This window comes from Methylobacterium sp. Leaf469, assembly GCF_001424745.1.
Classification (GTDB): Bacteria; Pseudomonadota; Alphaproteobacteria; order Rhizobiales; family Beijerinckiaceae; genus Methylobacterium.
Window position 1 is genome coordinate 57672 of the sequence record NZ_LMRE01000044.1, and the last position, 115343, is coordinate 173014.

The window sequence follows — 115343 nt, forward strand, 5'->3', positions numbered from 1 at the left end:
CGCCGAGCGACACTTCCATGGCGCGGATGCGGGCCGAGGCGGCCGCCAGCGCGAGGTTGGCCCGTGCCGCCCCGTGGGTGATGGAGCCGGCCTCGACCACGTGGCGGAACAGGCCGAGATCGACGAGATCGAAGCGCATCATTCCGTGCCGTCTCCGAGGGCGACGGGCGAGAAGACTTTCTTAACCGTGCGGCGCGATGCTTCCGCCATGGTGATCCGTCGTCGCGTCCGTTCCGTGCTGATGCCCTTGGCGTTGTACGCCGTCTCGGGGCTCGTCGTCGGCTATTTCGTGCATCAGGCCGAGGGCGGCAACCGCGGCCTCGAAGCGAAGCGCGCCCTGAAGATCCAGGCCTACGGCCTCAATCAGGAACTCGCCGCCGTGAAGGCCGACCGGGCCGAGTGGGAGCACCGCGTCACCCTGCTGCGCAGCGAGCAGATCGACCGCGACCTCCTCGAGGAGCGGGCACGCGTCGTCCTCGGCCGGGTCCACGCCAACGATGTGGTGGTCATCAATCCGTAGCCCGGTGCCGCCGCTTCGCCAGGCGGCGATGGAGCGCACCTGACAACCGTTCCGATCTGTCGGGCGGCCGATCTCGCTTTCCGAAAACACGTGTCCTAGAACCTCCGGGAGAACAGACGGTCCCCGGGGAGAGAGCCGATGGATTCCGCAACCGAGGCGGGCCAGCCCAAATCCGATCCGACGCCGTCGGAGGCCGGCAGCCACGCGCCGGCGCCGAACACGCCGCAATTCACCCGCGACGAAGACCTCCACGCCTATCACGAGATGCTGCTCATCCGTCGCTTCGAGGAGAAGGCGGGACAGCTCTACGGCATGGGCCTCATCGGCGGGTTCTGTCACCTCTATATTGGCCAGGAGGCCGTCGTCATCGGCATGCAGATGGCCTCCATCGACGGCGATCAGGTCATCACAGGCTACCGCGACCACGGTCACATGCTCGCCTGCGGCATGGACCCGAAGGGCGTGATGGCGGAGCTCACCGGCCGTCGCGGAGGCTATTCCCGCGGAAAAGGCGGGTCGATGCACATGTTCAGTCGCGAAAAACAGTTCTTCGGCGGGCATGGTATCGTCGGCGCGCAGGTGTCCCTCGGCACGGGCCTCGCCTTCGCGGACGCCTACAGGAAGAACGGCCAGGTCAGCCTGACTTACATGGGTGATGGCGCGGCCAACCAGGGGCAGGTCTACGAGAGCTTCAACATGGCGCAGCTGTGGAAGCTGCCCGTGGTCTACGTCATCGAGAACAATCGCTACGCCATGGGCACCTCCGTCGCCCGCGCCTCGGCGCAGACGGACTTCTCGAAGCGCGGCATCTCGTTCGGCATTCCGGGCGAACAGGTCGACGGGATGGATGTGCGCACCGTCCGCGAGGCGGCCGCGCGGGCCATCGAGCACGCCCGCTCGGGCGAGGGCCCCTACATCCTGGAGATGCAGACCTACCGCTATCGCGGCCATTCCATGTCCGATCCGGCGAAATACCGGACCAAGGACGAGGTTTCGAAGATGCGCGACGAGCACGACCCCATCGAGATGGTGCGCAAGCGCCTGATCGAGGCGCACGGCGTGCCCGAAGCGGATCTGAAGGCCACCGACGCGAAGGTGCGCGAGACGGTCAACGACGCGGCCGAGTTCGCCACCCACGATCCCGAGCCCGATCCCGCCGAGCTGTGGACGGATATTTTGCTGGAAGCGCGCGCCTGACCCGCGAGTCCCCGGACCGCGCCCCTCCTTCTCGATCGACGAGTCTTTCATGGCGACCGACATCCTGATGCCCGCCCTGTCTCCGACCATGGAGGAGGGCAAGCTGGCGAAGTGGCTGAAGAAGGAGGGCGATCCGGTGAAATCCGGCGACGTGCTCGCCGAGATCGAGACCGATAAGGCGACCATGGAGGTCGAGGCCATCGACGAGGGCGTGCTCGCCAAGATACTCGTCGCGGAGGGCAGCGAGGGCGTGAAGGTCAACACGCCCATCGCGATCATCACCGCCGAGGGCGAAGACGTCTCGGCCGCTTCCGCGCCGAAGCCCGCCGCCAACACCCCGGCCCAGGCGGCACCGACGCCGACGATGCAGGCGGAAGGGCAGGCGGATGCCCCCGCCGCGACGGCGAAGAGCGGCGACGACGCTCAGAGGGCGCCGGCGGCCCCCGCCACCATCACCAACAAGGCGCCCGCCCCGGTGATGGCCGAGTTCCCCGAGGGCACCGAGATGGTCACCATGACCGTCCGCGAGGCCCTGCGCGACGCCATGGCGGAAGAGATGCGCGGCGACGATTCGGTCTTCGTCATGGGCGAGGAGGTCGCCGAGTACCAGGGCGCCTACAAGATCACGCAAGGGCTGCTGCAGGAATTCGGCGCGCGTCGGGTCGTCGATACCCCGATCACCGAGCACGGCTTCGCCGGCATCGGCGTCGGCGCTGCGTTCACGGGTCTGCGTCCCATCGTCGAGTTCATGACCTTCAACTTCGCCATGCAGGCCATCGACCACATCATCAACTCGGCAGCCAAGACCCTCTATATGTCCGGCGGACAGCTCGGCTGTCCCATCGTGTTCCGCGGCCCCAACGGTGCTGCCGCCCGCGTCGGTGCCCAGCACAGCCACGATTACTCTGCGTGGTACTCCAACGTGCCCGGCCTCAAAGTCATCGCACCCTACACGGCGTCCGACGCCAAGGGCCTGCTCAAGGCGGCGATCCGCGACCCGAACCCGATCATCTTCCTCGAGAACGAAATCCTCTACGGCCAGAGCTTCCCGGTGCCGAAGCTCGACGATTTCGTCCTGCCCATCGGCAAGGCGCGCATCCACCGCCCCGGCACGGACGTCACCATCGTGTCGTTCTCCATTGGCATGACCTACGCCCTCAAGGCGGCGCAGGCGCTCGCCGAACAGGGCATCGAGGCGGAGGTCATCGACCTGCGCACCCTGCGGCCCATGGACACCGAGACGGTGGTGGAATCGGTGAAGAAGACCGGCCGCTGCGTCACCGTGGAGGAAGGTTTTCCGCAATCGGGAATCGGCGCCGAGATCGTCGCGCGGCTCATGGTCGATGCCTTCGACTACCTCGACGCCCCGGTCCTGCGCGTCACCGGCAAGGACGTGCCGATGCCGTACGCGGCCAACCTCGAAAAACTCGCCCTGCCCAACGTCGGCGAGGTGATCGAGGCGGTGAAAGCGGTCTGCTACCGCTAAGCAGGTTCGCGTTGGCAAGCCAACGCTTCACCCAGCTTAGCTCCTTGATCTGTCGCAGGTTTTCGACGCAAAACCGGTGACCACTTTTGCGAAACCTGCTTAGGGTAGCTGGATGCGTCCCCCGGGGTGAGGTGGGCCAACGCTTTCGTTCGGATAGGACATGACGAAGACCTTCGTGGAACTCTCCGCCCCTCCGGATGCCATCGAGAATGGCGGCATCGAGGTCCTGCGTGCCGCCGTCGTGGACGGCGCGGTCAGCGTGGCCCTGCGCCGCTCGTTCGACGATCCAGCGACCTGGGGCCGCCTGCTCATCGATCTCGCCCGGCAGGCGGCGCGGACCTACGCCCTGGAGACCGAGATGTCGGACGAGGAAGCCTTCGAGCGTATCCGCGCCGGGTGGGAGGCCGAGGGTCTCGATCCCGGCGATCTGAACTAGCGGGGGGATTCAGCATGGCCGAGGCCGCGTTCCGCCGGGCCACCTACGCCGATCTCGAAGCCGTGCCGGATCATCTCGTGGCCGAGATCGTCGACGGCACCCTTGAGACGCATCCAAGGCCGCGCCCGCGGCATGCCATGGCGGCGGCGGGCTTGGCGGCCGAACTCGGCCACCCCTTCGGTCGCGGACGTGGGGGGCCGGGCGGCTGGATCTTCATGGTCGAGCCGGAGCTTCACCTGGGGTCCCACGTCGTGGTGCCGGATCTGGCAGGATGGCGCCGCGAACGCCTCTCCGCCGAGCCGGAGACCGCCTATATCGAGACCCCGCCGGACTGGGTCTGCGAGATCCTTTCGCCCGCCACCGCGCGCCTCGATCGCGGCCCCAAGCGCCGCATCTACGCGGAGGCCGGTGTCGGCTATCTCTGGCTCCTCGATCCCGGCGACGGGGTGCTCGAAGCCTTCGCGCTCACCGGTCGGCAATGGCTTCTTCTCGGAACGGTCGAGCGCGGCGAGACCGTGGGCCTCCCGCCGTTCGACGCCGTCCCGTTCCCCCTCGACAGCCTGTTTCCCTTCGACGATCCGGCCGCCCCGCCGCCCCCCTCGCTCGAGACCTGATGCCATGCCGATCAACGTCCTGATGCCCGCCCTGTCGCCGACGATGGAGAAGGGCAACCTCGCGAAATGGCTGAAGAAGGAGGGCGACGCAGTGAAATCCGGGGATGTCCTCGCCGAGATCGAGACCGACAAGGCGACCATGGAGGTCGAGGCCATCGACGAGGGGATTCTGGCCAAGATTCTGGTGCCCGAGGGCACGGCCGACGTGCCGGTCAACGACCTCATCGCCATCATCGCGAGCGAGGGAGAGGACCCGTCGAGCGTCCAGGCCGGCGGGGCACCGAAGGCCGAGGCGCCGAAAGCCGAGGCATCGAAGGACCCCGTCGGCGAGAACGCGACGCCCGGCGGCGGCCAGATGTCCTATGCGCGGGTGAACGAGGCACCGGACAGCGCTCAGCCCGCCGCCACCCAGGGGGAGGGGGCCCGCGTCTTCGCCTCGCCGCTCGCCCGCCGCATCGCCAAGCAGGAGGGCATCGACCTCGCCGCCGTGACGGGCTCCGGCCCGCGCGGCCGCGTGATCGAGCGCGATGTCCGCGCCGCCAAGGCCGCCGGCCCCGCGCAGACCAAGGGCACGGCATCCAAGGAAGCGCCGGCCCCCGCCGAAGCTCCGAAGGCTGCCTCTGCGCCCGCCAAGGCCGCGAGCCCGGCCGGCCTGTCCGTCGATCAGGTGCGCGGCTTCTACGCCAAGGGCACCTACGAAGAAGTGCCGCTGGACGGCATGCGCAAGACCATCGCCAAGCGCCTCACCGAGGCGACGCAGGTGGCTCCGCACTTCTACCTCACGGTGGATTGCGAGCTCGACGCCCTGATGACCCTGCGCGAGCAGCTCAACAGGAGCGCCGGCCAGGGCAAGGACGCCAAGCCGCTGTTCAAGCTCTCCGTCAACGACTTCGTCATCAAGGCCATGGGCCTCGCGCTCATGCGCGTGCCGGCCGCCAACGCCGTCTGGGCCGAGGACCGCATCCTGCGGTTCGACAACGCCGAGGTCGGCGTGGCGGTCGCCATCGACGGCGGTTTGTTCACGCCGGTGATTCGTAAGGCCGACCAGAAGACGCTCTCCACCATCTCCAACGAGATGAAGGATTTCGCGGGCCGCGCGCGGGCCAAGAAGCTCAAGCCCGAGGAGTACCAGGGCGGCGTCACCTCGGTGTCCAATCTCGGCATGTTCGGCATCAAGCACTTCACGGCGGTGATCAACCCGCCGCAATCCTCGATCCTCGCTGTCGGTGCGGGCGAGAAGCGCATCGTGGTGAAGGACGGCCAGCCGGCCGTGGCGCAGGTGATGACCGCGACACTGTCCTGCGACCACCGGGTGCTCGACGGTGCCTTGGGGGCGGAGCTGATCTCGGCGTTCAAGAGCCTGATCGAGAGCCCGATGGGCATGCTGGTCTGAGCTAAGTCCGCCTCACCTGAATCAACCCCGGCCCATTCCCGCAGAGGGGAGGGGCGTAGGAGCGCACAATGGCCGACACCTACGACATCCTCGTCATCGGCGCGGGCCCCGGCGGCTACGTCGCGGCGATCCGGGCGGCGCAACTCGGGTTTAAGACGGCGGTGATCGACCGCGAGCACCTCGGCGGCATCTGCCTGAACTGGGGCTGCATCCCGACCAAGGCCCTGCTGCGTTCGGCCGAGATCTACCATTACATGCAGCACGCCTCCGATTACGGCCTGTCGGCGGAGAAGGTCGGGTTCGATACGGCCGCCATCGTCAAGCGCTCGCGCGCGGTCTCGACGCGCCTCAACGGCGGCGTCGGCATGCTGCTCAAGAAGAACAAGGTCGACGTGATCTGGGGCGAGGCCACCATCGCGGCGGCGGCCAAGGGCAACGCGCCCGGCAAGGTGACGGTGAAGGAGACCGCCCGCGCGCCAGCCCCGAAGGGGGCGCTCGCCGCCGGTTCGTATTCGGCCAAGCACATCATCGTCGCGACCGGAGCGCGGCCCCGTGCGATCCCGGGCATCGAGCCGGACAGACACCAGATCTGGACCTACTACGAGGCCATGGTGCCGGAGGCGATGCCGAAGTCGCTTCTCGTCATGGGCTCGGGCGCCATCGGCATCGAGTTCGCCTCGTTCTACCGCACCATGGGCGCCGAGGTCACGGTGATCGAACTGCTGCCGCAGATCCTCCCCGTCGAGGATGCCGAGATCGCTGGCCTCGCCCGTAAGCGCTTCGAGAAACAGGGCATCAAGATCCTCACGGGTGCCAAGGTGACGAAGGTGGAGAAATCCGCTGACGCGGTCACCGCCACCATCGAGACCGGTGACGGCAAGAGCCAGCAGCTCACGGCCGAGAAGCTCATCTCGGCGGTGGGTGTCGTCGGCAACATCGAGGGGCTCGGCCTGGAAGCACTCGGCGTCGGTATCGATCGTGGGATCGTGGTCACGGATGGCTTGGGCCAGACCAACGTGCCCGGCCTCTACGCCATCGGCGACGTCGCCGGGCCGCCGATGCTCGCCCACAAGGCAGAGCACGAGGGCGTGCTCTGCGTCGAGACCATCAAAGGCCTGCCGACCCATGCCATGGACAAGGCGAAGATCCCCGGCTGTACCTATTGCCAGCCACAGATCGCCTCCGTTGGCCTCACGGAGGCCAAGGCGAAGGAGCTGGGATTCGCCGTCAAGGTCGGCCGCTTCCCGTTCGCGGGCAACGGCAAGGCCATTGCGCTGGGCGAGCCGGACGGTCTGGTGAAGACGGTGTTCGACGCGAAGACCGGCCAGTTGCTCGGCGCCCACATGGTCGGTGCCGAAGTCACCGAGCTCATCCAGGGCTACGTCGTCGCGATGAATCTCGAGACCACGGAAGAAGATCTGATGCACACGGTCTTCCCGCACCCGACCTTATCGGAAATGATGCACGAGAGCGTGCTCGACGCTTACGGCAAAGTGATCCACTCCTGATTCGGCAAAACGAAAGGCCGTCCATGCGCTAGCATGAACGGCCTTGAACGGTTGAACGACGGCGCTTGAGGCGCCGAAAGACTTACTTCTTCTTCGAATACTCGAAGGCCGGGGCGGACTTGAGCGTGTCCTTGTCGGTGTCGATGAGGGCGCGAAGGGTGTTTTCCTTCTTCGCCAGGGTGATGCTCGACGGGCTGACCGAGACGTAGCGCTCGCCCATGCCGAGGAAGCCGCCGACGCCGAGAATCACGGCGCTCACGGTCTTGCCGTCGACGATCACCAGATCCTCGATCTCACCCACGGTCTCGTTGGCGTTGTTGTAGACGTTGAGGCCGATGAGCTTCGACGACATCACGTCGGCGGGCTGCGCGGTCACGTAGGTGACCTTCACGCTGGCCTTGTCGGCCATGGTCATGCCGCCGGTGGTCGCGACGGGCACGGCCGGCTTCACCGTCTCCTGGGCGGAGGCGAGCGTCGGCAGCGCCGCCACGAGGGCAGCGGCGAAAATGGTCTTCAGGGCCATGGGGTTAACCTTCTGGGGTAGCTCGCAGCGCTCATCGCCGCGGAAACGCGGTCTGTAACGGGTTCGCCCGTGGTCGGTTCCCCCGATCGCCGGCGATATGCGCACGGATTGTGCAGACAAGCGCGACTGACAGATCGGCCCGGGCGTTTGCGAACCCCCCGGGCTCGGTTTGCGATCGACCCGGCGACCCCTTAAGTCTGGTCTGTGGCACCCGCCGTCGCGGGCGCACCCTGTTGGTGTGAGATGGCCGTCGTTCTCGATCTCCTGCGCAACGATCAGCGCCCCCGGCACCCGGAAAAGGCGCACCGGCCCGACAAGCCGATCCAGCGCAAGCCGGACTGGATTCGCGTCCGGGCCCCCGGTTCCCCCGGCTGGGCCGAGACGAGCCGCATCGTCCACGAGCACGGCCTCGTCACCGTGTGCGAGGAAGCCGGCTGCCCCAACATCGGCGAGTGCTGGGAGAAGCGCCACGCCACCTTCATGATCATGGGCGACACCTGCACGCGGGCTTGTTCGTTCTGCAACGTTCGCACCGGCCTGCCGAAGGGTCTCGACGCCGACGAGCCCGAGAAGCTCGCGGATTCCGTGGCCAAGCTCGGGCTTCACCACGTCGTCGTCACCTCGGTCGACCGGGATGACCTGACCGATGGCGGCGCCGAGCATTTCGCCCGCACGATCCGGGCGATCCGGCGGATGAGCCCCTCCACCACCATCGAGATCCTGACACCCGATTTTCTGCGCAAGGACGGCGCCCTGGAGGTCGTGGTCGCGGCGCGGCCCGACGTGTTCAACCACAACATGGAGACGGTGCCGGGCAATTACCTCACCGTCCGCCCCGGAGCCCGCTACTTCCATTCCGTGCGCCTGCTGCAGCGGGTGAAGGAGCTTGACCCGACGATCTTCACCAAGTCCGGCATCATGGTCGGTCTTGGCGAAGAGCGGAACGAGGTGGTTCAACTCATGGACGATCTGCGCTCGGCCGACGTCGACTTCCTCACCATCGGTCAGTACCTCCAGCCGACGAAGAAGCATCATGAGGTGGTCCGTTTCGTGCCGCCCGACGAGTTCAAGGGCTTGGAGACCACGGCCTATGCCAAGGGCTTCCTCCTCGTCTCGGCGACACCCCTGACCCGCTCCTCCCATCATGCCGGCGAAGACTTCGCTCGTTTGAAGGCTGCGCGGCTTGCCCGCTTCGCGCCGGAGACGGTGCACGCTTGACGCATCGGCCGGAAAACCGGTTCCCACCCTCCGGACCGATGCTGTAGAAGCCCCGCATGCCGTCTTTTCGTATCGACCGCCTCGTGCGGCACAGCCCGCGCGCGATGTACGACCTCGTCGCCGATGTGGAGCGCTACCCCGAGTTCCTGCCGCTGTGCGAATCCTTACGCGTCCTGCGTCGGCAGTCGGGTGAGAACGGCACCGAGATTCTCGTGGCCGAGATGGGGGTCGGCTACAAGGCGATCCGCGAGCGCTTCACAACCCGGGTGACCCTCGATCCGGCGAACCTGAAGATCATTGCCGAATACATCGACGGCCCGTTCCGCCACCTCGAGAACCGCTGGTTGTTCAAGGAGGCGGACGGGCGTGGGTGCAACGTCGACTTCTTCATCACCTATGAATTCAAGAGCCGGACCCTCGGCCTCCTCATGGGCACGATGTTCGATCGGGCTTTTCGCAAGTTCACGGATGCTTTCGAAGCCCGCGCCGACAAGGTCTACGGCGCCACCGCCTGACCGTCGCGGATTGCGTTGCGCATCACGGCGATCGCCCGGGTGCCGGGCGCGAACGGAGCTACGGGGCCCGTCGCCAGTTCCGGTGAGCCATCTGTCGACGACGTCGCGGTCGGCGTGCGTCGGGGCGTTCGACGGAGATCCTTCAGGGCAGGGGGCCTTCGACCGCCTCCAGGGGCGCCCGCATGCCGCGCAGGGCCCGCACGGCCCGATGCCAGCCATCGAGGCGCACGGAACGGTCGGCGTGCGGCATGGCGGGAGTGAAGCGGCGGTCCAGGTGCCAGAGGCCGGCGAAGTCGTCGGGTTCCGGATACAGGCCGGCGTGCCATCCGGCGAGGTAGGCGGCCCCCAGCGCAGTGGTCTCGCGCACCACCGGCCGGTCGACGGGTAGGCCGAGGAGGTCCGCGAGGCGCTGCATGGTCCAGTCGGAGGCGGCCATTCCGCCATCGGCGCGCAGGACTGTTCCGGTTTCCGCGTGCGGCCAGTCGGCCCGCATGGCCGCGAGGAGATCGTGGGTCTGGTAGCAGACGCTCTCGAGGGCGGCGCGTGCGAGGTCCTTCGGGCCCGTGTCGCGGACGAGGCCGAACAGGGCGCCGCGCACGTCTGGCTCCCAATGCGGTGCGCCGAGGCCGACGAAGGCCGGCACGAGATAGATCTCGGAGGCCGGGTCGGCCCTTGCGGCGAGGGGGCCGCTCTCGGCCGCGTCACGAATCACTCCCAGCCCGTCGCGCAGCCACTGGATCGCGGCGCCGGCCACGAAGATCGAGCCTTCGAGGGCGTAGGTGCGCCGACCGGCGAACTGATAGGCGATGGTGGTGAGGAGGCGGTTGGTGGAGGCGCGGGGCTCCGCGCCGGTGTTGAGAAGGGCGAAGCACCCGGTTCCGTAGGTGGCCTTGACCATGCCGGGGGTGAAGCAGGCTTGCCCGATGGTTGCCGCCTGCTGATCCCCCGCGACCCCCCGGATGGGGATCGCGGCGCCGAACAGGTCGGCCCGCGTGCTGCCGAAATCCCCGGCGCAGTCGCGCACCTCCGGCAGCAGGGCGCGGGGAATGCCGAACAGGCCCAAGAGATCGTCGTCCCAGGTCCCGCGATGGATGTCGAACAGGGCGGTTCGGGCGGCGTTCGTGGCGTCGGTGGCGTGAAGGCCGCCGGTGAGGCGCCACAGCAACCAGGAATCCACCGTACCGAAGGCCAGTTCGCCGCGCTCGGCGCCGGCGCGGGCGCCCGGCACCGTGTCGAGGAGCCAGGCGATCTTGGTGGCCGAAAAGTAGGGGTCGAGGATGAGGCCGCTGCGGGCGGTGACCAGGGGCTCGTGCCCCTCGGCCTTCAGGCGCGCGCAAGCGTCGGCCGTGCGCCGGTCCTGCCACACGAGGGCCGGATGGATCGGCGCACCGGTGGCGCGGTCCCAGATCAGCGTCGTCTCGCGCTGGTTGGTGATTCCGAGGGCGGCGACGGACGCCGCCGTCACCCCGGCGCGGGCCAGCACCGCCCGGACGGTGGTGAGCACGCTCGCCCAGATGCCCTCTGGATCGTGTTCGACCCAGCCCGGGGCCGGATAGGATTGGGCGATCTCGGCCTGTGCGATCCCGGCCACCGAAAGATCGGGCCGGAACAGCATCGCCCGCGTCGAGGTGGTGCCCTGGTCGATGGAGAGGACGAAAGTGGGCATGGGCGAGCCTCCGATCGGCGTCAGGCCGCGCTGGCGACACGGTGGAGATAGGCGTCGAGGGTGGCAACCTCGGACGGCCGGACGCGCAATCCGAGCTTCGAGCGTCGCCAGAGGATGTCCTCGGCGGTGCGCGCCCATTCGACCCGCACGAGGTAGTCGACTTCGACCCGCGTCAGGTCGGCGCCGAAGACTTCGCCGAGGCCGGCTGGAGCGGTGGCGGTCCCGAGAATTTCCCTCGCGCGGGTCCCATAGGCCCCTCCCAGCCGCGCTGCATGCCCCGGGGCGAGCCAGGGCGCCGCGCCCCGAAGCCTTGCGACCAGGGTCGGCATCCCGTCGCGTGAGAAATCACCGCCCGGAAGCGTGCTTCCAGCTGTCCAGGGCGGCGCCAGGGCAGCGGGGAGGTGAGTCTTCAACCGGTCGAGGGCGTGCTCGGCGAGGCGCCGATAGGTGGTGATCTTTCCGCCGAACACCGACAGCAGCGGCGCTTCGCCATCCGGTGCATCGAGGTCGAGTCTGTAATCGCGCGTGGCCGCCTGGGCCGCGCCGGCCCCATCGTCGTGGAGCGGGCGCACCCCCGAGAAGCTCCGGACCACGTGCTCCGGTCGTACGGGTGCGCGAAACCACCGGCTCGCCGCATCGCAGAGATAGGCGATCTCCTCGGGGCCCGCCGCGACCTGGGCCGGGTCGCCGGCATAGTCGCGGTCGGTGGTGCCGATGAGGGTGAAATCCCCCTCGTAGGGTATCGCGAAGACGATGCGCCCATCGCCGTTCTGGAACAGGTAGGCGCGGTCATGGGTGAACAGGGCCGGTACCACGATATGGCTGCCCTGGACGAGGCGGATGGCGGCCCGCGTGGTGCGGCCGACGATCCCCGACAGCACGTCCGCGACCCAGGGGCCGGCGGCGTTGACGAGCACCCGGGCACGCACGACGGCGTTTCCTCCGGCCGCCCCCGTCTCGATCTCCCAGAGACCGTTCGTCCGGCGCGCCCGCATCACTTTCGTGCGGGTGTGGATCGCGGCACCGCGCTCGGCGGCATCCAGGGCATTCAGAACGACGAGCCGGGCATCGTCGACCCAGCAATCGGAATACTCGAATGCCCGCGACGGTCCGGCCCGCAGGGGCGATCCGGCGGGATCGCGGGCGAGGTCGAAGGCGCGGGTCGGGGGCAGGTCACGGCGGCCGCCGAGATGGTCGTACAGGAAGAGCCCGAGGCGCAGGAGCCAGGCCGGGCGCTGCTCTGCCGTCTGCGGCAGGACGAACCGCAAGGGGCGAATGATGTGCGGGGCCATGCCCCACAGAATCTCGCGCTCGATCAGCGCCTCGCGGACGAGCCGGAAAGCACCCTGTTCGAGGTAGCGCAAGCCGCCGTGGACGAGTTTCGTCGAGGCCGACGAGGTGGCGCCCGCGAGATCGCCCTGCTCGAAGAGTACGACGCGCGCGCCGCGCCCCGCTGCGTCCCGCGCGATACCGCAGCCATTCACCCCACCGCCGATGATGGCGAGATCGTAGGGATGGACGTCCTCCGTCACGAGACCTCCGGGCCGAAATCGCTTCCCCGGGCCGGTGTCGCGCGCGACGGAGACCGGACCGCCCGCATCCTTCCACGAGGTCGGCCCCGTCGTCGACCGTGACGGAAACGCCCGGTTTCAGGCGGCCAGGGGCAGGACCAACGGTTCGGCCTCGACGGTCGCAACGGCGGCGGCGGAGCGGGGGCCGAACAGCGCAGCGTAGAGAGCCGTCGGGTTGTGGCTCCGCCCACTCGCATCGACGATGCGGACATCCGACATGCCGGCGGTGAGGAGGGACAGCCCCTGCTCGAGGGCACTGACGATCGAACCGTGCTGGTACGAGAGCGCGCGCAGCGAAATCCGCGCGTGGACGGTGAAGCTCACGGTTCAGATCCTATGATGGCCGCCGAGCCGGCACGGGGCCGGCCCCGATGCAGGGTGTGGAAAACGACGGGGAAGGGCGCGTTCGATATCGGCCCGTTCGATCCGGTGGATCGTTGCGGCGGCCGGCCGTGCATGTGACCGGCAATAATGTCCAAGTCTTGACGAAGTCCTTACGAAATCATGGTGCCCGCCCGTTGAACTTCACGAACCGCTGGATCTGTCAGGCGTGCCGCCTGGCCACACAGGGGGTCGCCGGTTCTGCAGGGGGGATAGGTCGATGCGCGGGGGGGAAGGATTTTCCGCGCGCCTCAAACGTGCGCGGATAAGCACAACCGATCGGCCTTTGGCGTTGATCCGAAAGGAACTTTTGCCCCCATGCGGGCGTCATCGACCGCCGATCACAGCGGGAGATGCGGGTGACGACCGAACCGACGATCCGTGTTCTCGACGCCCCCCGGTGCCATCTCGGCGAGGGGCCGAGCTACGACCCGGCAACGGATACGGCCTGGTGGGTCGATATCCTGGACCGACGCCTGTTCGAAATGCCCCTCGGGGAGGGGGCCGGGCCCGTACGCGTCCACGACCTGCCGTTCATGGCCAGCCACATCGCCGCCATCGACGGAGCGCGCCACCTCCTGGCGGGTGAGGACGGTCTCTATGTCCGCACGCTCTTAGATGGCCGTCTGACGCGTCACTGCGCCCTTGAGGACGACGATCCGTCCACCCGTGCCAATGACGGCCGCGTGCACCCGAGCGGTGCCCTCTGGATCGGCACCATGGGACGCGACGCCGAGCGAGGGCGCGGCGCGATCTATCACGTCGCCGGCACCCGGGTGACGCGGTTGTATTCCGGGATCACGATCCCGAACGGCATCGCGTTCTCGCCCGATGGCCGGGTCGGATACTTCGTCGATACAATGGAGGGCGTGCTTCGGCGCGTCGCCGTCGATCCCGCCACCGGTATTCCGGTGGGGGAGCCGGACACCCATTACCACCACGGCGACGGCCCGGGTGGCATCGACGGGGCGGCGGTGGACGCGGACGGGGTGATCTGGACGGCGCGCTTCGGTGCTGCCTGCCTCGACGCCTATAGCCCGGCGGGAGACCGCATCCGCACCGTTCCGGTGCCGCCGCGCCAGCCGACCTGCCCGACCTTCGCCGGGCGCGACCTCGACCAGCTTTTGGTGACCTCGGCCTACGAGGGCCTGGACGAGGCGGAGCGTGCCGCAGACCCGGAGCACGGCCGGACGCTCCTCGTCGGCATCGGTGCACGCGGGCTGCTCGAACCGGCGTTCCGTCTCACCGCCTGACTGAACCGGTGTTCCGCATCCCACATTTCCACAGAGCGGGCGGCCGCCGAGCAGTGCCCCGCACAGGATCCCCATGACAGCGTTCGGCGACCGGCCCTACCAGCCCATCGAGGCCTATGCCCTCATCGGAAACTGCGAGGGCTGTGCCCTCGTCGCCCGCGATGGCGGTATCGACTGGGCCTGCCTCGAACGCTTCGACGCGGACCCGACCTTTTCGCGGCTCCTCGACCGGACGCGCGGCGGATACTTCACCCTTCAGCCAGCGGAGCGATTCGAGACGGCGCGGCAGTACGTGAGCCGCACCAACATCCTGGAAACGACGTTCACCACCCCGAGCGGCCTCGTCACCGTGCACGACTTCATGGTTCCGAGGCAGGCCGGCGTGGACCGCCCCCGCCTCGTGCGCCTCGTCACCGGTGTGTCCGGCGCCGTCCCGATGGTGGCGCTCTACCGCCCCCTCGACGGATTCGCGGAGAGTTTCGCGGATCTGATGATTACGGACGGCCAGGTGACTGCCCCGGATCACCCCCATCTCGTGTCCGATGCGGCGTTCACCGTCGAGGACGGCATCGCGGTGGCCCGCTTCACCGTGGAGGGCGGCCAAGATGTCGGCTTCGCGCTCTATCTCCATGCAACCCCGGCTGCCCTGCCGAAGCTGCGCGACCTGCTGCAGGAGACACGTCGGGCCTGGTCGTTGTGGACGGAGGACGCGGCCTATCGTGGGCCGCTCGCCGATGAACTCATCCGCTCCGCCCTGGTCCTCAAGGCCCTGACCTACGAGCCCACCGGCGCCATCGTGGCGGCGGCCACGACCTCGCTGCCGGAAGAGATCGGCGGCATTCGCAACTGGGATTACCGCTTCTGCTGGATCCGCGACGCGTGCCTGTCGTTCTACGTCCTGAAGAAGTTCGGCATGATCGGAGAGGCGGAGGCGTTCTTCGGCTTCGTGGCCGATCTGGCCGACCGCAACACCGGCGCCCTCGCGCCGCTCTATAGCATCGCCGGCGAGGCGGATCTCACCGAGCGCACCATCACGCATTTCGAGGGCTGGCGCGGCAGTGCGCCCGTGCGCCATGGCAACGAGGCGGCCGAGCAGCACCAGAGCGACGCCTACGGTCAGGTGCTCGATCTCATCTATCTCTACGAGCGCCTCGGCGGCACCCTGAGCGGGTCGATGCGGGCGCACGGCGCGAAACTCGCCGACTTCTCGGCCGCGCATTGGAACGAGCCCGATGCCGGCCTGTGGGAGCCGCGCAAGCCGGAGCAACGCTACCTCCATGCCGCGATCATGAACTGGGTCGCCCTCGACCGGGCGATCCGTCTTTTCGGCGAGCGGCCGGACTGGTGTCGTGAGCGCGACCGGATCGTCGCCTGCGTCAACGGAAAGGCGGTTCACGCGGCGGGTTACTATCCGCAGTTCATCGGCAGCGACGATGTCGATGCCGCGCTCCTCATCGCCCCCATGGTGGGTTTTCCCGTGGACGAGGCGGTGTTCGCCCGCACCGTCGACGAAATCATCGCCCGCCTCGGGCACGATCATCTGGTGTACCGTTACAAGACCGACGACGGGCTGCCGGGGCATGAGGGCACGTTCGTGATCTGCGCGTTCTGGCTCGTCGACGCCCTGCTTTGGCTCGGGCGCGACGGCGAGGCCCGGACCCGCTTCGAGGCCCTGCGCGCCCTTCAGAACGATGTCGGGCTCTACGCCGAGGAGGTGGCGGAGGACGGGACGTTCCTCGGGAACTTCCCGCAGGCGTTCAGCCAACTCGCCTTCATTCACAGCGCGCTGATGCTCGACCTGTTCGACCATGGCGGCCGTGCGGCCCTGAAGGGCACCTACGCCGACCGCTCCTTGCGCGAGACCACGGCGCGGCGGGCACCGAGCTTGACCACGGCCTAACGCGGATCAGGTCCTGACGCGGATCAGGTCATGGCAGCGTGACGCTCGGCGGCTTGGTGTCCGGCGGGTGCGATCGTCGAGCGGGGCGCCTGCACGGTGGCGGTGCGCCGGTTCGCACGTGGCCCCTGGTAACGTCCGACCTTGCGGGCGCAGTGGGCGAACAGGGCGGCGAGCGCCAGCAGAACGCCGTCGAACCACAGGAAGAGCGCGGCATCGCCCGTCCCCGCGCGGAGAGGGTGCGCGGGCATGGTGGCGACGTCGATCACCGGCACCGCGAGGGTGAGCATCGCCAGCACCGCCATCGCCTCGACCCAAGCCCTTCGCTGCGGCCGGGCGAGGGGAAGCAGGATGGCGAGCGCCCAGGTGCCGAAGAAGGCGTAGACCTCCCAATCGGCCCGGCCGACCAACCCGACGGGCAGGAGACGGTTGGCGAGGAAGTAGGCGGCGATGCCCCCCGGCAGGCCCGCGACGGTGCCGATGTTGAGGGCCTGGACGAGACGCAAGCCGAGGAACGGCTGCGTGCCGGGCTTCGGCAGGCGCGCCACCGACCACAGGATCAGACCCGTCGCCACCATGGCGCTGCCCATGAGGCCGCAGACGAAGAATAGAATGCGCAGGGCCGTGCCGGCGAAATGCGCCTCGTGCAGGCCGACCATGGTGGTGAAGGTCTCGGCTGCTGGCTTGAGACCACCCTGCAGGACCTCCACGACGGCCCCCGTCGTGCCGTCGAAGGCGACCTGCGGATGCGCGTGCGACAGGCCGTGCGGCTCCTCGAACACCGCCACCACGGTGGCGTTGGCGTCCTTCGGGTTGATGACGGAGAGGCGTTCGAGGGGCTCGGAGACGAGTGCCGTCGCCCGGGTCACCATCGGTCCGACGGGTGCGAGCTGTCCGGGGCGCCCGGCGGCTGGGCGTTGCGCCGTGATCTGTCCGCTCTCGGCGTAGAAGGCCTGATTGTCGCCGCGATACGCGGTGGTCACGCCCCACGGCATGTACATCAGCGCGAGGGTGACGATGCCCGTGTAGGTGATCATGAGGTGAAACGGCAGGGCGAGCACGCCGGTGACGTTGTGGGCGTCGAGCCAGCCGCGCTGGGCCGACTTGTCCCGCCGCAGGGTGAAGAAATCCGCGAAGATCCGCCGATGGGTGACGATGCCGGACACGATGGCCACCAGCATGATCATCGCGCAGATGCCGACGATCCAGCGGCCCCAGAGGGGCGGCATGTGCAGTTCGAAGTGGAATCGGTAGAGGAAATCGCCGCCCTTGGTGTCCCGCATGAGGGCCGGGGCACCGGTCACCGGGTCGAGGACGGCATGGCCCGGTGGCGTGCCGGGCTTCGTGCGCCAGAACAGATCAAGGACGGGGCTCTCGGCCCGGGGCAGGCCGATGAACCAGGTCCGGGCGTTCGGCGCGTGCTCGGTCATGTAGGCGACGCCGATCTCGGCGGCCTTCGCCAAAGCGGCCGGATCGGTGGCCGCCGAAACATGCTGCAGTTCGGGCCGCATCCAGCGCGAGATGTCGGCCCGGTAGTAGCTCGCCGTGCCGGTCACGAAGACCGCCAGCAGCACCCAGCCGACGATGAGGCCGGCCCAGGTGTGCAGCCAGGCCATGGATTGGCGAAAGCCGTTCTTCATGTCCGGCTCCCTGAACCTTACCAGCGGTAGCGCAGGGTCGCGTAGACCGTGCGCGGCAGGCCGTAATAGCAGCTCGTGTAGCCGTTACACCCACTGACGTAGCGCTCGTCGAGGAGGTTGGTGGCGTTGACCTGCATGGAGAAGCCCTGGAGCGAGGGATCGAGATACTTCAGGTCGTAGGAGGCCGTCGCATCCACCAGCACGCTCTCGGGCACCTTGAAGGTGTTGGCGGCGTCGCCCCAGGACGGTCCGAGGTAGCGCACGCCGCCGCCGATCTCGAGGCCGAGCAGCGGCCCGTCGAGGAAGCGGTAGGTGGCCAGCAGCGAGGCGGTCTTGTCCGGCACCAGCACGGGACGGCGGCCTTCGAGGGCCACGTTCTGCTGGGTTAGGTCGTTCAGAGTCCTTCCGTCGTCACGTACGTTGACGGCGTCGAGAACCGAGAAGCCGCCGATGAGGCTGAGACCTTCGGCGAGGTTCGCCCGTGCCTCGAACTCGAAGCCCTGCACGCCGACCTGCCCGGTCTGCAGGACGAAGCCGGAGGGACGGCCGAGGGTCGTGTCGGCTGTGGTCCGGTTCGACTGGCGGATGTCGAAGGCCGCCGCGGTGAGCAGGATGTCGGTCCCGGGGGGCTGATACTTGATGCCGGCCTCGTACTGGTCGCTCAGTTGCGGGTCGGGGATACGACCGACGCTGCCGAAGGCGGTGTCGAAGACGCGACCTGCGACGATGGGCTCGAAGGCCTGACTGTAGGAGACGTACGGGGCCACGCCGGAATCGAACAGGTAGAGCAGGCTCGCCCGGCCGGTGAAGGCGTCGGCCGGCGCATCCTGGAGCGTCAGCGTGCTGGTGTTCGCCGCGAGGTTGAAGGATCGGGTCGGACCGGTCTGGCTCGCGACATCGTAGCGTCCGCCCAACGTGAGGACGAGACGGTCGAACTTCGCTTGGTCCTGGAAGTAGACGCCGGTCTGCTGCGCATCGACACGCGATGCGGTGTTGAAGGCCGGAAACGCGATGTTCATCGCGTAGTCCGGCGCGAGGGCGTTGAGGCTCGGCGCCGTCGGGAACGGCGTCCCGAGGGTCCGGGTGCTGAAGGTACGGTGGTCGACGCCCACCAAGGCCGTATGGGCGAGGAAGCCCGTGTCGAAGGTCATCACCGCGTTGGTGTCCATGGTGTAGGCTTCGGCATCGACCTGTGTGCCGATGACCGCGCGCGGCAACAGCGGGCCGGACGCGAAGGGCCCGTTGAGGGGGCTGAAGGCGCTGTAGACGCTGCGGTAGTCGCCCTGCGTGCGCAGGTACCGGCCGGCGGAGTGGAACCGGAGGTTCTCGTTCACGCGGTGGTCGAACAGGTACTCGATGGAGGCCTGGGTGCGGTCGGAGCGCTCGATGTTGCGGTCGCCGTCGTAGAAGTTGACGGGCAGGCGACCGATGACGCCGCTGCCGAAGTTGCGCGGGAACACCGTGCCGACCGCCGGGAAGCCGCCGTAGAATCCCGAGAACGGATCGCGTTGGTAGTTGCCGATGATGGTCAGAGAGGTATCGGAGGACGGGCGCCACGTCACGCTCGGGTTGATGAGCACACGCTCGACGCGTGTCGTGTCCACGGGGCCGTCGCCGTTCCAGCCGAAACCGACGATGCGATAGGCGAACTGGTCGGCGAGACCGGGCACGTCGGAATGGATTGGGCCGCCGACATCGACGCCGCCGCGGACTTCGTTGAATCCCCCGCCCTGCACGAAGATCTCGCCGTGCTCCACGAAGCGCGGCACCTTCGAGACGAGGTTGACGATGCCGCCCGGACCCGACTGGCCGTAGAGCACCGAAGCCGGGCCCTTGATGACGTCGATGCGCTCCAAGCGGTAGGGATCGACACTGGCGTTGGCATCGCGCCCACCGAGCAGCGCCATGCCGTCGAGGAAGACCGGAGCGTTGAAGCCGCGAATGAGGAACTGCTCGAGGCGGGTCGAGCCGGCCCCGCCGCGTTGCTCCGTGGTGACGCCGGGCGTGTAGCGCAGCGCTTGGTTGATGGTCAGCGCGTTGGCGTCCTCGATCTGCTTGCGCCCGATCACCGAGACCGATTGCGCCGTCTCCAGGATCGGCGTGTCGGTCTTCGTGGCGACCACGCTGCGAGAGGCGACGTAACCCGGCACGGCTCCGAGGGCGCCCCCCGGATCGGTTCCGGCGACGGCCGGCCCGCGGCCAACCCCCTCGACGGACAGGGTATCGAGCGTCACGGTCTGGGCAGCGGGCTGAGCAGAAGCCCCGCCGGCGGACAGGCCGCTCATGGCGACGCTCGAAAGCAACACCAAGACAATCAAGCGTTGACCGCTCGGTTGCATCCGCATCTCGCAAGACTTCGCAGGAACGTTATCCACGGGATTTCTGACTCGCACTGGAACTCGATGAACGCCTGCGCCGGATTGGAATAGTTCTACTTTAGGCATCGGCGCACTCTTTTCATTGGCCATGGCTGCCGAGCGCTGCAAGCGCTATGTTCTGGATCTATTCCAAATCCAAAATACAAAATCATGCCTCGTCCGGGCCTATGCCCTCCTCCATGCGCGGCCTCTGAATGGCGGCTGCGACGGGGGCGCCGGTTCTGCCGGCGCAACGTGCGTCCGCGCGATACCAGAGCGGATCCCGGTGCGGCGGCCTGCACCGAGTCGGCTCGATATGCCCGGGACCGGTACAGCGGTTTCGTGACTGGAACGAGCGTATTCGCCCAGGAAAAAAGCTCTCGCCCGCCTCAAGGCGGAGGTTTCCCTACATCGTCATCGGCTCGGTTTTCGGTGTCGCCGATGCATTTATGCATCGCCCAGGTGACGCCAGCGGTGGATAACTCTTGATTGGCCGAACGCGACGTTCACCGGCCGGTGGTTTCGATCAGATAACCATCCAACGATGCGCGCCCCCACCGTGCCCCTGAATTTCACCGGTCGGTCTACCTGGCACGTCGATGCCGAGGGATCTCCTGACGACCGCGTTCAGAACGCCAGCTTCATCCCACTGCCGATGTTGCGTGGGGCACCGGCGAGGAGCGAGCCGGGCGTGGCGGCGAGCACCGCGGCCGCGTTCTGCAGGCAGGTTCGGGGATCGACGCTGTTGGCGAGGTTCTGGGCCGAGGCCGCGTAGGTGCGGTCGAGGAGGTTGCGGGCTTCGAGATAGAGGATGACTCGCTTGGCATACGGGCCGGGCAGATCGACGGCGTAAGGCACGCTGGCGTTGAGGATCATGTCGCCTGGGGGTCGTCAGCAGATCGGCGCTGTCGCGGAAGGCCCCGTCCTGGGCCACGGCCTCGACGAACGTTCCGAACCCATTGAATGGGCCACCGGCCTGCTCGTAGCCGAGCCGCGCCAGCCCGTAGTGGTTGTCCGGGGTCGGTGCCGACTTCGTAGCCGTCGATCTCGCGGCCCGTCCGGGTGCGCAGGGCGATGGCGCCGCCGGTGGAATAGTTGCCGAACAGCGCCGATTGCGACCCCCGGAACACGTCGATGCGTTCGGAGGTGCGAGGATCGACAGGGTCGAGGCGCGACACGCCATCGGGCTGGATCAGGGGAAAGCCGTCTTCCAGAGCGACGGTGTTGCGCATGACGCGTGCGGCGCGGGGGAGCTGCCAAGGATGTGCGCGGAATGGTGTCGCCGTTCATCAATCTCCACGGCTTGGTGCTGCCAGCGAGCGGGAACGCCCTGTTTCGGGATCTTCTACAATCTCTGGCGCGCACTGGTGCGACCACGGGAGACCGGACGGAGGCGACCGCCACCGCGACCTTAGGCGCCCTGCTTGGCACGACACTGGGAGTCAGTGCTGGAAACGTGAGCGGCATGCCGCTTTTTGATGCAGCAAAGCGCAGCCAAATGCCCGGCTCCATCGAAGCGAACCCCGCTCGCCTCGATCTCACCGCCGAGTTGATCGCGTTGCGGACGGGTGTGTCGCGCAGCGTGCTCTACCGCATGTTCGAGCCCCTCGGCGGCGTCGCGACTCGGGTGCGGCATCGCCGGCTCCACCCGATGCGCCGGGCCCTGTCCCGTGGGGACGACGTGCGTTCCATCCGGGAGGTCGCCTGGACCACCGGCTTCACCAGTGCGAGCCACGCCAATCGCAGTTTCCGGGAGGCGTTCGGGATGACGCCGGGCAAGTTCCGCCTGTGCATCGTGGTCGCTGGTGCAGGTCCTGCCCGGGATGCTTCGCCGAAAGCGAGCTTCAAGCGCTGGTTCGTCGAGGTCCGCTCATCCGTCTCCGCGAAGGCGGACCGCATGTTTGGGATGTATCGCGATCAGAATGGACCGTTGAGGCAACGCCACACGATTGCTGCGTTCCCGACCGATCCCTAGAAGAAGCTTCTCCACCGCTGAGCAGGCCTGTGCTTCTCGGCGTTCCGAGGAGTGTGTCCCGTGTATCGTCTCCAAATCAGATCCGCCGACGCGATGGTTTGGCGTGCCCCCCAGACCCTCGAAACCTCGCTCCTCGCCGACGCGATGCAACTGGCCGATCGGCTGGCCCGGGCCTGCCGCTGGACGGCGCCGCCGAGCCGCAATGCGACGCGGAACTGGGTCGTCGAACTCACCGGTGAGACCGGCGGCACCTTCTATCGCGCCCCGGTACTTCAGGCCTGAAGCCGCCAGTCCCGTTTCACTCATCGATCGTTGCCGGCCGGCGGATTGGTGCCATCGGCTCGCATAGGATGTTTCCGCCCATGGCTCGCCTCACGAAGACACTTCTCGTTCTCGGTCCCCTTCTGGTTCCGACCGTCGCGCAAGCGGATCCCTCGGCGATCCGCGAAGTTCTCAAGCGGTCCTGTACGGGGGATTACCTCGAGCATTGCGGCGACCACGCGCCGGGTGGTCCTGAGGTGGAGGCCTGCTTCCGGGAGAACATCAAGAAGCTCACGCCCGCCTGCGCTTCGGCGATCACGGCCTACAAGCGCGAGCAGAAGGTCAAGCGCGCGACGGAAGTGCATTGAGACGGGCACCCGTCGCAGGCGCCGTCGCCTGACCGGAGAGTCCAGGGGTCGGTCCGGTGACCCGTTCCACCCCGTTCGGGCCGTGGGCGCGGTGGCATGACCCTTGATGACAGGTTGGTCCGCGCATGGATGCCGCCCCTCGCGGCGCTGCGACCGCGACAATCTGGAGACGAGTATGAAGCGTGAAGACCTCACCGAGAAGCTCCTCGACATCAAGCGCGAGAAGGGCTGGACCTGGAAGCATATTCAGGCCGAAATCGGTGGCATTTCGCCGATCCTGATCACTGCCGCGTGCATGGGGCAGATGAAGCTGCCGAAGGCACAGGCGGCGAAGGCGGCGGCCCTGTTCGGCCTCACCCAGGCCGAGGAGCGGATGCTCAACGAGGCACCGTATCGCGGCTCGATTCCGCAGATGCCCCCCACTGACCCCCTGATCTACCGCTTCTACGAACTGGTGATGGTTTACGGTACCACCTGGAAGGAGCTGATCCAGGAGGATTTCGGCGACGGCATCATGTCGGCCATCGACTTCAACATGACCATGGAGCGTGAGCCGAACAACAAGGGCGACCGGGTGAAGATGAATCTCTCGGGTAAGTTCCTGCCCTACAAATATTACGACAACGAGGACGGTGTGCCCGAGTACGGCTTCAAGGAAAGCTGAAATCGCGCACTCGATAGCGAGAGGCGGGGTCCGGGCGTTCGACCGGATGCACGCCTCCCGCAACCGCAGTCAGGCGGCGAGCCGGACCGGACCGCCTTCGATCAACCGTGCGATATCCTTGGCCGGTTGCGGCGGATGGAACAGGAAACCCTGTACATCGGTGCAGCCCGCCGCCCGCACGAAGGCCAACTGCTCCTCCGTCTCGACGCCCTCGGCGGTCACCCGGGCTCCGAGATCCACCGCCAGCGCCACGATCGCGCGCGTGATGGCGACGGTCCGTGGATTCGACATGCCGACGACGAAAGACCGGTCGATCTTGATGGTGTCGAAACTGAAGTTGTGCAGGTAGCTCAGGCTCGAATACCCGGTTCCAAAATCGTCGAGGGCGATGCGGACCCCGAGTTTGCGCAGGCGCCGCATGGTCCGGCTCACCGTTTCGGTCTTCTGCATCAGGATTGTCTCGGTGATCTCGAGTTCGAGGCGGTGCGGTGGCAGGCCCGAGGCCGCGAGGGCGTGCAGGACCGTCTCTTCCATGCTGATCTGCTGGAATTGCAGCGCCGAGACGTTGACCGCGACCCGCACGTGGTCGGGCCACGCGGCCGCCTCCCGGCAGGCTTCCTTCAGGACCCAGGCGCCGAGGGAGATGATGAGGCCGCTCTCCTCGGCCAGCGGAATGAACTCGCTCGGCGCCAGTTCGCCCCTGCGGGGATGGCGCCACCGCATCAGGGCCTCGAACCCCGCGATGGTACCCGTCGCCAGGTCTATGATGGGCTGGTAGTTCAGCAGGAAGCCACCCCGCTTCATCGCGCCCTGCATCTCCGCCTTGAGGGGACCCGGATGCGTCGACGCCGGATCGGCCGCCGGATCGTGGAAGCGGTGGGTGTTCCGCCCGGCGGCTTTCGCCTGATACAGGGCCATATCCGAGCGCTTGAACAGCGCCACGGCATCGAGGGCGCCCCCGCTTTCGAGGGCGATGCCGATGCTGGCCCCGACGCTCATGCTGTGGCCGTTGAAGCCGATGGGGCGGTTGATCGCCTCGATGATGCGCCTTGCGAGGATGCTTGCATCGTTCCGCGTCTCGATCCGGCCCAGGATGATGGCGAATTCATCGCCGCCGAGGCGGGCCACCGTGTCGGTTTCGCGCACGACGGCGAGGAGGCGCGCGGCGATGATCTGCAGCAGGTGGTCTCCGGCGGGATGACCGAGGGTGTCGTTCACGAGCTTGAACCGATCGAGGTCGCAGGTGAGGACGGCGACCCGGGTGCCGTGCTGCGCCGCGTAACGGGTCTCCTCCGCCAGACGTTCCCAGAACAGGGTTCGGTTGGGCAGGTCCGTCAGGGGATCGTGCAGGGCGAGATGGGCGATGCGCCGTTCATCGGCCTTGCGCTCGGTGATGTCGCGCAGGGAGGTCACGTATCCGGCCGGTGCGCCCGTCATGGGATCGCGCGCGAGGCTCTGCGACACGTCCATGAACACCCACGTCCCGTCCTTGCGCCGGTAGCGCTGGCAGGTGGAGGCATGCTCCACCCGGCCGCTGGTGAGGTCGTCGAGGACGCGGCTGAAGTTCCCCGCATCGTCGGGATGAACGAAGTCGAGGGGTTTCGTGCCCAGCATTTCCTCGGGCGTGTAACCGAGTACCGTCCGGATGGAGGGCGAGACGTACAGACGCGTGGTATCGAGCCCCGACCACAGGATCACATCCGTAGTGGTCTCGGCCAGGAGCCGGAAGCGTTGCTCGCTATCCCGCAAGGCGCTCTCCGCTTTGAGGCGCCTGGCCGCGTCCGCCTCACCGTCGACCCGAGCCTCGTGAAGGCGCAGGTGTGCTTCGACGATGAGGGCCAGGTCCCTGAGTTGGCGCGCGTGTCGCTCGGTGAAATCCGGCCTCGGCGTACAGTCCATGATGCAGAAGGTGCCGAGGTTGAACCCGGAACCCAGGGCGAGCGGCACGCCGGCATAGAAGCGGGCATTGGGTGGCCCGGCCACGAGCGGACTTTCGGCGGATCGGGGATCTCCCGTGAGATCGTGAATGATCAGCGGTGAACCGGCTTGATTCTGGATCGTCAGATCGCAGAACGCACCCTCTCGGTCGATGCCCTCCCCGTCGACACCCCACTTGGCCTTGAACCAGACGCGCGTCTCATCGACGAGGAGCACCAGGACCATGGGCACGTCGAACATGTCGGAGGCGATGCGGCACACGGCGTCGAGATGCGGCTCGGGCGTGGACCCGAGGATGCGCAGGCGATGCAGGGCGTCCAACCGTTCCTGCTCGTGGGTGGGATGCACCATGGACATCGCGCTCCTGCCTTGCGTGTCTTGCAACCAGGACGCAGCCTGAGTGCGAACTTCTAGCTTCGATCGAACCTGATCGATGTTAGTGCGAAGTTATGGAAGAGAAACTCGCCTTTCAGTTGATCTGCGACTATGGTTTGAAAGTGCTTAAGATCGTGAGGCTACAAGCATCGGGGCGGTCGTCGCGTACCCCCGATGGCAGGCCGAGCGGTCGTGGTTAAGTGCCTGATCGATCTCGATCATCGCGTGGTCCGGAGGGCACCAGAAACACGGCTGGTTGGCTCTGGCAACATCCAAGCCTTCCGTTGAAGAATGTTCGGGGATGTGGATAGCGATTCATCTGGTGATACATGTCGCCTCAGTAGCATTCGCCAGATGTACTATTTCGAGCTTTCTCGTACGCCACGAAAGGGCGCGAATCCGATCCGGATGTTGCTGCGGAGCACGGGACGTTCGACGGCTCTTGCATCGGGCAGGCGGCGCATTTGCAACGGAGGGGTGAGAACGACGCGCCTTGTGCGCCCGTCCAGGGCATTGGCCGCTCCGTCCAATCCATTATAATTTTACACTTTTTCGAAATACCGCAAAAAAATAAACTCAACCGCTGGCGCCGTTTGCCATACCCTCCAAATCATGGCTGTTTCCCGAGCCAAATTTCAAGTTATTTGTCTTGATCTTAGTATCAGGTCATCCTGAACCAAGTTTATCTTGAGGATTGCTTGCTACCTAAGTATTTTGAAGTTTACTCCAGACCGAGTGGCATGCTGGCCTTCGGGCTTATTTGCCTGTAGGAGTGCAGGTCATACCTGGGCGGGCGAAGTCCGTGCACATCGAATGGCCGGGGGGCTTGGTATTCAGCGTCGACCAAGTCTCCATACACGCAAAGCTTGCATTATCCGGAGCGAGGATGTAGCAAAGACAATAATGGTGAGTTTGCGGCAAAAAGTTCGATCGGTGAATTTAACCTATGATCGGGTATCTGCTGGCGAACACCTTAATGTGAAACCCGGGTTGGATTGGCGCTTCGCTGTTTCTCCCTTACAGCTCGCCGCGGATCAGAGTTCCAGGCATGTGCGAGGCTTGGAGAACGTGATGAATGGGTTTCTGGTAACTGGACGGCGTTCGTGAAGCCAGTGACAAAGACCAAGATCGAGCAAGACGTTATGGCTGAGCCGAACAAAGAGTTTGCCGCAGGTGAGATTGGTCACCGCATCAAATCCTTGCGGCGTTCGGCTGGCCTGAGCCAAGCCAATCTCGGTAACGCGCTCGGCGTGACGTTCCAGCAGGTCCAGAAGTACGAAAGCGGTCGTAGCCGGATCGCGGCCGATAAGCTTCACCAGATCGCTCAGACGATGGGTGTCGATATCAGCTACTTTTACGATGGAAAGCCCGAGAACAGCGCGGCCGAGCGGGGCGCCTTGGCTTCTCCCGTGAGCTCGAGCGCCAATGCAGAGGATAAGATCTTCAGGGATTCGTTCGAGAAGATCCGGGATCCGCGCGCACGCTATCTCCTGTCCGAGCTTGCCCGCGTGATTTGCGAGATCGAAGCCGGACGGTAGCGTACTGAGGCCGGTCCGGCCCGCCGCGAAGTCACGGACGCGTGCGCTGGGGCGAGCGTGGTCCGCTTCACCCTCCCGTCTTGCGAGTCCCCCTCCGTTTCTCCGAACCGACAGCGAGCCCCTCGGTTGCCCGAGGGGCGAAGCGGCGCGGTACTGAGCCGAACCCCCGGGCTCGCCTCAGTACCATGACCGGACGAAAGCCACGGTTCAGCGTTCCCGCCAAGCCTTGGCGACCTGATCCCCCAACGGCTTGAGGAGATACGAGAGGACCGAGCGCTCGCCGGTTTGGATGTAGGCTTCCACCGGCATGCCTGGAACGAGGCGCACCTTGCCCAGGCGCTCACGCTGTGCCTCGGGCACGCGGATCCGGGTGGTGTAGTAGCTGACCCCGGTTTTCACGTCCTGGCTCACATCCGCCGAGATGCGGGTCACGAGACCGTCGATCTCGGGTGTGACCCGCTGGTTGAAGGCGGGAAACCGTAGCACGGCCTCCTGATCGAGATGGACGTTGTCGATCTCCTGCGGCTGGATCCGCACCTCGACGGCGAGGCTGTCGTCATCGGGCACGATCAGCATCGCGGGTTCGCTCGGGACCACCAGGCCGCCGACGGTGTGCACTGTCATCTGATGCACCACGCCGTCCTGCGGCGCGCGCAGGTCGGTGCGTTTGAGCTGGTCCAGGGCCGCGACGCGCTTCTCCGCCAGCTCGGACCAGCGCCCGCGAATGTCGGCGAGTTCCTTGCCGACTTCGCCGCGCATGTCCTGATCGATCTGCAGGATCTGCAGCTCCGTCTCGGAGATCTTGCCCCGTGCCTGAGCCTGCGCGGCGATGAGCTGACCGCGCTCGCCCTTGAGACGGGCAGCATCCCGCTCCAGGGCCGTCACCCGCGAGAGGGCGACGAGGTTCTTCGCCCGTAACTCATGGACGCCTACGAGTTCGTCACCGATGAGGGTGATCTCCTGCGCCTTGGCGGCGGCCTGTTCGGTCAAGCCGCCGATCTCCTGCCGGATCTGGAGGACCCGCTGCTCCAGCTGAGCCTTCTGGCCCTCGCGCCCCGACCGCCGCGTCTCGAACAGGCGAACCTCGCCGTCGATGAGCTGGGCGACGGCGGCGTCCGCGGATCGGCGGGCGACGAGTTCGTCGGGAAACCGGATGTGCGGGGTCCCGTCCCGTTCGGCCTCGTTCCGGGCCCGGCGGGCGCTCAGCTCGTCCATGGCCTTGAGGACGATGTCGAGGTTGGCCCGAATCTGGGTCTCGTCGAGGGTGATGAGTATGTCGCCGGCGGTGACCCGGGATCCGTCGCGGACTCGGATCGTACCGACCACGCCGCCGGTCGGATGCTGGACCTTCTTCACGTCGCTCTCGACCACGAGTTGGCCCGACGCCATGACGGCTCCGTGGATGGGGGTGAAGGTGGCCCATCCGCCGACGCCGAAGACCAGCACGGAGATCACAGCGGAAACGCTGAGAAGGTGGACGCCGATGGATCGATCCGCGTCGAACGGCCGGGCACCGGCCCCGCTGGGAGACGGAACCACCGGAGTGGGGATTGTGGGATTGGGGATCGCGGAGGTCATGCGCGTGCCTTGAGGTTCGCTTGCGGGGCGGGGTCGGCCTGGACCGCGGGGGGGCGTTTCGATGCGCGGACGCTCGGCACGGCCGTCGGGCGCATCAGCTGCTTCATGATCTCGTCCTTGGGGCCGAAGGCTCGCGCCCGGCCCTCTTCCATGACGAGGAGGAGATCGACGGCCGCGAGGGCGCTCGGCCGGTGGGCGACGACGACGACGATGCCGCCGCGCTGCCGCACGCTGAGCATGGCGCGGGTGAGAGCGAGCTCACCCGGCTCGTCGAGGTTGGCATTGGGTTCGTCGAGGACGACGAGGAACGGATTGCCGTAGAGCGCGCGCGCCAGCCCGATCCGCTGGCGCTGGCCGGCAGAGAGGTTCGCGCCGCTCGGTCCGATCTGGGTCTCGTAGCCCTCCGGCATCCGCAGGATGAGATCGTGCACGTCGGCCGTGCGGGCGGCGGCGATCACCGCCTCCGCATCGGGGGAGGGGGACAGCCGGGCGATGTTCGACGCGATGGTTCCGGCAAAGAGCTCGGCGTCCTGCGGGAGGTAGCCGATATGACGGCCGAGGCTGTCCGCGTGCCACTGGTCTAGGGTGGCGCTGTCGAGGCGGATCGAACCGCGGGCCGGGGTCCAGACACCCACCAGCGCACGCGCGAGGGTGGATTTGCCCGATGCGCTCGGGCCGATGATCCCGACGCCCTGACCGGCCTTCAGTCCGAAGCTCATGTCGGAAACCACCACCCGTTGGGTGCCGGGCGGTACGAGACAGGCCTGCTCCACGGTCAAGGCCTCGCGCGGGGCGGGAAGTTCGAGGGTGTCGGCCTCCGGGGCGAACCGGGTCAAGATCTCGTTGAGCCGGGCCCATCCCTGTTGGGCGGCGACGAATCCCTTCCAATGGGCGATGGCGATCTCCGCCGGGGCCAGGGCCCGGGAGACGAGGATCGACGATGCGATGATGATGCCGCCCGTGGCCTGGCCCTGGATCACCAGATAAGCGCCGAGCGCCAGGACCCCGGACTGCAGGATCATGCGAAACACCTTCGAGGCGGTGCCCAGCGCCCCGGCGATGTCCGAGACGCGGCGCTGTCGGCTGAGGTAGGATCTGCTCTCCTCGCTCCAGATCCGTGCGAGGTTCCGTTGCATGCCCATGGCGTGCAGCACCTCCGCATTGTGGCGCCCCGCATCCGAGAGTTCGTTGCGGCGTGCGCCGTGCCGGGTGGCCTCGCGCTGCGGCTGCCGGGTCAGCCGGTCCGTCAGCAGGGTTAGCACCGCCAGGATCACCGCACCGGCGAAAGCCGCGAGCCCGATGAGCGGATGGAACAGGAAGCAGATCGCGAGGTAGACCGGCAGCCAGGGCAGATCGAAGAACGCCGTCGGTCCGAGGCCCGAGAGGAAATTGCGGATCTGGTCGAGATCCCGCAGCGGCAGCAACCCGTCGCCACCGGTCGGCGACTTGAGCGGGTAGCGCACGACCGCATCGAACACACGGGGCGCGACCGCCTCGTCGAGGGAGCATCCGATCCGGGCGAGCACCCGTCCGCGGATGAGCTCGATAATCCCCTGGAACAGGAACAGGGCGAGGGCGAGGGCGCCGAGGCCGATGAGCGTCGGAATGGAACGGGCCGGGATCACACGGTCGTAGACCTCCAGCATGAAGAACGACCCCGTCAGGTACAGGACATTGACGACACCGCTCATGACCGCGACGCCGAGGAAGGCACGTCGGCAGCGCAGGAGCGCTCGCCTCAACTCGGATGTTTGATCCGCTCGCATGCCAGATCGCCTCTCGATGGTGATGATGCGGGAGTATGGCGAATGCATTCGCCTCTATATCGTTAATTTGAGCGAATTCGGTTGTGCTAATTCGCCTAGAGCAGGGATGGGCACAGCCATGACGAACGGGTGACTGTTAAGACATTCCTAAAATGCCGACCCGTGAACCGGAAAATCCGAATACGATCGGCAGTTAAAATCCGATCTTTAACGTTCGTTCACAATAATTGGGACGAGTAGCGTACGGAACGGCGAAATCAGGAAAAATAATGGCTTAGGCCGGGATCGGGCTTGAGGCCGGACTGTTCTTCTGTAGGTTGATATATGCAACCGGGCCGGAGATGCTTCGACGCCCACCGAGACGCGCACCAAGTTCATTCAGGCATCGTCATCCCCGCCCGGAGGTCCCTCCGTGGCGCATGCGGGAACGTGCCTCAGAAACGGGAAATGCAGATGGCCGGCACCCTCGCACTTGTCCTCGCCCCGACGAGCGATACGGGCCTTCCCCTCGATGGGCTCACCCGGCGCAACGGCGTCGATGTCGGCATCGTCGGCCTCAATCTCCTCGGTGGTCCGATCACGATCTTCGACGATCGCGACAACAGCGGCACCCCCGGGACCGGCGAGATCCTCGCGACCGTTCCGGCGGGACTCCTCGGCACCTCACTCTCGTCCGTGCGCCTCAACCTGTCGGAGGGCACGCACAACCTGCGTGCAACCCAGAGCGCGACCCTGCTCGGCATAACCACGACGACGACGTCGTTGGCGCTTCCCGTCCGCGTCGACACCACCGGACCGACCATCGTCTCGGTCAACCAACTCGATACCCTCGATCCCCTGGGTCTTCTCGATCTCGTCGGTGTGCTGCGCTACGAGGTCACCTTCTCGGAGCCTGTGCTCGGCCTCACGGCCAACCTTTTCCAGGCGACGGGAACGCTGCCGGGCATCCACCTCGTCACCCTGCTGCCGACCCTGAGCCCCAACACCTACATCGTCAGCGTCGGCCTCGGCCTCGACGGCGTCAGCCTCGATCGGCGCGCCGGCACCCTGGGTCTCGCGCTCAATCCGTCGAATCTCTCGGGCGTGACGGACCTTGCCGGCAACGGCCTGCGCGGCGCCGATTTCGCTCTTCTCGCCCCGGTCAACATCGGTCCGGCGCGTGAGACTGCGACGGCCGACTTCAACGGCGACGGGCTCGGGGATGCGGCCTTCCTCGTCAACAACACCGTGGTGGTGACGCGGGGCACCGGCACCGGTTCGCTCGGTGCGACCCAGACCGTGACCATCGCGGCGGGGCAGAACACCATCGCGACGGGCGACATCACGGGCGATGGCCTCGCCGATATCGTCACCGCCGGCAATGGCACGGTCCAGATCCTGAAGCAGGGCACCAACGGCACCTTCACGGTCACCAGCCGCGCGACCGCGAACGCGGACGGCGCCTTGATCGCCGACGTCAACGGCGACGGCTACGCCGACCTCGTCGTGAAGGGTCTCGCGGGCGGCACCGCCACGGTGCTGACGAACAACGGCACCGGAACCTTCAGCGCCGGGACGGCACAATCCTTCGGGGTCCGCCCCGATGCCTTCGTGGCCGCCGACTTCAACGGCGACGGTCGCATCGATCTCGCGGCCCTGGCGGACAACGGCACCCAGATCGCGGTTCTCACCCAGGCGGCCAACGGCACGTTCGCACGCTCGACCCTGACCGTCGGCGCCAGCGCCGGCGGCCTTGCGGCCGGCGACCTCAATGGCGACGGCCGGGCCGAGATCGTCTCGTCCGGCACGGGCGGCACCCTCGAGATTCGCGGCAGCTCCGCCGCCGGGGCGATCCAGACGACCCTTCAGGCCGGGGCGGCCGCCACGGATATCCGCATCGGCGACACCAACGGCGACGGTCGCCAGGACATCCTCTACGCCGGAGCGGACGGCAATGTGCGGGTCGTCTACGGCGACGGCGCCGGCAACTTCTCCGCCCCGGTCATCCTCGAGACCCAGGCTGGCCTCGGCGCCCTAGCCCTCCTCGACATCAACGGCGACGGCCGCCAGGATCTCGCCCTGGCGAGCGGCACCACCGGCACCCTGCAGGTCGGCACCGGCATTCCGGTCGCGGGTGTGCTCGGCTCCGTCTACAACCTTGTCGCGCCGGGGCCCGTGCAGACGGTCACCGCCGTGCGGGTGGCAGGCGACAACGTGGTCAACATCGCGGAGGCCGCCGCCGGAACCGTCCCCGTCACCGGGACCCTCGCGGGGCCGCTCGGCGCGGGCGAGACCCTGGCCGTCCGTCTCGGCGGCACCGTGACGCCGCTCACGGGTGCCACGGTCGTGACGGCGAACGGCGTCACGACCTTCTCGGGCATCATTCCGGTCCTGCAGGCGTCCGGCGACGTCAGTGTCCTCGTCCAGCGGACCGACGGCGCCACCTCCGCCGCCCTGAGCCAGGCGGTCACCGTCGATCTCGTGAGGCCCACCCTCTTGAGCGTCACCTCACCGGACACCGCGGTGACCAAGGACACGGTGATCGATTTCACCCTGACCTTCTCCGAGGCCGTCACCGGCCTGACCGCGGCCAATCTCGGTCTCACCGGTACGGCCGTCACCACGACCCCCGGGGGCCTCGTTCCCACCGTCGTGACGGCGGATGGCGGGCGCACCTACACGGTCACGGTTCCGGCCGCCACCGCCGAAGGCACCCTCGGCCTCACCTTCAACCCCGCCGGGATCGTCGATGCCGCCGGCAACGCCCTGCCGGGCGTGTCCGCGCCCGTCGGCCCCATCCTCACCCTCGATCGCACCGCGCCGGTCCTGTCCGTCCAGCCCATCGCCGGGAACGGCGTCCTCTCCCAGGCCGAACTCGCGGCCGGCGTGGTTCTCGAAGGGACTGCGGCCGGTCTCGCCGCCGGCGCCACCGTGACGGTGACCATCACCAACGGCGCCGGCACCGCGGTTCTCACCACGACCGCAGCCGTGATCGACGGCGCTTTCGCCCTGCCGCTGGCGGCGGGGGCGGGCACGGCCCTGACGGACGGATCCTATGCCGTTTCCGTCAGCGCCACCGATGCCGCGGGCAACGTCGCCATCCCGGCGCTCGCCAATCTCACCATCGATCTCACCGCCGATGCCGGCACACCCTTCACCCTCGGCGTCAACGGGGGCCTGCCCGTCGGAGCCGGCGTGATCGCCGCCGTGCCGGTGGCGGTGAGCGGTCTCGATGCGGGCGCCATCGCCGCCGTCACCTTCACGGATGCGAACGCAAATACGGTCACCGCCACCCTGGGGTCGAACGGCAGCGCCCTGGTTAACCTCTCCGGCCTCGTTGGTCCGGTCACCTCGTCGATCGTGCTCACCGATCCGGTGGGCAACACCGCGCCCCTCACGGGCCCGACCCTGACAATCGATCTCATCGCCCCCGTCGGCACGGCTGTCCTCGGCGCTCGGGCGGCCGCAACGGTCTCGTTCGACGTGACCTTCCCCGAGACCGTCACGGGGCTCGACACCACCGACTTCCAGGTCGTCGGGACCGGATCCATCGTCGGCACCGTCACCCAGGCGACAGCGAACGGAGCCGGCGGCTACACCGTCGTGGTCGGCAACCTCTCGGGTGCCGGAACCCTCGGCCTCGCCCTGTCCGCCAACGCGAACATCGTGGACACCGCCGGCAACCTCGCGACACTTTTCCCAGTCGCCCCGGTGTCCCTCGATCTCGTGCCACCGCCGAGGCCCGTCATCACGGGTCTGGTGAGCGACGGTGGTGGGGTTCCGAACGGTTTCCTCACGGCGGACACCACGCCGACCCTGTCCGGCACCACGGAGGCGGGAAGCACCGTCACGGTGACCTACCAGGGGCCCGGCGGAGCGACCGGGATCCTCGCGGCCACCGTCGATGGGGCCGGTAACTGGACGGCCACGGTGCCGACCGCCCTCGCCAATGGCGGCTACGCCTTCACGGCGACGGCCCAGGATCTCGCGGGCAATGTCAGCCTTCCCACTGCGCCGAAGGTCGTCACCATCGACACGCCGACGGCTCTCCCCTTCACCCTCGCCATCGATTTCGACGGCAACATCATCAACCGAGCGGATGCGGCGGGCCTGTCCTATACCCTCGGCGGTCTGCCCCCCGGCGCCGTCCTGTCGGTGACCTTCACGGACGCGGACGGAACGCAAGCCGTGGTCCCGCTCGTCAACGGGGGCGGTACCCTCGATCTGTCGGCCCTCGACGGCCTCGTGACCTCGAGCCTCACCTATACGGTCCAGAACGGCATACCCGAAATTCTCGTCGGGCCGGGCGCGATCTTCGACACGGTGCTGCCGACCGTCCCGACGATCCAGGGCTTCGCCTCCGCCGGGCCCGTCGCGGTGACGGCGACGAACGATCAGACCCCGATCCTCGTCGGCACCGGCGAAGCCGGGTCCATCGTCACCGTGGTGGTCGGTGGACAAACCCTGACGGCGGAGGTGGACGCCAGCGGCAACTGGCGCATCCCGGTGACCACGGCCCTCGGCGCCGGGACCGTGAGCCTGACCGCGACCGCACAGGACGCCGCCGGCAACGTCAGCGCCCCGTCCGTCGGCCTGCCCGTGACCATCGACCTCCTGGCCGACGGGGATGCGACACCCCTCAGCGTCACCCTGAATCTGCCGGCCGACCGCCTTCTCAATGCTTCGGAGGCCGCAGCCCTCGTCGGAACCGTCTCGGGCATCGATAGCGATGCCACCGCGACGCTCACCTTCACGGGGCAGGGCGGAACCGTGTCCGTCGTCCTCACCAATGGACCGCTCCCGCCCGTCGACCTGTCCGGCCTCGGCGGGACCGTGACGGCGAGCGTCTCCGTGGTCGACCTTGTCGGCAACCGCGCGACCCTGCCGCTCGACCCCATCACCATCGATGCCGGGGCTCCGGCGGCCATCATCGTGGCCGACCCGGCCGCCCCCGCCGGCGCCACGAGCCTCACCTACACGGTCACCTTCCCGGAGGCGGTGGCGAACCTCGACCGTACCGATTTCGTCCTCACGGGCTCCGGGACGGCGGACGGTACGATCGTTTCCACGACGGAGATCAACGGCACATATGTGGTCACGGTTGGCAATGTCACCGGGACAGGGTCCCTCGCCCTCGGGCTCGCGGGCTCGTCCAACATCGCGGATCTCGCCGGCAACGCCGCCATCGTGGCCCAGGCCGGTCTGCATCTCGTCAACGTCCCCGTGGTGGTCCAGCCGGGCGATCTGCCCGTCATCGCCGCCATCACGGCCGATTCCGGCGCCTCTGGAGATTTCATCACCAACGATGCGGACCCCGTCGTCAGCGGCACCGCTCTGGCCAACGGTACGATCACGCTGACCTATACGGATCAGGCCGGCGTGCCGGCCAGCGTGACCGTGCGGGCCAATGGCAGCGGCGACTGGTCCGTCCCGCTGCCGTCCCTCGGCGACGGCACCTATGCGCTGACGGCGACCCTCACGGACGCCTTCGGCAACGTGCTCGGCACCTCCGCCAGCCGTCCCCTGGTGATCGATACCGTCGCCGATGCGGGCGTGCCGGTCAGCCTCGCCGTGTCCGCCACCGCCGATGGCGTGATCGACGCGACCGAGGCGACCATGGTCTCCTACACGGTGGCCGGCCTCGATGTCGGCAGCACGGCCATCGTCCGCTTCGCCCTCGGCGCATTGGTCAAGGACGTTCCGATCTCGGCCGACGGTACCTTCATGGTCGATCTGTCCGGCTTCGACGGAACGGTCGCCACCAGCCTGATCGTCACCGATCAGGCGGCGAACATCGCGACCGTGACGGGCAACGCCATCCGGGTCGAGACCACGCCGACGGCTCTGCCCATCATCACGGCCGTGGTCACCGACACCGGTACGCCCGGGGACGGGATCACCTACGACAACACGCCGGTCCTCACCGGCACGGCCGAGGCGAATGCCGCGGTCCTGGTCACCGTGAGCGGGCCGGGCGGTGTCCAGACGATTCCGACCGTCGCCACTGGCGGCGTCTGGAGCGTCACGGTGCCGACCCTCGTCGACGGCGCCTACACGGTGACCGCGTCGGCCACGGGTCCCAGCGGCCTGCCGAGCGCCAGCACGGCGCCGTTCGCCATCACCATCGACACGACCGCGGACGTGGTCCCCCTGGTGGCCGTGCAGTTCGCCTCCGGCGATACCCGCCTCGGCGCAAACGAGGCCGGTGCCGTGACCTTCGAACTCACGGGCCTCGACACCGGATCGTCTGGAAGCATCCTGTTCACAGACGGCCGGACCACCGTCACGGTTCCGATCGCCGCCAACGGGACTTACACGGCCAATCTCTCGACCCTGTCCGGTTCCATCACGGCGGAGGTGGTTCTGGCCGATGTCGCCGACAATTCCATTAGAGCAAATCTCGCCCTGCCGGCGGGTCTGACCGTGGACGTGGTGGCTCCGCAGGGCACGGCCGTGGGCGATCCCTCCGGCGGCGTCACGGTGGCGAGCTTCACCTACGCGGTGACCTTCTCGGAGGCCGTCGCGAACGTCACGGCAGGTGATTTCTCCCTGTCCGGCCCCCCCGGTCTCACCGGCGAGATCACGTCGGTAACGGGCTCCGGTGCAAGCTACGTGGTCACGGTGGCGGGCATCCAGGGAACCGGGCTGCTGACCCTCGGCCTGGCATCCGACTCCGACATCGCCGATCTCGCCGGCAACCTCGCCACCCTGGTACCGGCCACCCGCCTCGTCACCGGCGTCGCTCCGGTCCAGCCGGTCATCACCGGCTACACCGTCGACACCGGCGTGCAGGGCGATGGCGTCACGTCCGACCAGGCTCCCACCCTGTCGGGTATTGGCTTGGCGAACGGGACCGTCACCATCACCGATACGGCGTCGCCCGGATCACCGTCCGTGCAGGCTACGGTCGCGGCGAATGGCACCTGGAGCGTCACGCTCCCGACCCAGTCGGACGGCGCCCACGCGTTCGTGGCGAGCCTCGCCGATGCGAACGGCGCCCCCATCGGGACGTCGGCGCCGCTTCCCCTGACCATCGACACCACCGCCGATGGTGGTGCCGTCGCGACCCTGTCCGTGGATCCCGGCGGAGATCAGAGGATCGATGCCGCCGAGGCCGGAACCGTGGCCTTCACCGTGGCGGGCCTCGACCCGGACGCCATGGGAACGGTGACATTCCGCGACGTCACCCATGGTCTGACGGTCATGGATGTCCGCAACGGGACCTACACCGTGGACCTGTCGAGCTTCGCCGGTCCGGTTTCCTCCGTCCTGGCCATTCAGGACGCCGCCGGGAACTCGATCACCCGTGACGGCACCGGGGTGGTCGTCGACGCGGTAGCTCCGATCGGGACCGCCATTCCGTCCACGCCGACGGACACCGGCGCCACCGGGTTCACCTACACGGTGACCTTCCCGGAAACGGTCCTCAACGTGACCCTGGACGACTTCGTCCTCGCGAGCACCGGGACCGCGGCGGGGCGGATCTTCTCCGTCAGCGGCACCGGCGGCACCTATGTGGTGTCGGTGCTGGACGTGACCGGCACCGGTACCCTGTCGCTCGGCCTCGCCGGCACTTCGGACATCGCGGACGGGTTCGGCAACGGCGCCACCCTGTCGGCGACGTCGCGATCGGTGGCGATCGGCGCCACCCCGCCACCGGCGCCGACCTTCATCACCGGCTATGACGCGGATAGCGGCATCCCCGGCGATGGCATCACGCGCGACACCACCCCGATCCTCTCGGGGACCGCCGCGCCGGGTGGCACCGTCACGGTCGTCTACGTCGAGGCCGGCGTGCCGAAATCCGTGACCGGTCCGGTGGACGGCACCGGTCAATGGACCCTCGCGATCCCAACCCTGACCGATGGCAGCTACAGCTTCACGGCGTCGGCGGTCACGGCCGCGAACGTTCCCTCCGGAACGTCCGTGCCCCTGGCTCTGACCATCGACACCATCGCGGATGCGGTGCCGGCCGTGTCGCTCAGCGTGAACGGCCCAGCGGGCGGTAGCCTGACCCCGGCCCAGGCGGCGGCCGTAGGATTCACGGTCGCGGGCCTCGACGCCGGCTCCTCCGCCCTGGTCACCTTCACCGACGGGTCGAATACGGTGCGGGTCAACGCCGGGGCGGACGGCACCTATCAAGCCGACCTGTCGGGACTGACCGGAACCGTCACCTCCACCTTCGCGGTCTCCGATACCGCCGGCAACACCGCATCGGGCAGCGGCAACGGCCTCGTCATCGGTCAGACCGGCACAAACCCCCAGAACCCCAACCCGCAGAATCCGAATCCTCAAGACCCCAATCCCCAAGATCCGACGACTCCCCCGATCGTGCCTCCCGGCACGGGCACGGAGCCCGGTCAGAACGCTCCGCCCTCCGTCGTCGCGCCGGTGGTCGTCGGCCTCCAGCCCGACACGGGTGTTCCCGGCGACGGCATCACCAGCGATCCGACGCCGACCGTGACGGGAACCGGTACGCCCGGTGCCCTGGTCACGGTGACCTACACCGACGGGACCGGCCCCCGCACCGTCACGGTGCCGGTCGGTGCCGACGGCAGCTTCACGGCGCCGCTGCCGAATCTGGCCGATGGGAGCTACAGCGTGGTCGCCGCAGGGCGTGACGCGGCGGGCAATGTACTGCAGGCCGGCCAGCCCTTCACCGTCGTCGTCGACACGGTGGCGGATACCGGCCCGGCCGTCGCCCTCAGCATCGAGCCGACTGCGGACGGGGTGATCAACGCCCGGGAGGCCATCGACACGGCCTACACCGTGTCCGGCCTCGATGCCGGAGCGGTCGCCCTGGTGACGTTCACGGACGGGACGCACGCGCTCACCACCCGGGTCACCGCCGATGGACGCTACGCCGTCGACCTGACGGGCCTGAATGGGCCGGTGACGAGCGCCGTGCTCGCCACCGACGCCGCTGGGAACGAAGCCCGGGCCACCGGCAACGCCGTGACCCTCGACACCGTCGGCCCCGCCGCTCCGGTGGTCACGGGCTTCACCGAGGATACGGGACTCGTCGGCAACGGCGTCACCGCCGATACGACGCCGACGCTTCTCGGCGCCGCCGAGCCCGGCAGCACCGTGTTCATCGCCTATGAGACGCAGGGCGGACCCCGGACGGCCACGGTGGTGGCGGGAACCGACGGTCTCTGGAGCGTCGAGCTGCCGCCGTTGCCGGAGGGAGCCTACGCCTTCACGGCCAGCGCGACGGATGCGGCGGGCAACCGCGGTCCGGCCTCGATCCCCTACGGCCTCACCATCGATCCGCGCGACGCCGGACCGGTGGGAAGCGGTGGCGGGAATGCGACGGACGGCGGCAACCTCGCGCCCACACCGGTTTCGGATGGGATCGCGACCGCGACCCACGCGGCTGCGGTGATCGGCAACGTGCTCGCCAACGATACCGACCCCAACGCGGGTGACAGCCTGCACGTCACCGCCGTGCGGTTTGCCAGCGGCATCACCGTGGCGGTCCCGGCGGACGGCACGACCACGATCCTCGGCGAGCACGGGACGCTGCACATGGCGGCCGATGGCAGCTACAGCTACCAAGCCATCGGTTCGAGCAACCTCAGTGCCGGCGGGCAGTACACCGAAGTCTTCACCTACACTGTCTCGGATGCGAAAGGCTTGTCCACTTCGGCGGGGCTTTCCGTCTCCCTTGGCAGCGCGGTTCCGCCACAGAATCTCGCGTTCGGCTTCGCCTTCAGCGAGGCGCGGGTCGACCTGAAGGGGGAAACCCTGGTTCTCACGGCCCCCGACGGGACCCAGCACGACCTGAATGGAATCGGGACCTTGACCTTCACCGACGGGTCGATCCGGCAGAACGATGGGCACGGAGTGGTGGACGACGTCTGGTACCTGTCGCACAACCTCGATGTCTGGGCGGCGAAGATGGACGCCGACACCCATTACGCAACGTATGGCTGGCAGGAGGGGCGAGACCCCAACGCCTACTTCTCGACCCTCGAATACCTCGGCACCAACACGGATGTCGCGGCTGCCGGCCTGAACCCCCTCGAACACTACGTTACGTACGGCGAGCGGGAAGGGCGCAGCCCCAGCGCGCATTTCTCGGCGGATGCCTACCTCTCCCTCAACCCGGATGTGGCGGCGCACGGTAACAACGCCCTGGAGCATTACTTCCAGTACGGGCGCGGCGAGGGCCGGAACGTTCAGGAGGGGGAGAACGACCGCGGCCATACCGGGGCCTTCGATCCAGGATTCTACCTCACGCAGAACCCCGACGTTGCCGCAGCGGCGGCCGCGGCTGCGCCCCTGACCGTCACCCCGTCGGACTACGCCTTCCGGCATTACCTGAACTACGGCGCCGACGAGGGGCGCGCTCCGAACGCCCTGTTCGACCCGGGCGGCTATCTCACCGCCTACACGGACGTGGCGGAGGCGGGCCTCAATCCCCTCCTTCACTACGAGGAGTTCGGCTGGCGCGAGGGGCGCAACCCCGGCCCGGCTTTCGACACCAACGCCTATCTCGAAAACAACCCTGACGTGGTGGCTGCCAATATCGATCCGCTCCAACATTTCCTCGATTACGGGATGAAGGAGGGACGCCTGCCGGGTTGATCGGAGAATCATCCCCAACGGCTCGGTGATAGGTCCATCGCCGAGCCGCTGCCGGGTGCCATTCGAACCATCGCTGTCGATCAGTCTTCAGGGCAGCGAATTCAAAGCAGATAAATGGATAAAATGCTCAATGCGAGCATGATGAGCAGAAATATCGCTTAAACTGCAATAATTAACGGTGGTATTAACTATCCTATGGCTTTGACGGGCACATGTTGTTCCACCAGACGTTGAGATGGGGACGCGTATTCAAGGGTTCTAACTTCATAAATCGAAACACGCGATCTGGAGTTTGCTGATGTCGTATTCGATTTTTGTCAGACGAATCGATCCTGCCCAATGTTGCATGCCGGAGGTTCTGGCCTGCGAAATCGAGAGTGAGGGAGAAGCCTCTCGGATCGTGCGGCACCTCGCGACCTCGTTCGGAGAATTCGGCCTCGACACGTGCCGGAGCGTCTACTGGTTTCGCAACACCGGTGGCCTGCACGAGATCTGGTCTGCCGCTTCGGCTTGAGGCCAAACGGCGACCAGAGCGAAGAAATACGCGAGCTTTCGAACGGGTTCGATAGTCTCGCAACGAACCTCCGGAAGTCATCGCATCTTGACGGGTCAGGGCCTCGATCTTCGCGCCAGGACGCATCCGATCTCCAGCAGGAGCATGTCGACCATGAGGGCCAAGTGGGTGTCACCGCTCCGCCGGATCGCCGCATGGGCGCGCATGCAATGGTCGGCGGCCTGATGAAGCGGGTCGGTGTCGGCCTCGACATCGGGCGGCGCCAGGGCCCGGTGGGCGTCCGTTGTGTCGATGTAGGTTCCATGTCCACGCATCACACCGGTCGCGTCGCGGTGGAGATGCCCGCGGTTCAGGATCCACCGGATTTCACCGGATGCGGTCAGGACACGAAACTCGGCTGCAACGGGGCCGCCGATCTCACGCACATGGCGGACCCATGCGAACACCCACTCGCGGTCGTCCGGGTGGATGCGCGCGAACGCGACATCGAGGGGGATCGGCTTGCCCGCGATATCGGGATTCCCCGCAAGCAGGGCGGCGGCCCCCTCGTCCAGCAGGGAGAGGCCCGCGGCGACATCGGTGTTCCAAGTTCCGACGATGCCCGCAGCCTCGGGGGCGAAAACGTTCGTCATCGCTGATAACATCCGTCCCTCGCTGTTCTAGATCAAACCGTCTTTCCAAATCTGTTTCGACGGACCCTCGAATACCGGGCACCGCAATACTCTGGGCACGATTGTTGCGGTGTTCGGTCTCGCCCATGCGTCGATCGGACGCCGTTCTGTAGCCGTCGGATCGGTGCACCACGTTGAAATACCAACCGTGGATGTCGGCCAATCATCGAAGTCTCGCCCATGACCCTGACCTCAGAAATGCGTGTTCTTAGGCATCGGCACCGGTTGGGATATCCACCGATGAGATCTGCAATGAACCCATGATGTGCGGAAAATTTTCCAATCCGATTTATACTCAGCAATTGCAACGCGCCAGAGCGTCGCTTGGTACCAAAAAGTCTACCAACTCTCTAATGTACAAAATCGTACATGAATACGATTTGGATAAACTTGATTGTTTCTCTGAAGCTTGGCGATTATTTTATCGAATCGACCTGCCTCATAGCACTCGGCGATGCCGAGCCACTTGCAACGTTCGAGATAGTCGACCTCTCGAAAGCATTGAATCATAGCATCGCGAAATCTACACAAGGGCTTGCCAGCACGATGCACCAATCGGAGGTTCCGTCGTTAATAAGCCGGAGAAAAATCAAATGATCGTACCGTCAGAATAACGGTAAACGATTGTAGACGCAGGTCGCCCACGCCGAATTTATTAGCGAAAATTTATAAACGGGCCTGCCGCGTCGTGAACACAGGGCCTCGGCCCGGGTGGCCCCCGCGTTACCCGGCCTCGCCGGGCTGGTGGACAGGCATCTGCGACCCTTCGTGGCCCTTGCGCCATGCCCGCTCGGGGATAGCCCCCGTGCCTGGTGCGGCGGGGCCGGCTGCGCTAGGAGCCCCCCGGGACAAACCGTGTCCCCCCGTGCTGGCGGCCGCCGACGGCGGCGCACCAGTTGCCTGCGCAACCGGCTTCCGTGCCAGACCATCTGCGGGAGGGCCTGTTCCGCCCTTCACTCTCTTAACGCCTGACCGGGTTTCCGATGCTGAAGGCCTTTTTCGCCTATTACCGGCCGCACCGGACCCTTTTCCTCGTGGATTTCGGCTGCGCCGTCCTGTCCGGCCTGTTCGAGCTCGGCTTCCCCATGGCGGTGAAAGCTTTCGTCGACGTGCTGCTGCCGCGCCAGGACTGGCAACTCATCCTGCTCGCTGCCCTCGGCCTGGGGCTGGTCTACCTGGCCAATGCCGGCCTGATGGTGGTGGTGACCTACTGGGGCCACGTGCTCGGCATCAACATCGAGACCGAGATGCGGGCCCGCGCCTTCGACCACCTGCAGAAGCTCTCGTTCCGGTTCTACGACAACCAGAAGACCGGCCACCTCGTCGCCCGCGTGACCAAGGACCTGGAAGAGATCGGCGAGGTCGCCCATCACGGCCCCGAGGACCTGTTCATCGCGGTGATGACGCTCTTTGGCGCCTTCGCCCTGATGCTGTTCGTGCATCCGCCGCTCGCCCTGATGACGGCCGCAATCCTGCCGGTGATCACCTTCGTCACCCTCCGCTATGGCGGGCGCATGACACGGAACTGGCAGGCGCAGTACGGCCGCGTCGGCGCCTTCAATGCCCGCATCGAGGAGAATGTCGGCGGCATGCGCGTGGTCCAGGCCTTCGCCAACGAGCCGCACGAGCGGCGTCTCTTCGCCTCCGACAACGCGCGCTACCGGTCGACCAAGCTCGAAGCCTACCGGATCATGGCCGCCAGCCTGTCGATCAACTACCTCGGCATGCGCCTCGTCCAGATCGTGGTGCTGCTCGGCGGTGCCGCCTACGTGGTACGGGGCGAACTCACCCCCGGCGGCTTCGTCGGCTTTGTCCTGCTGGTCGGGGTGTTCTACCGGCCCCTCGAGAAGATCGGCGCCGTGGTCGAGACCTACCCCAAGGGGATCGCGGGGTTCCGGCGCTACGCCGCGCTCCTCGCCACCGCGCCCGACATCGTCGACCGCCCGGGCGCCGTCGCGGCGCCGCCCTTGCGCGGCGACATCCGCTTCGAGGGCGTCCGGTTCGGTTACGCGGAGGACCGTCCGGTCCTGTCCGGCCTCGACCTCGCCATCCGGGCGGGCGAGACCGTGGCGTTCGTCGGCCCCTCGGGCGCGGGCAAGACCACCCTGTGTTCCCTGATCCCGCGCTTCTACGAGGTCGACGCCGGGCGGATCACCATCGACGGCTTCGACATCCGCGACGTGACCCTCGCCTCCCTGCGCCGCCAGATCGGCATCGTGCAGCAGGACGTATTCCTGTTCGCCGGTTCGATCCGCGAGAACATCGCCTACGGCCGCCTCGATGCCGACGATGCGGCTATCCGCGCGGCCGCGAGCCGGGCTCGCCTCGACGGGCTACTCGCCGGCCTGCCCGAGGGGCTCGATACCCTCATCGGCGAACGTGGGGTCAAGCTTTCCGGCGGCCAGAAGCAGCGCCTCGCCATCGCCCGCGTCTTCTTGAAGAACCCGCCGATCCTCATCCTGGACGAGGCGACTTCGGCCCTCGACACCGAGACCGAGCAGGAGATCCAGCGCTCGCTCACGGACCTCGCCCGGGGCCGAACCACCCTGGTCATCGCGCACCGCCTCGCCACCATCCGGCAGGCCGATCGCATCGTCGTCGTGGGAGAGGTCGGCATCGTCGAGCAGGGGCCGCACGAGACCCTTCTGGAGGCCGGTGGCGCCTACGGGAAGCTCTACGCGGCGCAGTTCGCGCAGGGTCGGCGGTAGACCGTCCGTCAATCCTCCGGCGTCCCCGAGATCCAGAGCGCATGTGCCGGTCCCGTCGCCGTGTCGGGCTTCGCCGCCCCGATGAACACGATCAGCGGCCCGTACGCGGTCTTGGGCGGATGGTAGAAGTCGAGCAAGCCGGGATGCAAGGCCTGCAGGAATCGCGGTGGCCGCTCGGCCGCGTGCAGGAAATGGTCGATGACGACCTGATCCCCGTGCACGGCGTTCGGCACCGGGCCGCACGAGCCCGGCGCCATCCAGTGCTGCGGATCGGTGGCGAACCGCTCGTACAGGAAGGCGAGATCGTCCGCGTGCCACCGCACGAAGGCGCTGGAGACCCTGCCTTTGTGGAAGTAGTCCTCCATGGTGGCAAAGCCCGGTTCGGCCAGCGCCGACGCATCGCCCGCGAACACCGTGTCGAGGTCGCACAGCACCGTGGTACCCGTCGCAAGGCCCGGCCGGAACGCCTCCATCTTCGACCACCAGGTGGGCCAGTCGTGCCGCAGCGGCACGATCTCGACCCCCGGACAGGCGATGGTGCGATCGGTCAGGCAGACGATCCGGTCGAAGGCCGGTGCGAACCGGCGGGCGCCGGCAGCGAGACGCTCGACCCAGACCGCATCGTAGCGGCCCCCATGCTTCAGGACGGTGAGGAGGGTGGCCATGGGCGATCCGGGTGAAAGGGAGGGGACGTCAGGACGCGATAGGCGGATGGAGTCGCAGGCGCCCGTCCGCCTGGGCTTCTTCGAACCAGTGCCGTTCGGCGTCCCACGGGTGCCCCGGCCACCCGGCGAACCCGAATCCGTAGACATCGATGGGCGGCAGCGACGGGGCGCGCGCGTCCAGGATCGCAAGGGCGACGAGCAGACCCGTGCTGGGGTTCGGCGGCCCGGAGGTTCGAGGCGCCAGCACGTCGTGGGCGCGCGCATGCAGCGCGCGGGTCAGGGTATGTACGGGGCGGCCGGTAAGGCGGTCCCGAAGGGGCGCCGTCCAGCACACGCGTTCGGACGCGCCTTCCTCGTCGGGCGCGAGTTCGGGAAACGGCAGCAGGAACCGCGCGGCTCGCCGGATAGCGGGGCGTGCGGTAAAGCCGTCCTCCTCGACCCAAGCCCGCGCCTGCCCGCCGCGATTGACGAGGGCGAGGAGGGTCACGCGCGTGCCCGCCGGGCCGCCGAAACCGGGTGCGTTGTTGAAGCGCACGATCGATGCCGACGCGTCGATGGCCTGCCCCCGGTTGCCGAGCTCGGGGGCATTGCCCACGAGGGCGAGGCTCGGGGCGTTGAAATCCGGGATGGACGGCATGAAACGGGACGCCTTCGGACCTGAAAGTCGAGCCGGGTCATAGGAGATGCGGGGTTCGCCCCGACAGTGTACGCAGCGTCGCGCCGAACAGTCGGGCAGGGGCAGGAGCGACCGGAACCATGCGACGCTGTTTCGTCTGCCTGGCCGATACCCTGGAGCCGACGGACCGATCGATCGCCTACGAAGACGGTGTCCGGCGGAGGTTTCCGTTCGCCTGCGCCTCCTGCGGCGTGCTGTTCGAGCGCGGTGCCGACGAAGCGGCATGCTGGGACCACCTCGCGGCGCATCTCGCCGGTGAGACGTTCCGACTCGCGCCGGACGCGCCCTACGGCCTCGACCTCTACACCTTGCGCACCGCCGCGACCCGGCTCGCGCGGGGCATCCGCGCCCTGAGCGAGGACGACCGCGCGGCGCTTCTCCGACCGCATTCCGAGCGTGCGGCCCGCGGCGGCCTCGTCGACCTCGCGGCGATGCCGAAAGCCCAGGTTTCCCTCGGGGTTCTCTGCCGACCCGACGACCTGCAATCCGTCCTGGGTGGCCTGCCGCCGCACGCGGCCTGGACCCGGGACGTGGCTGTGCTCGTCGATGCGCCGGAGGCTCCGCCGGAAACCAGCGCGCTGGCCGGATTTCCGCCCGGCGCGGTACGGGTTGCGGCGCGTCCCCTCGCGGGTGATTTCGCGGCCCAGCGCAACGCGCTCCAGGCCCTCGCGCGGCAGACCTGGATGCTCCAGCTCGACGCCGACGAAGCGCTGTCGCCCGCCACCGCCGGGCTGCTTCCGGCGCTCGCCGCGCTGGCGAAGGAGGGCGCCGCCGTGTCCATCGGACTGCCCCGGCGCAATGTCGTCGATGGCGTGCTGTCGGACGTGTACCCGGACGTGCAGTACCGCCTCAACCACGCGACGGTGCGCTTCCAGGGGCGCGTGCACGAGCGGCCGGATCTTGGCGGCGACTGGCGCCGAAGCATCATCGCCCTTCACGGCTCCATCGATCATCGTCTGTCGCGCGCCCACGTGGCGGCGCGCTCGATCCGGTACGAGGCCCTGTACCCCGGCCGCGGACGCGTCGAGGAGGCGGCGGCCCTGTTGCGGGTCTATCGACCCTGACGCGCCGCCGCGATGGCGCGCTCGTAGAGCGCCAAAGTCTCGCTCCCGAGGCGCGCCCGGTCGAAGGCCCCGCTCGCCGCCAGGGCCCGCGCGCGCAGTTTTGTGCGCAGGTCCGGGTCCCGAAGCAGCGGCCGGATGGCGTCGGCCAGCGCCGCACCGGTCGCTTCCTGTGCGAGCAGGCCGGCTCCCGGCCGCCCGACGAAGGCGCGGGCGCTGGCATCGGCTGCGCAGGCGACCACCGGGCGGCCGTAAGCGAGGGACTCCTGATAGACGAGGCCGAAGCTCTCGTAGCGGGAGGGCGCCAACACGAGGTGCGCTCGCCCGTAGGATTCGGCGAGGGATGCCCCGTCGATGCGACCGAGGGCGCGCAAGTGCCGTCGTGCCAAAGCCGAAACGCCCTGCGGAAGGTCGGCTTCGGAGACGCCCACGAGATCGACGACGAAGGGCGGTACGATGCCGGCCTCGCACTCGGCCCCGAGCAGCGCGGCGGCATCGAGGAGAAGGTCGAAGCCCTTCCGGGCCTCGGCCCGGCCGACGAACAGCAGCCGCACCGGAGCCTCCACGGCATCGGGGTAGGGTGCGGTCCGGCCGCGTTGGAGCATGTCCGGCGGCAGGCTCAGGCCGATCACGGCGTGAGCCTGCCGGGGCGGGATGCCGTAAAGGCTCGCGATCCGGACCGCGTGGTCGTCCGTGTTCGAGATGAGGCCGGCGCTGCCGCGCGCCTGCCAGCGCTCCAGCCGGTCGGCAGTACGGCCGTCGAGGCGGTCGCGGAGGGACGTCGCGGGACCCCGCGTGAACGCGGCCGGGGTCGAGTTGCGTGTGACCAGCGGCGGTCCCGACCGCGTCAGGAAGGCGGCCGGCGCATACCAATTCGTGGCCTCGATGCAGTCGAAGGGCTGCCGTGCGTGGGCATCCAGAACCGCCCGGTAAAACGCCAGCGGCGCGGCGAGGTGTCCGGCCGAGCCCCACAGGCGCAAGCGCGCCAGGGCCGAGCCCGGCGCGAGGCCGATGCCCCGCACGGCGACACCGCCGGCCTCGCCCATGCCGATGCGGTCGAGGGTGAACACCGTGACGGCCACATCCCGAGCCGCCAGGCTTTCGGCGATCTCCCGCGCGGCGGTGGAGAGGCCGCTCGGGGCCGGCGGGTAGTCCCAGGCGAGCAGCGCCGTGCGCACGATTCCGCTCATGCGGAGAGCAGCCGGCGGTAGATCGAAAGGTAATCGGCCGCCATGCGCTCGGATGTGAAGCGTGCCTCGAAGCGCTTCCGGACGCGCGCCCGGTCGAGGTCTCCCACGCGGGCGAGCGCCACCACTGCCTCGGCCTCGGACGAGACGATGAAACCCGTGATGCCGTCCTCGATGATTTCCGGCACGGAGCCACGATTCCAGGCGATCACCGGCGTCCCGCAGGCCATGGCCTCGATCATCACCAGGCCGAAGGGCTCGGGCCAGTCGATGGGAAACAGGAGTGCCCGCGCATCGCCGAGCAGCCGACCCTTGGCGGCGTCGTCCACCGGACCGACATAGACCGCGTCGTCGGCGAGGAGCGGACGCACGGCCCGGTCGAAGTAGTCGGGGTTGCCGACATCGACCGTGCCGGCGAGACGGATGGGCAGGCCCGCCGCACGTGCGACGCGGATCGCCGTATCGGGGCGCTTCTGATCGGTCATCCGGCCGACGAAGGCGAGGTGGCCCTTCGGATTCGAATTCAGGGCGTAGCGGTCGCGGGCGATGCCGTGGTGGACGATGCCTGCCCTGTTCGCCGCCGGGACGCCGGCTTCCTGTGCCGCCGAGATCGCCGCCACCGGCAGATCGGGGAAGCCGGCGAAGAACAGTGCCCGGTCGCGCTCGTCCACCCGCCAATGCACCGTCGTCAGGCTGCGGCATCGGCGCGCGCCGAGGATCGCCGCATGGGCGAATTCGCCGTGGCAATGCACGATGTCGAAGCTGTCGAGCCGGCGGGCAAGCGCTTCCATCTGCAGAGCTTCCAAGGCGGAGGGCACCCCCGGTGCGACCTGGCCCTCGCGGGCTTCGAGGGCGGCGAGACTGGGGTAATCCCCGACCCTTGGTATATCTGTCGCACTGTCGGACGGCGCGAACAGCGTTACCTCCACGCCGATGTTCTGCAGGGCGACGCTCAGATCGTGAACGACGCGCTCCGTCCCCCCATGGTGCAGGGGCGGCGTCGGAAAGATGTTGGGGGCAACCTGTGCGACACGGATCGCGGATGATATTTCGGCTTTAGACATGAATTTCGTCGAGTTTCCCACGCGTCATCTTGTGACACCTTGCCTTTGATGTTCGTTCTTCATATCGCGCTTCAGGGTTGTCTTCGTGGCGAAGATGTCGCTTACGGGCTCACGGCGGATACGGGCGGTCATATCCGCTACCTGCTGGATCTGGTCGAGGCCTGCGCGCAGGACACCGAGATCGCCCGGATCGTGATCGCGACCCGCCTGTTCGGAAGCGCGTTCGGCGACGCCTACGCCGTGCCCGAGGAGCCAGTGTCGAGCAAGGTGACCATCGTGCGACTCGCGAGCGCGTCGCCGGGCTACCTGCCGAAGGAGGCGCTCCACGCCGAGGTGGAGAGCCTGTCGGACGCTCTGGTCGCCTGGATCCTGGCGCAGCCGACCCGTCCCGACGTGATCCACGCCCATTATGCCGATGCCGCCGTCGTCGCGGCGAACGTCGAGGACCGACTCGGCATTCCGTTCGTGTTCACGGCTCATTCCCTCGGGCGTGTGAAGGCGAGGGCGCTCGGATGCCCGGCGACGGACACGCCGTCGCTCGACCACCGCATCGCGGCCGAAGAGACGGGTCTCGCGCGCGCGGCCCTCGTCATCGCGTCGTCCCGCGACGAAGCGGAGGTCCAGTACGCGACCTACGCAGCCTACGATGCCGGCCGCATTCGCGTCCTGCCGCCGGGAAGCGACCTCGCACGCTTCCAGTCGGCTCGGACCTGCGCGCGGGTGGACGCCACCCTCGACCGGTTCCTGCGCGAACCCGGGAAGCCGGCACTGCTGGCGCTCGCCCGTCCGGTGGCGCGCAAGAACCTCGCCGCCCTGGTCACGGCCTACGGTGAGAGCCCCGAACTTCAGGCCCGGGCCAACCTGGTTCTCGTCGCGGGAACCCGCGACAACCTCGATGACCTCGACGGCGGCATGGCCGAGACCATGCGCGAGTTGCTCGTACTCATCGATCGATACGATCTCTACGGGCGGGTGGCTTATCCGAAGACCCACCGCCCGGAGGACGTGCCGGCGATCTACGCCTATGCCCGCACCCGGGGCGGGGTCTTCGTCAATCCGGCCCTGAACGAGCCTTTCGGCCTCACCCTGCTGGAGGCTTCGGCCGCAGGGCTCCCCCTGGTGGCGACGGACAGCGGCGGTCCCAACGATATCGTCGAGACCTGCGGCAACGGGCTCTTGATCGATCCGCGCGCGCCCTCCGAGATCGCGCGGGCCTGCCTGCGGATCCTCGACGAGCCGGGCCTGCGCGAGCGTTTCGTCGCCGGTGGCGCGCGGGCGGCCGCCGCCTACGATTGGGACCGGCACGCCGCGCGCTATCACGCCCTGTTGCGCGCCCTTTCCGTCGCCGAGCCGCCCCTCGGCGATCCGCGCCAACTGCTCATCTGCGATATCGACAACACCCTGGTCGGTTGCGAGGCGGGCCTGAAGGCCTTCAGTCAGTGGCGCAGCGAGCAGGAAGGCCTGGCCTTCGGTGTCGCCACCGGGCGCTCGTTCCACAGCGCCATGGCGATCCTGGAGCAGCAGGCGAGCCCGCGACCCCAGGTGATGATCACCTCCGTGGGGTCGGAAATCTATCACCTCGACCCCAACGGGGTGAGCTACACGGCCGACCGGACCTGGCGGGATGTGGTGTCCCGCGGCTGGGACCGGGCGCGCGTCCACGCGGCGCTCGCCGAAGTCGCGGGCCTCGTGCCGCAGGGGCCCCTGGAGCAGCGGACGCACAAGCTCAGCTATTTCGGGGACGTCGCCACCGCCCGGCAGGTGCAGGCGCGGCTCGACACGGACGGCCTCGCGGCCACGATCATCCACAGCCATGGCCGCTACCTGGACGTCCTGCCGCCGGCGGCCTCGAAAGGGACCGCCGTCGATCGCGTCCGTGCCCTCTACGGTCTCGCTGAAGCCGATGTGTTCGTGGCGGGCGATTCCGGCAACGATGTCGAGATGCTGCGTGCCCGACGGCAGGCGATCATCGTGGCGAATTTCTCCGACGACCTCGCGAGCCACGCGGCGCTCGCCCATTCCTACGTCGCCCGCGCCACCCATGCGCGCGGCGTCATCGAGGGCGTCGCCCATTTCCGGAAAAGTCCGGCGCATGCCATCTGATCGAGCGGCCGGCGTCAGCGTCCTCACCCTGGTGCGAGGCCGCGACGCGCACCTGCGTAACCTCATGCTCGGGCTCGCCGGGCAGACGATGCCCCCCCTGGAACTCGTCATCGCCTGGATGCAGCCGGAGCCCGCGCTGGATCTGCCGGATGCCGGCTGTCCCGTCCGCCACCTCCACGTGCCCGGGGAGCCGATGCCGCTCGCCGCCGCCCGCAACAGGGCCGCCGCTGCGGCGCGGGGCGAGCGCCTGATCTTCCTCGACGTGGACTGCATCCCGGGCCCGGGGCTGGTCGCGGCCTATGCGGGTGCCGAGGCGGAGGGGCTTTTGCTCGGCGAGGTGCTCTACCTTCCCGAAGGCGCCATCGGTCCGCACCTCGATTGCGCAGCCCTCGACCGGGTCGGGCGGGTGCATCCGGCCAAACCCTCCATTCCCGCCAGCGGCCTGCGCCGGGAACCCGAGGCGAAGGAACTCTGGGGCCTGTCCTTCGCCCTTCCGGCCCGCGCCTACGCGAAGATCGGCGGCATGGATGAGGGCTATGTCGGCTACGGTGGCGAGGAGACGGATTTCGCCGTGCGTCTGGCCGCGTCCGGCGTGCCGACCGACTGGATCGCCGGCGCGCGCGCCTATCACCAGCATCACCCCGTCCACGTGCCGCCCCTGCCGCACTTCGAGTCCATCCTGCGCAACGCCGCCCGCTTCCACGCCCGGCACGGGACATGGTGCATGGAGTACTGGCTCGGCCAGTTCCGCGACGCCGGGCTCATCGGTTGGGATGCGGACGCGCCCGCGATCCGCCGTCTGCGCGCGCCGTCGCCTGCCGAGATCGCCGACGCCCGCCGGCCCGGCACCTGCCTGTTCTCCTGACCCGCCCGAGGCCCATGCCGAAACCCATCGCCTTCTTCGTCCACCATCAGGGGCGCGGCCACGCCAACCGCACCCGCGCCCTGGTGGCCGAATTCTCCACCGCGCGGCCGGTTTCGGTGCTGACCGCCGATCCCGGCCTGTTCGACGGGTTCTCGCGCGACATCGAGATCATCGCCCTGCCCAACATGATCGGCGCCGCCGTGCCGACGGCGCGCCTATTCGCCGAACCGACGCCGCAGGTGATGCATTGCGTGCCGCTCGGCGTCGCCGAGACCCGCCGGACCATGCGGACGATCCTCGACCACCTCGACGACCGGCAGGTCGGTCTGTTCGTGGTCGACGTCTCGGCCGAGATCGCCCTGCTGGCCCGCGCCGCGAGCGTGCCGGCCGTGCAGATCCGCATGCACGGCGACCGCTCCGATATCGGCCATATTGGGTCCTACGAGGCCTGTGTCGGCATGCTCGCGCCGTTCGACCCGCGCCTGGAACAGGACGACTACCCCGCCTACCTGCGCGCCAAGACCTTCTACAGCGGCGGTCTGTGCACCAGCGTCGATCCGGTGCCGTCGCGCGCTGACGCCCGCGCCCGCTTGCGGCTCGACCCCGACCGCGAGATCGTCGTCGCCGTCACGGGAGGCGGAGGCAGTGGTACGCCCTACGCGCCGCTGACGGTTGCCGCGCGGGCCGTGCCGGACGCCCTGTGGCTGACCCTCGGACCGACCCATCGCGAAGGTCACGAAACCGATTTCGCCAACCTGCGCGAGCTCGGCTGGGTCCCATCCGTCACCGATTACCTCGCGGCCGCCGACATCGTCATCGCTTCGGCCGGCGACAACACGGTCCACGAGGTCGCACGGGTGGGGGGACGGCTCGTGGTGATGCCGGAATGGCGCTACTTCGGCGAGCAGACGCGCAAGGCCGACGCCCTCGTACGTCTCGGCGCAGCCGTGCAGGCGCCGAACTGGCCCGGTGACCTCCAGGGCTGGCGCGACCTCCTCGACCGCGCCCGCCGCCTCGACGGCGAAACCCTGCGCCCGCTCCATGCGCCGGACGCCGCAACCCGTGCCGCGGGCTGGCTCGAGAGCCTCTCCGACGACCTCTGGGCCGGCGCGCCCGGCGTCTGATCGTATGCTCAACTCCAGTTCGGACCCGCAAAATATGTCGACCGTTTCCGTCGTGACGCTGGCCAAGGGGCGGCCGGAGCATCTCGCCAACGTGGTGCGGGGCCTGATGCGCCAGACCCGAATGCCGGACGAACTCATCGTCGCATGCATGCAGGAGCAGCCCTACGATTTGCCGGAGACGCCGTTCCCGATCCGCCAGATCGTGATGGCCGGCGATCCGCTGCCCCTGGCGGCCGCGCGCAACCGCGCCGTGGCGACGGCGTCGGGCGGGGTGATCGTGTTCCTCGACGTCGATTGCATCCCGGCGCCGTCCCTTGTCGCGGATTACACCCGTCATCTCGAAGAATTCGACGGCCTGCTCATGGGCGAGGTGCTCTATCTCCCGGCCGGTGCCACCCTGGGCGACTGGACCTACGAGGCCTTCGCGGCCGTCGCCGAGAAGCACTCGGACCGGCGCGGACCACCGGCCGAGGGCATCGAGGTCTGCGGCGACTACCGCTGCTTCTGGTCGCTGAATTTCGCAATGCTGCGCGCGACTTTCTTGCGGCTCGGCGGCTTCGACGAGCGCTACTCCGGCTACGGCGGCGAGGACACGGATTTCGGAAAGACCCTGGATGAACGCGGCATCGCCATTGCGTGGTTGAAGGGTGCGCTGGTCTATCACCAGTACCATCCGCACCATATGCCGCCGATTCACCACATCGCCAGCGTGGTGCGCAACGCCGAGCTGTTCGAGGCCAAGTGGGGCTACCGCACCATGGGCCACTGGCTCTACGCCTTCCGCCTCATGGGCCTGATCGACGATACGCCCGGCCAGCCGATCCGCATCCTGCGCGAACCGGATGCCGACGATCGCGCACTCACGGGCCAGCATGGCCACCAGCCCTATACCAACACCGCCTCGGTCATCCGCATCCTCGATGCGCGAATCGCGGCCGGGCAACCCGCAGGTACGGAGCCCGCGGCCGCATGAGGATCGCCCTCCTGGCGCATGTGCGCCAGCCCATCGCGCCGCCGTTCCGGGGGGGCATGGAGGCCCATAGCTGGCACCTCGCCGAGGGGCTCCGGGCGCGCGGCCACGACGTCGTGCTGTTCGCCTCGGGGGACAGCGACGGGCGTTTCGCGATCGATCCGGTGCTGCCCGAGCATCAGGAGAAGTCGTTCCCGGGCGAGGAGCACACCGGCAATCCGGCGCTCATCGCCCATCTCGACGCCGGCTATGCGGCAGCCTGCGACCGCATCGCCGCCGGTGGCTTCGATGTCCTGCACAACAACAGCCTGAGCCGCCTGCCCCTGGAACAGCGGCGGACGCGGGCCGTGCCGACGGTCACGTCGCTGCACGTTCCGCCCTACGACGCCCTGCGCTGGTTCGTGCAGAACAGCATCTCGCCCGCGCACCGCATCACCGCCACGTCGCACGGCCAGATGCATGCGTGGTTTCCGCAAGGAAGCCCACCGGAGGTCTCGGTGCTGCACAACGGCGTCGATCCGTCGGCCTGGCCGTATCGCGACCACGGCGATGGAAGCGCGGTCTGGTGCGGCCGGATCACCCCCTTCAAGGGCACGCATCTGGCGATCCGAGCCGCACGGCGCGCCGGCATCGCCCTGACCCTGTTCGGCTCGACGGAGGACACCGCGTACTGGGAAGGCGTGGTCTTGCCCCTACTCGGCGGCGCGATCCGCTATGGCGGGCACCTCGACGGTCCATCCCTGGCGCGGGAAATCGGAAAGGCCTCCGTGTTCCTGTTCACGCCGTGCTGGGACGAGCCGTTCGGCCTCGTCGCCATCGAGGCCATGGCGTGCGGGCTTCCCGTCGCCAGCATCGATCGGGGTGCGGCCCGCGAAGTCATCGGCGAGGCGGGGGCCTTCGCCCCGTCCGGCGACGAGGACGCCCTGGAGGTCGCCCTGGCCGGTGCCATCGCGGAGGCTCTCGCGATCCCTCGCCGAATCGCGCATGCGCGCGTGCGACAAAACTTTACCCAGAATCTGTGGCTCGACCGATGCGAGCGTCTCTACGCGGAAGCCCGCAACGCATAAATCCGTGCTGGCGTACAGCGATGTGATCTCGACCGTAGAACAATCCGAGCGTATTGCCCCTATATCCATCTTCGCGTGTGCCCTGCGGGCGAAGATTCCGTGAATCTTCGTAGGCCACTTCCGGTCGCCGTTGACGGTCAGGCGGCCTCGAACCTGTCGCGGCGGCTTTTTGCGGCCGACCCATGGCGTCGCCGTCTGGAGCGCAAGTCTGTTTTGCGGCAAGAGACGCCTATGGAACGACGCCCACTCTCCGATATTCGCTTGCCACCGTATTCCCGTCCCACGGCCGGCCGCATCGACGCGGGGTGCAAGATTTGGCCGTGCCCGTCCGAACCGCTCGCTGCTCAAGTCATCCGCCGCGCCCCTTCGAGCTCGTCCGTATGACGGGTCCGGAGGCTGCCGAACTCCTGCAGCGTGCCGACGCCCTCGCGGAGGAAGCCGCGCGGTTGCGTGCTCAGGTGCACGGGCAGGTGCCCTGGGCCAAAGACCCAACGACCGTGCCGGAGTCCGGGATCTCCCCGCCTGGGCCGGGAGAGGCCGAGGGGCACGCGCGAGCGATCCTCGACAGTACCACCCGCATCGCCATCATCGGCATGGACCCGGACGGACGCGTCACCGACTGGAATACGGGCGCCGAGCGCATCTTCGGCTGGACCCGCGAGACGATCCGGGGCCAAGCGATCGAACGGCTGTTCACGCCGGAGGATGTCCTGTCCGGCCACCCCGCAGCCGAGCGGCGCCGTGCCCATGACCAGAGCCGTGCCGACAGCGAGCGCTGGTATCTGCGGGCGGACGGGTCCCGGTTCTGGGCGTCCGGGGAGACGACGCCACTGCGCGATCCCGGTGGCGACCTCATCGGCCTCGTGAAGGTCCTGAGCGACCGCACCGAGGAGCACCGGATCGGCACCGCCCTCGAAGAGACCGAGACGCGTCTGCGCCGGGCGCAGGAAGCCGGCGGCATCGGGGTGTTCTCCGTCGGGATCGACGACGCCATCCTCTACACCACGCCGGAATTCTGCCGCCTCTACGGCTTGCCCGAGCGGGCGACCTATCCGGCGGCGGCGTTCGAGGTTCTGATCATCCCGCAGGATTCACACCTCGTCTCGACGGCGGAGAGCCGCCGGCGCGGGGACCTGATCCGTGACGTCGAGTACCGGATCCGGCGACCCGATACGGGGGAACTCCGCTGGATCGCCCGCCGGGGCGAGATCGAGCGCGACGGCACCGGCCGTCCGGTCCGCTTCTCCGGCGTGGCGCGCGACATCACCGAACAGCGCTATGCCCGCGATGCGCTGGCTACGAGCGAGGCACGGTACCGCGCGCTGTTCGAGGCCATCGACGACGGCTTCTGCATCATCGAGTTCTTCGACGGGCCGCACGGACCTGCGAGCGACTACGTCCACGTCGAGGCGAACCCTGGCTACGAGCGCCATACGGGCATCCCGAACATCGTCGGCCGTACCCTGCGCGATCTTGCGGCCGCCGAGGCGGATGGCTGGCTCGACCTCTACGGAGGCGTCCTGCGGACGGGCGAATCGATCCGGTTCGAGCGCGCCTTTCCGGCCGCCGGGCGCCACATCGAGGTTTCCGCCGCCCGGATCGAACCGCCGAGCCGGCGCCAGGTCTCCGTGCTGTTCCGGGACATCTCGGCACGGCGCGCGGCCGAGGACGCCCTGCGCGCCAGCGAGGCCGTGGCCCGCGAGAACGTCGAGCGCGTGCAACTGGCGTTGGCCGCCGGTGCGATCATCGGGACCTGGGTTTGGGATCTCGCCGCCGACCGCTTCAGCGTGGACGAGGCCTTCGCCCGCAGTTTCGGCCTCGATCCCACCGTGGGACGCGAAGGCCTGAGCCTCGCCCAGGTCATCGAGACCGTGCACCCGGACGACCGAGACGCCCTGATGGCGGCGATTGGCACGGCGTTGGCGCAAGGCGGGCCCTACGCGCACCAATACCGCACCAAGCGTGCGGACGGGCTCTACTACTGGCTGGAGGCGAACGGGCGTGTCGAGCATGCTCCGGACGGCACGCCGTTGCGGTTTCCGGGCGTCCTGATCGACGTCGAGGAGCGACGCGCCGTCGAGGCCGAGCGCGAGCGCGTCACCGAGCAGCTCCGCAGCCTCAACGAGACCCTGGAGCAGCGCGTCGTCGAGCGGACGGCCGAGCTGATGCGGACCGAGGAGGCCCTGCGCCAGTCCCAGAAGATGGAGGCCGTCGGGCAATTGACCGGGGGCCTCGCCCACGACTTCAACAACATGCTCGCGGGCATCGTCGGTTCGTTGGAGCTGATGCAGACCCGACTGCTCCAGGGCCGGGTCGGCGATATCGAGCGCTACATCGCCGCCGCACAGGGCGCGGCCCGCCGCGCCGCCGCCCTGACCCATCGTCTTCTGGCGTTCTCGCGTCGTCAGACCCTGGCCCCGAAGCCCATCGATGCGAACCGTCTGGTGGAGGGCATGGAGGAGCTGGTGCGCCGCACCGTCGGGCCGGCGGTCTCCGTCGAGGTCGTGGGGGCGGCAGGACTGTGGTCGACCCATGTCGATCCGAGCCAACTGGAGAACGCGCTCCTCAACCTGTGCATCAACGCGCGCGATGCGATGCCGGACGGCGGGCGCATCGTCATCGAGACCGGCAACCGCTGGCTCGACTCGCGCAGCGCCCGCGAGCGGGACCTGGAGCCGGGCCAGTACATCTCCCTCTGCGTCTCGGACAACGGCACCGGCATGACGCCGGACGTGGTCGCGAAGGCCTTCGACCCGTTCTTTACCACCAAGCCCATGGGGGAGGGCACCGGCTTGGGGCTCAGCATGATCTACGGATTCGCCAAGCAATCGGGCGGGCAGGTGAGGATCTATTCCGAGCCCGGCGAGGGCACCATGGTGTGCCTGTACCTGCCCCGTCATCTCGGGGAGGCGGAAGGGGTGGAGGTGGTCCCGGATCTGTCCGAGGCGGCACGGGCGCGGGCGGGCGAGACGGTGCTGGTGGTCGACGACGAACCGACCGTCCGGATGCTCGTCACAGAAGTGTTGGAGGATCTCGGCTACGCGGCCATCGAGGCGGCCGACGGCGCTTCCGGGCTGCAGGTGCTGCAATCGGATGTGCGCATCGACCTTCTGGTCAGCGATGTCGGCTTACCCGGTGGCATGAACGGCCGGCAGATGGCGGAGGCGGCGCAACTCTCGCGGCCTGGCCTGAAAGTTCTCTTCATCACAGGCTACGCCGAGAATGCGGCCCTCAACCACGGCCACTTGGCGCCCGGCATGCAAGTCATGGTCAAGCCGTTCGCCCTCGAAGCACTGGCCGCCCGAATCCGCAACCTCATCGAAGGCACGGGTTGAGCGACAGGTCCGTCGCGTCGGCGTGACCGTCCCGCGTGAAGGGCCGGCACGCTTCTGCGCCGGCCCTTCACGCGCCCTGCGGGACGTCAGGCCGGCTGGCGGCCGTCTTGGGCGTAGCGGTCGATGGCCGAGGGCAGGTCGCGCGACAGGCGCGAGAGAATGTCGGCCCGGCTCAGCCCGGTCTGCTTCTGAAGCCCGTCGAGGGTCTCGGCGCCGATGGCCTTCTCGAGGTCCGCTTCCGGGACGTCGCGGTTCTGGCCCTGGTTGATCCAGGACTTCGCCGTCTCGCCATGGCCGCCCTTGGTGAAATGGTCGACGAGTTCGCTCAAGCCGCTGGCGATGAGGCCACCGACGCCGGCCGTACCGACTCCGCCGAGCAGGCTGCCGAGATTCCCGAGGTTGCTCGACCCGCTGCCCTGTGGAACGTGCGGAACGGTGCCGTGCGCGGCACCGGCGCTGCCGCTCTTCAGCAGCTCGGCGATCTTGTCACGGTTCTGGTAGCCGGCGACAGCCAGCAGACCCAGAAGGGCGGTCATCGAGGGGTAGCCCTTGCTCATGGTGGTGTCCTTTTCGTCTGAACGGGATCGTCTCGGTGGCACGTCGGGCCCGAAAGGGGCGGGCGACGACGAGACCTTGGACTAGGATGGAGGACTGGATCAGCGAGACGGGCGCAGCAGCCAACCGGCGGCGAAGGCCAACGCGGCCAGGGCCAGCACCGTTGCGCCGCGATTGGCGTCGGCGTAACCGACCGCCTGTCGCCCGTAAGCCTCACCCCGGCGACGGGTCTCGCGGGCGTAGCGGCTGCCGTCGTCGAGAAGGCGCTCGCCGCGGCGGCGTGCCTCGTGAGCGAGGTGGCTGCCGTCCTCGATCCAATCCTCCGCACGGTCGCGGGCCTGTCCGTAGGCGTATTGCGCACCTCCGGCGACCTGATCGACGGCGCCGCGCACCTGACGCGCGGGATCACCCGTGATGCCGCCGAGGGTCGATTGCGCCCGACCCTTGAGATGGCGCGTGGCGCCTCGGAACTGGTCGCTGTTCATGGTCGGCTCCTATCGGGACAGGCAACTTCAATGGGCAAATCGTAAGGGCGGGACGGCGCGATGCCGTCCCACGAGGCGCACGATCAGATCTTACTCTTGACCTTGTCGGCGAAGTTCTGGGCGCCGTCCTTGACGTCGCCGACGGTCTTCTGAGCTTCGCCCTTCAGTTCCTGGGCCTTGCCTTCCGCGACGAGCTTGTCGTTGCCGGTGACGTTGCCAGCGGCCTGCTTGACGTTGCCGACGGCCTCGTTGGCCAGGCCCTTGATCTTGTCGGTGGTGCTGCTCATCGAAAAAACTCCTGTGCTGCGAGGGGGTGAACGGACCGGTCGATCCCAACCGGCGGAGGGTCCGGCCCCGGGGAACCGAGGCCGAAGGGATCAGGCGCGACGCGCGTCGTAGCGGTCGGCCACGGCGCCGTCGTCCTGCTTCTGGTCGTCGTCGGTCTGCGTCTTCGCCTGATCGCCCGGGATGCCCCGCGTCTTGCCGAGGGCGTCCCACGCGGCGGCGCCGGATATCAGCGACGGGAATGGATCAGGAGGGCGAGGCCGTAGCCGACGGCGCCGGCGATCAGGAGCGCGACGAGTGGGCTTTCCTCGACTCGGTGGGCCACGGCACGCCGGCCTTCGCGAAGGTAGTGGCCGGAATTCTCGTAGGCGTGCTCGGCGTAAGCCTGCGTCTGGTCGGCTGCATGCCCGACGCTATCCTTCGCCTGGTCGTAGAGATTCTCGGCGCTACCCTGCGCTTCGCGGAAGCGGCCTTCGACGGAGTCGCTCTGAGACCCGATGAGATCACCGATGGTGCCCTGAGCCTTTCCGGCGAGTTCCCGGGCAGCACCCGTCGCGCGGTCCGTATCGACCATGATGTTCATCCTGTTGGTTGTTGTTGCGTTGGAAGCATTCGCTTCTGGCGATTCGGGCTACGACGAGCGCGCCGAGCCGGACTTGCCCTCGGGCGTCCCTTCGGACTCGGAGGAAGTCTTTTCGGCCTTGCCCTCGGCTTCGACCTTCACATCACCGGTCAGCTTGCCGATGGCCTCCTTGATGGACGCCTTGGCGACGGAATTCTTCTCCTTCTCAAAGGTCGGCTTGCGCGTATCGGTCATGTCCGTCCCCAAGGGCGATGCACTGGTCACGATGGTCAGATGGACCTTCGTGGACTTGGCGCAATAATACGGATGTACTGGTATCTTGGCTTTTTGTTACGGGGCGGTGGGGTTCGGAAATCCGTTGTCGCGCCCCCACACGATTACCTCCGAGCGCTTGTGAAGACCGAGCTTGCGGTAGAGCGCGGCGGTGTGGTTGCGGACCGTGTTGCGCGAGAGGTTCAGGCGCTTGGCGATGGCGTCGTCGCTCAGTCCGGAGCAGACGAGGCCGAGCATCTGTCGCTCTCGGACCGTGAGGGTGAGGGTCGGATCGTCCCCAGTCCGCTCACCCGGCTGGCGCAGGTTCGCGAGCTTTTCGATGAGTCCGCGGCTGAACCACGACGTGTCGGCCATCACCGCCTCGATGGCGGTGAACAGATCGCGCTCGGAGCGTTTGCGCTCCGTGATGTCCTGCAGGACGATGAGCACGAAAGCCTCGTCGGCGATGGTCACCCGCTCCGCCGAGATCATGCAGTCGAGTTCGCTGGGCTCCTGGGAGCTCAGGCAGGTCTCCAGCCCGAGCACGTAACCGGTTCGGGTCAGTGCTGCCTCGAATCGGACGCGGGCGGCTTCGTTGACCCAGAGGCCGATCTCCTCGGGGGTGCGGCCGGTGACCTTGTCCTGTCCGTAGCCGAACACCCGGCTGAAGGCTTCGTTGACGCCCGTGATGGAGAAGCCATCGGCCCGGCACAGCATGGTCGGAACGGGCGTGAGCTGGAATGCCTTGGCGAAACGCTCCTCGCTCTGCCGCAGGGCGGTCTCGGCTTTCTTGCGCAACTCGAGGTCCGCGAAGGTGAACAGCATGCAGGGCTCGTCACCCATCTCGATGGGCTGCCCGGCGACGATGACGAAGCGGGTCCCGCCATCGGGCAGGGTCAGGCACGCTTCCATCTGCGGAATGGTGCCGCCCGCGTTGAGCCGGGCAATGGCGAGGTCGCGGCTGCGGGCACCGGCCAGCACGTCAACCTCGTAGACGTTGCGGCCGATCACGGCGTCGCGGGTGTGCCCGGTCATTTCGAGGAACCCGGCGTTCACCTTGACGTGGCGCAGATCCGACAGCCGGGTGATCACCGCGGGCGCCGGATTGGCATTGAAAGTTTTCTCGAATCGTTCCTCCGCCTCGAACTGATCGGACACGTCCTTGAGGATCAGGGCGAGGCAGCTCGGACGTCCCTCCCGGTCCGTGGCCACGAGGCTTCGCAGGGAGTGCACGAAGGCGACGTCCGGACGGTCGGTCCGCTTCACGTCGACCACGACATCGTGGAACGTCTCGCCCGAAACGACGCGCTCCATCGGGTAGTGCTCGGGTGCACGGTTGTTGCGATAGCGGAGGGAGAAGCGCTCGCGGTAGGCGTCCACGGTGGCGCCGAGTTCTTCCAGGGCGTCGGCGCCGTGCATCGCCAACGCGGCCTCGTTGGCGTAGGTGATCGACTGATCTGGCTCGACCAGGATCACGCCCTCGCTGAGGCCGGCGATGATCTGCCGGAGTTCATGTCTGTCGACGCCAGACGTCACGGGTCCGCTTCGCTCCCCGCCGCCAGGGTGGCAGCGGGCGTCCAACGGACCGCACCCGGGCAAGTTCCGAATCGCCTCAAGGAAATATGGTACCTGCGTATCAAACGCTTAGGACACCTTGACGAAAGCGCCTCCGGCATCGGCCCTGTGCACCGTGGAGTTCCGGGGCTGGCGGACCGGCTCGGACAGACGGTTTGCCGGTCGCGCCTGGGTTGCGCTCGCCGGCCTGTCACCCGTTTCCGACACAGCCGGTGCGGGAGCACACCGCCCGGCACCGGCGGCTGTAGACCGCGTCGCCTTCGGCGTTCACCTTGGCCGTGAAGTTGACCGAATCCCTTCCGCGGATCCGGCCCCACCATTCCGCCGCCGCGAGGGTTTCGGAAGAGGCCAAGCTCGTTACAGGCCCGAGGCTAACGTGACCCACGCCGACGATGTCGCCCCCGTATCGCCGGCCGGTCCCGTGGGCCCACGCACGGGCAACGGGGGCCTGACGCGCCGTCGCGTCGGCGCCATGCTGCTCGGTGCCGGTGCGGGAGGGCTGCTCTCGGGGCTTCCAGCCGTGTCGGCGCCGGCATCGGACGTGACCCGGTTCGTCGATTTCGAATGGGTCGATCCCGCACGCGGCCGCGTGGTACCGGCGCGGCTGTACTGGCCGGGCGCCTCGGCCCGAAAGGGGCCGGTGCCGCTCATCGTGTTCTCCCATGGCCTCGGTGGCTCGCGGATGGGCTACAGTTACCTCGGCGAAGCATGGTCGGCGCAGGGCACGGCGAGCCTTCACATCCAGCACGTCGGAAGCGACCAGACCTTGTGGCAGGGCAACCCGATCCTGCTCCTCGACCGCCTCGACAGCGCGGCCGACGAACGCGAGGCCATCGAGCGGACGCACGACGTGAGCTTTGGCCTCGACCAGTTGCTCCAGCGCGGCAATCCCTTCCACGCCGCCATCGACCGGAAGCGCATCGTCGCGGCGGGGCATTCCTACGGGGCCAACACCACGCTGATCCTCACCGGCGCCCAGGTGGTGCGCGATGGAAAGCTCCTCGGCTTCCGCGACCCGCGCTTCTCGGCCAGCATCGTCATCTCGGCCCCGCCCTTCTACGGCGAGACCGACCTCGCGGCAGTCCTTGCCTCCGTCGACGTTCCCACGCTCCACGTGACCACGACGGAAGACACGATCCGCATTCCCGGTCGCTACTCCCCCGTCCAGGACCGCCTCGATGTCTATGCGGCGATCCCGACGCAACAGAAGGCCCTCGTGGTGTTCCAGGGCGGCTCGCACAGCGTGTTCACCGACCGATCGTTGAGGAACGGTGGACCGCTGAATCCGCTGGTGAAGCGTGCGACGGCGGAGGTCGGCCTGGCCTTCCTCGATCTGGTCCACCGCTCCGCTCCCGTTCCGCTCGAAGAATGGGGTGCCACGTGGAAGCCGATCCTGGCGGCGGCACCGACGCCGTTTCCGGTTGCCGCACAATTGGCGAACCATAAGCGCCGGGCCTGAAGCGAGGTCGGATGCCGTCCTCGCGTTGCGGACGGAAACGGGAAACCCACTCACCGACGCGAAATCCGCGCGCGCTCGATCACCCGGCCGCCCATTCAGGCATCGAACCGCGCGCCGACCCGGTCAAGATGCAGGTAGTTCGGGTTGAAGGACGCGACGCGTTCCAGGGCCGGCAGGTCCGGGATGGTCAGGCGGCGCCCCCTCAGTTCGAGCAGTCCTTGCCGACGCAGGGACTGCAGGGTCCGGTTAACGTGGACGGGTGTGAGGCCGGCGACCTCGGCGAGATCCGTCTGCGTCAATGGTAGATCGCAGCCTCCGTCCTGCATGTGGCCGATCCCGCGCAGGCGATAGAACAGCTCGCAGAACAGGTGGGCGAGGCGCTCCACCGCGTCCCGCCCGCCGAGGTTGAGGATCCACTCGCGTTGCGTCGCCGCGTTCACGAGGGATTCCCACCACAGCGCCCGCGTGACCCGTGGACGGGCCGTCATCATCTCCTCGAACGCGGGCGGCGGAATCTCGACGAGCGCGACGGGGCTCAGTGTTCCGATGGAGTGATCCATCTCGGACAACACGAAGACGTTGTGGTCGCATAGGTCGCCGGGCAAAAAAAGAGCCACGATCTGGCGACGTCCGTTGGGGAGTTGCTTGTAGCGGCAGGCCCACCCGGACAGGATGAGGCGCACTGCCCGCGGGGCCTCACCTTCGCGGACGATGTCCGCACGCGAGGCGAAGCGGCGAACCGGGCCCTCGGTGAGGATCTCGAGTGTCCGCCGATCTTCGTCGGACAGGCGACTGAACTGCTCCAATTTGGCGATCAGAGGGTGATCCACGGTCCGGTCCTCCGTTTCCGACTTCCATCCATGTGCGGAACGCGGAAACTGCGCCGCACCTGATCCAGGTAAGGTCATCGAGCCATGACCTGTGTTAGCATTCTTTTGCCGTAACGCCGCCCGTGCGGCTCAGACCATCGCGAGCCCGCTCTTGCCACAGTTCCACTTCCACCTGCGTACGCCGGCCGGCCTCGACCCCGACGATGACGGCCTCGCCCTGGCCGACCTCGACACCGCTTACCTCGAAGTCTGTGCTTCGATCCCCGACATGGCGGCGGAATTCGCGCGCAAGGGGCTCAGTCCACTGCCCTACGCCTTCGTCATCGCCGATGCCGCCGGCATTCCCCTGATGGAAGTACCCTTCGCGGAGCGTTTGAACAGCCTGCGCAAGTCGGCCCGGCCCGGGCAACTGGCACGGGCGCGCCAGTTGTCGGGCGAGATCGCCGAAGTGATCCGTGCGGCGCGTGAAACCACGGAACGGTCGCGGGAGATCCTTGCCCGGTCGCGGGCGTCATGATGGCGCCCCGGTCGAGGGTGCCCGGCGAGCACGTGCGCCCCGTCGGAGACGCGTGATGATCGGGCCCGCGCGCTTCCCTGTGGTCGGCATCGGCGCTTCGGCCGGTGGAATCGAGGCGCTGGAGACGCTGTTCTCCGGCCTCGGCCTCGACGGCGACCTTGCCTACGTGGTCGTCACCCATGTCAGCCCGGACAGAGAAAGCTTGCTGCATGAGGTGCTTGGCCGCTTCACCAAACTCCCGGTGATCGTGGCGGAGGACGGGATGCCGGTGGAGCCGGGGCGCATCTATGTGCTTCCGGCCAGGATGCTGCTCGGCATCGCCGATGGCCGTCTCAGACTGCGCGAGCACGACCCGGTTCAGCGCGAGCGCAACCCGATCGACCTGTTCTTCAGCGACTTGGCACGGGCCTACGGCGAATACGCCGTCGGCGTGGTCCTCTCCGGCGGTGGCACGGACGGGACCCTCGGCATCAAGGCGATCAAGGAGCGTGGCGGTTTGACCTTCGCGCAAGGATCGGACGGCACGGTGCCGCGTCATCCGGACATGCCTGCCAGCGCCATCGCCACCGGGCTCGTCGATTTCGAGTTGCCGGCCGACGCCATCGGCGCCCAACTCGCCGAATACGCCCGCAGCTTCGGTGTGATCGAGGGGTTGGAGACGGCGGCCGCCGAGGCGGCCATGTCCGAGATCCACGCTTTGCTGCGCGATCAAGTCGGACACGACTTTTCGGGTTACAAGCCGAAGACCTTTGCCCGGCGGGTCCAGCGCCGGATGCAGGTGGCCCGCCTCCACCGGATCGAGAACTACGTCGAGCGTCTGCGTGCGGACGGGACCGAAGTCACCGCGCTGTTCCGCGACCTGCTCATCAACGTCACCAATTTCTTCCGCGACGGCGACGCGTTCGAGGCCCTGAAGCTGCGGGTGTTGCCCCGCCTGTTCGAGGGGCGCGGAGCAGGCGACACGATCCGGGTTTGGGTGCCCGGATGCGCCACGGGCGAGGAGGTCTACTCCATCGCCATGCTGATGCGCGAGCACATGGACGGCCTGCGCGCCGTGCCGCGCGTACAGATCTTCGCCACCGACATCGACGATCCGGCCCTGGCCGTCGCCCGATCCGGACGCTACCCGGAGGCGCTTCTCGACACCGTCTCGCCCGAACGCCGTCGTCGGTTCTTCTCGGCCGAGGGCGGTTCCTACGTCGTGGTCAAGGCGGTACGCGAATTGTGCGTCTTCTCGCCCCACAGCGTGATCCGCGATCCACCGTTCTCACGTATCGATCTCGTCTCGTGCCGCAATTTGCTGATCTATTTCGGCCCGGTCGTGCAGGCGCAGGTGATCCCGATCTTCCACTACGCTCTGCGCCCGCGCGGGCACCTTTTCCTCGGCACGGCCGAGAACGTCAGCCAGTTCGGCGACCTCTTCACGCCGATCGACAAGAAGCACCGCATTTTCCAGGCACGCGACACCGAGCGGTCCGGCGCCGCGCTGCCGCTCGCGATCAACGGCACGCAACTCGCCCCGTTCGCGCGGCGCTCCGGCCAAGCCGTGCGCCCGCCTCCCTTCAATCCGGAATCCGGCGCGTCCGTGCGGCAGGCGGTCGAGAGCCACGTCGTCGAGCGTTTCGCCCCGGCCCACGTCGTCGTCGACCGCGAGGGCGACGTGGTCCACTACTCCACCCGCACCGGAAAGTATCTGGAGGCGCCCGCCGGGCTGCCCAGCCGCCAGCTCCTGACCCTGGCGCGCCGGGGCCTGCGTCTCGATCTACGCTCGGCCCTGCGCGAGGCGATCGAGTCGCACGGCCCCGCCTTCCGCTCGGATATCGCCGTCGAGGGCGAGGAAGGGCGTATCCAGGTCGTCTCGATCACCGTCGAGCCGCTACCCCTGCGCGAGGGTGCCGATCCGCTCCTCGTCGTGCTGTTCCACGATCAAGGGCCGTCCTTGAGCCGGAGCGACGCCGAGCAACGCGACGCGCGGCCGAAGCCCGGCTCGGACGCGCTGCAACTCGAACATGAGTTGCGCGACACCCGCGAGCGCCTGCAGACGCTGATCGAGGAATACGAGACCGCCCTCGAGGAGCTGAAGTCGTCGAACGAGGAGCTGGTTTCGGTCAACGAGGAGCTGCAATCGACCAACGAGGAGTTGGAAGCCTCCAAAGAGGAGCTGCAATCGCTCAACGAGGAACTGCAGACGGTCAACCACGAATTGAGCGGTAAGATCGACGTCCTGGACCGGGCGAACAGCGATCTCCGCAACCTGTTCGACGCCAGCGGCCTCGCCATCGTGTTCCTCGACCGCGACCTCATCATCCGCACCTTCACGCCGGCGGTGGCGCGGTTCATCCCGATCCAGGACAGCGACCGCGGCCGGCCCTTGACCGACTTCGCCGTACGTCCGGCCTACCCTGACCTTGCGGAGGACCTCACCCGCGTCCTGACCGACGGCAAGGAGATCGAGCGCGAGATCGAGCAGCCCACGATCCGTGACGGCAACCGCCGCCACGTGGTGCGGATCTCGCCGTATCGGGCCTTGAATGCAGCGATCACGGGCGCGGTGGTGAGTTTCGTGACCGTCCCGGCAGTGGGGTAAGGAGCGGGCGGGATCCGCGCCATCGAAGCGCACCCGCCCTCCGTTTCGACCGGAAGAATTCCGACGGGCTCGTGAGCGCTTCGGATCGTGCGAGATCGCGCCGCCAACGCCGCACAGTCCTGCGGAAGGATGAAGCCAGGATGGTATCGGAGGATGAGTGGATCGCCCTCGATCGCCACGCGGAACCGGTGCCAGCCGCGGTCTTGGTGTTGGAACGGAGCGCGCGCAGCAGGTGTGATCAACCTGTCGGCGCGTGCGGCTGGAACGGATATCAGGCGAGGAACGCAATCTGACAGCTACGGCCCGCGGTCCTTTCAGGATGCTGGCGACGACCGGGCTCGTCATCAATGGCGATGGGTTCGTCGCCGAGCCTCCAGAGATGCTCGGCGGGCTGGCGTTCGGGCGCGGCAGGCGGCAGGTAGATCAGGCGTAGGCCTCTGGTCACGCGCAGACCGGGCTCCGAGTGCCAGCCGGCCCCGTCGAGAAGTGGGATAACGGTGCGTCGCTCGCCCGCCCCGACCTCAAGGGCGAACAGCGCCAGAAGGCCCTGAGAGCGGCTTGGAGACGCCGTTGCCGACGTACCAGTGGCTCTCGCCGCTGGCGGGCGCTGCGAAGGCGGTGACGTAGAGCCATTCGTAGCGGTGACGGCCGGGTTCGATCGGCCGTCGTCCGCGCGGCGGCCAGACCCGGCGCGTGATCGGCTTCAGGTCGACGCGGTGCTCGTCCGTGCAGAAAAGCGCGACCGGCCGGCCGGGGTGGCGTGCCTCTTCCTCGGCGAGGGTGGCGGCGAGTTTCTTGAGGGTGGTCTGTGACTCGGAGCCGGGTTCCTCGGCCGTGGTGCCTGGATCGACCAGCCGATCGCCTGCAGCGCCTCCCAGGCGCGCTGCGGGTAGACCGAGATCAACCCGAGTTCGGTTGCCATCCACGCTGCGATCGTGGGCTTACTCCAGGGCCCACCATCGGGCGGAGGCCTAGCGAGGCGTACGCGACAGCTTGTCCAGAAGATCAGGGGGCAGAAGTCGCGGGGCGGTTCCCTTGCGGAGCCGCCAGTCGCCCAGCGCATCAGGACCGAACTAATTGTAGCGTTTGGCCAACTGTTCCAGCCAACGCTGCACGAAACCGGTCGTGGCCGCGACCTCCGCCAACGGCTTGCTCTGCGCCAGAAGCCAGATCGCCTGGTAATGCCGCGCCGCGCGCGGGTCGTCGCTGGTTCGAGCACGCCGACCCAGTTCCGCAAAACATAGATGATCGACGATGTGAGCTGGGTTCGCCTCCATGAGACATGGCCCAAACCCTAACCATCACTCCGCTCGGCGGGAATCCCCGCCGCGTCAATCAGACGGAAACAGTATTACGCGGTCTCGGTTTCTCCGAGCATGGTCCGGGTGGTGGCGAGCATCGCCTTCATCGCATCCGTCGCACCCCGATAGGCCGGCGTCCCGACGTCCCAATTCTGCGTCGCGAGGGCTGCGATCATCCGTTCAGCCTCCTCCAGGGCTTTGGCTTCGGACTTGAGAAGGTCCGATAGAGCGGGGTGAGCGCCGAGGGGACCGGTCCGCAGGAGCGCGCCGAGGCTCGCTCCATTGTTCCACGGCAGCTTTGCGAGGCCGCGGTCGGGTTCGGCGAGTCCCACCAAGACTCGGGCCAGTTTGCGCTTCCAGGCTCCGATATCCGCCGGGAGGCGTACAAGTGCATAGGTGGACGGCTCATGACCGCTCGATGCCAGAGCCGTCTGCCCAAGGGCTTCGGCCTTCACCAGGCGATTGGTGATCAGCTCGATTTCCTCGTGGGTCTTCGAGGCCTTGCCGGCGATGTTCTGGACGCTGCTGGAGATTTCGGCCGTGGCCTGACGCTGCTGTCCGAGCATGTGTGCGATGGCTCGGTTGAGGTCGCTCGCTTCACCGATCCGTTCGTTGGCCTGCGAAACCCGTGTCTCGAGACCATCGACAATGTTGCGGCCCGTCGCGACGGCGACGCGGCTCTCGCTCACCGCCTGGGCGATGGAGCCCATCTCGACCGTGAGGGTGTTGAGCAGGGAGCGGATCTCGCCCGTGGATTTTGCGGTCTGGGCCGACAGCGACTTGACCTCGGCGGCGACGACCGAGAATCCGCGACCGGCTTCCCCGGCCCGTGCCGCCTCGATGGTCGCGTTGAGGGCGAGCAGGTTCGTCTGGCTCGAAATCGCCGCGATGGCGGTGGCCATCACTTCGATCTGGGCGATGGCGCGTTCCAGCACCACGACGCGGTCGGCGATCTGGACGGTTCGACCCTCGATCTCCTGCATCGCGTTGCGGGCTTGGCTGCCGTCGGTGATGCAGGTCTGCATGGCGGACAGCGCATCGTCGGCGACCCTGACCACGGTGTCGGAGGTCTGGGCGACCTCGGCGATGGAGGCGGCGAGTTCCTCCGTCGCACCCGCGATGGTCTGGGTCGCGCGGGCCACTTCGCCGACGTCGTAGGTCATCCACCCCGTGTTGGTGGCGGCTTCGGACGCCTCCCGTGCCAGGCGGGCCGTGCTGCCGAGGGCACGGAGCGTGGCTCGATCGGCATCGACCCGGACCTGGCCCAAGGCGGTCTTCAGAAGACCGTCAGGGAGATCGATGGCATCGCGGTCCTGCGTCGTCATCAGGCGCTCGACCGCGCGTACCAGACGGGCATCGTCCAAGGCCGGCATCGCGGCCACGGGCTCTTCGGACGCGGCTCGGGTCTTCGTGGACCTGGCGAGGGGAAAACCGAGCATCGTGGGCGTCCTGTTGGTGGTGCCTAAAAATTAGTGTCCCCCAGTTAAGAAACGCTGAAGGCATGGACATCAATCGACTTGCATTCGAGTTCGGCAGCTATCCTTGAGTTGTGCTTAATCTTGCAATGCAGCGCTCAGAACGTATTGGCAGGTTGTGTATCGCTACCATTGTGCGGTGCAAATCGAATTGCGATAGGGCGAGGTAAATACCGATAAACCATTTCCCCAAGCCTTTGCGATGCATTGGCATCACGGCGTCGCTTCGGAGCCGTACAAGAATCGCAGGAATGTGATCGACCCTCGGGGTCACGCCCGTGCTGCGATGCCGCCCGCGTCCGTTCCGACAGGGCCGGGCAAGGGGATGTCGACAGCCGGAAGAACAAGTCCGGCCTTGCGCTCCATGAGCGTCGGGGATGGCACCGGTGCCTCGATGGTGCAGACCACGCCGTCCGACGCGTAGTGAAGCTTGACCTCTCCGGCGAGATCACGGGCGAGGCTGCGCTCGATCAGGCGGGAGCCGAATCCCGTCCGGGTCGGTGGTACGACGGGCGGACCGCCGCTCTCGCTCCAACGGAGGTGAAGGCGCAGCTCCGGATCCCGGATCGCCGACCAGGCGATCGCGACACGGCCGCCTTCGCGGGACAGTGCCCCGTACTTGACCGCGTTGGTCCCGAGTTCGTGAAGCGCCATGGCGATGGAGAGGGCGAAGCGCGGCGGTAGGCGCAGGGGTGGTCCGGTGACGCGGAAGCGGGAAGATTGCGGATCGCCATTCGGCCCGTACGCATCGAGCGGTGCGATGGCGTCGGCCACCACCGTGGCGAGTTCGGCGCCTTCCCAACTCTCGCGGGTGAGCACGTCGTGAACCCGCGCCAGGGCGAGGAGGCGTGCCTCGAACGCGGCTCGCGCGGCGGCCGCGTCCTCACCCTCGAGCCGGCGCAGGGACTGGCCGGCGATGGATTGCACGGTGGCGAGGGTGTTCTTCACCCGGTGATTGAGTTCGTGGATCAGGAGCAGGAGATGCTCCTCGGCGCGCTTGGCGTCGGTGATGTCGACATTGCATCCGGTGTAGCCGAGGAACGCCCCGGTATCGTCCTGGCGCGGCACGCCCTCGCAGCGGAGCCAGCGGATGCGCCCCGTGCGGTCAATGACGCGGACCTCGCCGCGGAACGGCTGGCGAGCCTCGAACGCCTCTCGGAACAGGGCCGAGAATCCGGGCAGATCGTCGGCATGGACGATCCGGTGCCAGCCGTCGCCCGCGAGGGTGTGGGCCGCCGCACCGAACAGATGCTCGAAATGCATGTTGGTGAAGCTGATCTCGGCCGACGCGTCGGTCATCCAGATCAGGGCCGGCGCCGAATCGGCCATGTGCCGGAACCGCGCCTCGCTTTCCCGCAAGGCGCTCAAGCCGCGTTCGGTCTCGGCCAGGGCCCGGTCACGTTCGGTAATGCGGGTCCGCAGGCGCTCGGAGGCCTCGGCGAGGACCTCGCCGAGGCTGCGGATCTCGTTGATCGGCGAGGTGATGCGCGGGATCGCCTCGCCGCGCGCCAGGGCCGGCCCCGTCGCCGCCAGGCGCCGCAGGGGGCGCGCCACCCGAGACCACAGGCTCACGGCCAGGACCGACGAGGTCGCCAGGACGAGGAGCCCGAAGCCGCAGAACGCCCAGATCCAGCCGTGCAGGCGTGCCTCGACGAGGGATTGCGGGATGACGGCGCCCACCGTCCATCCGGTGAGCCGGGCGCGGGCCTCGACGACGGTGACGGGCCGCATCGCCCGGTCCTTGCCCTCCCAGACCCCCGGGGTACCGGTCTGCTTCTGCCGCAGGGTCGCCAGGCGTGGCTGACCGACGATGGCGTCCGCATCGGGAATGCGGGTGAGCACGATCCCGTCCCGGTCGGAGATGCCCGTGGTCCAGCCGACGATGCTCTCGCGGGCGGTAAGGGCCTGCAGACGTCCCACGGGCGCGGTGAAGCTGAGGATGTAGGCGACTTCGGTGTCGAGCATCACCGGAACCGCAATGGCGTAGGTGGCCGCCCGCGGAGTCGCTCCGTGCAGCAGCCCGGACACGACGGCCCGTTGCCCGCCCGCCGTGATCTCCCGGTCGAATGGCAGGCTCCCCTTCGGCATCGGTGCGCCAATGGGAACCGCCGTGTTGACGAGTTGCTGCCCGTCGGGCCGGCGCAGGAGGAGGTCGAGACCGACGGCGTCGCGGACGAGGCGCGCCTGCGTGTCGAAATTCGCGAACTCCGAATCCCTCAGGCGTGGCGAGGTCGCGAGGGTCTGGAGCACGGAAACGAGGCCGGCCGTATCCCGGTCCACCGATAGGGCGATGCTCCGGACGTTCTCGCGGGCATCCTGTTCGAAGCGTGCCCGCTCGGTTCCGGCGTAGCGAACGAGCAGGATCGCGGTGAACAAGAGGCCCGGCCCGATCAGCGCGACGACGAGGGCGATGAGGTAGACCTGTGTCGAGACGTCCCGGCGCCAGAGATCGGGAATGAGCCGGCCGAGACGCTTCGAGCGCCGCCGGAATCGTCCGAACCGCGTCCGCTCGGGTGGGAAGCCACCGGGCACGTGCGTGCCATCGCCGGAATGCGGCTCGGGCTCCCTCATGGGCGATCGACGTGACCGAGATCGCGCGCCGGACTGACCCGGTCCCGCACCCGTTGCTTCAGGGCCTTCACGTCCGGAAAGCCGCCATCCAGCGTTCGGTCCCAGATGGTGTCGGGGCCGCAGGCGATGACGAATACGCCTCCGGTTCCGGGAATCAGGGCGACCTCCCCGAGATCGTCCCGGAAGGTGGAGAGCAGTTCCTGGGCCATCCAGGCTGCACGCAGGAGCCACTGGCACTGCGTGCAGTAGGTAATGGAGACCCTCGGCTTCTCTTGCGGGGCGAGTGCAGTACCGTCCATGCCCGGCACAGCGCACCGAACCTCCCTGCCTTGTCAACAGCGCGACGGCTGCGGCGCGGAGGTCCGGAGGAGGTATTTTCGAGGTCGTACCGAGGCCTCCGGCACGCGTTTCCCGTGGCGTATGTCGGGCCGGACCCTTCCCGTGCCTAAGGTCATGCCTATCTGTCGCAGGGCAGTGCGGTTCCGCACGTCGTTGCCCCCGGGAGTCTCGTTCATGCAGCCTGGCGCCGCCCTTTCGGCCGGACCCTCCGTCTTCGGTCGGATCCGCACGGCTTTCGTCGCCTTGGCGCTCGCGACCTCCCTCGCGGGATGCGGCGCCATCAACCGGGTGCCGACCCTCGAGGAGAGTGCCAAATCGTCGTGGAGCGAGGTGCAGAACCAGTACCAGCGCCGGGCCGACCTGATCCCCAATCTCGTCGAGACGGTGAAGGGCTACGCCCAGCAGGAAAAGGACGTGCTCGTCGGCGTCACCGAGGCGCGGGCCAAGGCTTCCAGCGTCAAGGTCGACGCCTCGACGGTGACCGATCCGCAGAAGTTCAAGGAATTCCAAGATGCCCAGAACCAGCTTTCGGGTGCCCTCGGACGCCTGCTGGTGACGGTGGAACGCTATCCCGACATCAAATCGAACCAGAACTTCCTTGCCCTGCAGTCGCAGCTCGAGGGCACCGAGAACCGGATCGCCGTGGCGCGCCGCGACTACATCGGCGCGGTGCAGGCCTACAACACGGAGGTCCGGACGATTCCCGGACGCTGGATCGCGGCGTGGTTCTATCCCGAGGCCAAGCCGATGGAGACCTTCACGGCGACGCCGAATTCCGAGCGGCCGCCGAACGTGAAGTTTTAGACGTTCATGCCGGTGATCCCGGGGCGAGGATTGCGTGCCGTCCTTCTTGGGCTCGCCCTCGTGTTCCAGGCGGGACTGGCGCTCGCGGCCGATCCGTCCTTCCCAGCACTGACTGGACGGGTCGTCGACGCGGCCGGTATCCTGAAACCGGAGGATCGCGCTGGCCTCGAATCGAAGCTCAAGGCCTACGAGGACAAGACCTCCGATCAGGTCGTGGTCGCCACGGTGCCAGACCTCCAGGGCCTGACGGTGGAGGATTACGCCAACCGGCTGTTCCGGTATTGGGCCCTCGGCCAGAAGAAGACCGACAACGGCGCTTTGCTTATCGTGGCACCCAAGGACCGCAAGGTTCGTATCGAGGTCGGATACGGTCTCGAGGGAGCCCTGACGGATGCCCTGTCGAAGGTGATCATCACTACGGCGATCGCCCCTCGCTTCAAGGATGGGGATTACGTCGGTGGTCTGAACGCCGGCGCCGATGCCATGCTGTCGATCCTGTCCGGAGATGCCGAGACATGGCATCGCAAGGCCGAGATCCGCCGCGACGAGGCCGACCCCGGCCAAGTCATCGTCTTCATCGTCATCTTCCTGGTGATCCTGTTTCTCGCCTACCGGATGAATCGCGGGCGGCGCGGCGGCGGTTTCGTCATTCTTCCCGGCCCGTCCTCCGGCGGGTGGAGCGGCGGCGTTTCGGGCGGCTTCGGTGATGGCGGCGGATTTTCGGGTGGGGGCGGTTCGTCGGGTGGCGGAGGAGCCTCGGGTGACTGGTAAGCCGATCCTGGACTGCGCGGCACGAACGCGGATCGCCGAAGCCGTCAGCCGTGCGGAAGCCGCGACATCGGGCGAGATCGTCGTCCTGGTCGCGGCCCGCGCGGGATCCTACCGGTCGGCGCCCTTGGCTTTCGCCTTGGTCTGCGGCCTCCTCGTGCCCTGGCCGCTGATCCTGCTGACGCCGTGGAGCGCCGTCTCCATCGCCCTCGGGCAGGCCGTCGTCGTTCTCGCGGCCCTGGCGGCCAGTCTGCACCCGCGCCTGCGGATGGTTCTCGTGCCGCGCGCGATCCGTCGGGCCCGGGCGCATGAGGCGGCGCGGCGGGAATTCTGTTCGCGGGGCCTGGCACGGACGCCGGAGCGCAGCGGGGTGCTCATCTTTCTCGCCTGCGCCGAGGGGCATGCCGAGATCGTGGCCGATTACGGGATTGCCGCTCGTGTTCCGTCCGCCGCCTGGAACGCTTCCATCGGTGCGCTGCTCGGAGCCCTGCGCCGGGGTGAGATGGAGGCTGGCCTCATCGCCGCCGTGGCGGATGTCGGGGCGATTCTCGCGGCCGAACTGCCGGAGCGCGGCGGCGGACCTGACCTCCTGCCGAACCGGGTGATCGTGGTCGATTGATCTGCCGGACGTGGGCGGGCTGGTGACACTCTGCAAATGATGTTTGCGGATCGCGCGAGATGTCTGGCCCTCGCCGTCGAATTGCGTAACAAGGGGGCTTGACGATCTGCCAGCAAGGACAGGTCGCAGGAGCGAGACGTCGATGAGTGCGATCACCAAGCACGGGCCATGGGCCCTCGTCGGAGCGTTGGGCGCGGCCGCCCTCGCCATCGTTGCCACGACCCGGGGCGAGACGGTCAACGCTCTCTGGATCGTCGTGGCGGCGGTCTGCACCTACCTGATCGCGTACCGCTACTACTCGCTCTTTATTTCCAGCAAGGTCATGCGCCTGGACGATACGCGCCAGACGCCCGCCCACGTGCACAACGACGGTCTCGATTACGTCCCCACGAACCGCAACGTGCTGTTCGGGCACCATTTCGCCGCCATCGCGGGCGCCGGGCCCCTGGTCGGCCCCGTGCTCGCCGCGCAGATGGGGTACCTGCCTGGCCTGCTCTGGATCCTCGCGGGTGTGGTTCTCGCCGGCGCCGTGCAGGACTTCATGATCCTGTTCATCTCGATGCGCCGCGACGGCCGCTCGCTCGGTGAACTGATCCGCGCCGAACTCGGCACCATTCCGGGCGTCATCGCCCTGTTCGGCACCTTCATGATCATGGTGATCCTCCTCGCCGTGCTGGCGATGATCGTCGTGAAAGCTCTGGCCGAGAGCCCATGGGGCACCTTCACCGTCGCGGCGACGATCCCGATCGCCATGATGATGGGCCTCTATGCCCGCTACATCCGCCCCGGGAAGGTCGGCGAGGTCTCGATCCTCGGCTTCGTGTTGCTGATGCTCGCCATCGTGTACGGCGGCAACGTCGCGGCCGATCCGTATTGGGGCCCGTTCTTCACCTTCACCGGTACCCAGCTCACCTGGATGCTCATCGGCTACGGCTTCGTCGCTTCGATCCTTCCAGTCTGGCTGCTCCTTGCCCCGCGCGACTACCTCTCGACCTTCCTCAAGATCGGTACCATCGTCGGCCTGGCGCTCGGCATCGTCTACGTCGCCCCGCACATGAAGATGCCGGCGGTCACCAAGTTCGTCGACGGGTCCGGTCCGGTCTGGGCCGGCACGCTGTTCCCGTTCCTCTTCATCACCATCGCGTGCGGCGCGGTGTCGGGCTTCCACGCCCTGATCTCGTCGGGCACCACCCCCAAGCTCATCGAACGGGAATCCGACGCACGCTTCATCGGCTACGGCGGCATGCTCATGGAGAGCTTCGTGGCCGTCATGGCCCTGGTCTCGGCCAGCGTCATCGAGCCGGGTATCTACTTCACCATGAACTCGCCCGCCGGCCTCGTCGGCACGACGCCGGAGAGCGCCGCCGCCGCGGTGACGAAACTCGACCCGGCCTTTGCGATCACCGCCGAACAGATCGCCCAGACTGCCGTCGACGTCGGCGAGCACTCGATCATCTCCCGCGCCGGCGGTGCGCCGACCCTCGCGGTCGGCATGGCGCACATCATCTCCTCCGCCATCGGCGGCAAGGCCATGATGGCGTTCTGGTACCATTTCGCCATCCTGTTCGAAGCCTTGTTCATCCTGACCGCCGTGGACGCGGGCACCCGGGCCGGCCGCTTCATGCTGCAGGATCTTCTCGGGCTGATCTCACCGACGTTCAAGGACACCACGGCCTGGGCGCCCAGCATCCTGGCCACCGCGCTGTGCGTCGGCGCCTGGGGCTACTTCCTCTACCAGGGCGTCACCGATCCGCTCGGCGGCATCTACACCCTGTGGCCGCTGTTCGGCATCTCGAACCAGATGCTGGCCGCCGTGGCCCTGACGCTCGCCACCGTGGTGATCTTCAAGATGAAGCGCGAGCGCTACGCCTTCGTCACGATCATCCCCACCGTGTGGCTGTGCATCTGCACCCTCACCGCCGGCTGGCAGAAGATCTTCTCGGCGGACCCCAAGATCGGCTTCCTGTCGCATGCCGACCGCTTCTCGGCGGCGATCGCCGAGGGCAAGGTGCTGGCTCCGGCCAAGAACATGGCCGACATGCACAAGATCGTCTTCAACGACCGCATCGACGCGGCCCTCGCGGTGATGTTCGTCGGGCTGGTGGTGGCCATCGGCGTCTTCGGCATCAAGGCTTGCGTGAAGGCCTATCGCGCCGATCGCTGGACAGCCCTGGAGAGCGGCGGCCCCGCCGCCGTCGCAGCGGAGTAGGCACCATGGCGCTGTCGTCGATGGAGTTGCGGGACCGTCTCAAGACCTTCTCGAAATGCGTCTGCGACGGCGCCCGCCTCATGGTCGGGCAGGGCGATTACGAGGCCTATGCCAGCCACATCCGCAGGACGCATGCGGATCAGGAGCCGATGAGCGAGCGGGATTTTTTCCGAAACCGCGAGAATGCCCGCTTCGGAGTGGGGAACCGGAACGGCTTTCGTTGCTGTTGAGGACACCCCACCCGATCCGTATCTAGCGTACAGGCGCCCGATCGGGCGCCTGTGTCGCGCCGGTCAGCATTCATCCCGAAACAAATCCCCTGCATCCAGTATCCATGGGTCCCGGCTGGCAGCCTGTGCGACCACGGCTGAGCGCTCGTTCGTGGAGACGGCATGGGTCTCGTTCAATACGCGCTGAAGTTCCGGATCACGATCTACGTGCTCGCCGTGCTGATGATGCTCGGCGGGGCGGCGGCTGTGGTGGTGGCGCCGAAGGACGTGCTGCCCACCGTGGATATTCCGGTGGTCGTGGTGGTGTGGACCTATAACGGGCTCTCCACCTCCGAGATGGAACGGCGCATCACCACCTACGCCGAGTTCTCGCTCTCCAACAACGTCAACAACATCGCCCGTATGGAATCGACCACCCTGCAGGGTACGGCGATTCAGAAGATCTATTTCGACGGGGCCGTGAGCATCGATCTCGCCATCGCCCAGACCGTCTCGGCGATGAATTCCATCCGCGCGACCATGCCGCCTGGTGTTCAGCCGCCCATCGTCCTGCGATTCTCGGCCTCCTCCGTACCGGTCATCCAGCTCTCCCTCGCCTCCGACCGCGAGAGCCTGACCAAGGTCTACGACTACGCCCAATACCGCATCCGCCAACGCCTGACCCAGGTGCCGGGCTCGACCCTTCCGTCGCCCTTCGGCGGCACGCCGCGCCAGATCATGGTCGATCTGGACCTTCACGCGCTCCAGGCGCTCGGGCTCACGGCACTCGACGTCACCAACGCCGTCACCGCTCAGAACCTCACGGTGCCCTCGGGCCTCGCCAAGATCGGCGAGCAACAATACCCGATTCAGCTCAATGCCTCGCCCGACGCCATCGACGCCTTGAACCAGATCCCCATCCGTGTGGTGGGTGGCCAGCCGATCCTGGTGCGCGACGTGGCTCACGTCCGCGACGGCGGTCCGCCGCAGGTCAATATCGTGCGCGCCGACGGTGTGCATTCGGTGCTGATGCGGATTTTCAAGAACGGAACCGCCTCGACCCTCGACGTCGTCAATAACGTCAAGAAGGCGCTCCCCGATATCCGCGCCGCCGCCCCCCAGGGCATGACCCTCAAGCCCCTGTTCGACCAGTCGGTCTTCGTCTCTGCCGCCATCGAGGGGGTGATCCACGAGGCGGTGATCGCCGCGGCGCTGACGGGCCTCACCATCCTGCTGTTCCTTGGCTCCTGGCGCTCCACCATCGTGGTGCTGGTCTCGATTCCCCTCTCGATCCTCACGTCGCTCGCCATCCTCGCCGCACTCGGCGAGACCATCAACGTGATGACGCTCGGCGGCTTGGCGCTGGCAGTCGGCATCCTCGTCGACGACGCGACGGTGGCCATCGAGAACACCTATCGGCTGTTCGAGGAGGGTGAGCCGTTCCGGAAATCCGTGGTCGAGGGTGCGGCCGGCATCGCCAAGCCGGCCTTGATCTCGACGCTGTCGATCTGCGCCGCCTTCGTGTCGGTCTTCGCGCTGACCGACACGCCCAAGTACCTGTTCACGCCCCAGGCGCTGGCGGTCGTGTTCGCGATGCTGACCTCCTACGTCCTGTCGCGCACCCTGGTGCCGGTGCTCATCGATGTCCTGGTGGCGCGCGAATACGCCGAGCGCCACGGCGGCGGCGCGCCTCCGCGCCGGGGCCGCATCGCTCGCGCCCTCGCTTGGCTCGGCCGTCCTTTCCTGCGGCTCGCCGGCTGGATCGGCCACGGGTTCGAGGCGCGTTTCACCCGCTTCCACCGCGGCTATGTCGGCCTCTTGCACGTCGTGCTGGCCCGGCGCGTCGCGACTCTCGCGGTGGTCGCCTGCGTGCTCGCGGGCTCGGCAGGCCTGTTCACCTTCGTCGGCCAGGACTACTTCCCGCAGGTGGCGTCGAGCCAGCTGACCCTACATTTGCGCACCCGCCCGGGCATGCGGATCGAAACGGCGGAGCAGGTGTTCGCCGACGTCTCGCGCGTGGTCCGGGAAGTGATTCCCGAGGGTGAGATCGATCAGATCCTCGACAACATCGGCCTGCCGTCGAATAACTACAACTTCGCCTTCTCGGATGGTTCGTTCGTCGCCTACAACGACGGTCAGATGTTGATCAATCTCAAGGAAGGTCACGGATCCGTCGCCGATTATACGAAGCAATTGCGCGAGGTGCTGCGCGAGCGCTTTCCCGACGTGGTATTCTACTTCCAACCTTCGGACATCATCACCCAGATTCTCAACTTCGGTACCCTGGCGCAGATCGACATCCAGGTTTCCGGCCGCAACACCGCGAAGGATCTGGAGGTCGCACAGAACATCGTCCGTCGGCTCAAGGCGACGCGCGGGGCCGTCGACGTCCATCTCCATCAAATCGTCGGTACGCCGCAATTCTTCGTCGACGTCGATCGCAAGCTCGCCTCGGAGCTCGGCCTGACCCAGCAGCAGATCGCGCAGGGGCTCAACGTCTCCCTATCGGGCTCTTTCCAGGTGACGCCGAACTTCTGGACAGACCCGAAGACCGGTATTCCTTATCAACTCTGGGTCCAGACCCCGGAATTCCGCAACGACTCCCTCACCGCCCTCGAGAACACACCGCTCCTCGTTCAGGGCGGTCCGGAGGCGCCCGGCGTGCTGACGCTGCTCTCCAGCGTCTCGACCATGCGGCGCGAGGGCACCCAGACGGTCATCAACCACGTCAACACCCAGCCGACCTTCAACGTCTACGCGGCGGTTCAGGATTCGGATCTCGGGTCCGTGGCGAAGGAGATCCGCGCCATCGTGGCGGACGAACAGAAGGGCCTGCCGGCGCCGGACAAGATCACCGTCCGGGGCCAGATCGAGAGCATGCAATCGGCCTTCACGCGGCTTCAGGTCGGCCTCGCCATCGCGCTGGTGGCCGTCTACCTGCTGATGGCCGTGAACTTCCAGAGCTGGGGCGACCCCTTCGTGGTGCTGGCGGCCCTGCCGCTCGCCTTCTGTGGTATCGTCGCCAGCTTGTTCATCACCGGGACGACGATCTCGATTCCCTCGCTGTTCGGAGCGATCATGTCGGTCGGTATCGCGTCGGCCAACTCGATCCTCCTCGTCACCTTCGCGAAGGAACACCGGGAAGCCACGGGATGCAGCGCGGTCGAGGCCGCGCTCATCGCCGGCGAGACCCGTCTGCGCCCGGTGCTGATGACGGCGGGCGCCATGTTCCTCGGCCTCATCCCCATGGCGCTCGGCACGGGGGAGGGCGGTGAGCAGAACGCGGCCCTCGCCCGCGCCGTGATGGGGGGCATCGCCGTCGGTACCCCCTCGACGCTGCTGTTCGTGCCGTTCCTCTACGCGGTCCTGCGCCGGGGCGAGGTTCGGCCCCTGGAGGATTACGCGTGACCCACAGCCCCCGCGACCCGTCCGACGTGCCGCCGCCGCCGCGCGCCGGCCCGTTCGTCCTCGTCGGCCTCGGGATCGCCGGGCTCCTGGCCTGGGGCGGCTACGGCCAGTGGCAGCAGCGCGCCGCCGCCACGGAAACCCAGCGCAGGATCGACACCCACGTGCCGCGCCTGCGCACGGCCACGGTGGATCGGGCCGACAAGCCCATGGAGATCACCCTGCCGGGCCAGACCGATGCCTTCGCGCGGGCGGCGCTCTACGCCCGCGCCACCGGGTACATCGCCGAGCGCCGCGTCGACATCGGCTCCCGCGTGCGCAAGGGCGACATCCTCCTGCGAATCGCCGCACCCGACCTCGACCAGCAGCTCGCGCAGGCCGAGGCGCAGGTCGGGCAGCTCGAGGCGCAACTCCTCCAGGCCCGCGCCATGGTCGATCAGGCCAAGGCCAACGTCGGCCTCGCCAACGTCACCAATTCCCGAACCTCGACCCTCGCCGGCCAGGGCTGGGCCTCGAAACAGAACGCCGACAATTCCCAGGCGAGCGTGCTGAGCCAGACCGCGACCCTCGCCTCGGCCCAGGCCGGCGTGAAGGTGGCCGAGGCCAACATCAAGGCGCAGACCGCCACGGTCGACCGCCTGAAGGCGCTGACGGGTTTCAAGGATATCGTCGCGCCCTTCGACGGGGTGATCACCACACGGGGCGTCGATGTCGGCGACCTCGTCCACGCCGACGGCACCGGCACGGCCCTTCTCGCCATGGACCGCGACGACGTCCTGCGCGTCTCCGTCAACGTGCCCCAGAGTGCGGCGGGGGGCATCCGCGAGGGATTGGATGCCGCCGTCCGCGTGCCGCAGATGCCCAACCGCGTGTTCTCGGGCAAGGTCGAGCGCAGCTCCGTCGCCCTTCTGTTGTCGTCGCGCACCCTGACCACGCAGGTCGACGTCCCGAACGCCGATCTGACGCTTCGCGCGGGCCTTTATGTCTCCGTGACCTTCAAGGTGCCGCGCACGCAATCCGTCGCGGTGATCCCGGCGGAGGCTATGGTTTTCAATCAGCGCGGCACCCAAGTGGCGATCGCGGGCGACGACGGGCAGGCGCGCTGGCGCAACGTCCATGTCCAGCGCGATCTCGGCACGGTCCTGGAGATCGACCGGGGGCTGGAGGGTGGTGAGCAGATCGTCCTCAGCCCACCCGCCGACCTGCGCGACGGCCAGAGAATCGAGCGGCAGGTTCCCAAGACCGACGACAAGCCCGTGACGGCGGCGGCGCGCTGACGCGGCTCTGGCGGTTGCGCTCGTCCATCTCGGCGTAGAGAAAGCGGTCCCGAGGCCGCGGCGCGGCCCGCCCAGGACCGATTTCGCCGATCATGCCCGTTCAGGACCCGTCGCAGCCCGACGATCGCGCCCGTTTCGCCTCCATCACCGCCGCCATCGTCTGTGTCGCCGTCGTCGGCATCGGTCTCAGCCTCACCATCCCGCTCCTGTCCATCGAGATGGCACGGATGGGTGCGTCGAGCACTCTGATCGGCATCAACACTGCCGTGGCCGGCCTCGCCAGTATCCTCACGGTTCCGTTCGTCCCGCGAGTGGCGGCGCGCATCGGCGTGGTCCGTTTGCTGGTCCTGTCGTTGGGGCTCGGCGCTCTCATGCTCACGGGCTTCAAGCTGTTCCAGGACATCGCCTGGTGGTTTCCCCTGCGGTTCGTGTTCTCGGCCACCCTCGGCGTCCTGTTCGTCCTGTCCGAGTTCTGGATCAGCGAGGCCGCCCCGCCGGCCCGGCGCGGGCTGGTGATGGGCATCTACGCCACCGTGCTGGCCCTTGGCTTCGCCGTCGGCCCGACCCTGCTCGCCCTCCTCGGCACCGAAGGTTACGCGCCCTACCTCGCCGGGTCGTGCCTGTTCCTCGTCGCCATGGTCCCGCTGCTGCTGGCGCGCGGCCTCTCGCCGGAGATCGGGCACGGCGGCAGTCGTTCGATCCTGGCGTATCTGCGCCTCGCGCCGGCAGCGACCGGGGCCGCCCTGGTCTACGGTGCCGTCGAGACCGGAGGCTTCGCGATCCTGCCGCTTTACGGCCTGCGCCTCGGCTACGACGCGCAGACGGCGGCCGGTCTCGTCTCGGTCCTGGCCCTCGGCAACGTCGTGTTCCAGATCCCGTTCGGCTGGCTCGCCGACCGCATCGACCGGCGCATCGTCCTCCTGGCCTCGGCCCTGTGCGGAGCCGTCGGCTCGATCCTGATTCCCGTCGCCTCGGCGTCCTTTCCGGCGCTCCTCGTGCTCCTCTTCGTCTGGGGCGGCTTGGCCGGCACGCTCTACACCGTGGGGCTGGCCCAGCTCGGCGCCAGCGTGCGCGGGCCGGAACTCGCCGGGGCCAACGCGGCCTTCGTGCTCCTCTACAATGTCGGCCTCATGGTCGGCCCCCCGATCATCGGCGGCGGCATGGACCTCGTGCCACCCCAGGGCTTCGCCTACAGCCTCTGCGTCCTGTTCCTCGCCTATGCGGGACTCGTGGCTTGGCGCCTGCAAGGCTATCCCCGGCCTTGACGAACCCGGTCCGATGGGGCAATCACGCGCCGGTATTCAGCCGGCTCGGGCCGGCCCTTTTGCGTTTCGCTGATGCGGAATGCCGCCATCACAGGAGCGCCGCGCCATGGCCAAGGCCGTCACCGTCAAAGTCAAGCTGATCTCGACCGCCGACACGGGCTACTTTTACGTCACGAAGAAGAATTCCCGCACGCAGACCGAGAAGCTCTCCATGAAGAAGTACGACCCCGTCGTGCGTAAGCATGTCGACTTCAAGGAAACCAAGATCAAGTAAGCTGATCGCCGCATCGCGCCGGCCATCGGGCCGCTTCCCCGCGAGGGGAGGCGGCCTTTTTGTTGGGCCGCGGCCAGACTGTCACGGTTGAAGCCGGGCGAGGTTCGGGCGATGGAGGGCGCACAATGCTGCCATTGCCGGAACCCGCATTCATGACTCAGGAATTCGACGTCGATCTGTTCGTCATCGGCGGCGGCTCCGGCGGTGTGCGAGCCGCCCGCATCGCATCCGGCTACGGCGCGCGGGTCCAACTCGCCGAGGAATACCGGGTCGGTGGCACCTGCGTGATCCGAGGCTGCGTCCCGAAGAAGCTCATGGTCTATGCCAGCCGGTTCCGCGACGAGTTCGAGGATGCCGCCGGCTTTGGCTGGACCGTGCCCGAGCCGCGCTTCGACTGGAGCGTGATGAAACGGCGGCGCGACGCCGAGGTCCTGCGGCTGGAGGGCATCTACGGTACCAATCTGGGCAAGGCCGGCGTCGAGATCGTGCATGAGCGTGCGGTGATCGAGGATGCCCACACGGTGCGCCTTGCCTCCGGGCGGCGGGTGCGAGCGAAGGTCATCCTCGTCGCCGTGGGCGCGCATCCGGTGAAAGTCCCGGAGGTGCCGGGCTGCGAGCTCGCCATCACCTCCAACGAGGTCTTCGAGCTGGAAAGCCTGCCGGAACGCATCCTCGTTGTCGGTGGCGGCTACATCGCGGTGGAGTTCGCCGGCGTGTTCGCGGCGCTCGGCTCGAAGACCACCCTGGCTCATCGCGGCGACCGGCTCCTGCGCGGCTTCGACGACGAGATCCGCGACGCCCTCGACGAGGCTTACGCCAGGCGCATGGACTTGCGCCTCGGCATCAGCGTCGAGCGCCTGGAGCGCGTCGCTGGCGGCCTCGGCGTGACCCTGAGCGACGGCATGACGCTCGAGGTGGATCAGGTTCTCTACGCCACGGGCCGGCGCCCGAAGGTCGAAGGCCTCGGGTTGGAATCCGTCGGGATCACCCTCGACGAGGCCGGGGCGATCCCCGTCGACGCGTTCTCCCAGACCTGCGTGCCTTCGATCTACGCAGTCGGCGACGTGACCGACCGCGCGGCGCTGACCCCCATCGCCATTCGCGAAGGCCACGCCTTCGCCGACACGGTGTTCGGGGACAAATCGTGGGCCGTCGATCACGACCTCATCCCCACGGCCGTGTTCTCGACGCCGGAAATCGGCGTCGTCGGCCACAACGAGAGCACGGCGCGGGAGCGCTACGGAAAGATCGACGTCTACCGGTCCAGCTTTCGCCCGATGAAGGCGACGCTGTCGGGCCGCGATGAGAAGGTCCTGATGAAAGTGATCGTCGATTGCGCCAGCGACCGGGTGGTCGGCGTCCACATCCTAGGGCACGATGCCGGCGAGATCATTCAGGCGGTGGGCATCGCGGTCACCATGGGCGCCACCAAGGCTGATTTCGATCGTACCATCGCGGTCCACCCGACCGCCGGCGAGGAACTCGTCACCATGCGCTCGCCCGTGGTCACCAAGCATCCGGAAGCGGTCGGTTAGCGGGGTCGGCGCGCACCTGGCGTCGCAGCTGGGAACAGGTCGGGTCCGGGGCCGGTTCCCGATAGCGCTTTCGAGGGGCGCCTCCCCAGGGCGACCGCGCGAACCGGATATCCCATGACCGACAAGATGGCCGACCCGAAGATCGAACCCTATACCGGTCCGGCGGGCGGCTGGGGCTCTGCGTCGTCGCTGGCGGAGATCCTGCTGCGCGAGGAGATTCCAGTATCCGGCGCGGCTTTGCTCCTGAAGCAGAACAAGCCCGACGGGTTCATGTGCACGTCCTGTGCTTGGTCGAAGCCGAAGAAGCCAGCCGCCTTCGAGTATTGCGAGAACGGCGCCAAAGCGACCGCCTGGGAGCAGACCACGAAGCGCGTCGGCCCGGATTTCTTCGCCGCGCACACGGTCACGGAACTCCTGGGATGGACCGACTACGCGCTGGAGGAGAAGGGCCGTCTCACCCATCCCTTGCGCTACGATCCCGTGAGCGACCGCTACGTTCCGGTCGAATGGGCCGAGGCCTTCGCCGAGATCGGGCGGGAGTTGCGCGCCTTGGATCCGAAATCCGTGGTCTGCTACGCCTCCGGCCGGGCATCCCTGGAAACCTCGTACATGTACGCGCTGTTCGCGCGGATGTACGGCAACAACAACCTGCCCGACTCGTCCAACATGTGCCACGAGCCGACTTCGGTGGGCCTCAAGGCCTCCATCGGTTCGGCCGTCGGCACCACGGTGCTGGAGGATTTCGAGAGCACCGACCTGATCCTGTTTTTCGGTCAGAACGTCGGCTCAAACGCGCCCCGGATGCTTCACCCCCTGCAGGATGCGCGCAAGCGCCGGGTGCCGATCGTCACCTTCAACCCGTTGCGCGAGCGCGGACTGGAGCGGTTCACCAACCCGCAATCACCCGTCGAGATGGTGACCCGCAGCGAGACGCAGATCTCGACGCAGTACCATCAGGTCAAGGCTGGCGGTGACATCGCCGCCATCACCGGCATGTGCAAGGCCCTGTTCGCCGCCGACGACGAAGCCCGGGTCGTGGGTCGCCCGCGAATCCTCGACGTGGCGTTCATCGAGGAGCACACCCATGGGTACGATGCGTTCAAGGCCTATTGCGAGCGCAAGGATTGGGCGACCCTGGAAGCGCATTCCGGGCTGACGCGAGACGCCATCGAGGCAGCGGCCGCGGCCTACGGCCGGGCGCGCGCCGTCCTTGGCGTCTACGGCATGGGCCTCACCCAGCACCGCAAGGGCACCGAGGCGGTGCAGATGCTCGTCAACCTCATGCTCCTTCGTGGCAATGTCGGACGCCCCGGCGCTGGCCTCTGCCCGGTACGCGGTCATTCCAACGTCCAGGGACAGCGCACGGTGGGCATCACCGAGAAGCCCGAACTCGCCCCCCTCGACGCGCTCGCCACCCAATACGGTTTCGAGCCGCCGCGCGAGAAGGGTCTCAACACCGTCGAGGCCTGCGAAGGCATCGTCGACGGGTCGGTGAAGGCGTTTCTGAGCCTCGGTGGCAATTTCGTCCGCGCCATCCCGGATACGGTCAGGATGGAGGAGGCGTGGCGGCGCATGCGCCTGACCGTGCAGATCTCGACGAAGCTCAACCGCTCCCACCTCGTCAACGGCAAGGTCGCCTACATCCTACCCTGCCTCGGCCGCATCGAGATCGATGCGCAGGCCTCCGGCCCGCAGGCCGTGTCCATGGAGGATTCGACCTCGTGTTTCCATGGTTCGCGCGGCGTGACGAAGCCCGTCAGCGCGCATGTCCGTTCCGAGCCGTGGATCGTCGCCGAACTCGCCAAGGCGACCCTGGTCCCTAATCCCAAGGTGACCTGGGATGCCTGGGTCGGCGACTACGCCAAGATCCGCGATGCCATCGAGACGACCTACCCGACGGTGTTCCACGACCTGAACGGACGGATGTTCGATCCGGGCGGCTTGCACAAGCCGATCCCGGCCCGCGAGCGCAACTGGGAAACGGAGACGGGCAAGGCCAACTTCATTGTGCCGGAGGGCCTCGACGAGAACCCGGACATGCCTTCCCGCGGCCCCGACATCCTCGATCTGATGACGCTTCGCTCCAACGACCAATTCAACACCACGATCTACGGCTACGACGACCGCTTCCGCGGCGTGAAGGGCACGCGCGCGATCCTGTTCATGAATGCCGGAGACATGGCCCGGATCGGTGTGAAGGATGGCGAGACCGTCGATCTGTCGACGCCGTCCGATGACGGCTTCGAGCGATCGGTGAAGGGTCTGCGGGTGATCCAGTACGATATTCCGCCGGGCAATTGTGGTGGTTATTACCCGGAGCTGAACCCGCTGATTCCGCTCTGGCACCACGACGAACAGGCGAAGACCCCGGCGGCCAAGGCGATCCCCGTGCGGGTCGCGCGCGCTGCCGCGTCTTGAGGCGCGCACGCATCCGGCCTAACCCTTACCCCTCGACGCACCGCCCGGCCGACCCATAACAACCCCCATGGAACAGCACGACGACGCGCACGATCGCCGTCAGGTGATCATTGACCGGATGCTAGCGGAGGCGTTGCATCCGGTCGACGACTATCGCCTGCCGAGCCACGATGCCCTGCCGCCGGACATGCGCAAGGCGGTGGACACGCTTCTGGCCAAAGCGGAGGCGCAGCGTATGCGCCGCCTGACCTACGAGGATCTCGAGGAGGCTTTGCCACCGCGCGACGTGACGTCGGAGGATCTCGAGGCGATCTTCTGGATCCTCTCGGAGCACGGAATCGCAATCGAGGACGGCGACGTCGCCTGATCCTCAAGCAGGGCAGACTGGTTCCCGGGCTAACTCGCCTCCTGCGAAAAACCTCTCTATAAGCCGCGCTTTCCACGCAGCATCGTGTTGCGCGTGAAAGCCGGCCAAGGGGTGGCGGGAGACGATCATGGGTGAGCGTTGGACATCGAAGACTGGTTGGACGCCGAAATCTTGGCGCAACCTGCCGATCCAGCAGGTACCGGCCTATCCGGACGCGGCGGCTCTCGAGACGGTCGAGACCCAACTCGCGAGCTTCCCGCCCCTCGTTTTTGCCGGTGAGGCGCGCAAGCTGAAGTCGGCCCTGGCGCGCGTCTCCACGGGCGAGGCCTTCCTTCTCCAGGGTGGCGATTGCGCCGAGAGCTTCGACGAGCATTCAGCTGACAACATCCGCGACTTCTTCCGCGTGTTCTTGCAGATGGCCCTCGTCCTGACCTTCGCGGGCGGATCGCCCGTGGTGAAGGTCGGGCGCATCGCCGGGCAGTTCGCCAAGCCGCGCTCGTCGCCGACCGAGACCCTGGGCGGTGTCAGCCTGCCGAGCTACCGCGGCGACATCGTCAACGGCCTCACCTTCACCGAGGAGGCGCGCATTCCCGATCCGCGCCGGCAGTTGGAGGCGTACCGCCAGTCGGCGGCGACGCTCAACCTGCTGCGCGCCTTCGCCACCGGCGGCTACGCCAACTTGGAGAACTCGCACCGCTGGATGCTGGGCTTCGTGAAGGATTCGCCGCAATCCGCGCGCTACGCCGATTGCGCCGAGCGGATGACCGAGACCCTCGACTTCATGCGAGCCATCGGAATCAATCCCGAGACGCACCAAGAGGTTCGCACCACGGACTTTTACACCAGTCACGAGGCCCTGCTGCTTGGCTACGAGGAGGCGCTGACCCGCGTCGATTCCACAAGCGGCGACTGGTACGCCACGTCGGGCCACATGCTGTGGATCGGCGACCGGACCCGTCAGGCCGACCACGCGCACATCGAGTACGCCCGCGGCATCAAGAACCCCATCGGCCTGAAGTGCGGTCCGTCGATGACGGCCGAGGGTCTGATCGGACTCATCGACCAATTGAACCCGGGCAACGAGGCCGGTCGCCTGACCCTGATCTGCCGCTTCGGCGCGGACAAGGTCGGCGATCACCTGTCGGGGCTGATCCGGGCGGTGGAGCGCGAGGGCCGAAAGGTCGTGTGGGTGTGCGATCCCATGCACGGAAACACCATCTCGGCCGGCGGGTACAAGACCCGTCCGTTCGAGCGGGTGATGCAGGAGATCGAGAGCTTCTTCGGCATCCATCGCGCTGAGGGGACCATCGCGGGCGGTATTCACCTGGAGATGACCGGCAAGGATGTCACGGAGTGCACGGGCGGCGCCCGGGCGCTGACGGCCGACGACCTGCAAGACCGCTACCACACCTATTGCGACCCGCGGCTCAACGCGGAGCAGGCCCTGGAAGTAGCGTTCCTCACCGCCGAGTTGGTGAAGCGTGAGCGCGCCGAGATCGAGCGGCCACGGCTCGACGCGGCCGAATGAGAAAAGGCCCCGCCGGTGAAGCGGGGCCTTCTTATTTTTTCCCGGTGCGAAATCTTCAGTGCAACCAGCCGGTGAAGAAGTAGATGATCAGAATGATCGGCAACGGAATGCCGATCAACCAAAGCAAACCACCTTTTAGCATGATGCGACTCCCGAGAAGATATCCACTTTTCAACGGGCTGGATCGGGACTCAGTTCCGGAATCGGCGTCGAGGGGTGGGGAAGGGTGGCGTTAAAGCACCTCTCGCTGTCCCTTGCCCCGACGCTCGTAATAAAAGGGTATCGGCAGGTACGGGGCGAGATTGCCTGCGACCTGCGCTTCGACATCGGCGAGCACGAGGCTCGTGATACGCGGCAGATCGAGGGCACGGGCTTCCGCGAACGTGACCCAGACGATTTCCACCAGTTCTGAATCCGCCGTCACGACGCCGGGCGCCTCGCCCGCCACAGCCCTGCGGTCGACGGCGAAGAAGCGGGTGTCGAACCGGCGGGGCCGGTTCGGTGGGGTGATGGCGCGGGCCACGAGGTGCAGGGCTTCGAGGTCGGGCATGATCCCGGCCTCCCGGAACAACTGCCAAACCCCTTCGGGTGCCGATTCCGGTGGCCCGTACTCGCGAGTGCCGAGCATCAGGCCGGTTTCTTCGTAGGTCTCCCGGATGGCCGCGAGTGCCAAGGCGCGGCCGAGGCCATGCGAAGCACGCGGCACCTGTGCAGCCAGAGCGTCGCTGGCACGGGCCGAGAGCGCCCCGGCGACGGGCATGTGCCGGTCACCCGGCTCGATGCGCCCCCCGGGGAACACGAACTTTCCGGGCATGAACGCCAACGACGCGTGGCGCCGGCCCATCAGGACCTTCGGCGTCTTCTTCGAGCGATCGAGGATGATGAGGGTGGCAGCGTTGCGGGGCCGCAGGGCGGCTTTCTTCGCAATCCCCGACCTCGGGGCGTCAGGTTCGTCCGAGGCCGTGCTCGCGAGTGTCGCTGGGTCCACGCTGAAGCTCCTTCGGCGCCGAAACGGCCACGCTCGACCCCACGGGTAGCGTGGCGAACCCCCCCATGCCAAGGGCGTATTGCAGGCCGACGACGGCTCCCTTCACCGGCTGGAGCAACGCCAGGGCCGAAGCCAAGGTGATGAACGGCCAGAAGGTTAGCTGAAACCACAGCGGCACGTCGTAATTCGTCTCGAGTTCGAGGATGAAGTACCCGACGATGTGGCCGATGATGAAGATGACGACGTAGGGCGGCAGGTCGTCGGCCCGATGGCTGTGCAGAGCAAGGCCGCACGTGCCGCATTCCGGCTGAACCTTGAGGAAGCGCCCGAAGATCCGGCCCTCGCCACAATGGGGGCAGCGGCCGACAAAGCCGCGCCCCATCGATCTCACGAGGCCCTTGCGTTCGCCAGGGAGGGTCTCGACGCGCGCGGTCATGCGGATTCCATCCTGTGCCTCGGGTCCCCCCAATTTACCCCACCCGCCCTAGCGGCGCGACCCGCGGTGACGCGACCCGGTGTTGCGGATGCCGGGGGGACGCCCCGGTGCCCCGGACTTGCGGGCGGTCCGAGGCTTGCCCCCGGGCGATGACCGCTCCGGCCTGGCCTGGCCTTCCGAGAGCAGCTCGAACCGCAGAGCACCCGCCACGGCGGCCGCCTCCACAAGGCGCACCTCGACGCGGTCGCCGAGACGATGGGTCTCACCCGAGCGCTCACCCACGAGGGCGTGCCGGGCCTCGTCGTGCCGATAGAAGTCGGCGCCGATGGTCGAGATCGGCACGAAGCCGTCGGCCCCGGTCTCGTCCAGCTTGATGAACAGCCCCGAGCGCGTGACACCCGAGATCTGTCCGGTGAAGGTCGCGCCGACGCGGTCGGCGAGGTGGTGGGCGATGAGCCGGTCGATGGTCTCGCGCTCGGCCGCCATGGCACGGCGCTCGGCGGCCGAAATCTGCTCGCCGATCCCATCGAGCATCCCCACGGTGACCTCGGAAGACAACCCGTCGCGCCCGAGGCGGCAGGCCGCGATCAGGGCGCGGTGGACGATGAGGTCGGCGTAGCGCCGGATCGGCGAGGTGAAGTGAGCGTAGCGGCGCAGGTTGAGGCCGAAATGCCCGAGGTTCTGCGCAGCGTAGACCGCCTGGGCCTGGGACCGAAGCACCACCTCGTTGATGAAGATCGCATGTTCGGTCTCGGCCACTGAGCTGAGGATGCGATTGAACAGGGCGGGACGGAGTTTAGCTTCCTGGGGGATCTTGATGCCGATGGAGGCGAGCACTTCGCCGAGCGCGCGCATCTTCTCCAGGGCCGGCTCGTCGTGGACCCGGTAGATCAGGGGCTGCTTGGCCTGCTCCAGGGTCTCGGCGGCGGCGACGTTCGCCTGGATCATGAACTCCTCGATGAGCCGGTGTGCGTCGAGGCGCGCCGGCACCACGACGCGGTCCACGGCGCCATCGGCCGTGAGCAGCACCTTGCGCTCGGGCAGGTCGAGGGCCAGCGGCCCGCGCGCGTCGCGGGCCGCCTTCAGGGCTTCGTAGGCCGCATAGAGCGGACGCAGCACAGGCTCGACCAGCGGCGCGGTGGTCTCGTCCGTGAACCCGTCGATGGCCGCCTGCGCCTGGGCGTAGGAGAGCTTCGCCCGCGAGCGCATCATCACACGATGGAAGCTGTGGCGGCGCTTCGTGCCATCGGCCGTGACGACCATGCGGACGGCGAGCGCCGGGCGGTCCTCGTTCTGCCGCAGGGAACACAGATCGTTGGAAATGCGCTCGGGCAGCATCGGCACCACCCGGTCGGGGAAGTAGACCGAGTTGCCCCGCATCAGGGCCTCGCGATCGAGGGCCGAACCGGGGCGCACATAGGTCGCCACATCCGCGATGGCGACGGTGATCACGAAACCGCCTGTGTTGGCCGGATCGGGATCCGGGATCGCCATCACGGCGTCGTCGTGGTCCTTGGCGTCCGGCGGGTCGATGGTCAGCAACGGCTCGGCGCGCCAATCCTCGCGTCCGTCGAGCCCTACGGCTTCTACCGCATCGGCTTCGGCGAGGGTCGCTGCGGCGAAGACGTGGGGAATGTGGTGTAGGTGGAGCGCGATGAGGCTCACGGCCTTCTCGGAGCCGAGCGAGCCGAGGCGCTCCTTCACCCGGCCCTGGGGCAGGCCGAACTGGGTCTCGCGCTGCAGGCTGACGCTGACGAGGTCGCCGTCTCGGGCCTCGCCTTCTTCGCCCGCCGGGATCGCGATCTCGCGGCCCTGCGCCCGCTTCTCCACCGGGATGATGCGGCCGCCATCCTTGCCAGCGCGGTAGACCCCGATGATCTCGGCCTTGTTCTTCCCAACGACCTTGATGACCCGGCCGGAATAGCGCCCGGTCTCGCCCTCGGTGGGCTCGACGCGCAGGAGCACCCGGTCGTTGACGCCCGGTGCTGCGAGCCCTGGCTTCCGGCCGGGGCGTGGCGCGATCACGGTGATTTTCGGAGGTGGGCCCTTGGCTTGATCCCACTCGACCGGAATCGCCAGGAAATCGCCGTCGCGATCGCGGGACTTGATGTCGGCGAGCACCACCGCCGGCAGGCGTCCGGCCTCCGTCAGGCCGCCCTTACCACGCTCGATGGCCCCGTCCTCCTCGATTTCCTTGAGGATGCGCTTGAGGCCGATGCGGTCGGCGCCCTTGATGTTGAAAGCCGCCGCGATCTCGCGTTTGCCGACCTTTTCCGTCGCCGAGGCGATGAAGCCGAGAATCTCTTCGCGGGAGGGGAGGGCGGGACGTGCTGGATTCGGATTGATGCGTTTGGCCAAAGGCTCGGGCTCGCGGCGCGGGCGAAGGGCCCGACACTATAAGGTCTCGGCCGATCCCGGCGCGGGATCACGGCCTGTGCCCGTAACATGGGCCCGACTCCGCATTCGGGCAACGGCACGGTCGCGCCCCTCAACACGGTTTCGTCGGCCGCAGGGAATCAGCCCGTGGCGGCCGATCCGCGGATGCGCTCCACCGCCGCGTCGATGTCGAGATCGGGGGCGGCGATTTCCCTGAGGGTGAACGGGCATAGGGCCGGCAATCCGAACTCGACTTGACCCTCCGCCTCCCGAAACTCCGGCGCCTCCGCATCACCCACGGCCAGGGTCCACATTCCGTCGATCTTGAGGTTTGCGACGGCGGACGGGTCGGCGAGGATACGGGCGTGGCTCTGGCGCGCCTCTTCGCGCCACAGGAGACTGGCGCGGTCGTCCCCCATCAGGGCCGCCTTCACGAGGCTGGAAAGGAGCGGTCTGACATCGTTCATGGGGCTCGTCCGTTGGCGAAAGCGGGTGCCGGAGGAGGGCAAGCCCTGCGCCAGACCGCGATCTCAATACGGCGTACCGCCCGCTCGCTTGGCCTGCAGCGCTTCGGCGTACCAGACCAATTCGTCGAGGAAGCGCGAAGCCGCCCGGGTCAGCCACGCCTCCTGCGGATTGCCCTCCGCGTCGAGGGCCTTGCCGATGCGCGGGATCGGCAGGAGCGACGGGATGCTCGACGCACCGAGTTCACCCATCATCGCCCGCAACTGCATCGCCGCCCGCACGCCGCCGTACTGCCCGGCCGAGTAGCAGCAGATCGCCGAAGGCCGCCAGGAATACTCCTCGAGGAAATGGTCGAGGGTGTTCGACAAAGCCGGTGGGATCGAGTGATTGTACTCGGCCGAGACCACCACGAAGGCATCCGAGCGGCGATAGAGCGTCGCCAGTTCCTCCAGAGCCGGCGGCGCCGAACCTTTGGGGTATTCTTTGTACATCTTGTCGAGGAGCGGCAGTTGCAACTCGGCCGGATCGACCAGGGGCGCCTCGACGCCGCGCGCCTCCAGTTGCGTCACCAGGAACCGCGCGGCGCGCAGGCCCTGGCGTTCGGTGCGGACGGAGCCGAGGATCACGGGTATCACGAGGGTCATGGCGTGCTCCGGTGTTGGGTTGGTCCAGGTCAGCCGTCGGTGGCGCGCTCGAAGGTGACGATGCTGCGGGTCTCGCCCTGCTTGGCCCAGTTCGGCATGATCCGCCACGGGGTGAGCACTGTGAGCCGCTTGCCGTCGAGCTTGAACGTGCGGGTCTGATCGGTGCCGATCCAGTCGGGATTCCAGGCTGTGTCGATGCGGGTCGTCCACTGGTCGCCGGTGGTGGTGAACTTGCCCGTGTAAGCCACGATGGTGTCGAGGAGGCGCGCCTTGCCCTCGGGGTCCTTGGCCGGCTTGCGATCCTCGCCCGTGAGGTTGAAGAACACCCGGCCCTCGGGCGTGAAATAGGCGTAGCCCGTGGGGTGCGCCCCCATCACCGGGTCCTTCTCGCCGCTGGAGCGCACCTCGACCTCGTAGGAGACGAGCTTCCACAGGCCGGTGATGCGGGCGTCGCCCTCCGCCCGGACGCCGGTCGCCGCGAGGCTCGTGAGAGCAAGGCTCGCGACGGCGCCAAGGAGCAGCGTACGGCCGCACCTGTAGGCGGTGACGGTCGGGGCGGAGAAGACGACGGGCATGGCGGACGGTCTCCCAGGCGGTGGGCATCTGCGGCCCGTTCCGCTCAATCTACGCGCGGGGGAGCGCGCCGCCAGCCCCTTCTGTCAAACCTTCAGAGGTCGAGCGGTTTCGAGACCGGGACTTGCGGATGTCGCGCGCCGGCGAGCGCTGCGTCGGCGCAGCGCGTAGAGGACGAGGCCACTCACCGCCAGGACCGGCATCAGCAGCGAGGCCGCGAAGAACACGAACGCGACGATCCCGCCGAAGAAGCGTCCGCGATGGACCTCCAGCATGTTGTCGGCCATGCGCTGGCCGAGGGGCTTGTCGGCGTCGCGGCTCACCGAGGCTTGCGCGCCGGTGGCCGCATCGAACGTGATGTCGTTGCGCGCTCTCGAATCGGGGGCGTCGCGGGTGAGGTAGCGGATGCGGATCGCGGTGGCGTCGGCGGCCGGAAGGGTGACGATGGCGAGGGTGGCACCGGCGCCTTCCCCGGCCTGGAACGCCGCCCAGGCCCGGTCGAGGGCAAGCGGTTCCGCCGGTCCGCTGCGGCCGGGCATGCGGCCAGGCCGCGTGCGCGGAGCCTCGCCGGTCAGCGCCCAGGTGGCGACCGTCCGGTACCCGTCGTAGGACCACCACAGGCCCGAGAGTGCGATCAGGGCATAGACCGGCAGGAGCCAGGTTCCCGCGATGGTGTGGAGCGACCACCAGCGCGCGCGGCCCGGACGTGCGAGGCGGGGCCTCAGCCAGACCCGCCAGGAATGGATCTGCGGCCAGCGCAGGTAGAGGCCCGTTGCGAGAAACACCAGCAAGGCGATGGTGCTGGCGCCCGCGACGCTGCGGCCCCAGCCTTTGCCGTCGCCCGGCACGAGGAGCCAGCGATGCAGGTCGCGGATCGTCGCGAAGGCGGATTCGAGGCGCGGCGGGCCGAGGTCGCGTCCGTCGTAGGGATCGAGGTAGGCCGAGGGCGGCCGCGCGCCGGTCTTGGCGTCCGTGCTGAATCGGGCCCGCGGTGTGCGTTCCGGGTCGCCCGAAAGGGTGAGGGTACTCACCCTCGCGCCCGGTCGCTGCGCCTGCAGCCGTGCAACCATGGCCTCCGGACCGAGGCGGACTGCATCCTGAACCGGCATGGAGGCCCGGTCGCGGTCGGCCCATTCGCCGATCGCCTCCTCGTAGCTCATCAACGCCCCCGTGACACCGAGGACGACGAGGACGAGGCCGGCGGTGAGGCCGAGAGCCCAGTGAAGGCGAAAGAGGATCGTGCGGACCATGGGCACCCGCCCTATCAGATCGGACACGTCGAGACGATGAGCGGTGACGGAGAGCCCGCACTCGACCACGGATCGTCTGCGCAACCGGGCGGACATGTCCGATTGGACCGGACGCGGCCCGTTCGGTTCCGGTCGCCGCGGCGTCTCCGACGCGAAACGCCGGAGCCCCCTTCAGGGCTCCGGCGTCACGGTCGTCCGAAGGCCGGGCATCATGCCCGGCCGGCTCGTTTCAGAGCGAATAGTACATGGTGAACTCGACGGGATGGGGGGTCATCTCGTAGCGCATCACTTCCGTCATCTTGAGCTCGATGAACGAGTCGATCTGATCGTCCGTGAAGACGTTGCCCATCTTGAGGAAGGCGCGGTCGCGGTCGAGGTTCTGAAGGGCTTCACGCAGGCTGCCGCAGACGGTGGGGATCTTCTTCAGCTCGCGCGGCGGCAGGTCGTAGAGATCCTTGTCCATGGCCGGGCCCGGATCGATCTTGTTGAGGATGCCGTCGAGGCCGGCCATGAGCAGGGCCGAGAAGGCGAGGTAGGGGTTGGCCATCGGGTCTGGGAAACGGACCTCGACGCGTTTGGCCTTCGGGTTCGTCGTCCACGGGATGCGGCAGGAGGCCGAGCGGTTGCGGGCCGAGTAGGCCAGCAGCACGGGAGCCTCGTAGCCCGGCACCAGGCGCTTGTAGGAGTTGGTCGACGGGTTGGTGAAGGCGTTGAGGGCCTTGGCGTGCTTGATCGTGCCCCCGATGAACCACAGGCATTCCTGGCTGAGGTCGGCGTACTTGTCGCCGGCGAAGAGCGGCTTGCCGTCCTTCCAGATCGACTGGTGCACGTGCATGCCCGAGCCGTTGTCGCCGTAGACGGGCTTCGGCATGAAGGTCGCCGTCTTGCCGTAGCTTTGGGCGACGTTGTGGATGCAGTACTTGTAGATCTGCATGTGGTCGGCGAGCAGGGTGAGCGTGTCGAACTTCATGCCGAGCTCGTGCTGGGCGCTCGCCACCTCGTGGTGGTGCTTTTCCACCTTCACGCCCATGGACTGCATGGCGGCCAGCATCTCGCCGCGCATGTCCTGCGCCGAATCCTGCGGCGGCACCGGGAAGTAGCCGCCCTTCATCGGAATGCGGTGGCCGAGGTTGCCGCCTTCGTAGTCGGTGAAGCCGTTGATTGGCAGCTCGGTGGAATCGAGCTTGAAGCCGGTCTGGTACGGCTCGGAGGCGAACTTCACGTCATCGAACACGAAGAATTCGGCCTCGGGGCCGACATAGATGGTGTCGCCGATGCCCGTGGACTTCAGGTAGGCCTCGGCGAGCTTCGCCGTGCTGCGCGGGTCACGGCTGTAGGGCGCACCGGTCGAGGGCTCGAGCACGTCACAGACGATGGACATGGTGGAGGCCGAGAAGAACGGGTCCATGCAGGCGGTGGCCGGATCGGGCATGAGCAGCATGTCCGACTCGTTGATGGCCTTCCAGCCGGCGATGGACGAGCCGTCGAACATGGTCCCGTCGGTGAAAATCTCGTCGTCCACGAGGGAGACGTCGAACGTCACGTGCTGCCACTTGCCGCGCGGGTCAGTGAACCGGAAGTCCACGTACTTGACGTCGTTGTCCTTGATCTCTTTCAGGACTTCGGCTGCAGTCTTGGCCATCCTCGGGGGTCTCCTTCGTGTCGCGGCATTCAGCCGTGGTTTTGCCGCCGGCCGCCAAAGGGCGGCCCGCGGTTGGCTCGGGTTTATAGGGTTTTCGCGCGGGGTGGACCCAGGCGGCGAGAAGAAAACGCCATCGCCGTGCAACTGGTCGACGATTCCGTCATCATGCCCGGGTCCGCGCAATCGACGCGCCGGGACTGGAAGGCGATGACACCTTCTTGTCGTACGGTTTCGCTGGACGTCAGGGGACGGACTTCAGATCGCGTCGGTGCCGGTCTCGCCGGTGCGGATGCGGATCGCTTCCTCGATGGTCGAGACGAAGATCTTGCCATCGCCGATGCGGCCGGTCTGGGCCGACTTGCGGATCGCCTCGACGGCGCCTTCCACCAGGGCATCCGACAGAACGATCTCGAGTTTCACCTTCGGCAGGAAATCGACCACGTACTCGGCACCGCGATAGAGCTCGGTATGGCCCTTCTGGCGGCCGAAACCCTTCGCCTCGATTACGGTGATGCCCTGCAGGCCGACCTCCTGAAGGGCTTCCTTCACCTCGTCGAGTTTGAAAGGCTTGATGATCGCTTCGATCTTCTTCATGCCGGGCGGGCCTGACCTCGATGCTGCTCTGAACCACTTTGGTATCATCGCCGCCGGATCGCCGCCACGCCGTTTTGACGATGGCACGCGGAAATCTGCACAACGAATGTGCATGCCCTGCATATCGTTCGGGCCTTCGTCCCTCTTTGGTACGATCGAGGGCACGGCTGGGCGGGATGCGGGCATGTTGCCAGCCGAAGCTTCGACGGCCAACTCGTCTTTCGCCACCTCCTTTTCGCGAACTCTTGGGGACTCCCGATGGACACGACGCGCCTACTCACCGTCGAGGCGATGCGCCGGGTCGATGCCGCCGCGATTCTCGGCGGAACGCCGGGTTCCACCTTGATGGAGCAGGCCGGTGGCGCCGTCGCGGCGCGGGTGCGCGCCCATCTCCCGGAGGGCGGATGCGTGCTCGTCCTGTGCGGACCGGGCAACAACGGCGGTGATGGATTCGTCGCGGCCCGGCATCTCGCGGAGGGTGGAGTCCGCGTCGAACTCGCCGTACTCGTACCCGTGGCCGACCTCGCGGGCGATGCCGCCGGCGCAGCGGCCGGATGGACGGGTGCGGTCATGACGCTCGCCGATGTCGAAGACCCTGCGGCCTACGCCCTCGTCGTCGATGCCCTGTTCGGCGCCGGCCTGTCGCGCGACCTCGATGGGGAGGCCGCCGCGTTCGTGCAGCGCCTGGCGCGAGCGGCCGTACCGGTGATCGCCGTCGACGTCCCGAGCGGCATCGACGGCGACACCGGGGCGGTGCGCGGCGTCGCCGTGCGCGCCGTCGAGACCGTGACCTTCGTAGCGCTCAAGCCGGGGCATCTGCTTCAGCCGGGGCGCGCCCATTGCGGAGCCCTGCACGTCGCCGGGATCGGTACCGGCCCGGACGATCTGGCGGCCGGCTTCGATGGCGAGGCGCCGATATGGCGCAACGGCCCCGCCCTGTGGGGCGCAGCGTTTCCGCGCCTGGATGCGTCGAGCCACAAGTACACGCGGGGGCACGCCCTGGTCCTCTCCGGGCCGGCGTACCGCACCGGTGCGGCGCGGCTCGCCGCGCGCGGGGCGTTGCGGATCGGCGCCGGCCTCGTCACCGTGGCCTCACCCCCGGCCGCCCTGGCGGAGAACGCCGCCCATCTCACCGCGATCATGCTGCGCCCGTACGAGAGCGCGGACGATCTCGACGACCTCCTCGTGGACGAGCGCCTGATCGTCGTTCTGGCGGGGCCCGGTCTCGGGATCGGCGAGGCCACGCGCGACCTCGTCGCCGTGGCCGCCGCCGCTGGGCGTCGCCTCGTGCTCGATGCCGACGCGCTGACGAGCTTCAAGGCGCAGGCCCGGCTCCTCGCCGCCCACATCGTCGACGGCGACGCGCAGGCGGTGCTGACCCCGCATGACGGCGAGTTCGCCCGGCTGTTCGATGGGACGGACGCGGTGGCCGAGGATCTGTCGAAGCTGGAGCGCGCCCGTCGGGCGGCGGCGGTGGCCGGGGCGGTCGTGGTTCTCAAGGGGGCGGACACGGTGATCGCCGCGCCGGATGGCCGGGCGGCCATCAACGACCACGGCACGCCCTATCTCGGTACGGCCGGTTCGGGCGACGTGCTGTCCGGCCTCATCGCGGGACTGCTGGCGCAGGGCATGGATCCGTTCGAGGCGGCGGCCGCAGCCGTCTGGATGCACGGCGATGCCGGCCGCCGCCACGGCCCCGGCCTCATCGCCGAGGATATGCCGGAGTTGATCCCGGCAGTGCTGCGGGGGCTGATCGAAGCCTGACCGAACGGTTCAGGTCACCTCGAACCAGCCCCACAGCCCGGTGTCGAACCGCTCCAGCACCGTCGCGCCAATCACCCAGCGGCCGGGATTGTCGGCCTTGAATGCGATGCGGGCGGTACGGCCTTCCAATAGCTGGAAGGTGTCGAGCCAATAGGGCTCCCAGCCATCGTCGAGGGGGTGGAGCAGGCGGAAGGAATGGCCGTGCAGATGGAGCGCCTGGGGAAAGGCGGTGTCGTTGCGCAGGGCCAGAACCACCACCTGGCCGCGCTTCACCGTGAACAGGGGCGCCACGCCGGCATTGCCCCACGCACCGTTGACCGCCCAGACCTTCCCCGCATCACCCGTGTAGGCCGGCTCGGCCGCGGGCTTGTCCTTGTCGATGCGGGCGCCGCCCGTCAGCACTACGTCCCGGCGTAACGCGTTCTGGAGTCTTACCTCCGCCGGCAGGAGCTTGTTCTCGCCGATGGGACCGATCGCCCCACGCTTGCCCGTGACCGGTCCGCCACTCGTCGTGAGGGTGGCGAGCGCCAGGCCGTTCCCGACCAGCGCGGTGATGCTGCCCGAGGCGCCGGCCTCCGCCGGCATGTCGAGCATGAGGTCGTAGCGCGTGCCGGGTGGGAACGGGAGGGTGGCGCGCAGCGGCTCGAAGGTGTCGGTCGGTTGGCCGTCCACGGCCGCAACGTAGACCTTGAGGTTGTCGAAGCGGATGCGGGTGCCGCGCGCATTGCACGCGTTGGCGAGGCGCAGGCGGATCCGGCTACCCGGGCGGACCGTGATGGCGTCGGGCACCGGCTTCCCGTTGACCGTGACGAGATTGCCCAGCCGCCCCGAACTCGCCGCGAAAGCAGTCTGGCCGAAGGGCAACAGCGTTCCGTCGTCGGAAAGACGCCAATCCTGCATCAGGACCGTGAGGTCGTGGTCGACGGGGGGCGGCACGACCTCCTCGACCACCAGCATGCCGGCGAGCCCTCGGCCCGATGGCTCGCTCGATCCGCCCACCACGAGGGGCCGAATCAGGAAACTGCCGGCGTCGGGAGGCACGAAGGCGTAGGTGAAATCGCCGCCCGGCGGGATCGGAGCCTGGGTCAGGCCGCCGACGCCGTCCATGGGATTCTGGTTGCGCACACCGTGCCAATGCAGGGAGAGCGGCCTGTCGGTCTTGTTCTCGACCCGCAAGCGCACGGTCTCGCCGAGCTTCACCCGAACCACCGGGGGAACGGCCAACCCGTCGAAGGACCACACCGGGGTCGCGACGGCCGGCTCGGGCTTCAGCCGCGTCGTACCGGGCACGGCGCTCAAAGTGCGGACTGGGGTTTCCGGTTTGGCCTCAAGCTTGACCTCGGGAGCGGATTTCGCCGGTATACCTGGTCGCGCCGGCGCTTGCGCGACGGCTGCCGTCGACCCGAGGGCGAAAGCCGCGACGCCACCGAGCAGGGTCCGGCGTGAGACGGCCGGTTCGGAGACCAACCCGATACGCGACGAGCGACGATGCGGCATGACACCTCTGGCGGAGGACGGAAGCGGTCCGTCGAACGGATCCGCGCTGCTTGTAGACTCAGGGCCAAGACCCGCCAACCGGTGTGCCGATCGCCGCCGACGGAGCCTTCCACGCGGAAATCGCACACCCCGACTTTTTTTGCTGCGGCCCGTTGCGCCCGTGCTATAGGACCGCGCTCTGGCGGTGGGATTACGCGCCGGAGGTCGTCGCTTGCGGGCGTGGCGGAACTGGTAGACGCGCTGGTTTTAGGTACCAGTGTCGCAAGACGTGGGGGTTCGAGCCCCTCCGCCCGCACCAGTCCATCGCCGTCGGAACGGATTGGCTCACCGCGAATGGCCGGCCGGGCCGTTCGTCGCGATTCGGCCTCTGGTTTTCGCGTGACATCCTGGCGCCGACCTTCCCCGGCCCCGACGGGTGGCGGGGAGCGAACGAAATTTGCGCCAACATACGCACGACAGCGGAAAGACGACCATGCAGGTGACCGAGACACTCTCCCAGGGGCTGAAGCGCGAGTTTCAGGTATCCCTTGCCGCGCATGAGCTCGAGGAGCGCCTGAACAGCGAGCTGTCGACCCTCAAGGACAAGGCCCAGATCAAGGGCTTCCGCCCCGGCAAGGTGCCGGTGGCCCACCTGCGCAAACTCTACGGCCGCTCGGTGATGGCCGACGTGCTGCAGAACGCCGTCAACGAGGCCAACCAGAAGATCGTCCAGGACAACAACCTCAAGCTCGCCCTCGAGCCCAAGGTCGAGTTCCCCGGCGAGCAGTCCGTTGTCGAGCGCGCCCTCGACGCCAAGGCCGACCTGCAGTTCAACGTCGCCCTGGAAGTGCTCCCGACCTTCGAGCTCGCCGATCTCTCCGACGTCAGCCTGACCAAGCTCGTGGCCAAGCCCTCCGACACCGAAGTCGACGAAGCCATCACCCGCATGGCGTCGTCCAACCGCAGCTTCACGGCGCGCGACGAGGGTGCCGCCTCCGAGACCGGCGACCGCGTCACCATCGATTTCGTCGGCCGCATCGACGGCGTCGAGTTCGAGGGCGGCAAGGGTGAGGGCATCGACCTCGAACTCGGGTCGGGCCAGTTCATCCCCGGCTTCGAAGAGCAGCTCGTCGGCGCCAAGGCCGGTGAGAACCGCGTGGTGAAGTCGACCTTCCCCGAGGGCTACGGTGCCGAGGCATTGGCCGGCAAGGAGGCCGAGTTCGACGTCACCGTCACCGCCGTCCAGGCGCCGGGCGAGACCAAGATCGACGACGAACTCGCCAAGGGCTTCGGCATGGAGTCCCTCGATAAGCTGAAGGAGGCCGTGTCCACCGCCATCGGCGGCGACTTCGAGGCGCAGTCCCGGCGCAAGCTCAAGAAGGAACTCCTCGACGCCCTGGACACCAAGTATGCGTTCGAGCTGCCGCCCAGCCTCGTCCACCAGGAGTTCGCCGCCGTGTGGGCCCAGGTCGAGCAGGACCTGAAGACCCGCGAGAAGACCTTCGAGGACGAGGGTACCACGGAGGAGAAGGCCACCGCCGAGTACCGCAAAATCGCCGAGCGTCGCGTGCGTCTCGGCTTGGTGCTTGCGCAGGTCGGTGAGACCGCCGATATCAAGGTCAGCGACGACGAGGTCAATCAGGCCCTGATCGCCCGGGTCCGGCAGTTCCCGGGTCAAGAGCAGCAGGTCTGGGACTTCTACCGTAAGAATGCCCAGGCGCTCGCCGAACTGCGTGCGCCGATCTTCGAAGAGAAGGTCGTCGACCACGTGCTCGCGCAGGTGAAGCTCGTCGAAGAGCCCGTCTCCAAGGAGGCGTTGTTCGCCGACGAGGACGAATCCGAGGCGTCCGACGGGGCCTCCAAGACCGCGTCCGATAAGGACGAGACTGTTTCGACCGGCGACGAGGCCCTGCCTGCCGTCGCCAAGGCCGACTGAGCCCGGTGCTCCCTTCGTGGGCGGCGGGCCGAGAGTAGAGGCGACGTTCACCGTCGTCGGAGTTCGCTGAAATGTCCGGCCCGCGCCCGATTCGCGGCGCGGCCGGACCCCTCGAAGCCTGGGGCACGTGATGATGAGAGATCCGGTCGACTATTATAACTCCGCGCTCGTGCCCATGGTGGTCGAGCAGTCGAGCCGCGGCGAGCGTGCCTTCGACATCTATTCGCGCCTGTTGCGCGAGCGGATCATCTTCCTTACCGGCCCGGTGGAGGATTACGGCGCCTCGCTCATCGTGGCGCAGTTGCTCTTCCTCGAAGCCGAGAACCCGAAGAAGGAGATCTCCTTCTATATCAACTCGCCCGGCGGCGTGGTGACCTCGGGTCTGTCGATCTACGACACCATGCAGTTCATCCGTTGCCCGGTGACGACCCTCTGCGTCGGCCAGGCCGCGTCGATGGGTTCGCTTCTGCTCACCGCCGGCGAGCCCGGGCACCGCTTTGCCCTGCCGAACGCTCGCATCATGGTGCACCAGCCGTCGGGCGGCTTCCAGGGTCAGGCCACCGACATCCTGATCCATGCCCGCGAGATCGAGGCCCTGAAGAAGCGCCTCAACGAGATCTACGTGAAGCACACCGGACGGGACTACGACACCATCGTCCAGGCGCTCGAGCGCGACAATTTCATGACGGCCGACGCCGCCAAGGAGTTCGGCCTCATCGACGAGGTGATCCAGAAGCGTCCGGAACCGGCTGCCGCTTGATCCCGCCCGTAGGTGCCGGACCCCATTCCGAGGTCCGGCCGCGTCGTTTCGAGGCGGGGCGTCGTCTCTGCCTTGATCCGGCCGCGGCCGCGTGCTTGCATCGTTAGTCTGATCCGAAACCGGCAGATGCGCGCAGGTGACTGTTTCTTTAGGCCGATGCCATTAAATTCGAAGGATGCGTGTGCGCCCCGGACCGGCGCCATGCCCGCGAACGGAGACCGATATGAGCAAGACTGGCGGCAACGACTCGAAGAGCACGCTGTACTGCTCGTTTTGCGGCAAGAGCCAGCACGAGGTCCGCAAGTTGATCGCGGGCCCGACGGTGTTCATCTGCGACGAGTGTGTCGAACTGTGCATGGACATCATCCGCGAGGAATCCAAATCCTCCCTGGTGAAATCGCGCGACGGCGTCCCCACGCCGAAGGAAATCCGCCGCGTCCTCGATGACTATGTCATCGGTCAGGATTTTGCGAAGAAGGTTCTCTCCGTCGCGGTCCACAACCACTACAAGCGCCTCGCCCACGCGTCGAAGCACAACGACGTCGAGCTGGCCAAATCCAACATCATGCTGATCGGGCCGACGGGCTCGGGCAAGACGCTGCTCGCTCAGACGCTTGCCCGCATTCTCGACGTGCCGTTCACCATGGCGGACGCGACCACCCTGACGGAGGCGGGCTACGTCGGCGAAGACGTCGAGAACATCATTCTCAAATTGCTCCAGGCCTCCGACTACAACGTCGAGCGGGCGCAGCGTGGCATCGTCTACATCGACGAGATCGATAAGATCTCGCGCAAGTCTGACAACCCGTCGATCACCCGCGACGTCTCCGGCGAGGGCGTGCAGCAGGCGCTCCTGAAGATCATGGAAGGCACCGTCGCCTCCGTACCTCCGCAGGGCGGCCGCAAGCATCCGCAGCAGGAGTTCCTGCAGGTCGACACCACGAACATCTTGTTCATCTGCGGTGGCGCCTTCGCAGGCCTCGAGCGGATCATCTCGGCGCGCGGCAAGGGGACCTCAATCGGCTTCGGCGCCACGGTTCAAGCTCCCGACGATCGTCGCACGGGCGAGATCTTCCGCAACGTCGAGCCCGAGGATCTGCTGAAGTTCGGCCTCATCCCCGAGTTCGTCGGCCGCCTGCCCGTGCTGGCGACCTTGGAAGATCTCGACGAGACCGCCCTCAAGCGGATTCTTCAGGAGCCTAAGAACGCTCTGGTCAAGCAGTACCAGCGCCTGTTCGAGATGGAGAACGTCGACCTGACGTTCCAGGACGAGGCCCTGTCCATGGTTGCCCGCAAGGCCATCGAGCGGAAGACCGGTGCACGTGGCCTGCGCTCGATCCTCGAGACCATTCTCCTCGAGACCATGTACGATCTGCCGGGTCTCGAATCCGTCGAGCAGGTGGTGATCGGCCCCGAGGTCGTCGAGGGCAAGTCGCGTCCTCTCTACATCCATGGGGACCGCAACAAGGAAGCCCCGGCCAGCGTCAGCGCCTGAGCACTGCCCGACCCTGTCCGGCTCGCGTCATGATGGCCGGCCTCGGGGCGGATGCTTGAAAACATCCGCCCCCGCTTCCATCTGAATTCAGACGCGCGATGGCCGCACGCTCGCCTTTCGAGGTGCGGTGTCCCGCCGCCAGCCGCTTCTCCGATAACACTTCCGACCCCTTCGCGGCCCGGTCGGCCCCTGGCAGGTTGCTTGCTCCCCGGAGGAGCGACTGCCCGGCGTCCCTCATGAGGAAGTCCGACATGACTCAACCGAAATCGCGCCAGCCTGTGGTCCCGGGCTCGACGGGCTCTTATGCCGTCCTGCCGCTTCGCGACATCGTCGTGTTTCCGCATATGATCGTCCCGCTCTTCGTCGGTCGCGAGAAGTCGATCCGCGCCCTTGAGGAAGCCGTGCGGACGGATCGCCACATTCTTCTCGCGACCCAGATCAACGCCAGCGACGACGATCCGGCGACCGACGCGATCTACAAGATCGGAACGCTCGCCAGCGTGCTCCAACTCTTGAAGCTGCCCGATGGTACCGTGAAGGTGCTGGTCGAGGGGGCTGGTCGCGCCAAGATCACCCATTTCAACAAGTCGGACTCTTATTATGAGGCCGAGGCCGAGACTCTCACCGATGAGCTCGGTGACAGTGTCGAGGCGGAGGCGCTCGCCCGCTCGGTCATCGCCGAGTTCGAGAACTACGTGAAGCTCAACAAGAAGATCTCGCCCGAGGTCGTCTCCGCCGTCACACAGATCGACGAGCCCTCGAAGCTCGCCGACACAGTCGGCTCCCACCTGGCGGTGAAGATTGCCGACAAGCAGGCGATCCTGGAGATTCCCACGGTCGCGCAGCGCCTGGAGCGGGTGCTGTCGCTGATGGAGAGCGAGATCTCCGTGTTGCAGGTGGAGAAGCGCATCCGGACCCGCGTGAAGCGGCAGATGGAGAAGACTCAGCGCGAGTACTACCTGAACGAGCAGATGAAGGCGATCCAGAAGGAGTTGGGCGATTCCGAGGACGGCAAGGACGAACTCGCCGAACTCGAAGACAAGATCGAGAAGACCAAATTCACCAAGGAGGCCCGCGACAAGGCGGTGGCGGAGCTGAAGAAGCTGCGTCAGATGTCGCCCATGTCGGCGGAAGCCACCGTCGTGCGCAACTACCTCGACTGGATGCTCGGCATCCCGTGGGGCAAGCGCTCGAAGATGAAGAAGGATCTGCTCGGCGCGCAGGTGATGCTCGACGAGGATCATTTTGGCCTCGACAAGGTCAAGGAGCGCATCGTCGAGTATCTGGCCGTGCAGCAGCGGGCCAACAAGCTCACCGGACCGATCCTGTGCCTCGTCGGTCCCCCCGGCGTCGGCAAGACTTCGCTCGGCAAGTCCATCGCCAAGGCGACGGGCCGTGAGTTCGTTCGTATGTCGCTCGGCGGCGTGCGCGACGAGGCCGAGATCCGCGGTCACCGCCGGACCTATATCGGTTCGATGCCCGGCAAGATCGTGCAGTCCATGCGCAAGGCCAAGACCTCGAACCCGCTCATCCTCCTCGATGAGATCGACAAGATGGGCATGGATTTCCGGGGCGATCCCTCGGCCGCCCTGCTCGAGGTCCTCGACCCCGAACAGAACTCGACCTTCAACGACCACTACCTCGAGGTCGATTACGACCTGTCGAACGTGATGTTCGTCACAACCGCCAACACGCTGAACATCCCCGCGCCCCTCATGGACCGCATGGAGGTGATCCGCATCGCCGGCTACACAGAGGAGGAGAAGCTCGAGATCGCGCGGAAGCACCTGATCCCGGGCGCGGTCAAGAAGCACGGCCTTGATTCCAAGGAATGGCAGATCGACGATGCCGCGCTTCTGATGCTCATCCGCCGCTACACGCGGGAAGCGGGCGTCCGTAACCTGGAGCGCGAGATCTCCAACCTCATCCGCAAGGCGGTGAAGGAGATTCTCATCACGAAGGTGAAGGCGGTCGCCGTTACCGAGGAGAACCTGCCGGTGTTCCTTGGCGCTCCGAAGTTCCGCTACGGCGAGATCGACGAGGAGGATCAGGTTGGTGTGGTCACGGGCCTCGCGTGGACCGAGGTCGGTGGTGAGTTGCTGACCATCGAAGGCGTCATGATGCCCGGCAAGGGCAAGATGACCGTGACGGGCAACCTGCGCGACGTGATGAAGGAGTCGATTTCCGCTGCGGCGAGTTACGTCCGCTCGCGGGCCGTCGATTTCGGCATCGAGCCGCCGCTGTTCGAGCGCCGGGACATCCACGTCCACGTTCCCGAGGGAGCGACTCCGAAGGACGGCCCGTCCGCCGGCATCGGCATGGCCACCGCCATCATCTCCACCCTCACGGGCATCCCCGTGAAGAAGGATGTGGCGATGACCGGAGAGGTGACACTCCGTGGCCGGGTGTTGCCCATCGGCGGTCTGAAAGAGAAGCTGCTCGCGGCTCTTCGCGGAGGCATCAAGACGGTGCTGATCCCCGAGGAGAATGCCAAGGACATCGCCGAGGTGCCCGATAGCGTTAAAAACGGGATGGAGATCATCCCGGTCTCGCGGATGGATCAGGTTCTCAAGCATGCCCTGGTGCGGGTACCCGAACCCATCGAGTGGGAGGAGCCGGCCCCGCCGGTCCGCCCGGTGATCGGTGAGGACGAGACCGCCACGGTCATCGCGCACTGAACCGCTGACAGGCGAAGAGGCCCCGGAGGAAACTCCGGGGTCACTTTCTTCGTGCGGCTTCCCATCCTCGTGAGGCTACGGGTTGCGTGCCGACGGCCGCTTCGGTACGACACGGCGCGCCTGGGCGGTTAGCTCAGTTGGTAGAGCGTCTCCTTTACACGGAGAGGGTCGGCGGTTCGAGCCCGTCACCGCCCACCAGGCCCTGTCCCGTCTCGCGGGACGACATCGGATCGCCTGACATGACCGAGCCACGCGGATTTCCCACGCCTTGGCTCGTCGTCGAGAAAGCGGAAAGCTTCTGCGTCGAGGATGCCGCCGGCGTGGCCGTCGCGTGGACCTATTTCTCGGACGAGGAGGCTTCGCGCACGGCAACCGGCGCGATGACCCGTGACGAGGCGCAACGGATCGCGAAGGCGATCGCGATGATCCCCGAGATGCGAACCATCATTCGAACCCTGCAGGACGGCCTGGCCGAGGCCGACACCGGCGAGAGCTGACGGCACTCAGCCGCCGGCGAGGACCAGGGCCCAGAAGCGCTTGTAGCGAGTGCCCGGCGCATCGACGCGGGCGATGCCGACGCGCTTCAGTTGCGGCATCAGCATGTTCTTGTTGTGCTCCGGCGAAGACTTCCAGCGCGCCAGCACCTCGTCGAAGGTGTTCGAGCCTGCACTGAGATTCTCCGCCGCGTAGGCGCGGCCGAAGCCCGCCTCCGCCATGCGTGCATCGAAGGTGCCGCCGATCTCGTGGCTGAGACGGCCGGCCTTCGCATTGGAAGCCGCCTGATACGACGCGGCCCGGATCAGGCTGGTGTCGATCACCACCGGCCCGAGACCGTGCTGTGCCCGGTAGCGTGAGATGGCGGCGGCCGCTGCCTGCTCATCGAGGATCACGACGCTGGTCGGTGTATCGGGACCGAGGAGGGTGGGTGCGCTGCAACCGGCCATAGTCACCGCGACGGATGCGGCCACGACGTAAGCGAAGGCGCGTGAGGATAACTTGGGCATCGGCTCATGGGCTCGGGCGGGATCGGCTCCATGCTTTTCCCGGTTCCATGCCCCTTGCGGCCCCATGCGGCGAAAACGCGGCATCGGTCCCACGCCGATCCGTTGGCTCGTCACCGTGGCATGCTGGGCACGCCCCGGCTCAGATCCGCGTACCCGGATCGCGTAACGGCGCACCGCAGCGCCATCCGGTGATGCGATAGTCCGGATGCGTCCCGACCCAGCGCGCCAGCTGCGGCTGTGCCACGTGCTGGCAGGCACGCGCGTCGGCCACGTCGAGGGCGAGCCGCCGCGCTTCGCAGGTGTCCGGCGCGTTGGTCATGCAGGCTGTGAAGTAGAGGAAGTAAAAGCCCGGCATCGTTCACCCTCCGCAAGCCTTGGCCGACGACACGAGCATCTTCCGGCCGGTTGCGTTCGATGAGCTTAGGATTCCCACAAGCGAAAGCGAGCCGGCGCAACGTCGCCGCCGCGGGCAGGCAGGACCTTGGGGACGCGAAGTCCTTGCAACACAATGCAGATTGTCGGGGAATAAAAATGGCGCGGGCGACGGGACTCGAACCCGCGACCTCCGGCGTGACAGGCCGGCACTCTAACCAACTGAGCTACGCCCGCGTGGCGTGGAAAGCGATCCGCACGAGACACGTTTCGCGTCGCACGAGATCGAACTTTCGGAATAGTAGGCTTGTAAATGGCGCGGGCGACGGGACTCGAACCCGCGACCTCCGGCGTGACAGGCCGGCACTCTAACCAACTGAGCTACGCCCGCATGGCGTCCCGCCTCGTCTCCGCTGCGGTGTCGGGGGTGTATGTTCGGCCGCCCGGGCTGTCAAGCAGCCTGCGGCGGCATCTCGTAAGATCGTTCGGGCGTACACGTGACCGCTTCCGTGGCCTCCTCCGGACGAAGCCGACGTCGAGCCTTGATCGAGGGCAGGGAACACCGGGGCCGCCCCGCGGCTTGTCCGAGCGTCGAACCCGTGTGGGAGGTGCCCGTGTTTCGTGTCCTCCGCACCTTGGGCCTCGCACTGGGCGTGCTTGCGGGCATCGTTGGGGCGCAGGGACCTGAGTTCGCTCAGCAGTATGGCCAGCGGTTGGCTGGGACCGTCGAGGAGTTGCGCCGCGTGGTCGCCGGGTTCGAAGCCGATGCACAGGCGACGGGACATACCCGTGAAAGGGCCATTGCGCGGCTGCGCGGCGATTCCGATGCTCTTGTTTCTCGACGTGGGGCAGCCGCGCGCGCGGATCTCGACCGGCTGGCCACCCTGACGGCACGCCGCGCCGCCCTCGACACCGCCGGTGGTCCTCTCGGCCGGCTTGTGGCCCTGATTCGCGACCCCGACCTCCACCTCGCGCGGGCGACCTACGAGGACTATCGCCCCGCGATTCCGACGACCGCCGATGGCTTGGTGGCCGGGCTCCTCGGGTTCCTCGCCGCGTGGGCGGGATGGCGGGTTCTGTGCGACTTCGGGCGGCGTCTGATCCATCGACCGTCCGTCTCGGTCACCGCCTGAACCGTGTCCGCCAGGGCACAGGTGTTGCACGGCATCTACAGCCCGACCAGGACGAGTGCACTACGACTGACGCCGTAGCGCGCGGGTCAACTCGTGGCGCCGGTTCACGGTCGACAGTCGCAATCATGGCGCGTGCGTCCCACCCTTCTGTCGATCCGGCCCTCGATGCCGCCGCGCTCCTGCGGCGCATCGGGTTCTTCGGCCTGTTCGTCCTCGTGCCGGTGACGACGCAGATGGGTCGCCGCGCGGCCGTCATTCTGGCGCCCATCGCCGTGGTGCTGCTGGTGCTGGCCAGCGCCATCGACGGCAAATCGGGGCCCTGGAGGCCAGCCGCCGGGCGCCTGCTGCGGATGCCGGCCTTCCTCGCCGGGCTCCTCGTCATCCTGTGGGCGGCTCTGTCCCTCGTGTGGACGCCGTTCCTTGATCTTGCCGCCGAGCGGTTGCTCAACCTGATTGCGACGATCCTTCTGACCTTCGCGGGCTATCTCGCCCTGCCGGAGCGGATGCGTTCGGCCAACCTCTACCTCCTGCCCGTGGGCACCGCGGCCGCCGCCCTCGTGGCGATTCTGCTCGGCCTGTTCGGGCATCGTCTCCCAGGAACGCCAACGGAGATCGATGGAACTCTGGACCGTGGATTGACGCTTCTCGCGCTCCTGGTCTGGCCGGCCGTGGCGTGGCTGCGCTCGCGCGGGCGCGACCTCGAATCCCTAGGCCTCGCGCTCCTCGTGGCCGTGGCCCTGGTGGTTTCGCCGAATGCGCTTCAACTCGCAGCCTTGGCGGTGGGCGCCGCCGCCTTCGCCCTCACCAGTCTCCGGCCGTTCCTCGGCGTACGCGTCGCAAGCCTCGGTGCGGCAGCCCTCTTGGTGGGGGCGCCCCTGCTGCCGTTCCTCGCACGACCCGTCGCCTCGACCCTGCTCGGCTCGGCTTCGCCCGGCGCCCTGTCGCTCAAGACCTGGCAGAAGATCGTCACCACGGAGCCGTTGCGCCTCGTCACGGGGCACGGTTTCGAGACGGCGCTGCGGGGCAGGATCGTTAATCTCCTCCCGGCCAATGCGCCCACCACGCTGCTGTTCGAGTTGTGGTACGAACTGGGCGTCGTCGGCGCATTCGCCGCGGCGTTCGCGCTTCAGGCCGCGATCCGCCGCAGCGGACGGGGGACGCCCGTCCTCGTCCCCGGCGCCATGGCGGCCTTCGCCGCCGCATTCACCATCACCTGTATCGGTGTCGGCCTGACGGTGATGTGGTGGCTCACCACCCTGACGGTCGTGATCCTGGCCTTCGTCGCCGTGGCACGCGGCCAGTTCCGCACCCGCCGCCCGAAGGCGAGCCAGATCGGTCACCCGGAGACCTTTTGAGCCTCCGGCGCGGCGCCTGTTTCGTAGGCCACCGCTCCGGGCTCAACCGTCGGAACGTGCCTCGATGCCGGCCATGTCGTCGTCCGACAGGCCGAAATGGTGCCCGATCTCGTGGACGAGGACATGGGTGACGAGGTGCCCGAGGGTTTCCTCGTGCTCGGCCCAATAATCGAGCAAGGGCCGACGGTAGAGCCAGATCTGGTTTGGCATCTGGCCGGTCGTGAAGTCGCCCGATTGCGCCAGTCCGACGCCCCGGAACAGGCCGAGCAGATCGAATTCGCTGGCGCAGTCCATCTCGATCAGAGTGTCGTCGTCGGGAAAGTCGTCGACATGGATGACGATCCCCGGGCAAAGGGCACGAAACGCAGCCGGGAGATCTACGAACGCCGCATGAGCGAGCGCTTCGATGTCGTCCAGGGCCGGAGCATGACGTTCGGCCCAAGGCTCTTGCCGTGTGTCCTCTTGCCGTGTGTCCCCCTGCCGCGTGTCCTCCAGACTCTGGTCGTCCTGCAGGCCGCTCACCGGATCACCGGTAGGACGCGGTGCGTGAGGAAGCCCGCGAGATCGCTCGTGATGTGGTCGATATGCGCTTCCTGCACCGCTTCCTGCTCGAACGCCTCCCGGAACGGATCGAGGGTTCGGGGCACGACCAACACCGTCGCCATGCCGATCTCATGCGGCACTACGAGATTGCGGGCGATGTCCTCGAACAGAACCGAACGGCGCGGATCGACCCCGTGGCGGAGGAGAAAACGCTCATAGGTCGAGCGTTCGGGTTTGGGCACGAAATCCGCGTCGGCGATATCGAACACGTCTTCGAAATGGTCGAGAATTCCGAGTTTTCGCGCCACGCTCTCGGCGTGCCGACGCGATCCATTGGTGAGGATGAGCTTGCGGCCGGGCAACTCGGCGATGGCGGTCCCCAGGGCCGGGTCGAGGCTGATGCTCGAATGGTCGATGTCGTGAGCGAAATCGAGAAAATCGTGCGGATCGATGGCCGCCTCGATCATCAGCGCTTTCAGGGTGGTGCCATAGCGATGGTAGAAATACTTCTGCAGGGCACGCGCCGAGAGCCCATCGAGACCGTAGAGGCGCATCACGTAGAGGGTGATCCGCTCGTCCACCTGTGGCCAAACCCGTGCGTCGCTCGGGTAGAGCGTGTTGTCGAGATCGAACACCCAGGTGTCGACATGATCGAACCCACGGGATCGGACGGAGGTGAAATGGTTTTCGCCGGGAAGGAACAAGGCGCTTCGACTTAAGGGTTGGGCCGGATGATCCGGCCGGGACGGCTAAGATGGGGCATGGCGCCGAAATTGGAAGCGCCAAGGTTCGCCAATGGCCCGAATGGTGCATTACGGTCTGATATGGGACGGGGCCATTGTTCACCCTGGAATCTATCGAAGCCTCGTACGTCGAGTTTGTCTTCGACTTGCGCATTCGCGCGCCAAGGATGCTGTTTATTTCGTCACCACCTTCCTGTATTCGCTCATGGACGCGAAGACCAAACCCCTGTCTAGCGTTTGTCGATCCGGCGCAAATGGGTAGGCTTTGCGCTGTTTTTAAACATTCATATACGACCCCAGTCTTAGGTTGGGTTCAGCCCGTCTCACGACGATCCCAATCGACACGTCGAACCCTTTGGGAGGGATGCATTGCTCGCCCAAGATTTTCGGAGCTTCTTCAACGCGTC

At 67.4% G+C, this 115343-nt stretch carries 93 protein-coding genes and 4 tRNA genes (2 of these 97 cut by a window edge); 52 read left to right on the top strand and 45 right to left on the bottom strand.

What is annotated here, in order from left to right; translation table 11 throughout:
* A protein-coding gene (locus ASG60_RS19410) for a LysR substrate-binding domain-containing protein (protein ID WP_056304578.1) crosses the window boundary here: on the bottom strand, positions 1-139 show its beginning. It extends 755 nt beyond the left edge of the window; 139 of the gene's 894 nt are visible here — the first part of the coding sequence; it begins with the start codon at positions 137-139; its stop codon lies beyond the left edge, outside the window.
* A gap of 69 nt (positions 140-208) precedes the next feature.
* Between ASG60_RS19410 and ASG60_RS19415 the strand changes: the two genes are divergently transcribed.
* The 7 genes from ASG60_RS19415 to lpdA all read left to right on the top strand — a co-directional run bounded on the left by ASG60_RS19415 (position 209) and on the right by lpdA (position 7154).
* Positions 209-520 carry a septum formation initiator family protein gene (locus ASG60_RS19415; RefSeq protein ID WP_056176197.1) on the top strand — a complete coding sequence of 104 codons (312 nt, stop codon included), beginning with the start codon at positions 209-211 and terminating at the stop codon, positions 518-520.
* 138 nt (positions 521-658) lie between these two features.
* On the top strand, positions 659-1717 hold the full coding sequence (gene pdhA, locus ASG60_RS19420) for a pyruvate dehydrogenase (acetyl-transferring) E1 component subunit alpha (RefSeq protein WP_056175846.1): 1059 nt from the start codon (positions 659-661) through the stop codon (positions 1715-1717).
* A 49-nt stretch (positions 1718-1766) separates the two neighbouring features.
* Entirely contained in the window at positions 1767-3203 is a 1437-nt protein-coding gene (locus ASG60_RS19425) for a pyruvate dehydrogenase complex E1 component subunit beta (RefSeq protein ID WP_056387260.1), read from the top strand.
* Between the two features lie 160 nt (positions 3204-3363).
* Complete coding sequence (locus tag ASG60_RS19430; RefSeq protein WP_056175852.1) at positions 3364-3639, top strand: DUF5076 domain-containing protein; 276 nt, start codon at positions 3364-3366, stop codon at positions 3637-3639.
* A 14-nt stretch (positions 3640-3653) separates the two neighbouring features.
* Positions 3654-4253, top strand: a complete 600-nt coding sequence (locus ASG60_RS19435) for a Uma2 family endonuclease (RefSeq protein WP_056175855.1) — start codon at positions 3654-3656, stop codon at positions 4251-4253.
* A gap of 4 nt (positions 4254-4257) precedes the next feature.
* On the top strand, positions 4258-5646 hold the full coding sequence (locus ASG60_RS19440) for a pyruvate dehydrogenase complex dihydrolipoamide acetyltransferase (protein WP_056387262.1): 1389 nt from the start codon (positions 4258-4260) through the stop codon (positions 5644-5646).
* Positions 5647-5714: 68 nt separating this feature from the next.
* On the top strand, positions 5715-7154 hold the full coding sequence (lpdA, locus tag ASG60_RS19445) for a dihydrolipoyl dehydrogenase (RefSeq protein WP_056175860.1): 1440 nt from the start codon (positions 5715-5717) through the stop codon (positions 7152-7154).
* 82 nt (positions 7155-7236) lie between these two features.
* On the opposite strand, the gene ASG60_RS19450 is transcribed toward lpdA, so the two are convergent.
* Positions 7237-7677, bottom strand: a complete 441-nt coding sequence (locus ASG60_RS19450; protein WP_056387264.1) for a PRC-barrel domain-containing protein — start codon at positions 7675-7677, stop codon at positions 7237-7239.
* 243 nt (positions 7678-7920) lie between these two features.
* Here ASG60_RS19450 and lipA point away from each other — a divergent pair, with 243 nt between their 5' ends.
* Entirely contained in the window at positions 7921-8895 is a 975-nt protein-coding gene (lipA, locus tag ASG60_RS19455) for a lipoyl synthase (RefSeq protein ID WP_056387266.1), read from the top strand.
* 56 nt (positions 8896-8951) lie between these two features.
* Positions 8952-9410, top strand: a complete 459-nt coding sequence (locus ASG60_RS19460) for a type II toxin-antitoxin system RatA family toxin (protein WP_056175869.1) — start codon at positions 8952-8954, stop codon at positions 9408-9410.
* 142 nt (positions 9411-9552) lie between these two features.
* Here the strand turns inward: ASG60_RS19460 and glpK are convergent, their stop codons facing one another.
* From glpK to ASG60_RS19475, 3 genes are all read right to left on the bottom strand, one after another.
* Entirely contained in the window at positions 9553-11076 is a 1524-nt protein-coding gene (gene glpK, locus ASG60_RS19465; protein WP_056387268.1) for a glycerol kinase GlpK, read from the bottom strand.
* Between the two features lie 20 nt (positions 11077-11096).
* Positions 11097-12608: a glycerol-3-phosphate dehydrogenase gene (locus tag ASG60_RS19470; RefSeq protein WP_056387271.1), complete on the bottom strand. Its 1512-nt coding sequence runs from the start codon at positions 12606-12608 to the stop codon at positions 11097-11099.
* Positions 12609-12725: 117 nt separating this feature from the next.
* Entirely contained in the window at positions 12726-12971 is a 246-nt protein-coding gene (locus tag ASG60_RS19475; RefSeq protein ID WP_056267709.1) for a hypothetical protein, read from the bottom strand.
* Positions 12972-13387: 416 nt separating this feature from the next.
* On the opposite strand from ASG60_RS19475, the gene ASG60_RS19480 reads away from it, so the two are divergent.
* Positions 13388-14281, top strand: a complete 894-nt coding sequence (locus ASG60_RS19480; protein ID WP_244476722.1) for an SMP-30/gluconolactonase/LRE family protein — start codon at positions 13388-13390, stop codon at positions 14279-14281.
* Positions 14282-14354: 73 nt separating this feature from the next.
* The gene (locus ASG60_RS19485) at positions 14355-16181 is read left to right on the top strand and encodes a glycoside hydrolase family 15 protein (protein WP_056304366.1); all 1827 of its coding nucleotides are present in this window, start codon (positions 14355-14357) and stop codon (positions 16179-16181) included.
* Between the two features lie 23 nt (positions 16182-16204).
* On the opposite strand, the gene ASG60_RS19490 is transcribed toward ASG60_RS19485, so the two are convergent.
* From ASG60_RS19490 to ASG60_RS23650, 4 genes are all read right to left on the bottom strand, one after another.
* Positions 16205-17818: a PepSY-associated TM helix domain-containing protein gene (locus tag ASG60_RS19490; protein ID WP_056304365.1), complete on the bottom strand. Its 1614-nt coding sequence runs from the start codon at positions 17816-17818 to the stop codon at positions 16205-16207.
* A gap of 17 nt (positions 17819-17835) precedes the next feature.
* On the bottom strand, positions 17836-20163 hold the full coding sequence (locus ASG60_RS19495; protein WP_056387274.1) for a TonB-dependent siderophore receptor: 2328 nt from the start codon (positions 20161-20163) through the stop codon (positions 17836-17838).
* A gap of 639 nt (positions 20164-20802) precedes the next feature.
* Positions 20803-21051 carry a hypothetical protein gene (locus tag ASG60_RS19500; RefSeq protein WP_056387276.1) on the bottom strand — a complete coding sequence of 83 codons (249 nt, stop codon included), beginning with the start codon at positions 21049-21051 and terminating at the stop codon, positions 20803-20805.
* Positions 21048-21407, bottom strand: a complete 360-nt coding sequence (locus tag ASG60_RS23650; protein WP_244476723.1) for a TonB-dependent receptor plug domain-containing protein — start codon at positions 21405-21407, stop codon at positions 21048-21050. The genes ASG60_RS19500 and ASG60_RS23650 overlap by 4 nt, the downstream gene beginning before the upstream one ends.
* Before the next feature lie 41 nt (positions 21408-21448).
* Here ASG60_RS23650 and ASG60_RS19505 point away from each other — a divergent pair, with 41 nt between their 5' ends.
* From ASG60_RS19505 to cynS, 4 genes are all read left to right on the top strand, one after another.
* The gene (locus ASG60_RS19505) at positions 21449-22150 is read left to right on the top strand and encodes an AraC family transcriptional regulator (protein ID WP_082531843.1); all 702 of its coding nucleotides are present in this window, start codon (positions 21449-21451) and stop codon (positions 22148-22150) included.
* Positions 22151-22243: 93 nt separating this feature from the next.
* Positions 22244-22432, top strand: coding sequence for a hypothetical protein (locus ASG60_RS19510; protein WP_056387280.1), 189 nt, complete (start codon positions 22244-22246; stop codon positions 22430-22432).
* An 80-nt stretch (positions 22433-22512) separates the two neighbouring features.
* The gene (locus tag ASG60_RS19515) at positions 22513-22779 is read left to right on the top strand and encodes a hypothetical protein (RefSeq protein ID WP_056175897.1); all 267 of its coding nucleotides are present in this window, start codon (positions 22513-22515) and stop codon (positions 22777-22779) included.
* 175 nt (positions 22780-22954) lie between these two features.
* Positions 22955-23443 (top strand): cyanase, encoded by a 489-nt coding sequence (gene cynS, locus ASG60_RS19520; RefSeq protein ID WP_056175899.1) that lies wholly within the window; start codon positions 22955-22957, stop codon positions 23441-23443.
* A gap of 69 nt (positions 23444-23512) precedes the next feature.
* On the opposite strand, the gene ASG60_RS19525 is transcribed toward cynS, so the two are convergent.
* On the bottom strand, positions 23513-25738 hold the full coding sequence (locus ASG60_RS19525) for an EAL domain-containing protein (RefSeq protein WP_082531844.1): 2226 nt from the start codon (positions 25736-25738) through the stop codon (positions 23513-23515).
* A 1121-nt stretch (positions 25739-26859) separates the two neighbouring features.
* On the opposite strand from ASG60_RS19525, the gene ASG60_RS19530 reads away from it, so the two are divergent.
* Positions 26860-27294, top strand: a complete 435-nt coding sequence (locus ASG60_RS19530; protein WP_156368916.1) for a helix-turn-helix transcriptional regulator — start codon at positions 26860-26862, stop codon at positions 27292-27294.
* Positions 27295-27501: 207 nt separating this feature from the next.
* On the opposite strand, the gene ASG60_RS19535 is transcribed toward ASG60_RS19530, so the two are convergent.
* Entirely contained in the window at positions 27502-28872 is a 1371-nt protein-coding gene (locus ASG60_RS19535; protein ID WP_082479362.1) for an HlyD family type I secretion periplasmic adaptor subunit, read from the bottom strand.
* Entirely contained in the window at positions 28869-30638 is a 1770-nt protein-coding gene (locus tag ASG60_RS19540; RefSeq protein WP_056267936.1) for a type I secretion system permease/ATPase, read from the bottom strand. Before ASG60_RS19540 ends, ASG60_RS19535 begins: the two co-directional genes overlap by 4 nt.
* A gap of 453 nt (positions 30639-31091) precedes the next feature.
* Between ASG60_RS19540 and ASG60_RS19545 the strand changes: the two genes are divergently transcribed.
* Positions 31092-41207 carry an Ig-like domain-containing protein gene (locus tag ASG60_RS19545; RefSeq protein WP_056387284.1) on the top strand — a complete coding sequence of 3372 codons (10116 nt, stop codon included), beginning with the start codon at positions 31092-31094 and terminating at the stop codon, positions 41205-41207.
* Between the two features lie 609 nt (positions 41208-41816).
* Here ASG60_RS19545 and ASG60_RS19550 read toward each other — a convergent pair.
* On the bottom strand, positions 41817-42353 hold the full coding sequence (locus ASG60_RS19550) for a PAS domain-containing protein (RefSeq protein ID WP_244472953.1): 537 nt from the start codon (positions 42351-42353) through the stop codon (positions 41817-41819).
* A gap of 1022 nt (positions 42354-43375) precedes the next feature.
* Here ASG60_RS19550 and ASG60_RS19555 point away from each other — a divergent pair.
* Positions 43376-45100: an ABC transporter ATP-binding protein gene (locus tag ASG60_RS19555; protein ID WP_056387286.1), complete on the top strand. Its 1725-nt coding sequence runs from the start codon at positions 43376-43378 to the stop codon at positions 45098-45100.
* Between the two features lie 8 nt (positions 45101-45108).
* Here the strand turns inward: ASG60_RS19555 and ASG60_RS19560 are convergent, their stop codons facing one another.
* Together ASG60_RS19560 and ASG60_RS19565 are read right to left on the bottom strand one after the other, a co-directional pair.
* Positions 45109-45765 carry a hypothetical protein gene (locus tag ASG60_RS19560; RefSeq protein ID WP_056387287.1) on the bottom strand — a complete coding sequence of 219 codons (657 nt, stop codon included), beginning with the start codon at positions 45763-45765 and terminating at the stop codon, positions 45109-45111.
* A gap of 28 nt (positions 45766-45793) precedes the next feature.
* A complete protein-coding gene (locus ASG60_RS19565) occupies positions 45794-46402 on the bottom strand; it encodes a hypothetical protein (protein WP_056387289.1) in 609 nt (202 codons plus the stop codon).
* A gap of 119 nt (positions 46403-46521) precedes the next feature.
* On the opposite strand from ASG60_RS19565, the gene ASG60_RS19570 reads away from it, so the two are divergent.
* Complete coding sequence (locus ASG60_RS19570; RefSeq protein WP_056387291.1) at positions 46522-47505, top strand: hypothetical protein; 984 nt, start codon at positions 46522-46524, stop codon at positions 47503-47505.
* Here the strand turns inward: ASG60_RS19570 and ASG60_RS19575 are convergent.
* Both ASG60_RS19575 and ASG60_RS19580 read right to left on the bottom strand, forming a co-directional pair.
* Positions 47493-48680, bottom strand: coding sequence for a glycosyltransferase family 4 protein (locus ASG60_RS19575; protein WP_056387416.1), 1188 nt, complete (start codon positions 48678-48680; stop codon positions 47493-47495). The genes ASG60_RS19570 and ASG60_RS19575 overlap by 13 nt on opposite strands.
* Before the next feature lie 8 nt (positions 48681-48688).
* Positions 48689-49753, bottom strand: coding sequence for a glycosyltransferase family 4 protein (locus tag ASG60_RS19580; RefSeq protein ID WP_056387293.1), 1065 nt, complete (start codon positions 49751-49753; stop codon positions 48689-48691).
* Between the two features lie 48 nt (positions 49754-49801).
* Here ASG60_RS19580 and ASG60_RS19585 point away from each other — a divergent pair, with 48 nt between their 5' ends.
* The 6 genes from ASG60_RS19585 to ASG60_RS19610 all read left to right on the top strand — a co-directional run bounded on the left by ASG60_RS19585 (position 49802) and on the right by ASG60_RS19610 (position 59217).
* On the top strand, positions 49802-51856 hold the full coding sequence (locus tag ASG60_RS19585) for an HAD-IIB family hydrolase (protein ID WP_056387295.1): 2055 nt from the start codon (positions 49802-49804) through the stop codon (positions 51854-51856).
* Complete coding sequence (locus ASG60_RS19590; RefSeq protein ID WP_056387296.1) at positions 51846-52721, top strand: galactosyltransferase-related protein; 876 nt, start codon at positions 51846-51848, stop codon at positions 52719-52721. The genes ASG60_RS19585 and ASG60_RS19590 overlap by 11 nt, the downstream gene beginning before the upstream one ends.
* 14 nt (positions 52722-52735) lie before the next feature.
* Positions 52736-53845: a glycosyltransferase gene (locus ASG60_RS19595; RefSeq protein ID WP_056387298.1), complete on the top strand. Its 1110-nt coding sequence runs from the start codon at positions 52736-52738 to the stop codon at positions 53843-53845.
* A 34-nt stretch (positions 53846-53879) separates the two neighbouring features.
* Entirely contained in the window at positions 53880-54818 is a 939-nt protein-coding gene (locus tag ASG60_RS19600; protein WP_056387300.1) for a galactosyltransferase-related protein, read from the top strand.
* A complete protein-coding gene (locus ASG60_RS19605; RefSeq protein WP_056387302.1) occupies positions 54815-55882 on the top strand; it encodes a glycosyltransferase in 1068 nt (355 codons plus the stop codon). Before ASG60_RS19600 ends, ASG60_RS19605 begins: the two co-directional genes overlap by 4 nt.
* Before the next feature lie 380 nt (positions 55883-56262).
* Positions 56263-59217 (top strand): hybrid sensor histidine kinase/response regulator, encoded by a 2955-nt coding sequence (locus ASG60_RS19610; protein ID WP_082531846.1) that lies wholly within the window; start codon positions 56263-56265, stop codon positions 59215-59217.
* 86 nt (positions 59218-59303) lie between these two features.
* Here ASG60_RS19610 and ASG60_RS19615 read toward each other — a convergent pair whose 3' ends face one another.
* From ASG60_RS19615 to ASG60_RS19640, 6 genes are all read right to left on the bottom strand, one after another.
* Positions 59304-59774 carry a YidB family protein gene (locus ASG60_RS19615; RefSeq protein ID WP_056387304.1) on the bottom strand — a complete coding sequence of 157 codons (471 nt, stop codon included), beginning with the start codon at positions 59772-59774 and terminating at the stop codon, positions 59304-59306.
* Between the two features lie 99 nt (positions 59775-59873).
* Positions 59874-60257, bottom strand: coding sequence for a CsbD family protein (locus tag ASG60_RS19620; RefSeq protein ID WP_056362624.1), 384 nt, complete (start codon positions 60255-60257; stop codon positions 59874-59876).
* Between the two features lie 83 nt (positions 60258-60340).
* Positions 60341-60544, bottom strand: a complete 204-nt coding sequence (locus tag ASG60_RS19625) for a CsbD family protein (RefSeq protein WP_056387307.1) — start codon at positions 60542-60544, stop codon at positions 60341-60343.
* Between the two features lie 227 nt (positions 60545-60771).
* Positions 60772-61116 (bottom strand): CsbD family protein, encoded by a 345-nt coding sequence (locus tag ASG60_RS19630; RefSeq protein WP_056387424.1) that lies wholly within the window; start codon positions 61114-61116, stop codon positions 60772-60774.
* A 57-nt stretch (positions 61117-61173) separates the two neighbouring features.
* Positions 61174-61359, bottom strand: coding sequence for a CsbD family protein (locus ASG60_RS19635; RefSeq protein ID WP_156398965.1), 186 nt, complete (start codon positions 61357-61359; stop codon positions 61174-61176).
* A gap of 96 nt (positions 61360-61455) precedes the next feature.
* Positions 61456-62913: a helix-turn-helix transcriptional regulator gene (locus tag ASG60_RS19640; RefSeq protein ID WP_056175961.1), complete on the bottom strand. Its 1458-nt coding sequence runs from the start codon at positions 62911-62913 to the stop codon at positions 61456-61458.
* 415 nt (positions 62914-63328) lie between these two features.
* Between ASG60_RS19640 and ASG60_RS19645 the strand changes: the two genes are divergently transcribed.
* The gene (locus tag ASG60_RS19645; protein WP_244474362.1) at positions 63329-64411 is read left to right on the top strand and encodes an acetylhydrolase; all 1083 of its coding nucleotides are present in this window, start codon (positions 63329-63331) and stop codon (positions 64409-64411) included.
* A gap of 95 nt (positions 64412-64506) precedes the next feature.
* Here the strand turns inward: ASG60_RS19645 and ASG60_RS19650 are convergent, their stop codons facing one another.
* Positions 64507-65241 carry a Crp/Fnr family transcriptional regulator gene (locus tag ASG60_RS19650; RefSeq protein ID WP_056304349.1) on the bottom strand — a complete coding sequence of 245 codons (735 nt, stop codon included), beginning with the start codon at positions 65239-65241 and terminating at the stop codon, positions 64507-64509.
* A 151-nt stretch (positions 65242-65392) separates the two neighbouring features.
* Between ASG60_RS19650 and ASG60_RS23230 the strand changes: the two genes are divergently transcribed.
* Both ASG60_RS23230 and ASG60_RS19660 read left to right on the top strand, forming a co-directional pair.
* A complete protein-coding gene (locus ASG60_RS23230; RefSeq protein WP_200918890.1) occupies positions 65393-65758 on the top strand; it encodes a hypothetical protein in 366 nt (121 codons plus the stop codon).
* Positions 65759-65813: 55 nt separating this feature from the next.
* Positions 65814-68345: a CheR family methyltransferase gene (locus ASG60_RS19660; protein WP_056175967.1), complete on the top strand. Its 2532-nt coding sequence runs from the start codon at positions 65814-65816 to the stop codon at positions 68343-68345.
* 521 nt (positions 68346-68866) lie between these two features.
* Here the strand turns inward: ASG60_RS19660 and ASG60_RS19665 are convergent.
* The 5 genes from ASG60_RS19665 to ASG60_RS19685 form a co-directional block, all read right to left on the bottom strand.
* On the bottom strand, positions 68867-69271 hold the full coding sequence (locus ASG60_RS19665) for a hypothetical protein (RefSeq protein ID WP_056387311.1): 405 nt from the start codon (positions 69269-69271) through the stop codon (positions 68867-68869).
* 147 nt (positions 69272-69418) lie between these two features.
* A complete protein-coding gene (locus ASG60_RS19670) occupies positions 69419-69622 on the bottom strand; it encodes a hypothetical protein (RefSeq protein ID WP_056387313.1) in 204 nt (67 codons plus the stop codon).
* 74 nt (positions 69623-69696) lie between these two features.
* Positions 69697-71085 carry a methyl-accepting chemotaxis protein gene (locus tag ASG60_RS19675; RefSeq protein ID WP_056387314.1) on the bottom strand — a complete coding sequence of 463 codons (1389 nt, stop codon included), beginning with the start codon at positions 71083-71085 and terminating at the stop codon, positions 69697-69699.
* Between the two features lie 306 nt (positions 71086-71391).
* Entirely contained in the window at positions 71392-73692 is a 2301-nt protein-coding gene (locus ASG60_RS19680) for an HWE histidine kinase domain-containing protein (protein ID WP_082531848.1), read from the bottom strand.
* On the bottom strand, positions 73689-73991 hold the full coding sequence (locus ASG60_RS19685; protein ID WP_056175979.1) for a SelT/SelW/SelH family protein: 303 nt from the start codon (positions 73989-73991) through the stop codon (positions 73689-73691). Before ASG60_RS19685 ends, ASG60_RS19680 begins: the two co-directional genes overlap by 4 nt.
* A 214-nt stretch (positions 73992-74205) precedes the next feature.
* Between ASG60_RS19685 and ASG60_RS19690 the strand changes: the two genes are divergently transcribed.
* From ASG60_RS19690 to ASG60_RS19750, 13 genes are all read left to right on the top strand, one after another.
* A complete protein-coding gene (locus tag ASG60_RS19690; RefSeq protein ID WP_056267801.1) occupies positions 74206-74835 on the top strand; it encodes a LemA family protein in 630 nt (209 codons plus the stop codon).
* A gap of 6 nt (positions 74836-74841) precedes the next feature.
* Entirely contained in the window at positions 74842-75606 is a 765-nt protein-coding gene (locus ASG60_RS19695; protein ID WP_056304344.1) for a TPM domain-containing protein, read from the top strand.
* Complete coding sequence (locus ASG60_RS19700) at positions 75596-76222, top strand: TPM domain-containing protein (protein WP_056387316.1); 627 nt, start codon at positions 75596-75598, stop codon at positions 76220-76222. Before ASG60_RS19695 ends, ASG60_RS19700 begins: the two co-directional genes overlap by 11 nt.
* A gap of 142 nt (positions 76223-76364) precedes the next feature.
* Positions 76365-78431: a carbon starvation CstA family protein gene (locus ASG60_RS19705; protein WP_056175991.1), complete on the top strand. Its 2067-nt coding sequence runs from the start codon at positions 76365-76367 to the stop codon at positions 78429-78431.
* Between the two features lie 5 nt (positions 78432-78436).
* Positions 78437-78661 (top strand): YbdD/YjiX family protein, encoded by a 225-nt coding sequence (locus ASG60_RS19710; protein ID WP_056362598.1) that lies wholly within the window; start codon positions 78437-78439, stop codon positions 78659-78661.
* Positions 78662-78823: 162 nt separating this feature from the next.
* Positions 78824-82048 carry an efflux RND transporter permease subunit gene (locus ASG60_RS19715; RefSeq protein ID WP_056387318.1) on the top strand — a complete coding sequence of 1075 codons (3225 nt, stop codon included), beginning with the start codon at positions 78824-78826 and terminating at the stop codon, positions 82046-82048.
* A complete protein-coding gene (locus ASG60_RS19720; protein WP_056175997.1) occupies positions 82045-83322 on the top strand; it encodes an efflux RND transporter periplasmic adaptor subunit in 1278 nt (425 codons plus the stop codon). Before ASG60_RS19715 ends, ASG60_RS19720 begins: the two co-directional genes overlap by 4 nt.
* A 92-nt stretch (positions 83323-83414) precedes the next feature.
* Entirely contained in the window at positions 83415-84587 is a 1173-nt protein-coding gene (locus tag ASG60_RS19725; RefSeq protein ID WP_056304340.1) for an MFS transporter, read from the top strand.
* A gap of 106 nt (positions 84588-84693) precedes the next feature.
* Positions 84694-84861, top strand: coding sequence for a 50S ribosomal protein L33 (gene rpmG / locus ASG60_RS19730; protein ID WP_018044575.1), 168 nt, complete (start codon positions 84694-84696; stop codon positions 84859-84861).
* Positions 84862-85013: 152 nt separating this feature from the next.
* A complete protein-coding gene (gene gor, locus ASG60_RS19735; protein ID WP_156398966.1) occupies positions 85014-86396 on the top strand; it encodes a glutathione-disulfide reductase in 1383 nt (460 codons plus the stop codon).
* Between the two features lie 126 nt (positions 86397-86522).
* The gene (locus ASG60_RS19740) at positions 86523-88814 is read left to right on the top strand and encodes an FdhF/YdeP family oxidoreductase (protein ID WP_056387428.1); all 2292 of its coding nucleotides are present in this window, start codon (positions 86523-86525) and stop codon (positions 88812-88814) included.
* Positions 88815-88881: 67 nt separating this feature from the next.
* Entirely contained in the window at positions 88882-89181 is a 300-nt protein-coding gene (locus ASG60_RS19745) for an RNA polymerase sigma factor region1.1 domain-containing protein (protein WP_056176006.1), read from the top strand.
* A gap of 127 nt (positions 89182-89308) precedes the next feature.
* Positions 89309-90709, top strand: coding sequence for a 3-deoxy-7-phosphoheptulonate synthase class II (locus ASG60_RS19750; RefSeq protein ID WP_056387322.1), 1401 nt, complete (start codon positions 89309-89311; stop codon positions 90707-90709).
* A gap of 232 nt (positions 90710-90941) precedes the next feature.
* Here ASG60_RS19750 and ASG60_RS19755 read toward each other — a convergent pair whose 3' ends face one another.
* The 9 genes from ASG60_RS19755 to ASG60_RS19795 form a co-directional block, all read right to left on the bottom strand.
* The gene (locus ASG60_RS19755) at positions 90942-91637 is read right to left on the bottom strand and encodes an NUDIX domain-containing protein (protein ID WP_244476725.1); all 696 of its coding nucleotides are present in this window, start codon (positions 91635-91637) and stop codon (positions 90942-90944) included.
* A gap of 16 nt (positions 91638-91653) precedes the next feature.
* Positions 91654-92133 (bottom strand): DUF983 domain-containing protein, encoded by a 480-nt coding sequence (locus tag ASG60_RS19760; protein WP_056267825.1) that lies wholly within the window; start codon positions 92131-92133, stop codon positions 91654-91656.
* Positions 92134-92181: 48 nt separating this feature from the next.
* A complete protein-coding gene (gene rnr / locus ASG60_RS19765; RefSeq protein ID WP_056387326.1) occupies positions 92182-94491 on the bottom strand; it encodes a ribonuclease R in 2310 nt (769 codons plus the stop codon).
* A gap of 158 nt (positions 94492-94649) precedes the next feature.
* The gene (locus ASG60_RS19770) at positions 94650-94976 is read right to left on the bottom strand and encodes a hypothetical protein (RefSeq protein ID WP_056176023.1); all 327 of its coding nucleotides are present in this window, start codon (positions 94974-94976) and stop codon (positions 94650-94652) included.
* A gap of 63 nt (positions 94977-95039) precedes the next feature.
* Complete coding sequence (locus tag ASG60_RS19775) at positions 95040-95618, bottom strand: NAD(P)H-dependent oxidoreductase (RefSeq protein ID WP_056304335.1); 579 nt, start codon at positions 95616-95618, stop codon at positions 95040-95042.
* Positions 95619-95647: 29 nt separating this feature from the next.
* Positions 95648-96193 carry a lipocalin-like domain-containing protein gene (locus ASG60_RS19780; protein ID WP_082531849.1) on the bottom strand — a complete coding sequence of 182 codons (546 nt, stop codon included), beginning with the start codon at positions 96191-96193 and terminating at the stop codon, positions 95648-95650.
* A gap of 84 nt (positions 96194-96277) precedes the next feature.
* Positions 96278-97441, bottom strand: coding sequence for a PepSY-associated TM helix domain-containing protein (locus tag ASG60_RS19785; RefSeq protein ID WP_056387329.1), 1164 nt, complete (start codon positions 97439-97441; stop codon positions 96278-96280).
* Positions 97442-97670: 229 nt separating this feature from the next.
* A complete protein-coding gene (glnA, locus tag ASG60_RS19790; protein WP_056176032.1) occupies positions 97671-99083 on the bottom strand; it encodes a type I glutamate--ammonia ligase in 1413 nt (470 codons plus the stop codon).
* Positions 99084-99338: 255 nt separating this feature from the next.
* Positions 99339-99677, bottom strand: a complete 339-nt coding sequence (locus ASG60_RS19795; RefSeq protein ID WP_003600526.1) for a P-II family nitrogen regulator — start codon at positions 99675-99677, stop codon at positions 99339-99341.
* A gap of 258 nt (positions 99678-99935) precedes the next feature.
* Here ASG60_RS19795 and ASG60_RS19800 point away from each other — a divergent pair, with 258 nt between their 5' ends.
* Positions 99936-101441: a bifunctional ADP-dependent NAD(P)H-hydrate dehydratase/NAD(P)H-hydrate epimerase gene (locus ASG60_RS19800; protein ID WP_056387331.1), complete on the top strand. Its 1506-nt coding sequence runs from the start codon at positions 99936-99938 to the stop codon at positions 101439-101441.
* A 9-nt stretch (positions 101442-101450) separates the two neighbouring features.
* Here ASG60_RS19800 and ASG60_RS19805 read toward each other — a convergent pair whose 3' ends face one another.
* Positions 101451-102938 (bottom strand): multicopper oxidase family protein, encoded by a 1488-nt coding sequence (locus ASG60_RS19805; RefSeq protein ID WP_056387333.1) that lies wholly within the window; start codon positions 102936-102938, stop codon positions 101451-101453.
* Positions 102939-103151: 213 nt separating this feature from the next.
* Between ASG60_RS19805 and ASG60_RS19810 the strand changes: the two genes are divergently transcribed.
* The 7 genes from ASG60_RS19810 to ASG60_RS19840 all read left to right on the top strand — a co-directional run bounded on the left by ASG60_RS19810 (position 103152) and on the right by ASG60_RS19840 (position 110283).
* A tRNA-Leu gene (locus tag ASG60_RS19810) sits at positions 103152-103236 on the top strand.
* A 174-nt stretch (positions 103237-103410) separates the two neighbouring features.
* Positions 103411-104853: a trigger factor gene (tig, locus tag ASG60_RS19815; RefSeq protein WP_056387335.1), complete on the top strand. Its 1443-nt coding sequence runs from the start codon at positions 103411-103413 to the stop codon at positions 104851-104853.
* Between the two features lie 133 nt (positions 104854-104986).
* Positions 104987-105613, top strand: coding sequence for an ATP-dependent Clp protease proteolytic subunit (locus ASG60_RS19820; protein WP_026176059.1), 627 nt, complete (start codon positions 104987-104989; stop codon positions 105611-105613).
* A gap of 223 nt (positions 105614-105836) precedes the next feature.
* A complete protein-coding gene (clpX, locus tag ASG60_RS19825) occupies positions 105837-107108 on the top strand; it encodes an ATP-dependent Clp protease ATP-binding subunit ClpX (protein ID WP_056176043.1) in 1272 nt (423 codons plus the stop codon).
* 251 nt (positions 107109-107359) lie between these two features.
* Entirely contained in the window at positions 107360-109786 is a 2427-nt protein-coding gene (gene lon / locus ASG60_RS19830) for an endopeptidase La (RefSeq protein WP_056176047.1), read from the top strand.
* A gap of 122 nt (positions 109787-109908) precedes the next feature.
* Positions 109909-109984, top strand: a tRNA-Val gene (locus ASG60_RS19835).
* Between the two features lie 41 nt (positions 109985-110025).
* On the top strand, positions 110026-110283 hold the full coding sequence (locus ASG60_RS19840) for a hypothetical protein (RefSeq protein ID WP_056387337.1): 258 nt from the start codon (positions 110026-110028) through the stop codon (positions 110281-110283).
* A gap of 6 nt (positions 110284-110289) precedes the next feature.
* Here the strand turns inward: ASG60_RS19840 and ASG60_RS19845 are convergent, their stop codons facing one another.
* The 4 genes from ASG60_RS19845 to ASG60_RS19860 all read right to left on the bottom strand — a co-directional run bounded on the left by ASG60_RS19845 (position 110290) and on the right by ASG60_RS19860 (position 111553).
* The gene (locus ASG60_RS19845; protein WP_156398968.1) at positions 110290-110730 is read right to left on the bottom strand and encodes a CAP domain-containing protein; all 441 of its coding nucleotides are present in this window, start codon (positions 110728-110730) and stop codon (positions 110290-110292) included.
* 199 nt (positions 110731-110929) lie between these two features.
* Positions 110930-111145 carry a hypothetical protein gene (locus ASG60_RS19850; protein ID WP_056387344.1) on the bottom strand — a complete coding sequence of 72 codons (216 nt, stop codon included), beginning with the start codon at positions 111143-111145 and terminating at the stop codon, positions 110930-110932.
* Positions 111146-111322: 177 nt separating this feature from the next.
* Positions 111323-111399: transfer RNA gene (locus ASG60_RS19855), tRNA-Asp, on the bottom strand.
* A 77-nt stretch (positions 111400-111476) separates the two neighbouring features.
* Positions 111477-111553, bottom strand: a tRNA-Asp gene (locus tag ASG60_RS19860).
* Positions 111554-111776: 223 nt separating this feature from the next.
* Between ASG60_RS19860 and ASG60_RS19865 the strand changes: the two genes are divergently transcribed.
* Both ASG60_RS19865 and ASG60_RS19870 read left to right on the top strand, forming a co-directional pair.
* Positions 111777-112295 (top strand): DUF2937 family protein, encoded by a 519-nt coding sequence (locus ASG60_RS19865; RefSeq protein WP_056387432.1) that lies wholly within the window; start codon positions 111777-111779, stop codon positions 112293-112295.
* Positions 112296-112420: 125 nt separating this feature from the next.
* Positions 112421-113650, top strand: a complete 1230-nt coding sequence (locus ASG60_RS19870) for a hypothetical protein (RefSeq protein WP_056387347.1) — start codon at positions 112421-112423, stop codon at positions 113648-113650.
* A gap of 42 nt (positions 113651-113692) precedes the next feature.
* Here ASG60_RS19870 and ASG60_RS19875 read toward each other — a convergent pair whose 3' ends face one another.
* Both ASG60_RS19875 and ASG60_RS19880 read right to left on the bottom strand, forming a co-directional pair.
* Positions 113693-114067, bottom strand: a complete 375-nt coding sequence (locus ASG60_RS19875; protein ID WP_244476726.1) for a metallopeptidase family protein — start codon at positions 114065-114067, stop codon at positions 113693-113695.
* A 101-nt stretch (positions 114068-114168) separates the two neighbouring features.
* Positions 114169-114897 (bottom strand): pyrimidine 5'-nucleotidase, encoded by a 729-nt coding sequence (locus ASG60_RS19880; RefSeq protein WP_056387350.1) that lies wholly within the window; start codon positions 114895-114897, stop codon positions 114169-114171.
* A gap of 408 nt (positions 114898-115305) precedes the next feature.
* Between ASG60_RS19880 and ASG60_RS19885 the strand changes: the two genes are divergently transcribed.
* On the top strand, positions 115306-115343 hold the 5' portion of the coding sequence (locus tag ASG60_RS19885; RefSeq protein WP_056387353.1) for a SiaB family protein kinase. Its footprint extends 514 nt past the window's final position; 38 of the gene's 552 nt are visible here — the first part of the coding sequence; it begins with the start codon at positions 115306-115308; its stop codon lies off the right edge, out of view.

Excerpts from the sequence above, each read along its gene's own strand:
- ASG60_RS19415 (WP_056176197.1), top strand. The coding sequence starts at position 209 with ATGGTGATCCGTCGTCGCGTCCGTTCCGTGCTGATGCCCTTGGCGTTG.
- pdhA (WP_056175846.1), top strand. The coding sequence starts at position 659 with ATGGATTCCGCAACCGAGGCGGGCCAGCCCAAATCCGATCCGACGCCG.
- ASG60_RS19425 (WP_056387260.1), top strand. The coding sequence starts at position 1,767 with ATGGCGACCGACATCCTGATGCCCGCCCTGTCTCCGACCATGGAGGAG.
- ASG60_RS19430 (WP_056175852.1), top strand. The coding sequence starts at position 3,364 with ATGACGAAGACCTTCGTGGAACTCTCCGCCCCTCCGGATGCCATCGAG.
- ASG60_RS19435 (WP_056175855.1), top strand. The coding sequence starts at position 3,654 with ATGGCCGAGGCCGCGTTCCGCCGGGCCACCTACGCCGATCTCGAAGCC.
- ASG60_RS19440 (WP_056387262.1), top strand. The coding sequence starts at position 4,258 with ATGCCGATCAACGTCCTGATGCCCGCCCTGTCGCCGACGATGGAGAAG.
- lpdA (WP_056175860.1), top strand. The coding sequence starts at position 5,715 with ATGGCCGACACCTACGACATCCTCGTCATCGGCGCGGGCCCCGGCGGC.
- ASG60_RS19450 (WP_056387264.1), bottom strand. The coding sequence starts at position 7,677 with ATGGCCCTGAAGACCATTTTCGCCGCTGCCCTCGTGGCGGCGCTGCCG.
- lipA (WP_056387266.1), top strand. The coding sequence starts at position 7,921 with ATGGCCGTCGTTCTCGATCTCCTGCGCAACGATCAGCGCCCCCGGCAC.
- ASG60_RS19460 (WP_056175869.1), top strand. The coding sequence starts at position 8,952 with ATGCCGTCTTTTCGTATCGACCGCCTCGTGCGGCACAGCCCGCGCGCG.
- glpK (WP_056387268.1), bottom strand. The coding sequence starts at position 11,076 with ATGCCCACTTTCGTCCTCTCCATCGACCAGGGCACCACCTCGACGCGG.
- ASG60_RS19485 (WP_056304366.1), top strand. The coding sequence starts at position 14,355 with ATGACAGCGTTCGGCGACCGGCCCTACCAGCCCATCGAGGCCTATGCC.
- ASG60_RS19490 (WP_056304365.1), bottom strand. The coding sequence starts at position 17,818 with ATGAAGAACGGCTTTCGCCAATCCATGGCCTGGCTGCACACCTGGGCC.
- ASG60_RS19495 (WP_056387274.1), bottom strand. The coding sequence starts at position 20,163 with ATGCGGATGCAACCGAGCGGTCAACGCTTGATTGTCTTGGTGTTGCTT.
- ASG60_RS19500 (WP_056387276.1), bottom strand. The coding sequence starts at position 21,051 with ATGATCCTCAACGCCAGCGTGCCTTACGCCGTCGATCTGCCCGGCCCG.
- ASG60_RS23650 (WP_244476723.1), bottom strand. The coding sequence starts at position 21,407 with ATGCGCAACACCGTCGCTCTGGAAGACGGCTTTCCCCTGATCCAGCCC.
- ASG60_RS19505 (WP_082531843.1), top strand. The coding sequence starts at position 21,449 with ATGGTGTCGCCGTTCATCAATCTCCACGGCTTGGTGCTGCCAGCGAGC.
- ASG60_RS19510 (WP_056387280.1), top strand. The coding sequence starts at position 22,244 with ATGGTTTGGCGTGCCCCCCAGACCCTCGAAACCTCGCTCCTCGCCGAC.
- ASG60_RS19515 (WP_056175897.1), top strand. The coding sequence starts at position 22,513 with ATGGCTCGCCTCACGAAGACACTTCTCGTTCTCGGTCCCCTTCTGGTT.
- cynS (WP_056175899.1), top strand. The coding sequence starts at position 22,955 with ATGAAGCGTGAAGACCTCACCGAGAAGCTCCTCGACATCAAGCGCGAG.
- ASG60_RS19525 (WP_082531844.1), bottom strand. The coding sequence starts at position 25,738 with ATGTCCATGGTGCATCCCACCCACGAGCAGGAACGGTTGGACGCCCTG.
- ASG60_RS19535 (WP_082479362.1), bottom strand. The coding sequence starts at position 28,872 with ATGACCTCCGCGATCCCCAATCCCACAATCCCCACTCCGGTGGTTCCG.
- ASG60_RS19540 (WP_056267936.1), bottom strand. The coding sequence starts at position 30,638 with ATGCGAGCGGATCAAACATCCGAGTTGAGGCGAGCGCTCCTGCGCTGC.
- ASG60_RS19545 (WP_056387284.1), top strand. The coding sequence starts at position 31,092 with ATGGCCGGCACCCTCGCACTTGTCCTCGCCCCGACGAGCGATACGGGC.
- ASG60_RS19550 (WP_244472953.1), bottom strand. The coding sequence starts at position 42,353 with ATGACGAACGTTTTCGCCCCCGAGGCTGCGGGCATCGTCGGAACTTGG.
- ASG60_RS19555 (WP_056387286.1), top strand. The coding sequence starts at position 43,376 with ATGCTGAAGGCCTTTTTCGCCTATTACCGGCCGCACCGGACCCTTTTC.
- ASG60_RS19560 (WP_056387287.1), bottom strand. The coding sequence starts at position 45,765 with ATGGCCACCCTCCTCACCGTCCTGAAGCATGGGGGCCGCTACGATGCG.
- ASG60_RS19565 (WP_056387289.1), bottom strand. The coding sequence starts at position 46,402 with ATGCCGTCCATCCCGGATTTCAACGCCCCGAGCCTCGCCCTCGTGGGC.
- ASG60_RS19570 (WP_056387291.1), top strand. The coding sequence starts at position 46,522 with ATGCGACGCTGTTTCGTCTGCCTGGCCGATACCCTGGAGCCGACGGAC.
- ASG60_RS19580 (WP_056387293.1), bottom strand. The coding sequence starts at position 49,753 with ATGTCTAAAGCCGAAATATCATCCGCGATCCGTGTCGCACAGGTTGCC.
- ASG60_RS19585 (WP_056387295.1), top strand. The coding sequence starts at position 49,802 with ATGTTCGTTCTTCATATCGCGCTTCAGGGTTGTCTTCGTGGCGAAGAT.
- ASG60_RS19590 (WP_056387296.1), top strand. The coding sequence starts at position 51,846 with ATGCCATCTGATCGAGCGGCCGGCGTCAGCGTCCTCACCCTGGTGCGA.
- ASG60_RS19595 (WP_056387298.1), top strand. The coding sequence starts at position 52,736 with ATGCCGAAACCCATCGCCTTCTTCGTCCACCATCAGGGGCGCGGCCAC.
- ASG60_RS19600 (WP_056387300.1), top strand. The coding sequence starts at position 53,880 with ATGTCGACCGTTTCCGTCGTGACGCTGGCCAAGGGGCGGCCGGAGCAT.
- ASG60_RS19605 (WP_056387302.1), top strand. The coding sequence starts at position 54,815 with ATGAGGATCGCCCTCCTGGCGCATGTGCGCCAGCCCATCGCGCCGCCG.
- ASG60_RS19610 (WP_082531846.1), top strand. The coding sequence starts at position 56,263 with ATGACGGGTCCGGAGGCTGCCGAACTCCTGCAGCGTGCCGACGCCCTC.
- ASG60_RS19615 (WP_056387304.1), bottom strand. The coding sequence starts at position 59,774 with ATGAGCAAGGGCTACCCCTCGATGACCGCCCTTCTGGGTCTGCTGGCT.
- ASG60_RS19620 (WP_056362624.1), bottom strand. The coding sequence starts at position 60,257 with ATGAACAGCGACCAGTTCCGAGGCGCCACGCGCCATCTCAAGGGTCGG.
- ASG60_RS19625 (WP_056387307.1), bottom strand. The coding sequence starts at position 60,544 with ATGAGCAGCACCACCGACAAGATCAAGGGCCTGGCCAACGAGGCCGTC.
- ASG60_RS19630 (WP_056387424.1), bottom strand. The coding sequence starts at position 61,116 with ATGGTCGATACGGACCGCGCGACGGGTGCTGCCCGGGAACTCGCCGGA.
- ASG60_RS19635 (WP_156398965.1), bottom strand. The coding sequence starts at position 61,359 with ATGACCGATACGCGCAAGCCGACCTTTGAGAAGGAGAAGAATTCCGTC.
- ASG60_RS19660 (WP_056175967.1), top strand. The coding sequence starts at position 65,814 with ATGATCGGGCCCGCGCGCTTCCCTGTGGTCGGCATCGGCGCTTCGGCC.
- ASG60_RS19670 (WP_056387313.1), bottom strand. The coding sequence starts at position 69,622 with ATGGAGGCGAACCCAGCTCACATCGTCGATCATCTATGTTTTGCGGAA.
- ASG60_RS19675 (WP_056387314.1), bottom strand. The coding sequence starts at position 71,085 with ATGCTCGGTTTTCCCCTCGCCAGGTCCACGAAGACCCGAGCCGCGTCC.
- ASG60_RS19680 (WP_082531848.1), bottom strand. The coding sequence starts at position 73,692 with ATGAGGGAGCCCGAGCCGCATTCCGGCGATGGCACGCACGTGCCCGGT.
- ASG60_RS19685 (WP_056175979.1), bottom strand. The coding sequence starts at position 73,991 with ATGGACGGTACTGCACTCGCCCCGCAAGAGAAGCCGAGGGTCTCCATT.
- ASG60_RS19690 (WP_056267801.1), top strand. The coding sequence starts at position 74,206 with ATGCAGCCTGGCGCCGCCCTTTCGGCCGGACCCTCCGTCTTCGGTCGG.
- ASG60_RS19695 (WP_056304344.1), top strand. The coding sequence starts at position 74,842 with ATGCCGGTGATCCCGGGGCGAGGATTGCGTGCCGTCCTTCTTGGGCTC.
- ASG60_RS19705 (WP_056175991.1), top strand. The coding sequence starts at position 76,365 with ATGAGTGCGATCACCAAGCACGGGCCATGGGCCCTCGTCGGAGCGTTG.
- ASG60_RS19710 (WP_056362598.1), top strand. The coding sequence starts at position 78,437 with ATGGCGCTGTCGTCGATGGAGTTGCGGGACCGTCTCAAGACCTTCTCG.
- ASG60_RS19715 (WP_056387318.1), top strand. The coding sequence starts at position 78,824 with ATGGGTCTCGTTCAATACGCGCTGAAGTTCCGGATCACGATCTACGTG.
- ASG60_RS19725 (WP_056304340.1), top strand. The coding sequence starts at position 83,415 with ATGCCCGTTCAGGACCCGTCGCAGCCCGACGATCGCGCCCGTTTCGCC.
- rpmG (WP_018044575.1), top strand. The coding sequence starts at position 84,694 with ATGGCCAAGGCCGTCACCGTCAAAGTCAAGCTGATCTCGACCGCCGAC.
- gor (WP_156398966.1), top strand. The coding sequence starts at position 85,014 with ATGACTCAGGAATTCGACGTCGATCTGTTCGTCATCGGCGGCGGCTCC.
- ASG60_RS19740 (WP_056387428.1), top strand. The coding sequence starts at position 86,523 with ATGGCCGACCCGAAGATCGAACCCTATACCGGTCCGGCGGGCGGCTGG.
- ASG60_RS19745 (WP_056176006.1), top strand. The coding sequence starts at position 88,882 with ATGGAACAGCACGACGACGCGCACGATCGCCGTCAGGTGATCATTGAC.
- ASG60_RS19750 (WP_056387322.1), top strand. The coding sequence starts at position 89,309 with ATGGGTGAGCGTTGGACATCGAAGACTGGTTGGACGCCGAAATCTTGG.
- ASG60_RS19760 (WP_056267825.1), bottom strand. The coding sequence starts at position 92,133 with ATGACCGCGCGCGTCGAGACCCTCCCTGGCGAACGCAAGGGCCTCGTG.
- ASG60_RS19770 (WP_056176023.1), bottom strand. The coding sequence starts at position 94,976 with ATGAACGATGTCAGACCGCTCCTTTCCAGCCTCGTGAAGGCGGCCCTG.
- ASG60_RS19775 (WP_056304335.1), bottom strand. The coding sequence starts at position 95,618 with ATGACCCTCGTGATACCCGTGATCCTCGGCTCCGTCCGCACCGAACGC.
- ASG60_RS19780 (WP_082531849.1), bottom strand. The coding sequence starts at position 96,193 with ATGCCCGTCGTCTTCTCCGCCCCGACCGTCACCGCCTACAGGTGCGGC.
- ASG60_RS19785 (WP_056387329.1), bottom strand. The coding sequence starts at position 97,441 with ATGGTCCGCACGATCCTCTTTCGCCTTCACTGGGCTCTCGGCCTCACC.
- glnA (WP_056176032.1), bottom strand. The coding sequence starts at position 99,083 with ATGGCCAAGACTGCAGCCGAAGTCCTGAAAGAGATCAAGGACAACGAC.
- ASG60_RS19795 (WP_003600526.1), bottom strand. The coding sequence starts at position 99,677 with ATGAAGAAGATCGAAGCGATCATCAAGCCTTTCAAACTCGACGAGGTG.
- ASG60_RS19800 (WP_056387331.1), top strand. The coding sequence starts at position 99,936 with ATGGACACGACGCGCCTACTCACCGTCGAGGCGATGCGCCGGGTCGAT.
- ASG60_RS19805 (WP_056387333.1), bottom strand. The coding sequence starts at position 102,938 with ATGCCGCATCGTCGCTCGTCGCGTATCGGGTTGGTCTCCGAACCGGCC.
- tig (WP_056387335.1), top strand. The coding sequence starts at position 103,411 with ATGCAGGTGACCGAGACACTCTCCCAGGGGCTGAAGCGCGAGTTTCAG.
- ASG60_RS19820 (WP_026176059.1), top strand. The coding sequence starts at position 104,987 with ATGAGAGATCCGGTCGACTATTATAACTCCGCGCTCGTGCCCATGGTG.
- clpX (WP_056176043.1), top strand. The coding sequence starts at position 105,837 with ATGAGCAAGACTGGCGGCAACGACTCGAAGAGCACGCTGTACTGCTCG.
- lon (WP_056176047.1), top strand. The coding sequence starts at position 107,360 with ATGACTCAACCGAAATCGCGCCAGCCTGTGGTCCCGGGCTCGACGGGC.
- ASG60_RS19840 (WP_056387337.1), top strand. The coding sequence starts at position 110,026 with ATGACCGAGCCACGCGGATTTCCCACGCCTTGGCTCGTCGTCGAGAAA.
- ASG60_RS19845 (WP_156398968.1), bottom strand. The coding sequence starts at position 110,730 with ATGGCCGGTTGCAGCGCACCCACCCTCCTCGGTCCCGATACACCGACC.
- ASG60_RS19850 (WP_056387344.1), bottom strand. The coding sequence starts at position 111,145 with ATGCCGGGCTTTTACTTCCTCTACTTCACAGCCTGCATGACCAACGCG.
- ASG60_RS19870 (WP_056387347.1), top strand. The coding sequence starts at position 112,421 with ATGGCGCGTGCGTCCCACCCTTCTGTCGATCCGGCCCTCGATGCCGCC.